79 protein-coding genes (1 of these 79 only partly in view) are annotated in these 115,343 nt (G+C 47.1%); 28 read left to right on the top strand and 51 right to left on the bottom strand.

All coding sequences use genetic code 11. The annotated features are described in order from the left end of the window. Positions 1–102 precede the first annotated feature (102 nt). The 7 genes from EDI28_RS02220 (at position 103) to EDI28_RS02190 (ending at position 6,970) form a co-directional block, all read left to right on the top strand. Entirely contained in the window at positions 103–1,260 is a 1,158-nt protein-coding gene (locus EDI28_RS02220; RefSeq protein ID WP_128782203.1) for an aminotransferase class V-fold PLP-dependent enzyme, read from the top strand. 91 nt (positions 1,261–1,351) lie between these two features. Then, entirely contained in the window at positions 1,352–2,527 is a 1,176-nt protein-coding gene (locus tag EDI28_RS02215; protein ID WP_128782202.1) for a double-cubane-cluster-containing anaerobic reductase, read from the top strand. Then, the gene (locus EDI28_RS02210; protein WP_128782201.1) at positions 2,524–3,312 is read left to right on the top strand and encodes an acyl-CoA dehydratase activase; all 789 of its coding nucleotides are present in this window, start codon (positions 2,524–2,526) and stop codon (positions 3,310–3,312) included. Before EDI28_RS02215 ends, EDI28_RS02210 begins: the two co-directional genes overlap by 4 nt. A 10-nt stretch (positions 3,313–3,322) precedes the next feature. Then, positions 3,323–3,601: a putative Se/S carrier protein gene (locus EDI28_RS02205; RefSeq protein WP_128782200.1), complete on the top strand. Its 279-nt coding sequence runs from the start codon at positions 3,323–3,325 to the stop codon at positions 3,599–3,601. Then, on the top strand, positions 3,585–4,151 hold the full coding sequence (gene yedF, locus EDI28_RS02200) for a sulfurtransferase-like selenium metabolism protein YedF (protein ID WP_128782199.1): 567 nt from the start codon (positions 3,585–3,587) through the stop codon (positions 4,149–4,151). Before EDI28_RS02205 ends, yedF begins: the two co-directional genes overlap by 17 nt. A gap of 264 nt (positions 4,152–4,415) precedes the next feature. Next, positions 4,416–5,039 (top strand): NAD(P)H-dependent oxidoreductase, encoded by a 624-nt coding sequence (locus EDI28_RS02195; RefSeq protein ID WP_128782198.1) that lies wholly within the window; start codon positions 4,416–4,418, stop codon positions 5,037–5,039. Then, entirely contained in the window at positions 5,036–6,970 is a 1,935-nt protein-coding gene (locus EDI28_RS02190) for a monovalent cation:proton antiporter-2 (CPA2) family protein (RefSeq protein WP_128782197.1), read from the top strand. The genes EDI28_RS02195 and EDI28_RS02190 overlap by 4 nt, the downstream gene beginning before the upstream one ends. Before the next feature lie 136 nt (positions 6,971–7,106). Here EDI28_RS02190 and EDI28_RS02185 read toward each other — a convergent pair whose 3' ends face one another. Continuing rightward, positions 7,107–8,048 (bottom strand): LysR family transcriptional regulator, encoded by a 942-nt coding sequence (locus EDI28_RS02185; RefSeq protein WP_128782196.1) that lies wholly within the window; start codon positions 8,046–8,048, stop codon positions 7,107–7,109. Positions 8,049–8,220: 172 nt separating this feature from the next. Between EDI28_RS02185 and EDI28_RS02180 the strand changes: the two genes are divergently transcribed. After that, positions 8,221–9,336 (top strand): alkene reductase, encoded by a 1,116-nt coding sequence (locus tag EDI28_RS02180; RefSeq protein WP_128782195.1) that lies wholly within the window; start codon positions 8,221–8,223, stop codon positions 9,334–9,336. A 678-nt stretch (positions 9,337–10,014) separates the two neighbouring features. On the opposite strand, the gene EDI28_RS02175 is transcribed toward EDI28_RS02180, so the two are convergent. Continuing rightward, the gene (locus tag EDI28_RS02175; protein ID WP_128782194.1) at positions 10,015–10,665 is read right to left on the bottom strand and encodes a winged helix-turn-helix domain-containing protein; all 651 of its coding nucleotides are present in this window, start codon (positions 10,663–10,665) and stop codon (positions 10,015–10,017) included. 522 nt (positions 10,666–11,187) lie between these two features. Between EDI28_RS02175 and EDI28_RS02170 the strand changes: the two genes are divergently transcribed. Continuing rightward, a complete protein-coding gene (locus EDI28_RS02170) occupies positions 11,188–11,766 on the top strand; it encodes an outer membrane beta-barrel protein (protein WP_128782193.1) in 579 nt (192 codons plus the stop codon). A 307-nt stretch (positions 11,767–12,073) separates the two neighbouring features. On the opposite strand, the gene EDI28_RS02165 is transcribed toward EDI28_RS02170, so the two are convergent. Both EDI28_RS02165 and torS read right to left on the bottom strand, forming a co-directional pair. After that, positions 12,074–14,053: a methyl-accepting chemotaxis protein gene (locus EDI28_RS02165; protein ID WP_128782192.1), complete on the bottom strand. Its 1,980-nt coding sequence runs from the start codon at positions 14,051–14,053 to the stop codon at positions 12,074–12,076. Positions 14,054–14,377: 324 nt separating this feature from the next. Then, on the bottom strand, positions 14,378–17,326 hold the full coding sequence (torS, locus tag EDI28_RS02160; protein WP_128782191.1) for a TMAO reductase system sensor histidine kinase/response regulator TorS: 2,949 nt from the start codon (positions 17,324–17,326) through the stop codon (positions 14,378–14,380). 92 nt (positions 17,327–17,418) lie between these two features. Here torS and torT point away from each other — a divergent pair, with 92 nt between their 5' ends. The 3 genes from torT to EDI28_RS02145 all read left to right on the top strand — a co-directional run bounded on the left by torT (position 17,419) and on the right by EDI28_RS02145 (position 20,322). Next, entirely contained in the window at positions 17,419–18,501 is a 1,083-nt protein-coding gene (torT, locus tag EDI28_RS02155; protein WP_233353250.1) for a TMAO reductase system periplasmic protein TorT, read from the top strand. A gap of 199 nt (positions 18,502–18,700) precedes the next feature. Further along, on the top strand, positions 18,701–19,159 hold the full coding sequence (locus EDI28_RS02150; protein ID WP_128782189.1) for a methylglyoxal synthase: 459 nt from the start codon (positions 18,701–18,703) through the stop codon (positions 19,157–19,159). Positions 19,160–19,335: 176 nt separating this feature from the next. Beyond that, the gene (locus EDI28_RS02145; RefSeq protein ID WP_128782188.1) at positions 19,336–20,322 is read left to right on the top strand and encodes an alcohol dehydrogenase catalytic domain-containing protein; all 987 of its coding nucleotides are present in this window, start codon (positions 19,336–19,338) and stop codon (positions 20,320–20,322) included. A 42-nt stretch (positions 20,323–20,364) separates the two neighbouring features. On the opposite strand, the gene helD is transcribed toward EDI28_RS02145, so the two are convergent. After that, a complete protein-coding gene (helD, locus tag EDI28_RS02140; protein WP_128782187.1) occupies positions 20,365–22,455 on the bottom strand; it encodes a DNA helicase IV in 2,091 nt (696 codons plus the stop codon). Positions 22,456–22,646: 191 nt separating this feature from the next. Here helD and yccS point away from each other — a divergent pair, with 191 nt between their 5' ends. Further along, positions 22,647–24,821 (top strand): YccS family putative transporter, encoded by a 2,175-nt coding sequence (gene yccS, locus EDI28_RS02135; RefSeq protein WP_128782186.1) that lies wholly within the window; start codon positions 22,647–22,649, stop codon positions 24,819–24,821. A 183-nt stretch (positions 24,822–25,004) separates the two neighbouring features. Here the strand turns inward: yccS and oleD are convergent, their stop codons facing one another. The 4 genes from oleD to EDI28_RS02115 are packed head-to-tail and all read right to left on the bottom strand — an operon-like array spanning position 25,005 to position 29,844. Then, complete coding sequence (oleD, locus tag EDI28_RS02130; protein WP_233353249.1) at positions 25,005–26,090, bottom strand: 2-alkyl-3-oxoalkanoate reductase; 1,086 nt, start codon at positions 26,088–26,090, stop codon at positions 25,005–25,007. Beyond that, positions 26,090–27,859 (bottom strand): olefin beta-lactone synthetase, encoded by a 1,770-nt coding sequence (gene oleC, locus EDI28_RS02125; RefSeq protein ID WP_233353248.1) that lies wholly within the window; start codon positions 27,857–27,859, stop codon positions 26,090–26,092. The genes oleD and oleC overlap by 1 nt, the downstream gene beginning before the upstream one ends. Beyond that, a complete protein-coding gene (locus tag EDI28_RS02120; RefSeq protein ID WP_128782184.1) occupies positions 27,859–28,755 on the bottom strand; it encodes an alpha/beta fold hydrolase in 897 nt (298 codons plus the stop codon). The genes oleC and EDI28_RS02120 overlap by 1 nt, the downstream gene beginning before the upstream one ends. Before the next feature lie 39 nt (positions 28,756–28,794). Then, positions 28,795–29,844 carry a 3-oxoacyl-ACP synthase III gene (locus EDI28_RS02115; RefSeq protein WP_128782183.1) on the bottom strand — a complete coding sequence of 350 codons (1,050 nt, stop codon included), beginning with the start codon at positions 29,842–29,844 and terminating at the stop codon, positions 28,795–28,797. Between the two features lie 263 nt (positions 29,845–30,107). On the opposite strand from EDI28_RS02115, the gene EDI28_RS02110 reads away from it, so the two are divergent. Next, positions 30,108–30,509: a thioesterase family protein gene (locus EDI28_RS02110; protein ID WP_128782182.1), complete on the top strand. Its 402-nt coding sequence runs from the start codon at positions 30,108–30,110 to the stop codon at positions 30,507–30,509. Positions 30,510–30,554: 45 nt separating this feature from the next. Here the strand turns inward: EDI28_RS02110 and EDI28_RS02105 are convergent, their stop codons facing one another. Continuing rightward, positions 30,555–31,436, bottom strand: a complete 882-nt coding sequence (locus tag EDI28_RS02105; protein WP_199287356.1) for a 4'-phosphopantetheinyl transferase family protein — start codon at positions 31,434–31,436, stop codon at positions 30,555–30,557. A 773-nt stretch (positions 31,437–32,209) separates the two neighbouring features. Between EDI28_RS02105 and EDI28_RS02100 the strand changes: the two genes are divergently transcribed. The 4 genes from EDI28_RS02100 to pfaD are packed head-to-tail and all read left to right on the top strand — an operon-like array spanning position 32,210 to position 49,482. Next, on the top strand, positions 32,210–39,967 hold the full coding sequence (locus tag EDI28_RS02100; protein ID WP_128782181.1) for a type I polyketide synthase: 7,758 nt from the start codon (positions 32,210–32,212) through the stop codon (positions 39,965–39,967). Next, the gene (locus EDI28_RS02095) at positions 39,967–42,036 is read left to right on the top strand and encodes a PfaB family protein (RefSeq protein WP_128782180.1); all 2,070 of its coding nucleotides are present in this window, start codon (positions 39,967–39,969) and stop codon (positions 42,034–42,036) included. The genes EDI28_RS02100 and EDI28_RS02095 overlap by 1 nt, the downstream gene beginning before the upstream one ends. Then, entirely contained in the window at positions 42,033–47,828 is a 5,796-nt protein-coding gene (locus EDI28_RS02090; protein ID WP_128782179.1) for a hotdog fold thioesterase, read from the top strand. The genes EDI28_RS02095 and EDI28_RS02090 overlap by 4 nt, the downstream gene beginning before the upstream one ends. A gap of 16 nt (positions 47,829–47,844) precedes the next feature. Continuing rightward, complete coding sequence (gene pfaD, locus EDI28_RS02085; protein WP_128782178.1) at positions 47,845–49,482, top strand: eicosapentaenoate synthase subunit PfaD; 1,638 nt, start codon at positions 47,845–47,847, stop codon at positions 49,480–49,482. Between the two features lie 114 nt (positions 49,483–49,596). On the opposite strand, the gene EDI28_RS02080 is transcribed toward pfaD, so the two are convergent. The 3 genes from EDI28_RS02080 to EDI28_RS02070 all read right to left on the bottom strand — a co-directional run bounded on the left by EDI28_RS02080 (position 49,597) and on the right by EDI28_RS02070 (position 55,860). Then, the gene (locus EDI28_RS02080) at positions 49,597–50,967 is read right to left on the bottom strand and encodes a hypothetical protein (protein ID WP_128782177.1); all 1,371 of its coding nucleotides are present in this window, start codon (positions 50,965–50,967) and stop codon (positions 49,597–49,599) included. 515 nt (positions 50,968–51,482) lie between these two features. Next, complete coding sequence (locus EDI28_RS02075) at positions 51,483–53,714, bottom strand: M9 family metallopeptidase (protein WP_128782176.1); 2,232 nt, start codon at positions 53,712–53,714, stop codon at positions 51,483–51,485. 280 nt (positions 53,715–53,994) lie between these two features. Continuing rightward, positions 53,995–55,860 (bottom strand): MFS transporter, encoded by a 1,866-nt coding sequence (locus tag EDI28_RS02070; protein ID WP_128782175.1) that lies wholly within the window; start codon positions 55,858–55,860, stop codon positions 53,995–53,997. A 543-nt stretch (positions 55,861–56,403) separates the two neighbouring features. Here EDI28_RS02070 and brnQ point away from each other — a divergent pair. Next, positions 56,404–57,705: a branched-chain amino acid transport system II carrier protein gene (gene brnQ / locus EDI28_RS02065; RefSeq protein ID WP_128782174.1), complete on the top strand. Its 1,302-nt coding sequence runs from the start codon at positions 56,404–56,406 to the stop codon at positions 57,703–57,705. A gap of 270 nt (positions 57,706–57,975) precedes the next feature. Continuing rightward, positions 57,976–59,352: an L-serine ammonia-lyase gene (locus EDI28_RS02060; RefSeq protein ID WP_128782173.1), complete on the top strand. Its 1,377-nt coding sequence runs from the start codon at positions 57,976–57,978 to the stop codon at positions 59,350–59,352. A gap of 69 nt (positions 59,353–59,421) precedes the next feature. Here EDI28_RS02060 and EDI28_RS02055 read toward each other — a convergent pair whose 3' ends face one another. Then, entirely contained in the window at positions 59,422–60,264 is an 843-nt protein-coding gene (locus EDI28_RS02055) for a helix-turn-helix domain-containing protein (protein ID WP_128782172.1), read from the bottom strand. Positions 60,265–60,392: 128 nt separating this feature from the next. Then, entirely contained in the window at positions 60,393–60,641 is a 249-nt protein-coding gene (locus tag EDI28_RS02050; RefSeq protein ID WP_128782171.1) for a DUF2798 domain-containing protein, read from the bottom strand. Positions 60,642–60,722: 81 nt separating this feature from the next. Between EDI28_RS02050 and EDI28_RS02045 the strand changes: the two genes are divergently transcribed. Further along, on the top strand, positions 60,723–61,637 hold the full coding sequence (locus tag EDI28_RS02045; protein ID WP_128782170.1) for a LysR family transcriptional regulator: 915 nt from the start codon (positions 60,723–60,725) through the stop codon (positions 61,635–61,637). 39 nt (positions 61,638–61,676) lie between these two features. Here the strand turns inward: EDI28_RS02045 and EDI28_RS02040 are convergent, their stop codons facing one another. The 3 genes from EDI28_RS02040 to EDI28_RS02030 all read right to left on the bottom strand — a co-directional run bounded on the left by EDI28_RS02040 (position 61,677) and on the right by EDI28_RS02030 (position 65,829). Beyond that, positions 61,677–62,417, bottom strand: coding sequence for a DeoR/GlpR family DNA-binding transcription regulator (locus EDI28_RS02040; protein WP_128782169.1), 741 nt, complete (start codon positions 62,415–62,417; stop codon positions 61,677–61,679). Positions 62,418–62,503: 86 nt separating this feature from the next. Next, on the bottom strand, positions 62,504–64,927 hold the full coding sequence (locus tag EDI28_RS02035; RefSeq protein WP_128782168.1) for a formate C-acetyltransferase/glycerol dehydratase family glycyl radical enzyme: 2,424 nt from the start codon (positions 64,925–64,927) through the stop codon (positions 62,504–62,506). 2 nt (positions 64,928–64,929) lie between these two features. Beyond that, positions 64,930–65,829, bottom strand: coding sequence for a glycyl-radical enzyme activating protein (locus tag EDI28_RS02030; protein ID WP_128782167.1), 900 nt, complete (start codon positions 65,827–65,829; stop codon positions 64,930–64,932). A 155-nt stretch (positions 65,830–65,984) separates the two neighbouring features. Here EDI28_RS02030 and EDI28_RS02025 point away from each other — a divergent pair, with 155 nt between their 5' ends. After that, a complete protein-coding gene (locus tag EDI28_RS02025; protein WP_128782166.1) occupies positions 65,985–66,659 on the top strand; it encodes a fructose-6-phosphate aldolase in 675 nt (224 codons plus the stop codon). A 283-nt stretch (positions 66,660–66,942) separates the two neighbouring features. Here the strand turns inward: EDI28_RS02025 and EDI28_RS02020 are convergent, their stop codons facing one another. The 14 genes from EDI28_RS02020 to EDI28_RS01955 all read right to left on the bottom strand — a co-directional run bounded on the left by EDI28_RS02020 (position 66,943) and on the right by EDI28_RS01955 (position 85,979). Next, entirely contained in the window at positions 66,943–67,914 is a 972-nt protein-coding gene (locus EDI28_RS02020) for a dihydrodipicolinate synthase family protein (RefSeq protein WP_128782165.1), read from the bottom strand. Beyond that, complete coding sequence (gene ilvD, locus EDI28_RS02015; protein WP_128782164.1) at positions 67,911–69,614, bottom strand: dihydroxy-acid dehydratase; 1,704 nt, start codon at positions 69,612–69,614, stop codon at positions 67,911–67,913. Before ilvD ends, EDI28_RS02020 begins: the two co-directional genes overlap by 4 nt. 2 nt (positions 69,615–69,616) lie before the next feature. Then, a complete protein-coding gene (dgoD, locus tag EDI28_RS02010) occupies positions 69,617–70,774 on the bottom strand; it encodes a galactonate dehydratase (RefSeq protein ID WP_128782163.1) in 1,158 nt (385 codons plus the stop codon). Between the two features lie 9 nt (positions 70,775–70,783). Then, positions 70,784–72,064, bottom strand: a complete 1,281-nt coding sequence (locus EDI28_RS02005) for a TRAP transporter large permease (RefSeq protein ID WP_128782162.1) — start codon at positions 72,062–72,064, stop codon at positions 70,784–70,786. After that, positions 72,064–72,609, bottom strand: a complete 546-nt coding sequence (locus tag EDI28_RS02000; RefSeq protein WP_128782161.1) for a TRAP transporter small permease — start codon at positions 72,607–72,609, stop codon at positions 72,064–72,066. Before EDI28_RS02000 ends, EDI28_RS02005 begins: the two co-directional genes overlap by 1 nt. 54 nt (positions 72,610–72,663) lie before the next feature. Continuing rightward, positions 72,664–73,647, bottom strand: a complete 984-nt coding sequence (locus tag EDI28_RS01995) for a TRAP transporter substrate-binding protein (protein WP_128782160.1) — start codon at positions 73,645–73,647, stop codon at positions 72,664–72,666. Between the two features lie 25 nt (positions 73,648–73,672). Continuing rightward, positions 73,673–74,314 carry a 2-dehydro-3-deoxy-6-phosphogalactonate aldolase gene (locus EDI28_RS01990; RefSeq protein WP_128782159.1) on the bottom strand — a complete coding sequence of 214 codons (642 nt, stop codon included), beginning with the start codon at positions 74,312–74,314 and terminating at the stop codon, positions 73,673–73,675. Next, positions 74,304–75,203 carry a 2-dehydro-3-deoxygalactonokinase gene (locus EDI28_RS01985; protein WP_128782158.1) on the bottom strand — a complete coding sequence of 300 codons (900 nt, stop codon included), beginning with the start codon at positions 75,201–75,203 and terminating at the stop codon, positions 74,304–74,306. Before EDI28_RS01985 ends, EDI28_RS01990 begins: the two co-directional genes overlap by 11 nt. 103 nt (positions 75,204–75,306) lie before the next feature. Further along, the gene (locus EDI28_RS01980) at positions 75,307–76,023 is read right to left on the bottom strand and encodes a FadR/GntR family transcriptional regulator (protein WP_128782157.1); all 717 of its coding nucleotides are present in this window, start codon (positions 76,021–76,023) and stop codon (positions 75,307–75,309) included. A gap of 391 nt (positions 76,024–76,414) precedes the next feature. Next, positions 76,415–77,491 carry a toxic anion resistance protein gene (locus tag EDI28_RS01975; protein ID WP_128782156.1) on the bottom strand — a complete coding sequence of 359 codons (1,077 nt, stop codon included), beginning with the start codon at positions 77,489–77,491 and terminating at the stop codon, positions 76,415–76,417. A gap of 8 nt (positions 77,492–77,499) precedes the next feature. Continuing rightward, positions 77,500–78,201: a phospholipase D-like domain-containing protein gene (locus EDI28_RS01970; protein WP_128782155.1), complete on the bottom strand. Its 702-nt coding sequence runs from the start codon at positions 78,199–78,201 to the stop codon at positions 77,500–77,502. Beyond that, entirely contained in the window at positions 78,188–83,119 is a 4,932-nt protein-coding gene (locus tag EDI28_RS01965) for a DNA repair ATPase (RefSeq protein WP_233353247.1), read from the bottom strand. Before EDI28_RS01965 ends, EDI28_RS01970 begins: the two co-directional genes overlap by 14 nt. A gap of 56 nt (positions 83,120–83,175) precedes the next feature. Continuing rightward, entirely contained in the window at positions 83,176–85,269 is a 2,094-nt protein-coding gene (locus EDI28_RS01960; protein WP_128782154.1) for a flotillin family protein, read from the bottom strand. Positions 85,270–85,370: 101 nt separating this feature from the next. Continuing rightward, on the bottom strand, positions 85,371–85,979 hold the full coding sequence (locus EDI28_RS01955) for a DUF1449 domain-containing protein (RefSeq protein WP_128782153.1): 609 nt from the start codon (positions 85,977–85,979) through the stop codon (positions 85,371–85,373). A gap of 366 nt (positions 85,980–86,345) precedes the next feature. On the opposite strand from EDI28_RS01955, the gene EDI28_RS01950 reads away from it, so the two are divergent. Then, positions 86,346–86,984: a LysE family translocator gene (locus tag EDI28_RS01950; protein WP_128782152.1), complete on the top strand. Its 639-nt coding sequence runs from the start codon at positions 86,346–86,348 to the stop codon at positions 86,982–86,984. Between the two features lie 102 nt (positions 86,985–87,086). On the opposite strand, the gene EDI28_RS01945 is transcribed toward EDI28_RS01950, so the two are convergent. From EDI28_RS01945 to treR, 4 genes are all read right to left on the bottom strand, one after another. Further along, positions 87,087–87,713, bottom strand: a complete 627-nt coding sequence (locus tag EDI28_RS01945; protein ID WP_128782151.1) for a DUF1349 domain-containing protein — start codon at positions 87,711–87,713, stop codon at positions 87,087–87,089. 32 nt (positions 87,714–87,745) lie between these two features. Further along, positions 87,746–89,422, bottom strand: a complete 1,677-nt coding sequence (gene treC / locus EDI28_RS01940; RefSeq protein WP_128782150.1) for an alpha,alpha-phosphotrehalase — start codon at positions 89,420–89,422, stop codon at positions 87,746–87,748. Between the two features lie 89 nt (positions 89,423–89,511). Continuing rightward, positions 89,512–90,942, bottom strand: a complete 1,431-nt coding sequence (gene treB, locus EDI28_RS01935; RefSeq protein ID WP_128782149.1) for a PTS trehalose transporter subunit IIBC — start codon at positions 90,940–90,942, stop codon at positions 89,512–89,514. Between the two features lie 197 nt (positions 90,943–91,139). Then, complete coding sequence (gene treR / locus EDI28_RS01930; protein WP_128782952.1) at positions 91,140–92,084, bottom strand: trehalose operon repressor TreR; 945 nt, start codon at positions 92,082–92,084, stop codon at positions 91,140–91,142. A 395-nt stretch (positions 92,085–92,479) separates the two neighbouring features. On the opposite strand from treR, the gene EDI28_RS01925 reads away from it, so the two are divergent. Next, complete coding sequence (locus EDI28_RS01925; protein ID WP_128782148.1) at positions 92,480–93,646, top strand: Card1-like endonuclease domain-containing protein; 1,167 nt, start codon at positions 92,480–92,482, stop codon at positions 93,644–93,646. Positions 93,647–93,731: 85 nt separating this feature from the next. Here the strand turns inward: EDI28_RS01925 and EDI28_RS01920 are convergent, their stop codons facing one another. The 15 genes from EDI28_RS01920 to EDI28_RS01850 form a co-directional block, all read right to left on the bottom strand. Further along, entirely contained in the window at positions 93,732–94,883 is a 1,152-nt protein-coding gene (locus EDI28_RS01920) for a hypothetical protein (protein WP_128782951.1), read from the bottom strand. A gap of 11 nt (positions 94,884–94,894) precedes the next feature. Beyond that, positions 94,895–95,578 carry an ABC transporter ATP-binding protein gene (locus tag EDI28_RS01915; protein WP_128782147.1) on the bottom strand — a complete coding sequence of 228 codons (684 nt, stop codon included), beginning with the start codon at positions 95,576–95,578 and terminating at the stop codon, positions 94,895–94,897. 2 nt (positions 95,579–95,580) lie between these two features. Next, positions 95,581–96,798, bottom strand: a complete 1,218-nt coding sequence (locus EDI28_RS01910; protein ID WP_128782146.1) for an ABC transporter permease — start codon at positions 96,796–96,798, stop codon at positions 95,581–95,583. Next, positions 96,788–98,017: an ABC transporter permease gene (locus tag EDI28_RS01905; RefSeq protein ID WP_128782145.1), complete on the bottom strand. Its 1,230-nt coding sequence runs from the start codon at positions 98,015–98,017 to the stop codon at positions 96,788–96,790. Before EDI28_RS01905 ends, EDI28_RS01910 begins: the two co-directional genes overlap by 11 nt. A gap of 17 nt (positions 98,018–98,034) precedes the next feature. Further along, positions 98,035–98,787, bottom strand: coding sequence for an outer membrane lipoprotein-sorting protein (locus EDI28_RS01900; RefSeq protein ID WP_128782144.1), 753 nt, complete (start codon positions 98,785–98,787; stop codon positions 98,035–98,037). Positions 98,788–98,892: 105 nt separating this feature from the next. Beyond that, the gene (locus EDI28_RS01895; RefSeq protein ID WP_128782143.1) at positions 98,893–99,570 is read right to left on the bottom strand and encodes a TetR/AcrR family transcriptional regulator; all 678 of its coding nucleotides are present in this window, start codon (positions 99,568–99,570) and stop codon (positions 98,893–98,895) included. Between the two features lie 359 nt (positions 99,571–99,929). Next, positions 99,930–100,697 carry a uridine phosphorylase gene (gene udp, locus EDI28_RS01890; RefSeq protein ID WP_128782142.1) on the bottom strand — a complete coding sequence of 256 codons (768 nt, stop codon included), beginning with the start codon at positions 100,695–100,697 and terminating at the stop codon, positions 99,930–99,932. Between the two features lie 317 nt (positions 100,698–101,014). Further along, a complete protein-coding gene (locus tag EDI28_RS01885; RefSeq protein WP_128782141.1) occupies positions 101,015–103,468 on the bottom strand; it encodes a zinc/cadmium/mercury/lead-transporting ATPase in 2,454 nt (817 codons plus the stop codon). Between the two features lie 97 nt (positions 103,469–103,565). Next, positions 103,566–103,745: a hypothetical protein gene (locus EDI28_RS01880; protein WP_128782140.1), complete on the bottom strand. Its 180-nt coding sequence runs from the start codon at positions 103,743–103,745 to the stop codon at positions 103,566–103,568. Positions 103,746–104,041: 296 nt separating this feature from the next. Further along, entirely contained in the window at positions 104,042–104,515 is a 474-nt protein-coding gene (locus EDI28_RS01875) for a response regulator (protein ID WP_128782139.1), read from the bottom strand. A 9-nt stretch (positions 104,516–104,524) separates the two neighbouring features. Next, the gene (locus tag EDI28_RS01870) at positions 104,525–105,850 is read right to left on the bottom strand and encodes an ATP-binding protein (protein WP_128782138.1); all 1,326 of its coding nucleotides are present in this window, start codon (positions 105,848–105,850) and stop codon (positions 104,525–104,527) included. A gap of 57 nt (positions 105,851–105,907) precedes the next feature. After that, a complete protein-coding gene (locus tag EDI28_RS01865; RefSeq protein WP_128782137.1) occupies positions 105,908–107,323 on the bottom strand; it encodes an SLC13 family permease in 1,416 nt (471 codons plus the stop codon). Between the two features lie 296 nt (positions 107,324–107,619). Continuing rightward, positions 107,620–109,020 (bottom strand): MATE family efflux transporter, encoded by a 1,401-nt coding sequence (locus EDI28_RS01860; protein ID WP_428430393.1) that lies wholly within the window; start codon positions 109,018–109,020, stop codon positions 107,620–107,622. A 185-nt stretch (positions 109,021–109,205) separates the two neighbouring features. Next, positions 109,206–109,628, bottom strand: a complete 423-nt coding sequence (locus EDI28_RS01855; protein ID WP_128782136.1) for a CBS domain-containing protein — start codon at positions 109,626–109,628, stop codon at positions 109,206–109,208. Between the two features lie 232 nt (positions 109,629–109,860). Next, positions 109,861–111,168, bottom strand: coding sequence for a DUF945 family protein (locus EDI28_RS01850; protein ID WP_128782135.1), 1,308 nt, complete (start codon positions 111,166–111,168; stop codon positions 109,861–109,863). 173 nt (positions 111,169–111,341) lie between these two features. Between EDI28_RS01850 and EDI28_RS01845 the strand changes: the two genes are divergently transcribed. The 4 genes from EDI28_RS01845 to EDI28_RS01830 all read left to right on the top strand — a co-directional run. Continuing rightward, on the top strand, positions 111,342–113,276 hold the full coding sequence (locus EDI28_RS01845) for an ATP-binding protein (RefSeq protein ID WP_128782134.1): 1,935 nt from the start codon (positions 111,342–111,344) through the stop codon (positions 113,274–113,276). 63 nt (positions 113,277–113,339) lie between these two features. Continuing rightward, the gene (locus tag EDI28_RS01840; RefSeq protein WP_128782133.1) at positions 113,340–113,840 is read left to right on the top strand and encodes a response regulator; all 501 of its coding nucleotides are present in this window, start codon (positions 113,340–113,342) and stop codon (positions 113,838–113,840) included. 76 nt (positions 113,841–113,916) lie between these two features. After that, entirely contained in the window at positions 113,917–114,909 is a 993-nt protein-coding gene (locus EDI28_RS01835) for a 2-hydroxyacid dehydrogenase (RefSeq protein ID WP_128782132.1), read from the top strand. A 227-nt stretch (positions 114,910–115,136) separates the two neighbouring features. Beyond that, a protein-coding gene (locus EDI28_RS01830) for a hypothetical protein (protein ID WP_128782131.1) crosses the window boundary here: on the top strand, positions 115,137–115,343 show its start. Its footprint extends 339 nt past the window's final position; only the first 207 of its 546 coding nucleotides appear in the window; the start codon lies at positions 115,137–115,139; its stop codon lies off the right edge, out of view.

The raw sequence follows: 115,343 nt of genomic DNA, 5'->3' as shown, positions 1-115,343 counted from the left end.
GGAGTAGCACTTCCTGCCGTCATAGTCCGGCTGTTAGGTGTTTTAGGCTGCATCCCACAAATGTGGCGATTTAACAGCCTGGTATTAAGAGATATTGTAATCATGATTTACCTTGATCACGCGGCTACCAGTAACCCCAAGCCTGCCCAGGTTGTTGAGGCGATGACTCATTATATTAGCCAGGGTTGTGCCAACCCAGGCCGTGCCAGCCATCCATTGGCCAATGATGCTAGCCGCCTGACCTTTGAAGCCAGAGAAAGACTAATCGACTTTTTCAGCGCTGATGAAAATGCACAAGTGGTATTTACCGGCAATATTACCGAGTCTCTTAACTTAGCATTAAAAGGCCTGCTACGCCCGGATGATCAAGTATTAGTCAGCAGCATGGAACACAACGCCATGATGCGACCACTACGCCAGTTAGAACAAGACGGTATTATTGTTACCGTTATCCCTTGCTGCCCAGAAACAGGCCTTATCAACGTTGCAGATATTGCTGCAGCAATTACACCAAAAACCACGTTGGTTGCCATCAATCACGCATCCAACACCTTTGGCACCATTCAACCTATCGATGATATTGGTCGGCTTTGTCGTCAGCAGCAATGCTTATTTCTGGTTGATACAGCACAGACCGCAGGAGTTGTTCCCATCGATATGGAAAGCGCCTGTATCGACTTGTTGGCATTTACCGGACACAAGGGCCTATTGGGGCCTATGGGGATCGGCGGCTTAATCATTGGTCATCGGCTACATGACACTGCCATCACACCATTGATCACAGGTGGCACAGGTAGTAACTCTGAACTCGAATTTCAACCCGATTTTTTACCTGATGCTCTGGAAAGCGGCACTCCAAACTTACCGGGGATTGCAGGCCTAAACGCAGGAGTACGTTGGTTACAGGAAAAATCTGTTGAATCTGTATCCCTACACGAACAGAAACTGACCAGGCAATTACTAAAAGGCCTACGAGAAATTCCCGGAGTTATTCTATATGGCCCAGATGACACACAGCCACGTGTCGGCGTCGTTTCCTTTGTTATTAACAACAAAGATAACGGCGAAGTTGATGAACAGCTGGCCTATGAGTACGGCATCTACTGCCGGACAGGCTTGCATTGCGCGCCAGCCGCACATAAAACCTTGGGTACCTTCCCAAGCGGCACCATACGGCTAAGCGTCGGTGCTTTTACCACTTCAGAACAAATAGAACAGGTTATTGCTGCAATTAGACAGCTGGCCTCAGATACCCACTAATCAAGTACAGCTTATCGGCGACAGGTTTAAGAATAGCCTATGCCTGGTTTCCGTTATCAGATAACAACACATTAAGATACAAAGGGATGCTATGTTAGATACGAGCAAAGGCGGCTTCACGCCAGAAAAACAAGCACCATCACCATTAGACTATTTTAAAAGCGCAATTTCAGATGAAATACGCTATGTCTCTGAGCAAAAAGATGCAGGCCGGGGTATCGTCGGTTTTTACTGCGAATTCACTCCCAGAGATCTGATTATGGCAGCGGGAGCCACTCCCATTTGTCTTTGCGGCACCAGTCAAAATACCATCAGCCATGCTGAAGCCCTGCTTCCTTCTAACTTATGTCCGCTAATCAAATCCTCCTTTGGCTATGCACTAACCGGAGGTTGTCCGCTACTCAATGATTCTGACTTGTTAGTTGCCGAAACAACCTGTGATGGCAAGAAAAAAATGTATGAAATTTTGTCTCGTGACAAAAACATGCACGTACTTGAGCTGACCCAAAAATCAGACAAAGATCGAGCATTCAAGCACTGGCTGGCTGAAGTTGAAGAGCTAAAACAAAAACTGGAACAGACTTTCCAAGTCGACATCACAGAACAGAAATTACGAGCAGCCATTAAGTCGATGAATGAAGAGCGTCGCCTGATCCTCGCAATTCAAGAGCTCGGTCAGCATAAACCTGCCATAGTGTCAGGTTATGAGATAGCTCAGACCCGATACCGTGTTGCCGGATTTTCTAAGCATCATGAGCAGATGAAAAGCTTTTTAGACATGGCAGAAAATAGACTGACCCAAGGCTATCAGGCTGCACCTGCCGATGCTCCTCGTGTTCTGCTCACAGGCTGCCCTACCGGTCATGGCACAGAAAAACTCATTGAGATCATCGAAGAATGTGGCGGCGTGGTCGTGGTTCAGGAAGCCTGCTCCGGTATTAAAGGGGTGTATGAAGAGGTATCAGAACAAGGTGATCCCCTTGAAGCCATTGCCCGTAAACACTTTAATATTCCCTGCTCCTGCATGACCCCAAACAAAGGAAGAGAAGATTTATTACGAAAACTAGCACGGGATTACCAAGCCGATGCCGTTATCGATCTGGTTTGGCAAGCTTGCCATACCTATAACGTTGAATCTGTCTTGATCAACGAATTCGTCCGAAATGAACTAGGCCTCGCTTATCTAAAAGTGGAAACCGATTATTCCAGCTCAGATCGAGAACAGTTAAAAGTTCGGGTACAAACGCTACTGGAGCTAGCTCAATGATCACATGTGGTGTCGATATCGGATCTCGGACCATAAAGGTGGTCATATTTGATGGTCAGAATATTATCGATTCTGCTACCACCTTAAGTGGTGCAGCACCGAGGGACAATGCAGAGCGTCTGTATCTGGAAATGCTCGCAGCAAACCACTGCACTCAATCAGATATCGCAATGACAGTAGCCACGGGCTATGGCAGAAACTACTTCGAACTGGCTGATAAGGTCTCTTCTGAAATCATCTGCCATACAGCAGGCGTTGCCTTCTTGTGCCCACAAGTTAGAACCATCATAGATATTGGCGGCCAAGATTCCAAAGTTGTTCAGGTTTCAGCCGAGGGAAAAGTCGCCGACTTTGTGATGAATGATCGCTGTGCTGCCGGAACCGGCAAATTTATTGAAATGGTTGCCCACACCCTGAACATGTCACTAGAAGAAACCGGTACTGCCGCCTTGTCCTGCGATGAAATTTGCGAGGTCTCATCCATGTGTGCCGTCTTCGCAGAATCAGAAGTGATTGGTTTGCTACACAAAGGAGTACCCCCAGAAGTGATTCTGCGCGGGGTATTCCGCTCAGTGGCCAAGCGCGTTGTATCACTGGGACGTAAGCTAGGGTTCGCTGAACCTATCGTGTTTACCGGTGGTGTCGCACAAAACCCAGGAGTACTTGAAGCAATTCGAGTCCAGGTCGGCGATCCATCGGTTGAAATACCCAGCAACCCGCAACTGACAGGATCCTTGGGGGCCGCCATCATTGGTCAGCAAATTGCGACCAAAAACCTGCAGTAGAGAATACGCCATGAAAGATTCAGTCTCTATCTCAATTGATTACATTATTACCTTCAACTCAAGTCATCAGGCATTAAAAGCAGAAAGCAAACTGAAGAAGGCAGCGTTAATACCAAAACTGATCACCTCTCCAAGAGCTATCAGCTCACAATGCGGTTTTTGTATTGCCCTAGAAAATTGTGGCTGGCCGGATATGGCGAGTCAACTTGAACAATTAAACGTGGAATACACCCACTTCTATACGAGACAACTTATCGATGGAGTAAAACATTATGAAAAACAAGATTGATGTTCGCGGTATCTCACAACAACAAGCTCTGAATCAGTTAGAAAAAGCATTAGAAGATCAAAGCATTAAAACCGTAGAAATTCTAAGTTCAGAGCAAGATAGCACCTCAACGCTAATCAACTACCTAAGCAATAAAGGTGTAGCCGTTGAAGAAGTCCTGCAAACACCTGAAGGACAAACGATTATTGCCAACATTAGTCGCAAGCAGATAATGACGCAAAAGTCCTATGTCGTCGGCAACGATACCCTAGGCCAAGGCAATGAGGTGATCGGCCAAAAGCTGATGAATGCTTTTTTCAATGTCAGTTCCGATTATGAACAGGTTCCTGCCTCTATCTTTTTTGTTAATACAGGTGCCAAACTCTGTGTTGAACAGGCTGACACAGTCGACGCTCTACGTAAACTGCAAGAAAAAGGAACAGACATCATTGTTTGCGGCACCTGCCTAGATTTCTTCGAAATCAAAGATAAGCTGGCTGTTGGCCGAATCGGCACCATGCACGATCTCATTGCTATCTACCACGGTCAGGAGCAGGTGATTAGCTTATAAAACAAAGGCTAATAATAAAGAATGTCGCGCGGCTAATTAGCCAGCGCGGCAATCTAATCAGCCGCTAGTCAAATCAACAACCCAGTCACCGCCGAAGACAAATTTAGCCACTCCCAATTCGGCCACCCACATGCGATGGAAGGCGGGTCACGTAAAGAGAATGCCACTATCTTCTATAATGGTTGCAAGCTGTAAAGCAAGAAGTAGGATGAGACAAAACTCAAACTACTGGCAACCGAATTTAGATTTATAGTAAGGAAGACTATGACCCAAAAGGTATTGGTGCTTTTTGCACATCCTTCTCAGCATCGTTCTGAGGTCAACCAACCTCTATTTGAATCGGCCAAGCAAATTGACGGCGTCACGACCGTCGACCTTTATGCTGAATACCCCACTTTTAATATCAATATTGACCGCGAACAACAGCGTTTAGTCAAACATGATGTGATCATCTTCCAGTTTCCTTTGTATTGGTATTCCACACCTGCCATCTTAAAAGAATGGCAAGACTTGGTGCTGGAATACAGCTTTGCGTATGGCCCCGATGGCGATGCTTTAACAGGCAAGGCATTTTTTTGTTCGCTAACCGCTGGCGCAAAAGCGGATGCTTACCATACGGATGGCTATAACCATTTCACCATCCGCCAACTGCTTTATCCTCTTGAGCAAATGGCAAGCCTGACAGGTATGTGCTACCTCCCTCCTTTTACGCTGTTTGGCTCACGCACCGCACTTGAAGAAGAACGCATTGATGGACACCTTGAGTCTTGGCGTAACCTGCTGAAGAGGCTCGTCGCAGGAAAGGTTGATCTCGACATCGCAGCACCAGCTGAAAAACTCAATCATTATTTGGATGCTAATCCAACCCAAAAGCGGGAGATAAAATGACCAGTATCTTTTTACAGGCGTTTATCTACCTTGTCGCCGCAGTTATCGCAGTGCCAGTGGCTAAACGCCTCGGCTTAGGCTCTGTATTAGGTTATCTCATCGCGGGCGTCGTCATTGGTCCAGTTATTGGTTTGGTGGGAGAAGAAACCAATACGATTCAGCACTTTGCTGAATTCGGTGTGGTAATGATGCTGTTTCTTGTCGGCCTGGAACTGGAGCCGAAAATGCTGTGGGCGATGCGTAACCGCCTGATGGGACTTGGTGGGCTGCAAGTTGGCGGAACAGCCGCCGCAGTGATGGGGAGCGCCTTGTTCTTTGATCAGCCTTGGACCATTGCACTCACGATCGGCCTCATTTTTGCGCTCTCTTCCACCGCTATTGTGCTGCAAACCTTCAACGAGAAAGGCTTGAGCAAAACTGAAGGTGGCCAAAACGCCTTTTCGGTACTTTTGTTCCAAGATATTGCTGTGATCCCAATGCTGGCATTTATTCCTTTGTTGGCACTACCAAAGCTGATTGAACAAGCGCAGGCAGCAGCGACCACAGCCGCAGAGCATCACGATGAGTTAAGCTTAGTGGCCAGTTTGCCGGGTTGGGCGTATGGTTTAGTGATCACAGGATCCATTATTGCTGTTGTAGTCGGAGGGCATTACCTCAGCCGCCCGCTGTTCCGTTTTGTTGCTAGTTCGGGTTTGCGCGAAATTTTCACTGCCACCGCATTGATGCTGGTTATCGGCATTGCCGCGTTAATGAGCCTTGTCGGTTTGTCTCCGGCACTGGGTACTTTCCTAGCCGGCGTCGTATTGGCGAACAGCGAATTTCGCCATGAGCTTGAGTCCAACATCGATCCGTTCAAAGGATTACTGCTCGGGCTGTTCTTTATCACCGTTGGGGCAGGTATCAACTTCTCGGTGCTGTTAAATGACTTCACAATCATTATCGCTCTGACATTGGGCGCCATGGCAGTAAAAGCCTTGGTGCTCTATGGTCTTGCGTTAATCTTTCGAATAAAGGGCAGTGACCGCTGGCTGTTTACATTAAGCCTCGCGCAGGCGGGTGAATTTGGTTTCGTGCTGCTTAGTTTCTCTCTGCAAAACCACGTTATCCCCGCGGATATAGCACAACCCCTCTCTTTAGTCGTCGCACTTTCGATGTTCCTCACTCCGGGGCTATTTATCTTGTTTGATAAAGTCATTCTGCCGCGCTTTGAAAAAACCTCCAACGACCGCGAAACGGATGAAATCGATGAGCAAGGTACCGTCATTATTGCGGGCATCGGCCGCTTTGGTCAGATCGTCAATCGCCTGCTGGTATCAAACGGAGTGAAAACAGTAGTGCTTGACCATCAGGCTAATCAGGTCGATGTCGTACGCCAAATTGGCACCAAGGCATATTTTGGTGATGCAACACGCCCTGATTTACTACACACTGCAGGGATTGAACACGCCGCAGCGCTCGTGGTAGCCATCGACCATCACGAACACAGTGTAGAGCTAGTAAAATACGTCAAGCACACCTATCCAAAAGTCAAAATCATTACTCGCGCCTTCGACCGAGGTCATGGTTACCAATTAAGACAAGCCGGTGCTGATATCATTGAATCAGAGACCTACCACTCGGCCTTGGAGGTTGGCGGACACGCTATGAAATCTCTTGGCCTGCACCCATTCTTTGTGGAACAACAAAAAACCACTTACAAACGGGTTGAAGAGCGCAAGTCCGACAAGCTGTATGCCGCGTGGAAAGATGATTCCGAAGAAGAACGCTTCGACAATAACTATCGAGATCTATTTATTCGCCTAGAAGAAGTCATGGCAGAAGAGATGAAAAAAGATCGCAGCGATAAACATTCGCGTTCAGAACGCGGCTGGACACCGCCTCCGAAAGGGTATACTGATACATTCGACGATGATCAACCTCAGGTCAATTAAGCATTCATTCCACCACTCGCCCCTGCTATGCGGGGGCAATTCAACCAAACATAAAACCATGCAGGAAGAGAAGTCAAAGTGTACTCACGTTTAATTCAATGAAAAGCTGCCATCACTACATGCACATAAAGAAAGCCTACATCCGGCTTTTTTCTGACTCTTCGACTAAATCGTTAAATCTTTCAAAAAGAAAATCCAAAAAGAGCCGAATTCGTTTGGGCTGATACTTCTTGCTAATATATACAACATTCAAGTCAGCACTTGAAACCGACATCGATGTATTAAAGTTCTTCATGTATCTGTTGAGCACGGTGACAAGACGTAGGTTAGTAATGTCAGCTTGCACGTCTAGAACTGATTTCAGCGCTATCCCTGCCCCCTCGACTGCCCAGCGCCTAATAACCTCACCATCATCTGAAAATCGCCGAGGTACAACGGTTATTGATTTCTTCTTGTCTCGTTCCTGAAAATGCCATGTCTTTAGCTCTTCATTACTTCGAAGCATAACCAGACAGCTATGATTGACCAAATCCTGTGGTGTTGATGGCGTTCCATGCTTTGCCAGGTACTCAGGCGATGCACATAGCACCCGTCGGCTTGGTGCCAACCGCCTTGATATCAAACTACTATCAGCAAGCTCTCCATACCTAACCACAATGTCCATCCCAGATTCAGCAATGTTGGAGATTTGATCGTTCAAATATAGATATGGCACGACATCTGGGTACAGTTCAGAGAACTCATTCAAAATAGGGAGAATATATTGTTTACCAATATCCTTTGGCGCGACTACTTTTAACGAGCCTTTAACCTCTCTCACCCCATTCTGGATAAGATTCTCTACCTCACTTACATTATCCAATATCTCAATACAGGCTTTGTAATAAAGCTCACCAGACTCTGTCAGCGACACATGCCTTGTGCTCCGATTTAAAAGCTTTACACCATACCTTTCTTCAAGCGCCTGGAGTCTTGCTGTCACCGTTGCAGGAGATAGACTGAGATCTCGCCCCGCAGCTGCCAGCCCCTGGTGCTTCACAATGCTCACGAACATTGCCATATCAGAAAATTTATCCACTTAACCCTCCCACTATTCACCTAAACCGAATAGTGAATTCATATTTTACTCAATTATCAAAATAAAACGAACAAATATAATGGCAATCATTAACTGGGATCTATCCGTTAATGAATGGATGGCGTCAGTAAGCAAAAAACTAATGTTCAACGACTAAAATAAGATGAATATCATGAGCAAATTATTCCAGAAAACAAACCTAAAAAACTTGGATTTACAAAACCGAATAGTAATGGCGCCAATGACTCGCGCTCGCACAAGTCAACCAGGCAACGTCCCAAATGAAATGATGGCTACGTACTACAGGCAACGTGCTACTGCCGGTTTAATCATCTCTGAGGCGACTCAGATTTCAGATGACTCTCAAGGTTACTCATTCACCCCAGGTGTTTACACTGACGAGCAAGTAAAAGGTTGGCAACCTGTTACTAAAGCAGCACAAGACCAAGGCGCTGCTATGTTCTGCCAGTTATGGCATGTCGGTCGTGTTTCCCACCCAACATTCCAGCAGGGTGAACTACCTATCGCGCCTTCTGCTTTAGCTCCCGTTGAGACTAAGGTTTGGATTTCGGATAACAAAGGTAACGGCAACATGGTCGATTGTGTTCAACCTCGTGAGATGACTCAGACTGATATCGATCGTGTTATTAAAGACTTTGCTTACTCGGCAAAACGCGCAGTAAAAGCGGGCTTTAATGGCGTTGAGATCCATGGTGGTAATGGCTACCTTATTGATCAGTTCCTTCGTACAAACTCGAACAAGCGTACTGATAACTATGGCGGCACTCGTGAGAACCGTATCCGCTTCCTTCTTGAAGTTGTTGATGCCGTGATTGAAACAATCGGTGCAGATAAGGTAGGTGTTCGTCTTGCTCCATTCATCACATTTAAAGATATGGATTGCCCGAATATCGTTCCAACAATCCTTGAGGCATCGAAACAACTGCAAGCTCGTGATATCGCTTACATGCACTTATCCGAAGCTGATTGGGATGATGCTCCAGTGATCCCTGAAAGTTTCCGCATTGAGTTGCGAGAAATTTTTACGAATACAATCATTGTCGCAGGTAGCTACACGCAAGAACGCGCAGATGAAGTGCTAAGCAAAGGTTACGCTGATCTAGTCGCCTTCGGTCGTCCATTCGTGTCGAACCCAGACTTAGTTTCACGCTTGGTGAACGACTACGAACTCGCAGACCTTGATGGCGCTACTTTGTTTGGTGGTAATGCACATGGTTATATTGATTATCCAACATTCAATGAAATAAATAGAACAGCCTGCAATTGAATGGCAAGCTTACCTGTTGCTCTGGGCAATCAAACAAGTACGTAGGAGAAGCAAGCTCCAATTCTATCTTTGAACCATATCCGCACAACACGCCAGCCCAATCTAGCTGGTTATGTTGTGCGGCTGTCAAGTCAACAGCCCAAAGGAAAGCTTTCTAATGATTAGCTTGTAAGCCATCATAAATAAAACCTACTCATCGGCGAGGTTAAACCTATCTTGTAAGCTAAGATAGCCTTCAATCTTGCCTAGATAAGATAAGTTGATAGGATTATCCATATGAACCCCAATCCATTCTTTATTAAAACGGTTAACCGATGAATGTAGAAAAATACTATTATTAAAAGTAATGTAAAACGGTGAGAACAGTGTTTTCTCTACATCCTCTTTATTCCAACTATCGACATATGCCACTTGATGACCATACAGAGTGAACATATAAGTTTTCATTTCAAATACTACATCCGAAGGCTTAATTTTATTTGTAATCCTTGTTGTTACAATACCAGAATTACATGTAGAGTATATTTCAATATTTGTGTCAGTCTGAGGTGATAGATGCTTGACAGTAAATTGACAACCGAGCGCATTTACATAAGAAACAAGAACAAGAAAAGTTATCAACAAACAACTTGCTAGTGTGATTTTTTTTAAAACTCGATATAAGAACATTTTGAATCACTACTCATTAGTATTACTATAAAAATTATTAGATATAGCAGAAAAACCCTGTGGAACTTCTATCAACTCTTTATTTTCTGCGTAATTTTTCGAGAAACAAACCTCATCAACAGAATCAGCACTAGATTTACATTCAACCCAAACTAGATTTAAAAATGTAGTCAAGACAAACTTCAATAAAATCAAGTTACATAAAATCAAAGTGACAATCTTTATTCTGATGGCTATTGAATTAATAGGTACTGACTCAGTAATAATCTTATGATGCTCATCCTTATCTTTTTCAGTATTCTTATCTTCCTTATATTCCTTATCTTCATAAATTGCCACCGTGAGATTTTCAATCACATTTAATCTATATCCTTTTTTAGGAACATTCTCCAATTGAACTTGATTATCAACTGACAGATACCGCCGCAAATTATATATCGCCACATTAAGTGAATTTCCACCTGTTATCTTACCACTCCATCCAGTATCGATAAGTTGATCTTTACTTATTATATCCCCTCTACGTTCGGTCAAGAATATTAGAATATTAGCTTCAGGTTGAGTTAATCGAATAGTTCTCTCTCCACCCTGAAAATCAACATAAATAACACTCGATGTTTCCATATTTATACGCAATTGGTTTGTTATTTCTATCTGCATTAAAATCTACCCATATTCTGAAGAAATAAAATCATAATCAAAAAAAATACAATTAAAAGAACATATCCCCCCAAATAATAAACAAACAGTCCTTCTGTGAGGAAGATCAATTTTCTCAATACTTATCTATAACAGTTCATAAATTACGAACAACCAACCAATCCAGTTAAAGTGTTGAATTACAGATAATTTATAATAAATTATTAATAATTTATTTGATAACTATTGCTCCAACATTCAAGATGTCATTAACAGCCATAATGTGCTCGTAAATGCATATTGATAAATCTCATAGTTGTCGAGTATTTGCGTTTATCCTATTGCATACAAGAGATAAAGCCACACTAGATATCTCACATGTCTGGATATTATTAGTTTTACCAAATGTGATAAAACATTAATTAAAACAGATATATTTAAAGATACTGCAGTGACTAGGGTTCAGTTTAATACAGAAACTCAATCAGTAACTTTTCAGATGTACATTGATTAATCATAGGGATTTTAAGGTATAAATAAAATATGAATATAAGTAAAATATCAACTTTAATAACACTGACTTCTGCTCTTGCCTCTTTTTCTGTTAATGCTGGAAATAGTTATAGCGGTTTCTTGTCTGCTGGTATCGTTGATGCCAAAGCTACTTATGAATTAGAAGGTATAGACCAAGCCCCTTCTGGCTTTGGTATAAATTATGCGTTCATTCAACCTGGCAATAATTTAGGTGTAATCTTCGGCATTCAGACCTCATCAGATGATGGCGTTTACTACTATGAAGGTAGAACACTAGATGCTTCCTTAGATATGTCGGATTTTTCTGTTGGACCAATATACAGATTTGAAAATGCAAACTGGTTAAAGTTATATCCGACTGTTGGTGTTACTTATTTTGATGGTGAAATTTGGGTATCAGGAGGTTCTGAAGGTCAATACTCAATAAGAGATGACGATTTGTGGTTCAACTATGGTCTTGGACTTCAGGTAAGCTTACCTTACACACCTATATTTTTGGATTTTAACTACAAAGTTATTGTTCCGTCTGGAAACTATTCAGAATTTGATATTGATAGTTTTTACTTAGGTGTTGGTTACAGTTTTTAAGGGGTTTATTACGTAGTTTTACATTAGATCTTAGTAAACCTATACATTTGAACATCAACTATAAGGCCAAATGACTATTCATAAAACCAGGGATCTGGTATTTACAAAGGAATTTTTCTGCTTGGTTGCAATATAATCTCAGATGAAATTCAAAAAAGAAACCGGATAATCCAAAACTAATTTAAATGATGACTCAAAATATCAGAGCCACCTCTTAGCAATAGAGGTGGCTTTGTTCATGAAAAGTATCTAGTGATAGGTGACAGTCTTAACCGTAATTTCAATTAATCCAAACACTGTTAAGACACTATATTTTGAAAGTATTTGCTAGATTTTTGAGTGATGTTGCTAACTCAGATTGTTCTTTTGCCGTTGAAGCAATTTGAGTGGCCCCAGTCGTCGATTCTGTCGACTTTCCCTCAACAATCATGACATTTTTGGCAATGTCCTGAGTAACAACAGCTTGCTCTTCAGTCGCTGTAGCAACTTGCTCCATCATACTAAAGATTTTGCTAACTGATTTAGAAATACCCTCAAGAATCTGCTCGACATTCCTTGAATCTCGAACGGCCACAGATGCTTTCTTCTGACTATTATCAATAACGCTAAATGCTGCTTCGACATCGGATTGTAGTGAAGTAATAAAGCCTTCTATTTCAGATGTTGATTCTTGTGTCCGCTGCGCAAGCGTTCTTACTTCGTCAGCAACAACGGCAAAACCCCGTCCTTGTTCGCCAGCACGGGCGGCTTCGATCGCTGCATTAAGAGCAAGTAGATTAGTTTGATCAGCAACTGATTTAATTACATCAATCACGTTATTGATATTATTACTACTCTCGTGCAGACGGGTGACTTTTTCTGCCAAACCATCAATTTCAGCAGCTAGGCTTTCAATGGATTGGTAAGAATTTTGAACTGTTCCTAGTCCACTATGTGCTTGACTGTCTGCAAGCTTTGCAGATTCAGCCGTTTGCTGAGTTTTGTTGGCGACCTCATTTATTGTGGTAGAAAGTTCTTCAATGGCTGTTGCTATCAAGCCAATTTGATCTTGCTGCTCGACCATCGATGTGGAGTTGTACTGGCATGTCTGCGATGTTTCTTCCGCTGCGGAGGCAAGCGCCATGCTTGAGTTAGATAGGTTATCAATGACATGGGAGAACTGCTCTAATGTCGAGTTTAACGAGGCTGAAATCACCCCCAGTTCGCTCTTGTCTAAGTGAGTTGCACGTACCGTTAAATCATTGTTTTCTCTCACAGACGCCATAACAAAGGTTAAGTCTTTCACCCTCGCAGAGAGATCTTTGATGGTAAATAAGCTAATCACTGCAGCAACCACAATGATCAACGAAAAAATAATAATATTGATAATCATCGACGTTTGCGCTGCTTGGGATTTTTTTTCAGTCAGCACAAGAAGTGAAGATGCAATTTCATTTTCAATCTTTTTCAACTGGCCAATACGGGCCGTTGCTTGAGTAAACCAATAGACAGGGTCGATATCAAATTGACTTAATCTCGTCTTTGCAAGATCACGTAACTTATTAACTTCATTGATAGAGTCATGATTTAACTGTTGTGCATAAAACTGCTTATTGATGTCATTCGTTAGCACATTGAAATTTGTAAAGTAGGTATCTTGCTCGGTCACTAGTGCAATAAATTTAATCAGCATACCTTCTCCAAACTCATTCTTCGAAAAGGTATTATTTAGAACGGCACGCTCGATACCTGCGCGCTCTTTACCCTGCAAGAAATTGTAATAAGCAATAGTTTCTTTGCTAATGGTCGAGTCGGCGCTGATATCTGCAATAAGGCCAGAAACACTTAACAATTTGTTGTTTAGCTGAGTGTAGTAGGCTAAAGCGTCTGAAAGCGCGATAGATTGAGAATCAACTTGGCTACGAATCGAGCCAATCTTGCTCAAGTGTTGGTTGATTGAATCGTTGAGTTGTCTAATTTCACTAATATCAATCTGAGCCGATTGCCAATAATTAGTACGCTGATTGCGTTTACTATCCGCAGCTTTTCGTTGCACGCTGAGTTCATTACCGAATTTATTCCCTTTGGAACCAAGATAGCCAGCCGTCATACCTCGTTCTTTTTGCAGTTCATGTACCAATTCACTATATACGACAGACAGTCGGGTAAGTTGATTCAGCGAAGACATTTCGTTAGTAGTTGAAATACTTTTAGAAATTGAAGATATGCTTAACCAAAGAAAACCAAGTATCGGCAAAGTGAGCAAGATAATAATCTTGCGCTTAAAAGAGATGTCAGATAGATGCATTTTTATTTCCTAGCAGTACGTTTTAGTACTTATTCCCTATTTTCAATTTCAATAGTGACTTACAACGTGGCACGGAATTATCTACCTTGGCACCGTAACATCAATACCTCTAAATGGTCATACAAAAGCAACTATGTCTTGACACAAAGTTTCTTACACAAATTTGGGGATTTTGCTCACAGGATCACAAGAGTGATATAAGGAAAGGGACTAAAGTGACTTTCAAAGACTACTTAATTTCGGCTTAGTACATTGCTCGGCAGCTAGATCAACAACCGAGCACCGATTTTTACACCCTCTGTAATGAACTTGCTTGCTATCGCTTTACTTATTACTTAGGGAGAAAGCAGTAACCAAAGCCTGCTTGGAGTCTTCAAAAACAACCGGGAGCTCTGCGGCATCAAGGCCACCGATGTCTCCCTCTTTGGCTGATTTCTCGAACGCTAGACACGCTTTGTGAAGCCTTGTTAGCCCCATCGTACCTGCAGCCCCTTTCAGGGTATGCGCAAAATTCGACACTTGCTGTAAATTGCCAGTATCGATTGCAGCCAACAACTTATCGAGAGTCTCAGACGAAGATTCACTGAACAGACTGATAAGCTTGTTAACCTGAGCTTCACCCAATACCTGAAGATCACTGCCCAATACATTTTCGTCCAATAACGGCCACACCTGTTCTTTATCCACTTCAGCTTGCTCCTTCTCTTGCCCCATACCTTGGGGCTCCTGATTAAGTACATCTTCTATCACAACACGCTTATCTCCCGATAGAATACTGCCTAGAGTCTCTGTCAATTGCTTTTCAATCAATGGTTTTGGCAAGAAACCAGCAAAGCCTGAAGCCAAGTAAGTCTCTACCTCTTCACGGAACACATGAGCAGAAAAAGCCACCATCGGCGTTGGCTCAAACCAGGCCTCTCGATGGCGAGCTTCCTCAATCCGGCGTAGTCGGTGAAGCAAAGTCACACCATCCGTATCAGGCAGATTAATATCTAATAAGGCAATATCAAACTTCTGCTCTGCATAAGCTTGCTCAGCTTGTTTGCCATCTTCAGCAACCACCACGCTATGACCAAGACGATGCAGGAAGCCTTCTGCTACCAAGCTGTTCACTGGATTATCCTCCACCAGCAATATATGCGCCGAAGATACGCCCTGTGACTTGTTATCCACAACATGGGAGCGCTCGCCCGGCTGCAGCTTGAGAGTAAACCAGAAACAACTGCCCACATTCGGGGTCGAACGAACACCAATCTGACCATCCATAGCTTCAATAATCCGTTTACTAATGGCCAGGCCGAGTCCGGTACCACCAACAGTCTGACGTCCTTCAAGTGATTGCTGAAAGGCATCAAACATGCTTTGCTGATCATCTTTGGCTATACCAATACCGGTATCTTCTACTTCGAATAAAAGCTCATCGGCAAACGTCGGGTCTTGCCGCACATGAATACGCACCAGCCCTTCATCGGTAAACTTGATCGCATTGCTGACTAAATTGACCAATACTTGCCTTACCCGGGTCGCGTCACTTATCCAGTAATCGTTCGTCTCGGGCTCAATATAGCTCACTAGCTGAATTCGCTTGGCCAGAGCACGGCTTTCCAGCATGTCATAGACATCCGAAACCAACTCGGACAATGAAAAATCATTCAGGCGAATATCAAGGTGCCCAGCTTCAATCTTCGAGTAATCCAGCACGTCATTAAGGATATCCAGCAAGGATTCGCCACTACGGTTAATTACATTAAGGTATCTCGCCTGCTTGTCCGTCAGCCCGGTATCAGCAAGTAAGGAGGCCGTGCCCAACACTCCGTTCATCGGGGTGCGAATTTCATGGCTCATTGTCGCCAGGAATGCCGATTTTGCCCGATTGGCTTTCTCTGCCTCGGCACGAGCCTCGGCATGGTTCACTACTTCTTTGTTCAATTTACAGTTGGCTTTTTCCAGCTCACTGGTTCGCTGAGCAACCAAACGTTCAAGGCTGGTTTTATGTTGTTGCAACTCAGAGCGAATTTTTGACTCAACCTGTGCCAGACGGTGGCGTTCATAGGCAGTGTCCCTTGCAACCATAATGGCCCTTCCCATCTGCGCCAGTTCATCATCACCCTGAATGGTCAGGCGGATCTCCAAATCGCCTCGAGCCAACGACATCAACGCATGGCTGTATTCATTGATCCGACTAATCACCCTGGCGTATACATAGCGCCACATAATCAGTATCAAAGCCAACACGCCAACGGCAGAAATCCCGACCAGACTGTTTCTTGCGACAGTCAGGGTCTTATCAACTTCGGTCACTGCCTTTTGGGTACCCTCGTTAGCGGCTGTGATAATATCCCCCACTGTCTGATTAAGCTGTTGAAACATAACCAAATTCTGCTGTTCCATTCTTTCAACATCTTTCTTGGCATACAGCAGTTGTTCTTGGGTGCCAAATAGCAATCCACCGCGATTTAAGGTTTGAGTTAGCGCCAATAGCTGTACCGACCGGCTAGGATCCTCCACTGACTTCACTCGGTGATGCATCACCGAAACCGCGTTGTTGTAGCGATCCTTGATTGCTGACAACACGGTAATGCTGTCTACCCGGTTGGAGTCATCAAGCATGTTGATCACCTGCAAAGATAAAAATCGCAGTTCAAACAAACGCTCGGTGAGATCCATATCTACCTCGACCAAACTATCCAGCGCCTTAAAAACCGCCGGAGTATCACCAGCATCAACAAGGTCATAAATACGGGAGACATTCGCTACAGCAATTGTATTGGCATTAGAAACCTGTGACTGAGACAGCGAGTCTATCTGCATCGTGGCGCTAGCCATTTCTTTGGTCAGTGAATTTACCTGAGCCTGTAAATCGATTTTTCGTCCGACAAGCAAACCCAACATAGCGAGGTTATCGACAATCCTTTTCACATCACCTTCCAGCTTACCCACCAAGGTAGACTCGAAAGAATACTGCTCCAGCTCGCGCAAGCTATGTTTCAATCCTTCTATATGAATAGTCAGCGCTTTTCCCTGACGTTCCCGCTCTCGTTCATTGGTCGACTTAGCCAATACTTGCGCAGTAAATATAATCCGGGTACTCAAGTCAGAAAGCTCACGTGCCTCGGCCAATGCCGGTACCGCAGAATTAATAACCGTTCGTTCGGTTTTGGCGACCAAAGAGAAACCAGCCACGCCGATAACCGCAGCAATTATCATCAGCCCGGCCATCACAGAGAAGGCAATAAGTAATTTTCGACCGATGCCGCTTGGAGTGAATGTCATACAGAAGAACCACAATAGAAAGAATTAGGTTTAACCACACATAATAAAGCATTACTATTTTGCCAGCGATGACGGTATAGATGCTATTAATCATGAATAAAATACGTATTTTTTCTTTCCTATTACTCTTTTTTTCTTTCCACTCGGCTTATGGCGTGGAAATAATTGCCCATAAGCCTCCTTTTGCCGGCAATAAACAGTCACGCACGATTGATTATCAACCGTTAGAAACGTCTTCAAAGTCCTGGAAGGTTTGTAGTGTGTACCCGCATCTAAAAGATTCCTATTGGCTTTCCGTCAACTACGGCATGGTTGAACATGCAAAAAAACTCGGGATAGAACTCAAAGTATTAGAGGCTGGCGGTTACCCGAACCTTGAAAAACAGCAAACGCAGATCATGGACTGTCAACAATGGGGGGCCGATGCCATTATTCTCGGAACCGTGGACAGTACCGCCTATCAAGGCATCCTGTCTCGGCTGACAGGAGAGATCCCGGTGTTTGCCACTATCAACGATATTGATCTCACCGATCCCGATATCCGGAAAAATATCACCGCAAAAGTCGGGGTAGATTGGTACGAAATGGGCCAGTCTGCAGGTGAATTTCTTGCCAAGCGCCATCCTCGAGGAAGCGGCATCGTTAATATTGCCTGGTTGCCGGGTCCTTCAAAGCGAGGCGGAACTAAACCAGTAACCCAAGGGTTTCTGGATGCGGTCAAAGACAGTGATATCAATATCATTACAACCTTGTGGGCCGATAACAGCAAAGAACTGCAACGCAACCTAATCCAGCGGCTATTTGCCAGCGGACAACACTTCGATTATATCGTCGGTGGCGCAGTTGCCGCAGAAGTCGCAATCAGTGAATTGCGAGCCAACGGCAAGTCGAGCGAGATCAATATTGTATCGACCTATCTCAGTCATGGTGTCTATCGAGGATTACGCCGAGGGAAAATATTATTCGCCCCCACTGATAAAATGGCCCAACAGGCAATGCTATCGCTCGATCAGGCTGTACGTCACCTTGAGCACAAACCCATCGAACGAGACCTGTCACCGAAAATTGAATGGCTAACTCCAACGCACCTGCCTAAAGAAGTGATAACCGATTCTTTATCACCAGCAGAGTTTCGACCAGCCTTTAGTGTCTTGGACCACAAGGTCCAGCGTTAATATACTATAGGCCATCGCATCACTATGATTTTGTGACATATTATTGTACCTAAACGGAACCTAACTATACCCAATAGGCCGATTAATGTTACCCACCTTTGATTTCAACTCTTTCGGTTGTACTTCTCTGGTGGGCTTTGATATTAATGTTAATAGTTTTTGAATCGGTAATATTCTCACCATCAAAGTGGAGTCCTGGATGCACATAACGACCCGCAAAATGCAAGCCAACAAGCACATTGCACTTGTAGCACATGATAACTGTAAAACGCATCTTCTGCGTTGGGTAGTAGAGCACAAGGACAAGTTAAAGAATCATACTTTATACGCAACAGGCACAACTGGTCATTTGCTCTCCCGCGAAACCGGCCTTGAAGTAAATTGTTTGCTCAGTGGTCCAATGGGCGGTGATCAGCAGCTTGGCGCGCTAATCTCCGAAGGGAAAATCGACATGATGATTTTCTTCTGGGATCCACTCAATGCCGTTCCTCACGATCCGGATGTAAAGGCACTACTGCGTATTTCTGCTGTCTGGAACATCCCGGTTGCAACAAACCGTGCCAGTGCAAATTTCATGATTTCATCGCCAAAACTCGTCGAAGAAGTTGAGATTGAAATTCCAGACTATAAGGCCTATCTGTCTGAACGCCTAGACTAAACGGTGACTGTTTGGTCCAAAAGCATTTCAAAGCCTTCTCTACAGAGAAGGCTTTTTTTATTTTATTAACCTGGATCTCGACTTAACCGACATATTCTCACTCCTTATCATCCAAGTAGCTAAATCTGACCTATGTTTATAAAAAACATAACTATAAAAGATGCAAGTGGTGATACATGAAAGCATGGAAACTAAGCCAACCGGAAGGACTCGACTGCCTGATACTTTCCCGCGCAGCGAAGCCGGCACCTGCCGCTAATGAAGTCTGTATCCAAGTAATGGCGGCCGGACTTAATCCAATCGACTATAAGCTTACGAATTGGGGCTATGCAACATGGGAGTACCCGCAAATTATCGGGCTGGATATTGCCGGCACCATCGCTGTTGTCGGTAAAGATGTCACACACTTTCAGCCCGGTGATCGGGTGGTCTGTTTTGCCGATCCCCGACAGGCCGGAGGTTTTGCCAACTACGCCACGGTCAAGGCACACGCCCTAAGCCGCATTCCTGAACAGGTCAGCTTTGAGCAGGCAGCGGCCCTGCCCTGCGCTGGCTATACCGCCTGGCTGGCTGTCCACGATAAACTGGATGTCCGGCCCGGACAAAGAATTGCGATTACAGGGGCTGGCGGAGGTGTTGGAGGATTTGCCGTGCAGCTGGCAAAACTCGCCGGAGCAACCGTTTATGCCATTGCCGAAAAGCGGCATCATCATCGGTTGCTTGGATATGGCGTCGATGCCGTGCTTGATCCTCGCACTGACAATATAGCGATGCGGTTGATTGAATTAACGGAAGATCAACTCGTCCATGCGGTTATAGACTGTGTTTCGGCAAAATCGGGCAGCATCATGAGTGCCCTCATTCGCTACAACGGTGAAATTGTGATGATCGCCGATCAATTTAACCAGGTTCCCCTACTGGCCACAACCAAGGCGATTAGCCTGCACGAGGTCGCACTGCATGGCACTTATGCCCACGGTACGCTGGAGCATATTCATCATCTGGCTGATATCGGTAACACGCTTAGTAACATGATTGCCGAAGGGAAGCTGGATCCGATGATCGATCAGATCCTGCCATTCGAAGAACTCGCTGAAGGACTAAAAATACTGAAACAGCAACAACACAGTGGCAAGCTTGTCGTCACGCTCGACCAGCCCTGATTTTACCTCTGCTCAATCCACGCCATTACTTAGTCGAAACCGCTAGCTCTTTGCTGCCTTCATCCGTTTAATTTTGTTCATTACCGGGTACTTTTCATCAATGAGCTCATTGATAAACGATGACGTTTTATCCGGATCCGCGCATACCCAGACATGCTTCTTTGCTCGCGTAAGCGCAACATAGAACAAGCGACGTTCTTCAGCATCAGTAAAAGGTTCATTTCTGGCCTGCAAGCAACCGGCCAAACCTGTTTCACGATCGGGAGCCGGGAAAACACCTTTGTTAACATCAAGCATGAACACATAATCGGCTTCTCGGCCTTTGCTGGCATGGCAGGTCATAAAATTCAGTGCTAGCTGCGGCCACTGTTTCTGCCACTCTTTCAGTTTTTCCGGGCGTTGGTTGTTATTGCGCCCAAGCAACAACACCGATGTAGGATTACTATTTTGCGACGCCAGCTGTACCAGCTCCTGCTCCAGCAAATCCTGGCACAACAGCGTCACCGCCTTGCGTTTTTGCTTCTTGAAACTCGTTAGGTCCTTTTTCAGCTGCTGAGGATTTTGCTGAATAAACGTGTTGGCAACTTCACCGATCATGCTGTTAAAACGATACGTTGTTCCAAGTTCAGTAATGTGGCTCGACCCAAAGCGCTTTTCGAAACCTGTCGTCAAGTTAACATCCGCGCCGGCAAAACGGTAAATCGCCTGCCAGTCATCGCCAACTGCAAATAGAGTCGGACGGGTCTGCTCACCCTGCACCGATTGACACAACGCTTCTATCAACGCCAGTCGGTTTGGCGAGATATCTTGGTATTCATCCACCATAATAAAACGCCACTGAGGGACAAATTTCCCTTCCGCCACATACTCCACCGCTTTTTGGATCATGGTGTTAAAGTCAATCTGCTTACTGGTTTTCAGGTGCTGCTGGTATGCCCGATAACATGGCCATAATAGAGCCAGCTCGCTCTTCATCCTTTGCTTCGAGGTATTACCTTCGTTAGCTTCAATACATTGACTTAGCTCTGACTTGTTTGCACCACGCTGACCGATAAGCTCGATATGACGCCAGATCCAAGCAGCCAGCTGCTCGCTTTTAGCCTGCTTCTCCATCGAGTTGTCTGATTTGAACCCGGGGATTCGCCACTGGGTCAGGTGTTTTTGCCAACGTTTTGCAGAAGCAGCTGTCTGCCATTGTTCTGTCAGCATTTGAGCAATCCAATTAACTCTGGCCCTTTCGTCCAGCGCCAGAGGTGAAACATTCGGCTGCTCACCTTCTACCGACTTAATAATCTGGGTGCCTAAACTATGAAAAGTCGCAACCTTGATGTTGTTGTTCACTTTCTGGCCCAGCCGTTCGCCCATTTCGTCCGCCGCTTTACGACCAAAAGCCAGCATCAGGATCTCTTCTGGTTGGGCAACCTGATTAGCAACCAGATAGCCAGCCCGTGCAACCAGCACACTGGTTTTACCGGTACCGGCTCCCGCCAACACCAAATTATGGTCCTGATTGATTAACACAGCTTCCCGCTGTGACTCATTTAGAGGGGATGACTCGAATTTATCAAACCAGGAAGACCACTTTTCCGCTTCCTGATGCAACCATTGTTTATTGGTCTGTTCAACCCAGTCGACGTTGTCTTCCAGCCAGGGGGTAACTTTCTCAAATGCCATTGGACGAAACGAAGTGGCAAGTTCATGGGAGAGCCCCGTCTCCGCCAATGAATGCTGGAGGAACTGATTAAGATTATGATGTTCAGACTGACGCAAATACGTTGCTTTTCCAATAAACGCATCGATGCGGTGAAGCATATCGGGCAACACATCATCAAGCTTCTCAACCCGGCCTTGGGCCCAGTTGCGGTAAGCATCCAAAAGGATAGCGGCAAACTGCTTGCATTGATCCCACGGCAACCCGTGTACTGTCCAGCAATACGCCTGATCGGCAGAGGTGATTTCCAATGATCCCCAGATCACCCCACGATGTACAGCAATCGCGCCATCCCAATCATCAAATGGGATTTCTTCTGATTCAGTCTGACTATCCAAAATCAGGCTATTCTCACCCAATTCAATACTGCAATAATCACCCTGAACCAACCACTGTGCTAGCCAACTGGCTGTTAAACGCATGCTGCCACCAAAAGCTTTTCAAAAAACAGGTAAAGAGTAGCAAGAACTCCCGTTAGGCCATAGCGCCAGAACAGTCATTTGAGTAAAATTTCTGCTAATAAATACGTTAGTCACTATTTTTATTGGGGCTTTATACCCTTAACGATATGAACTTGATATCTTTAGCACATCATCTAACTAACTGAGCCGACATGCAAACCAGCCGCTTAAAACTTGCTTTACGCCGCTATTGGGCGAATGACAGAATTAACTACAGTATTCGAGTTCTTATCGCGCTAGTTGGGATCGCACTCCCCTGCTGGTATTTGGACGCCACTACCGAAGTCACACCGCTGGTATTGGGCATCATTGCTGCTGCCCTTGCAGAAACCGACGATAATTTGACCGGGCGAATCAAAGCCTTGGTAATGACATTGGCCTGTTTTCTCATTGCATCGTTTTCGATAGAGATTCTGTTTGATTACCCGCTCTTGTTCGCCGTCGGCCTGTTCTGCTCAACCTTTGGTTTTATTATGCTGGGCGCAATGGGAGCACGCTATGCCAGCATCGCTTTTGCATCGCTTCTGTTGGCGGTCTATACCATGCTCGGAGCCGACAACAGTGCCAACCTCTGGTATCAACCGATGCTGTTGCTGGCTGGGGCATCTTGGTATGGCTTGCTCTCCCTGACATGGCAAGTTCTCTGGCCTAATCAGCCGGTACAACAAAGCCTGGCCGCTGTGTTTAACGAGTTTGCCCATTACCTCGACAGCAAGAGCAAACTATTCGAGCCGGTGACCAACATGGTCCCACAACCGCTTCGGCTGGAAGCTGCCGGACAAAACGCCCGGGTCGTTGCGGCACTTAATGGTGCCAAAGCCACCTTGCTTCATCGTGCGCGCCGAGGGCAGCCGAATGAAACTGGTGACAAATTTCTTAAGATTTACTTTCTGGCTCAGGATATCCATGAGCGAGCGAGCTCATCGCACTACCGCTATCAAGATTTATCCACCGCTTTTCAGCGCAGTGATGTTTTGTTCCGTTTTCAGCGGTTACTCACCAACCAGGCCAGTGCCTGTCGCGAGATTTCGCACGCTCTGGCGTTGGGAAAACCGTATCGACACGGAGCTGACAGCGTCAGGGCCCTCGATGAGTTGCAGGAGTCGCTGCTGTACCTGAAAAGCCAGCACAATCCGCAATGGCGAACATTCTTGATCCAGCTCGAATACCTGTTCAATAACCTCGCGACGGTAGAACGCCAACTTTCAAATGTCAGCAACCCCGACGTTGCCCAAACAGGCAGCGATATCGAACTGGCCGACAACGAAGCGCGCAATATGAAAGCACGCTGGCAGCGGATCACCAGCCAGCTTAAACCGGACTCAATGCTCTTCCGCCACGCATTACGAATGGCGATAGCCTTGACCGTTGGCTACGGCTGTATTCAGGCTCTGGAACTTGAACGTGGCTACTGGATCCTGCTGACCACTTTGTTCGTCTGCCAACCAAACTACAGTGCCACCCGACAGAAGCTGGTACAACGGGTACTGGGTACGCTTGGCGGCCTGCTGGCAGGGATCCCACTGCTGTATCTGTTTCCGGGCCAAGAAGGCCAGCTGGTACTAATGGTGCTGGCCGGAGTATTGTTCTTTGCCTTTCGCACGGTTCGCTACGGGTTGGCAACCGCCTTTATCACCCTATTGGTCTTATTCTGCTTCAACCAGCTTGGCGAAGGCTACGCTGTTATCCTGCCGCGCCTAGGCGATACGTTACTCGGCTGCTTGCTAGCTGTATTGGCTGTTAGCTTTATTCTTCCTGACTGGCAGGCAAACAGACTGCACAAGGTGATGGCCTCTGCTATTACCACCAACCGCGACTACCTTGGTCAAATCATCGGCCAATACCGGATCGGCAAAAAGGACAGCCTGAACTACCGCATAGCCCGTCGCGATGCCCACAATACCGATGCCCAGCTTAGTACCGCGATCAGCAATATGTTGGCCGAACCCGGACGTTACCGGATGGCCACAGACGAAAGCTTCCGTTTTCTGACTCTCAACCACGCAATGCTGAGCTATATTTCGGCCTTGGGCGCCCACCGAACCCAACTTGATGACGAGCACACTCATCATCTGGTTGCGAAGGCGCACCGCCAGATCCACGCACACCTGGAGTGTCTGGCAGAACAACTAGACGGTAACCACTGTAGCCAGGCCCCAAGTACGGATACCGAACTCGAACAGCGACTTGCCCAGTGGCGAGATGAAGACTGTACGTCGGTCCGTATGGTGTTACAGCAACTTCATCTGATCCAACGGATGCTGCCGGAACTGCACTCGCTGGCCAACAAACTGGCAGCAAGAACCAACAAGGAAGCGGCCCAGTAACCTGACCAGCAACTATTAGGGAAAACTATGATTATTGCGGAAACCAAGCGACTCCGTATTTGCCACTTGGAGATGCAAGAAAGAACCCTATCGAAGGGCCAATCAACATGTACCAGACCCATGGGATTGGTCTGTATACGATAACGCTTCAGGACAATATATTTGGGACTATGTAGCTTGAGGCTATAACTTATTAACGAGCGAGTCTTTTAGTTTATCCATTCCGCCATCAATACTAACCAGCGGCGTATAACCAAGATCTCGCTTGGCCGCTGTGATATCAAAATAATGGCTGGTTGACAGCTGCCGTGCCACGAATCGGGTCATGATGGGTTCTTCAGTTTTGCCTAACACACCATATACCCACTCCAACAGTGTTCCGACACAGTAAGCCACACCGGCCGGCACACGTTTTTCGACTTCGGGTAAGTCGGCGCAGGCCAAGATTTTATTCAGCATCGCCGCCATAGTAATAGGTTCGTCATTGCTGAGGAAATAAGCCTTCCCGGCACACGTTTTTTCATCATCGGACAGACTAACGGCAGCAAGGATATGGGCGTAGGCGGCATTATCAACATAAATTGTATCGACCAATTTATCTTCATTGCCGACCAGCTTCAACCTACCCGCCTGAGCACGATCAATCACCCGCGGCACAAGGTGGGGATCACCGGGTCCCCAGATCAGATGGGGACGCAGTGCAACGGTACTCAACGTGCTGTGGTTTGCCTTGAGTATCAATTGTTCGGCGATAGCTTTTGATTCGGCATAATAATTGAGGTAGCTGTCGGCATAGGGGGCCGACTCGTCAATGCCCGCTTCATCTGTTCCCGCAAACGTCACGCTGGGTGTACTGGTATAAACCAATTTATCGATATCAAGCGCCTGACAAGCCTCAATGATATTGCGCGCGCCATCAACGTTCGGGCAAAAGTAATCATCTCTTTTTCCCCAGACACCCGCCTTTGATGCAACATGAAAAACCACATCACACCCTTGCATCGCAGCCAGCAATGCCGATTTATCACAAATATCTCCCTTCGCCATCCGGACACCCATCAGCTCAAGATCCGGATAGCTACCACGTGCAAACCCTGTTACTTCAACCCCCGCGGCTCGCAGGTAGCGGCAGATAGCTTTGCCCAGAAAGCCTCCGGCACCTGTTACAAAGGCATGGCAGACCTTCTGCGCCAATGCTTGCAGCGCCCTTGATTCTTCAGGCTGGAGATCATGGTCTGTCACGTTAACGGAGGTAGTTTGATCACTCACTATCTAGTGCCTTTTTTGTGCTGCGCCCAGACGGCAAGTTTCTCTCTGAAAATCTTTGCGTTGTGGCGAATATCAACAGGAAAATCGGGATGAATAAGGAAATCAACAATACCGGCAGTCTGGCGATGTTTCGCGCCAATAGCTTTTAGTTCATCATAAAAACTGTTTATCGCCAGTTCTGACTGCTCCAACTTAATCCCTTTCTCTAGTTCCACACACAATAAGGGAACCGTTTCGCCCTTGATTTCAACACTGACTAACGCAGTACGTTTAACTTTTGGGTGGGTATTGAAAATACGCTCACACGGAATCGAGAAATAGGAATGTTCGTCGTACTTCGAATCAACACGATTGGCTTCGACACGGTGAGCCTTGCGACCACACATCCACAACTGGCCATGCAGATCGAGATAACCTAAATCTCCCATGCGGTGGCGAACACTCGGTTTATTCGGACTAGTATCGCTCGCACCAGCATCATTCGTTCCAGTATAACTATCGAGGATCTTGGCATGCTCTGTCGCGCTGGCTCGGCGATAATAACCACTGCTGACCATCGGCCCCTTCACGACTATTTCCCCAACCGTATTTGCAGGTAACCGAAGCGCCTCGTCCCATGCAGGAATCGAATCCTCGGTGATCGCAATGATCGCCACATCGACGCCATCAACAGGTTTGCCGACACAAATGCCACCACCGCTGTCGGTAACATCGGTGGTATTTAGCAACTGTTCGCTGCCAATCATCGTCAATGGTAATGATTCTGTCGCACCGTACGAGTTCAGTACCTCGACACCGTCATTCAGCATTTTGCTAAAACGGGCAATGGATGAAATTGTCGCCGGCGCACCGGCAGAAATCACCCGCCGAATACTGGGCAAAGTATGCGAAAGAGCTACTCCGGCTTGTCCTAGCCGTTCAATAAGCGCCGGATTCACAAACATGTTGCTGCACTGGTATTGCTCAATGGCGGCAAAAAGGTTGGCTGGATTGGCGGTGATCGGTTTGCTGGCATCCATATCAGGCACAATTGATGCCATACCGAGTGCCGGCCCGAATAGAGAAAACAACGGGAATGTCGCAAGATCGCGTTCACCGAGAACAATGCCATAATCGTTTCTTAGCACATTGATTTGCGCCTCGAACATGGCATGGGTATACACCACGCCTTTGGGCGTTCCGGTGCTGCCGCTGGTGAACAGTATCGCGGCCATCTCGTCATTACCGAGCAATGCCATTTCATTTGAAACTCGATAGACCGCCGGCGTTTGGGCTCCAGCTTTCAGCAGCGCCTTCAAGCTAATACCGCCCAAAGCTCTGGCAAAAAGTTCACTGCCACCGACTGTCAACAAACGACGGACACTCGGTTTGCCCCAACCGAACAAGCAGCGCGCAATATGTGCTTTCGGGATCCCGATAAATGCATCCGGCTCCGCCTCGGCAAAACACTGTTTGAGGTTCTTTATCCCCATACCGGGGTCAACAAGGATTGGGATCACACCCGCTTTAAACAGGGCAAACGTCAGGGCAAAGAAATCAAGGCTGGGGGTTACCATCAACACCGCTTTCATACCCCTTGCAATGCCATAACCGGCTAATGCCCGAGCAATACGATCGCTGTCTGCATCTAGCTCACCAAAACTTAGTTCTTGATAACGATACTTGCCTGTCAGCAGTCTCTTTTGCACTGCAACCGCGAGCGACTCAGGGGTTTCCTTCGCCGCTCGTTTCAGATGACGGCATATATTAGCCTGATGCTCGACATCCATTAGGGGCATATCTCATTTGACTGCGCGCCGTTCAAAAAATCAGTGATGAGCGGTACAACCTCATCGCTCGCATCTTCGAGAATATAGTGACCGCAATCGGCAAACTCATGCACGGTTGCATGCGGCATCTGCTCGCGCCACTCAGCCAGAAAATGCTTATCAAAGACGAAGTCTTTAAGCCCCCAGCAGATTAGTGTCGGTACCTTAGAAAACGCCGGTAAACTTGCCGCGATCTCTGAGACTAACTGATAGTTCCTGTCACCTTCCCGCAGCGGAATATCCTGGACAAAGCGCAAAGTGGAAATCCGGTTCGCCCACGAATTAAACGGCGCGACATAGGCTTTACGTACTTCCGGGCTCATCGGTTTACGCTTTACACCAACATATGAGGCGATAGACGAAAACGCATTGAAACCACGTACCAGTCCCGTGCCCAGTAATGTATTACGGCAAATCCACAATGCCCAGGGGAAAGGTTTTGACTCCGGCAAATGAAATGCGCCTGTGTTCAGAACCACCAAACGCTTAATTCGATCCGGATAACGGGCCGCATAGCCCATTCCGATCATCCCGCCCCAGTCATGAACAACAAGCGTGATATTTTCCCTTACATTCAAATGGTCCAGCAAGGCTTCAAGATCATCGATACGATTGTTCAGGGTGTAATCATACCCATCATCATCCGGCTTATCAGACAAACCGCAGCCAATGTGATCAGGCACGATGCACTGGTGGTTATCGCTTAACGCCGTTACCAAATTACGGTAATAGAACGACCAGCTAGGATTACCGTGAACCATCACAACTGGCTCACCTTGCCCTTCATTAAGATAATGGAGCTTGTGACCATTCCGGTCTAAATAATTGCGCTTAAAGGGAAACAATGTGTCTAACATGACCATCCTTATTCTGTACTGTTCGGTAGTTACTGGTTGCTACCACTTAAGGCCCAACATCATGCAGTTAAGCCCGCTTCCTATACCGAGGAAGCTCACATTGTTGCCTGGTTTCAAAAAGCCATGATCATGCGCCATCGCCGCAGTAACAGGCAGGGAAACGCTGCCCATGTTCCCCATCAGGCGATAGGTTGGAAATTCTTTACCAACGGGGATATTCAATGCATTTAGCACCTGTTTCCGGTTAGATGCCCCCACTTGGTGACAAATAACCTTATCAACCTGGTCGACTACCCAATTGCGTTGCTCAAGAAAATGCGCCCAGGTGTCACGCGCTAACTGGACACCTTCCTTGAGCAAACTTACACCATCGGTACGCATGTACTCGCGGAACAGCTGCGGGCCAACTTCCTGCAAGCCCCATTGGCAGAGGTCATGGTGCTCGGGTGCTGATAAATGGCTCGCACCCAGCAGTTGATGCTGGCGCGTATTTTGTAGAAGAAGGCTACCATCAGTTAGCAATACAGCGACAGCTCCGGATCCGCCTGTCAGGGTTGCCAGCGACTGGGCAAAGTTCTGCATGGTCGGCTCAGCCAACATCTGGTCAATGGTAATATCGACAATATGGCGGGCTGACTCACAGGAAACAACCAGACCGGCTTTGATCTGTCCCAGCTCGATACGGTTGGCAATATCTAAAATGCCAGAAAGCACGCCAAGGCAGGCATTGCTGATATCGTAAATGGCAGTATTGCTCGATACGCCTAGCTCAGAGGCAATTCGACAAGCGGTGGCAGGTTCATGTTGATCGCGGCATACGCCGGTATAAACAACAGCACCTAGATCTTCGACTCGGACACCCGTTTCATCAATTGCTTTACGGGCTGCTGCGAGTGCGCCATCGGACAATACGTGTCCTTTGGGCCACCAACGGCGCTCTTCGATCCCGGTTAATGCGGCAAGTTGCCCCATCGGGATTCGAAACTTCTGGTATAAGGGAGCTAAACGAGATTCTAACTCAGAACTTGAGACCACTTGTGGTGCTAGCTCGTAAGCCAGACTATTGATAAAAACGCGGGAATATTTCATTCAACTATGTAACTGCTCACTATCTCGGTCAAAACGGCACCGATCGTCATTATTTATGCTTAACTTGCGCGCCATTGGAGCAAGAAAAGAAAGAGGATTCAATAGAAACTGCCAGATAACGAGAGGTAGGCAGGCTCATATGACCAGTGCAAAATATATTATGTTAGTGGCAAACGTGCTGTAAAGTGCCAATCTTGGTATCTATTCTTGCGCAGGCAGGAACAGTATAGATCCACCTGATAAATAAAGAGACAGAGAACGATATGAGTAAGGTATATCACCACCCGGTACAAATTTACTACGAAGATACTGACCATTCAGGAGTAGTATACCACCCTAACTTTCTCAAATATTTCGAACGTGCACGCGAACACGTTATTGATAGCGATAAACTGGCTGCGCTTTGGAACGAGCACGGGCTAGGATTTGCAGTCTATAAAGCCAACATGACGTTCCAGGATGGCGTTGAGTTTGCAGAAATTTGCGATATTCGCACCACTTTCACCCTAGACGGCAAATACAAGACCCTGTGGCGTCAAGAAGTCTGGCGTCCGGGAGCCACCCGCGCCGCTGTTGTTGGTGACATCGAAATGGTCTGTTTGGATAAAGAAAAACGATTACAGCCTGTTCCCGAAGACATTCTACTGTCAATGATGGCCGACTAATAAATAATGTCTGGCTAATCATGCCAAGCTAATACTGGCCAGCCTTCATCCGATTGAGTGTAACGCTAGTAGCTGGCTTGGACTGAGCCAGCACGCCTCTATCTGCATCTGCAATACCTTCATCGGCTGCAATGGCTTTGCCGAATCCGACAATGCCACCGCAAAGCGGTACTGCTCGTCGACTCTTCCCAGACAGATTTGCCACTGCGTCGATAATGCCTCTGTATGAACGCTATCATCAATAAGCCGTAAACCAATATCTCTATACAGTTCCAGCTCCCCGCAACAATCAGGACCAGCGACCGCACCAGAGTCAACTAACGGCAGTTTTTCCTGTCTGTCTGCTCTCACGGTGGACAGATCAAACTCAAACGATTTCAGCGATTGTGCCAGCCCAAGCCCTGTCGCCTTGATAACTGATTCTTTTAATACCCAAAGGTCAAAAAAGCGTGGGCTTTGCCACTCTGACGGTAAGGCCAGTAACGTATCGGCTTCCTGTGGTGAAAAATAATTGTTGAGTATCGGGTAAATATCCAGGCTCGCTCTGGCATGTTCGATATCCACCCCCAAGGCTATAGGCTCTTTTCCTGATTTGATGATCCCTACCAGCAAGTGGTCGCCACTATGGCTAAGGTTAAACTCCAGCCCAGTAAATTTACGCTGCTTTTCACATAACCGCGGCTTGCCCTTTTCACCATATTCAAAGCGCCATTCATGGGGTAACACCGTGGCAAATTGTGACAAAATTACCCTCAGACACCCACGTACATACAACGCCTGCTCTCGCATTTCTGGTTGACGGTAACGAGCTACTTTCTCTAGCTCGTCATCAGAGAGACATTGCTTTAAAGCGTCAACGGATGACCGAACATCATCAATATTTCCAAGAGGACAAAACCAGAGATGAACAACAGAAGATGATGACAATATAAGTACCAGGCAAATAAAAAGTGGAAAATGGAACGTAGAAAAAGCGCTCCTATTGTGACTGCTTTAGATTGAAAATAACAGAGCAAAAACCTGCCTCAGATGCGGTAAGTCCAATGTAGTATGCACGTTGGAATAGACTCAGCAGCTCAACGTCACGCATAGCAGCATTTTTTTGTTCACCGCACCTCTCCAGCCTTTCTTTCTGATAGCAGATCACACTTATTTGCAAAATTGGGGCGTAGATCATACTTTTGTGAAAAACCGAGTATTTACACTAATAAAGATTAAATAATCATTTCAATTCAAAATGTTATGGATATTGATAATGCGATAAATCAAAAATTGAAATTTTGAACTGGTCTGAAGAGATCCTACCTCCCGTTCAGACGATTGTAACGAAAAGCGAGCTCGGGTAGGCTGCTGCCCCATCAACGGATTTAGCTGGCTTTCATAACGGATGGTAAGTACCTCCTTTTCTGATAATCACAGCAGTAGTTCAGCAGGATTATGATGGATACGACTTATACAGATGAAAGCACTATCGCACATCGTCGAATACCAGAAGTATGCTACTGCTGATATGCATATTTCTTTTACTAGCGCACTCCGGTGCTTTGCTGCGACCAATCACTTCCTAGCTTGTGTGCTTCCACACCAGTTATTGCACTTTTTATTACACCTCAACCTATTCAATTTTCACACGTTGCCTGCCCGCAACACCCACACGAATTTTTTACACCCGGCTTTCGGGTGTTCAGTGGAGACTCATAATGAGCCAAACCCCAAATAACACGCCTGAATCGCAAGAAGACAAGCGACTTAACAAGCGTCTAAAAGACATGCCAGTTGCTATTGTTGGCATGGCAAGTATCTTCGCAAACTCTCGCTACCTGAATAAGTTCTGGGATTTGATCAACGAAAAAATTGACGCTATCACTGAAGTGCCTGATACGCACTGGCGTCCCGAAGATTACTATGATGCTAACAAGAGCACACCGGATAAGTCTTACTGCAAACGTGGTGGCTTCATGCCGGAAGTGGATTTCAATCCTATGGAGTTTGGTCTACCGCCCAATATTCTAGAGCTGACTGACACCTCGCAGCTTCTGTCCTTGATCGTCGCCAAAGAAGTATTGGCAGATGCCAAACTGCCGGCAGATTATGACCGTGACAAAATCGGTATTACTTTGGGCGTTGGCGGTGGTCAGAAGATCAGCCAGAGCCTGAATGCGCGTCTTCAGTATCCTGTCTTGAAGAAAGTCTTCAAGAGCAGCGGCATCAATGACGAAGACAGTGAGATGCTGATCAAGAAGTTCCAAGATCAATACATTCACTGGGAAGAGAATTCATTCCCGGGTTCACTGGGCAACGTTATCGCAGGCCGTATCGCAAACCGCTTTGACCTTGGCGGTATCAACTGCGTTGTCGATGCTGCCTGTGCAGGCTCTCTTGCCGCACTTCGCATGGCACTAGGGGAATTGGTTGACGGCCGCAGCGAGATGATGATCACTGGCGGTGTCTGTACCGATAACTCACCGACCATGTACATGAGTTTCTCGAAAACACCAGCATTCACCACCAACGAAACCATCCAACCATTTGATATTGATTCAAAGGGGATGATGATTGGTGAAGGCATCGGCATGATTGCGCTGAAACGCCTGGAAGACGCTGAACGCGATGGCGACCGTATCTACTCGGTCATCAAAGGTGTCGGTGCATCTTCAGACGGTAAGTTTAAAAGTATCTATGCGCCCCGCCCTGAAGGTCAGGCAAAGGCTCTGAAGCGAGCTTATGATGATGCTGGTTTTGCCCCTCATACACTTGGTCTGTTAGAAGCCCACGGTACAGGAACTGCAGCAGGTGACGTCGCTGAATTCAAAGGCTTGAGTTCGGTATTCAGCGAAAACAACGACCAAAAGCAACACATCGCATTGGGTTCGGTGAAATCGCAGATTGGCCATACCAAATCGACAGCGGGTACCGCAGGTTTAATCAAGGCCGCGCTGGCGCTGCACCATAAAGTGCTGCCGCCGACAATCAATGTAACCAGCCCGAATCCAAAGCTGGAAATTGAAGACTCGCCTTTCTACCTCAATACCCAGACGCGTCCATGGATGCAGCGTGTTGATGGTACTCCACGCCGTGCGGGTATCAGCTCGTTTGGTTTCGGCGGCACCAACTTCCACATCGTACTGGAAGAGTACACCCAAGAGCATGCCCGTGGTAACAAATATCGCCAGCGTGAAGTTGCGCAAACATTGCTGTTCAGCGCGGCATCTCGTGAAGCACTTCTTGCAAGCCTGAAAGAAACGGCAGCAAATATCGCAAGCAACAAAATTGCTCTAGAAGCACTGGCGAAGACTCACGGTTTGCGCGACATTGACAGCAGCCATGCACGTCTAGGCTTAGTGGTTAAAACAGGCCAAGAGCTTCAGGCTCAGCTGACCCAAGCTATTTCAACACTTGAAAGCCAGACCAAAACACACTGGCAGCTGCCAAACGGCACCAGCTACCGTGAAACAGCCCTTGTGAATGAAAAAGGTTCGGCAAAAGTCGCAGCACTGTTTGCCGGCCAAGGTTCCCAATATCTCAATATGGGCCGTGAACTGGCTTGTCATTACCCAGAGGCGCGCCAGCAGCTGGCTAACGCCGATAAAGTCTTTGGACAGAATAATAAAACACCATTGTCTCAGGTGCTTTTCCCTATTCCTGTCTTCAACAAGCAAGACACAGCCGCTCAAGAAGCCACATTGACCAATACCGCCAATGCACAAAGTGCGATTGGTGTAGTGTCTATGGCCCAATATGCACTAATGACCCAAGCAGGTTTCAAAGCCGACATGGTGGCGGGCCACAGCTTTGGTGAACTCAGTGCGCTGTGCGCTTCTGGTGTTATCTCCCAGGAAGACTACTACAAACTGGCATTCGAGCGTGGCCATGCCATGGCAGCCACACCTGCCGAAGGTGATAGCGGCACTATGTATGCCGTAATTCTCGAGGCAGATAAACTAGCCGCTGTCGAGACGTGCATCAGCAAGTATGATGGTGTAAGCATCGCCAACTACAATGCACCAACACAGCTGGTTATTGCGGGCCCGACCGACAATGCTCAGTTGGCAGCAAAGGCGCTCACAGAGCAAGGTTTCAAGGCGATCCCTCTTCCGGTGTCTGGTGCCTTCCACACGCCATTGGTTGCCCACGCACAGAAACCATTTGCTGCCGCCATTGATAAGGCGACATTCAGTGCCCCTGCACTGCCGCTTTACTCCAACGCAACTGGCGAGCTACATAAAAACGATGGTAAGGCCATCAAAAAAGCATTCAAGCAGCACATGCTGCAGTCAGTGCGTTTCAGCACTCAGCTTGAGGCAATGTACGATGCAGGCGCCCGAGTATTTATCGAGTTCGGTCCGAAGAACATTCTGCAGAAACTGGTTGAGAAAACCCTCAGCGAGAAAATCGCAGCCAACCAAGACGCAGATCTTTGCACGATTAGCATCAACCCGAACCCGAAAGGTGATAGCGATCAACAGTTACGTCTAGCCGCGGTCCAACTCGCTGTTGCGGGTGTTACGCTAGACAATATCGACCCATACCAGGCCGATATCGCCCAGCCAAGCGCTACATCACCAATGAATATCAAACTCAACGCGACCAATTACATCAGTGACGCAACCCGAGCCAAAATGGCCAAATCATTGGCAACGGGAACGGTAAGCACACAAACTGAAATCGTAGAGAAAGTCGTTGAGAAAATTGTGGAAAAAGAAGTGATTAAAACCGAAATCCGCGAAGTACCCGTTGCTGCAGCGCAACCTGCTGAAACGCCTGCCGCTACTGCTCAGGTCCCTGTTCAAGTTTCGCCTCAAGCTGCGTCAGCACCTGCACAGCAAGGCAGCAAGGCAGCTTCTCCGCTAACTCCTAGCGATGCGTCATTGCATGCATTCTTTGCCGCACAACAGCAGGCAGCCGAACTTCACCAGCAATTTTTGGCTATTCCGCAGCAGTATGGTGATACGTTCACAACCTTGATGACAGAGCAAGCGAAGATGGCTGCTTCGGGTACAGCAATTCCTGAAAGCCTGCAACGCTCAATGGAAATGTTCCACCAGCATCAAGCCGATACACTTAAAGCGCACGCACATTACCTTGAGCTTCAAGCGAATAGCAATAACTCGGCACTAGGATTGTTGACTTCACAGCCAACTGCAACCCCAGCACAGCAAGTAACGGTTACTTCTACTGATCCTGTTGCTACTCAAGCACCCAAAACAGTTGCACCGGCAGTAACTCAAGCGACAACTCAATCTGCGGCTAAGCCTGTAGCTGCTCCGGCACCGGTTAAAGCACCAGCGAAGGCCATTACGCCGGTTCAGCAGCCTGCGTCACCTGCGCCAGTAACAGTGGCTGCACCAACACAGCTAGTAGCACCTGTGCAAACAGCCAATGCTGAAAAAGTCATGCTGGAAGTCGTTGCTGAAAAGACGGGTTATCCGACCGAAATGCTCGATCTTGATATGGATATGGAAGCAGATCTCGGCATCGACTCAATTAAACGTGTTGAGATCCTAGGAACTGTACAAGAACAGCTTCCTAATCTGCCAGAGCTTAGCCCTGAAGATTTGGCTGAGTGCCGAACGCTGGGTGAAATCGTCACCTACATGAACAGCAAGCTAGGCACTGCACCCTCAGCAGCAACAGCTTCTGTTATTGCAGAACCAGCTGCGTCTAACGGCTTAGAAGCGGCCCAAGTACAGAACACCATGCTTGAAGTCGTGGCCGACAAAACAGGCTACCCGACTGAAATGCTGGATCTAGAAATGGATATGGAAGCCGATTTAGGTATCGACTCCATCAAGCGTGTTGAGATCCTCGGTACAGTACAGGATCAGCTACCGACGCTTCCTGAACTCAACCCTGAAGATTTGGCGGAATGTCGTACCCTCGGCGAAATCGTCACCTACATGAACAGCAAGCTACCTGCAGCTGTATCCGCAGCGCCTGTGTCAACAACAGCATCTGTAACCGCACCACTATCAGCACCTGCTGCAAACGGCTTGAATGCGGCGCAAGTACAAAAGACTATGTTGGAAGTTGTCGCAGACAAAACTGGCTATCCAACCGAGATGCTCGATCTGGCAATGGATATGGAAGCCGATCTCGGTATCGATTCTATCAAGCGGGTTGAGATCCTGGGGACTGTTCAAGACCAGCTACCTACTCTTCCGGAGCTCAACCCTGAAGATTTAGCCGAGTGCCGCACACTGGGCGAAATCGTTGATTACATGAACAGCAAACTACCTGCTGCTGTATCCGTAGCACCAGTATCAGCACCTGCTGCAAGCGGTCTGGATGCGGCGCAAGTTCAGAGCACCATGCTAGACGTTGTTGCAGACAAGACTGGCTATCCAACCGAGATGCTAGATTTGGCAATGGATATGGAAGCCGATCTCGGTATCGATTCTATCAAGCGTGTTGAGATCCTGGGGACAGTTCAAGACCAGCTACCAACACTGCCAGAACTGAATCCTGAAGATCTGGCCGAGTGCCGTACACTGGGCGAAATTGTCGATTACATGAACAGCAAGCTACCTGCAGCCACTGTTTCTGCGGCGCCTGTTGCATCAAGACCATCAGCAAATGGTCTTGATGCCACACACGTGCAGAGCACCATGCTAGATGTTGTCGCAGACAAAACCGGCTACCCGGCAGAGATGCTAGATCTGGCTATGGACATGGAAGCAGACCTAGGTATCGATTCCATCAAGCGTGTAGAAATTCTAGGTACGGTTCAAGACCAGTTGCCGACACTACCAGAGCTTAATCCTGAAGATTTGGCGGAGTGCCGTACGCTGGGCGAAATCGTCACCTATATGCAAAGCAAGCTATCAGACACAGCAACAGCAGCCCCAGTGGTTGAAGCCGTTGTAGAAACAGTAGCCGAAGCAGCGAACGTAGAACTTCCCCCTCACAATGAGGTGGCGCTAAAAAAGTTACCAGCGGTAGATAAATTAGCAGACTGTTTTTCCAAAGACGCATGTATCGTGATCACCGATGACGGTCACAATGCTGGCGTACTGGCAGAAAAGCTCAGTGCTCACGGCCTTCAAGTCGCCGTAGTACGTAGTCCTCTATCTGCCGCTTCGCCACTAAACAGCGAAATTGCTAGCTACGCGTTAGCAAACGTTGATGAAGCCGGCGTAACAGCTGTCATTGCAGAAATTGAGAGCAAGCATAAAGAAATTGGTGGATTCATTCACCTACAACCTGTTAGTGCTGATGCACAAGCTAACAGCGCAGCAATAACGTTGAATGCCGATGCAAAACAAAGTATTTCAGTCGCGTTCTTGTTTGCCAAGTTGCTTCATTCCCAATTGAATGCAGCATCAGGCCGTCGCAGCTTCTTTACCGTAAGCCGTATCGACGGTGGCTTCGGTTACCATGACGCAGAGCAGTTAGCAAAAGCAGAGCTGAACCAAGCGGCACTATCTGGTCTCACTAAAACGTTAAGCCACGAATGGCCTAACGTATTCTGCCGAGCTTTAGATATTGCTCCTGCTGTTGATGCGCGCCATCTTGCAGAAGCCGTCACTACCGAGCTATTTGATATCGATACTCAAACGGTTGAAATTGGCTTCTCTGGACTTAACCAGGACAAGTCAGGCCAAGGAGAATCAGGTCGAGCAACCTTAACGGCAGTAGAGGCAGGAACCGCGCTAACGAAGAACACAGCAGCCAAGCTGACCAACACCGACAAGGTACTGGTCACTGGCGGAGCTAAGGGCGTTACTTTCGAGTGTGCGCTAACACTGGCAAAGCAATGCCAGTCGCACTTCATCCTAGCCGGTCGTAGCAAACATGTTTCTGCTAGCGAACTGCCTGAGTGGGCACAAGGCAAGCAAGAGAATGCGCTAAAACCTGCGGCAATTGCCCATCTTCAAGCTTCTGGTGACAAACCAACACCGAAGAAAGTCGATGCGCTATTAAAACCGGTATTAAGCAGCATTGAAATCAATGCAGCACTAACCGCATTTACCAATGTTGGAGCAACTGCGGAATACCTGAGCCTGGATGTATCAAACAGTGAATCAGTTGCCAAAACACTAACAGCTCTGTCTCAGAGTGGTGAAATCACCGGCCTGATCCATGGCGCCGGTGTACTGGCGGACAAACACATCCAAGACAAAACACTGGATGAGCTAAACCTAGTTTACGGTACCAAAGTCGGCGGCCTTGACGCGGTCATGAACGCCCTGGACTGCAGCAAGCTAAAACTGGTTGCGATGTTCTCGTCGGCAGCAGGATTCTACGGCAATACAGGCCAGAGCGATTACTCGATGTCCAACGAGATCCTGAACAAAGCCGCACTGCAATTCTCTGCGCGTCACCCAGAAGCGAAAGTCATGAGCTTCAACTGGGGACCTTGGGATGGCGGTATGGTTAACCCTGCGCTGAAGAAAATGTTCACCGACCGCGGGGTATACGTGATCCCTCTACAGACGGGTGCAGAATTGTTCAGCACTCAGCTTCTGAGCGAAACAGGTATTCAGCTGCTTATTGGTTCGAGCATGCAAGGCGCTGAGAGCAAGGAAAACGCTGTAAAAAAGCCTAATGCGGGATCTGTGCTGGTAGCAAAGAGCCCGCTGACAAAAAGCATCACTGTAACTCGCGACCTTGACCCGAAAGCGATGCCTTTCATCAAGGATCACTGCATTGCCGGTAACCCCGTGTTACCGACAGTGTGTGCCATCCAATGGATGCGCGAAACAGCAGAACAACTGCTAGGGGCGAACGTTACCGTTCGCAACTACAAACTGCTGAAAGGCGTGATTTTTGAAACGGACGATGTGCAAACCCTGACATTGACGCTGACATCTGAAAAAAAGGCCACTGATCAAATCAAAGCCTTGATCAGCTGCCAAGGTCGACCGCAGTATCAAGCGATTCTGGTTGTCGAACCGGTCACTGATTCGGTAGATCAGCCGCAAACGAAGACTTTTGCGGCAAATTCAAACGAGCCAGTCACAACGGCTGAAGCACTATACAGCAACGGTACGCTGTTTCATGGCCCGAGGCTGCAAGGCATTCAGACTGTCGAGCGTTTTGATGATGCAGGTTTGCTTGCACAATGCAAGCTACCGACCATTGCCGATGCGGATTGCGGATCGTTTATCGCCACCCTGCATGCAGGTGGATGCCAGCCGTTCGCAGAAGACTATTTGCTGCAGGCGATGCTGATTTGGGCAAGGTTGAAATACGGCGCAGCTAGCCTGCCTTCTGCCGTTGGTGAGTTTATTTCTTACGCGCCAATGAAAGCCGGCAACACAGGGCAAGCTGGCGACAAGGGCTGGCTGGAACTTGATGTGATTAAATCCACCTCTCGTTCACTACAAGCTAACATCGCGCTTTACCATCAAGATGGTCGTCTGAGTGCCGTAATGAAAGGTGCCAAAGTAACGATCAGCAAGAGCCTCAACGAGGCATTCTTGGTGAAGTCCGAGCCAGAAAAGGAGCTTCTGTCATAGTGACTGACTCTTCCAATACAGCGATGCCGTTGCGCATCGCTCTTTTAGCCCAGCCAGCGCCTGCTGCTGGGCTTTCTGCCGATTGTCTTACCTTGCTACCTACGGCTGAGACAATCTCAATTTCTGACTATTTAGAAGCAAGTGCTTTTGAAAAAGCGCTGCAAACGGCTGTTGAGGCCGTCAGCCAGGGTAAACTTGTTCGACTCATAGCAAATATCGAACAAGGTGAATCACAGCCAACGATTTTGATGCTAGCAGGGTTAACCGCAGCCCAGAACAAGATTCACCCTCATGCTTACTTGGCAGGATTTGCCGATACGCTCCAGCAAGCCATTACCCAATCTCGTCGCCAAGCGATTGATATAACCAACCAACAAGCTTTTGACATGCTGACGGCGGCTCAGAAGTTCGAGGCGTTGTACCAGATGGTGGAAGCTATTGCCGAGCGTACACTGTCAGACCATTACTGGTTTACCGAGCCGCATCAGGCGCGCGTCGCCAGCCTTACGTTCAATCAGCAAAGCAGCTTGATATTGGCTCAGGCTACAGGACTACAAGCACCTCAATCACTGCTGACTCCTACCCGGCTGTTATTCATTGTTGCCGGGCATGAATGTGCGGAGCTACAAGCAAAGCTTGCAAAGCTTGAACAGAGTCTTAACGGTCTGGCTGAAAGTGACAGTGAACCTCATGCCCTGATTAGCTTGATGAGTGAAACCATCAGGCAATATCAGGCAGAGGCTTCCAGCACGCTAGGATCGGCAAACTCACAGCCAAAGCAGGTCATCGTTCTTCAAGGGGCTTCCGTTTCTGCTGTACAGCAAGAAATCTCAGCCATCAGCAATGCCCTACCTAAAGTGATAGCTGAGCACAGCCACTACAAAACGCCGGCAGGAAGCTGTTTTTCACCGTCACCCAACAGCCGTGGCGGGGTCGCGTTTGTTTATCCCGGTGTCGGCACTGTCTACCCTGGCATGTTCCGCGAATTGCATCATTATTTCCCGGCGCTTTACGCTCGCCTTGAGCGTGAAGGTAACCTCAAAGAAATGCTGCAAGCCGAGAAGACATATGGTGCTGATCCAGCGGAAATGACATTGGGCGAGCTCGCTATTGCCGGTGTCGGCAGCAGCTACCTGTTAACTCAGGTGCTTTGCGAAGAGTTTGCGGTTAAGCCTGATTTTGCTCTGGGCTACTCCAAGGGAGAAGCGTCGATGTGGGCAAGTTTGGGGGTATGGAAAAATCCGCACGCCCTGATCAAGATGACCCAAACCAGCCCGATCTTCACCACAGCTATCTCCGGCGAACTGACTGCCGTCCGTGAAGCATGGCAGCTAGACGACAATGAAACGATCACCTGGAATAGCTTTGTTGTTCGTAGCGAGCCTGAGGCAATTCAAACCCTGCTGCCTGAATTTCCGCATGCTTACCTGGCCATTATCCAAGGGGATACTTGCGTGCTGGCTGGCTGTGAAAATGACTGCCGCGCCCTGCTCAAAAAACTGGGTAAACGCGGTATTGCAGCCAATCGAGTCACCGCTATGCACACGGCACCGGCAATGAGCCAGCATCAGCAGGTCACTGAGTTTTACCGCCAGCCGCTATGTGATGAACTGCCAGAGCACATTCGCTTTATCAGTGCTGCCGGGCTATTAGTCAAAAACCAAAATATGTCTAATAACCAGAATAAGCCGGTTCAGATCGATAGCCAACGTATTGCGGACTCCATTGCGGATACCTTCTGCTCGACGCTCGACTTTACAGCGCTGATCCGTAGTGCTCGCGAGCAAGGCGCTCGCCTATTTATCGAAATAGGTGCAGACAGGCAAACCAGCACTCTCATCGACAAGATCAACCGTGCAGATCAGGTGACAACAGAAAGTTGCACCATCGCGGCAAATGCCAAAGGCGGGGAAGATATTCTCACCCTGCTCAAGTGTCTTGGCCAGCTCATCACGCACCAAATCCCTCTGTCACTGGATCCCCTTTTAGAAGGGCTTGAACAGCAGCAAACGAATGCCTTATCAGCTGCGAACATTCCGGCGAACAAAATACAAGGAGAGCCAGTTTGAGTTCTCAACACAACACAACCAACGCCCATAGCACCAGCAAGAAAATTGCAATTGTTGGTTTAGCTAATCAGTATCCCGATGCAGATACGCCGAAAGCATTTTGGCAAAACCTGCTCGACAAAAAAGATTCTCGCAGCACTTTAAGCCCAGAGAAACTCGGTGCCAACCCTGACAGTTATCAGGGCCAGCAAGGAGAATCAGACCGTTTTTACTGTGATAAAGGCGGCTACATCCAGAACTTCACCTTTGATGGGAGTGGATACCGCTTACCTGCCGAGAAGTTCGAAGGCCTTGACGACAGTTTCCTATGGGCACTGGACACCAGCCGGAAAGCACTGGCTGATGCCGGTATCCCGTTAGATGCCGCAGTACTAGAACGTACCGGTGTGATCATGGGGGCACTATCATTCCCGACGACGCGCTCCAATGATTTATTCCTGCCGCTGTACCACTCTGCGGTAGAGAAAGCGCTGCAAGCAAAACTGGCCAACGACCACTTTTCGCTAAGCCCGTCAAATAGCCAGACAAGAGATACTCATCCGGCTAACGGTGCCGCCGCACATAATGCCTCCAAGTTAGTCGCCGACGCACTCGGTCTGGGTTGTGCCCAGTTAAGCCTCGATGCCGCCTGTGCCAGTTCGGTCTACTCGCTAAAACTGGCCTGTGACTACCTCAATACCGGCAAGGCCGATATGATGCTGGCAGGCGCAGTCTCCGGTGCCGATCCGTTCTTCATCAACATGGGTTTCTCCATCTTCCATGCCTACCCGGACCACGGTGTCTCGGCGCCATTCGATAGCAACAGCAAAGGTCTGTTTGCCGGTGAAGGTGCGGGCGTATTGGTACTCAAGCGTCTCGAAGATGCAGAGCGCGATGGCGACCATATCTATGCAGTAGTCAGCGGGATCGGCCTGTCCAATGACGGCCGCGGCCAGTTTGTTCTTAGCCCGAACAGCAAAGGACAGGTTCAGGCGTTCGAACGTGCCTACGAGGCGACCGACCTGTCGCCAGAAAGTATCGAGGTGATTGAATGCCACGCGACTGGCACACCGCTAGGTGATAAAGTCGAGCTGACATCCATGGAGCGCTTCTTTGCCGACAAGCTAAACAGTACTCAGGCACCGCTTATCGGCTCGGCAAAATCCAACCTCGGCCACTTGCTCACGGCGGCGGGTATGCCCGGGATCATGAAAATGATCTTCGCCATGAAAGAAGGTGTACTTCCTCCAAGCATTAATTTATCAACCCCGCTGTCTTCGCCTGATGGGTTGTTCGGTTCGCATACATTGCCGACCCAAGTTCAACCTTGGCCAGACAAAGCCGGAAATCCCGAGCGACGCGCGGGTGTTTCGGTGTTTGGCTTTGGTGGCTGTAACGCACACCTGCTGCTGGAAGCATACTCTTCTCGCTCAGAGCAAGCCGTTTCGATGCCTGCCGCTTCGGTTCAAAATACAAAGCCAACGGTTGCCGCACCACTGAAAATCACCGGCTTAGCCTCGCACTTCGGTTCATTGAAAACCATTAATGCATTGAACCATGCCATAGAAACGGGTGCAAATGCCTTTGTCGCTCTGCCGAAGAGGCGCTGGAAAGGTCTGGATCAACACCCTGAGCTATTAAGCCAATTCGGTTTGCATACCGTACCGCACGGTGCCTACATTGATCAGTTCGAGCTGGACTTCTTGCGTTTCAAAGTACCGCCGAACGAAGATGACCGTCTGATTTCCCAGCAACTGTTGCTAATGAAAATTGCTGACGAGGCGATTCGGGATGCCAAGCTTGAAGCCGGACAGAAGGTTGCCGTTTTGGTAGCAATGGAAACCGAGCTGGAAATGCACCAGTTCCGCGGCCGCGTTAACCTGCATACGCAACTTGCCGACAGCCTCGACAACATGGGGGTAACGCTTAGCGACAGCGAATACCAAACGCTTGAAGCCATTGCCATGGACAGTGTGCTGGATGCCGCCAAGCTCAACCAGTACACCAGTTTTATCGGCAACATCATGGCGTCGCGAATTGCCTCGCTGTGGGACTTCAACGGCCCGGCATTTACTATTTCTGCGGCTGAGCAGTCTGTCGCCCGCTGTATCGATGTCGCACAGAACCTGATGGCGCAAGAATCCCTTGATGCCGTCGTCATCGCCGCCGTCGATCTCAGCGGCAGTGCCGAGCAGGTAATTCTCAAAAACAGCATTACTCCAGTCGCCTCAACGGTACAAGATAGTGGTTGGCATGTCGGTGAAGGTGCGGGAGCAATTGTTCTCGTTGATGCTCAAGAAGTAGCCGTTAGCAACAGCTATGGCACAATCAATGCGCTCGCTTTTAGCTCCGTCGACCAAAGCCAGTCTGTCACCAACCAGCTTCTGACTGAAGCCGGTATTGCTGCGGACAACATTAGCTTGCTTGAGCTCAACCAAGCACCAGAAAGCACCGATGTCATGGCTTTCCCGCTATCTCGAGCAGCACAAACTCAGGCCAGCCGGCGCATGGGTCACTGTTATTCGGCATCAGGTATGTCGAGTACGCTCCACGGACTATTAAGCCTAAACCAGACGACCACACACGCCGAGAGAAAGGCAGCCATCGTCGCGAATATCAGTGAAGGCCAGTGTTCGCAGCTTCTCATCACACAAACGAGCACAGAAACTCAATCTCTGACTACGCGCCTTGCCCGTGAATTGCCCGCCGACTCAACACGTCAGCTAATCAAGCAAGTTACCCTTGGTGGACGCGATATCTATCAACATATCGTGACAACGGATCTTCCTGAGCTATCGCAAATCCAGCAAAAAGTCGCTAACGCGAAACCGCGTGTACAAGCCGTCGCTAACACTAAGGTCGAGGCTAACTTAGCCAAGTCCATCGCGGCGGCACCACCAGCGCCATTAGTATCACCGACTATGGCTACGCCAAGCCAGACTCCGAACACAGGTATTCAGAGCAATATGACCAACGTCCTATCCGCTAACAAGCAGAGTGATTCAAGCTCATTACAGAGCGCTTCATTTGCAGAAAATCAACAACTTGCACAACAGATCCACCGGGCCTTCCTGCAAAATCGCGAGCAAGGTTTAAAAATGGCTGACGCTCTGTTAAAGGCCCAGCTTAACGAAGTCACCGCGCAAATGAACGCGGGCACGGGCCAGGTATTTAACCATCAGCCTGACGCTGTTTCAGAGCAGATCTCACCAGCACAAAACGTAATGGCAAAGCCGATTCGCAAGCCATGTATTTGGGACTACGAAGACTTGGTCGAATACGCCGAAGGCGATATTGCCAATGTATTTGGCCCTGATTACGCGATTATCGACAACTATTCCCGCCGGGTAAGACTGCCGACCACCGACTACCTGCTGGTATCGCGAGTGACTAAACTTGATGCCCAAATGCTGGAATTCAAGCCAAGCACCATGACCACTGAATACGACATTCCTGTAGATGCCCCCTACTTGGTCGACGGTCAGATCCCTTGGGCGGTAGCTGTAGAATCTGGTCAGTGTGACTTAATGCTTATTAGCTACCTCGGCATCGATTTCGAAAACAAAGGCGAGCGAGTTTATCGCCTGCTTGATTGTACCCTCACCTTCCTCGGTGACCTGCCGCGTGGTGGCGATACCCTTCGTTACGATATCTCCATCAACAACTTTGCCCGCAACGGCGATACCCTGCTGTTCTTCTTCTCCTACGAGTGCTTCGTCGGCGACAAGATGATCCTGAAAATGGATAACGGCTGTGCGGGCTTCTTTACTGATGAAGAACTGGCAGACGGCAAAGGGGTTATTCGTACCGAAGATGAGCTGAAAGCACGTAGCATGGCGGTTAAGCAGCGCTTTAATCCAATTCTGCACTGCCAGAAGACCCAGTTCGACTATCACACTTTGCATAACCTGCTAAGTGCCAATATTGCCGGTTGCTTTGGTGACAGTCATATTTCTGACCGCGTTCAGCCGTCGCTGTGCTTCAGCTCAGAAAAATTCATGATGATAGAACAAGTCAGCCACGTTGATCCGCATGGCGGCACATGGGGACTCGGCTTAGTCGAAGGCCATAAGCAACTGGAACCAGAACACTGGTACTTCCCTTGCCACTTCAAAGATGATTCCGTCATGGCCGGTTCATTGATGGCAGAAGGCTGTGGTCAGTTGCTGCAGTTCTTTATGATGTATTTGGGGATGCATACCCAAGTTCAGAACGGTCGCTTCCAGCCACTTGAAAATGCGCCGCAGCAGGTACGCTGCCGTGGTCAGGTATTGCCGCAATCGGCCGTGCTGACTTACCGAATGGAAGTCACGGAAATTGGCCTGAGCCCGCGTCCTTATGCAAAAGCAAATATCGATATCCTGCTCGATGGAAAAGTTGTGGTCGACTTCCAGAACCTGGGCGTGATGATCAAAGAAGAAACCGAGTGTACTCGCTATATCGGTTCATCAGACTATATTGCTGAAGACTACATTGCAGAAGATGTTGTTGCTGAGGTGAAGGTAACACAGACGGCAGCACAGCCAGTAAACCAGCAAGCATCTGCCAATGCACCGCTGATGGCTCAAATTCCTGATTTGAATACGGCACCGAACAAAGGCGTTATCCCACTACAGCACGTTGAAGCGCCAATAACACCCGATTACCCGAACCGCACACCAGACACCGTACCGTTCACGCCGTACCACATGTTTGAGTTTGCAACCGGTGATATCGAGAAATGTTTCGGCCCTGATTTCTCAATCTATCGCGGCATGATCCCGCCACGTACCCCGTGTGGTGACCTACAGCTGACCACCCGTGTCATCGAAGTCAACGGTACCCGTGGTGACTTTAAAACACCGTCGTCATGTATCGCTGAATACGAAGTGCCGGAAAATGCCTGGTACTTTAACGAAAACAGCCATAACACTTTGATGCCTTACTCGGTATTAATGGAAATTTCGCTCCAGCCAAATGGCTTCATTTCAGGCTATATGGGCACTACTCTAGGCTTCCCGGGCCAAGAGCTATTTTTCCGTAACCTCGACGGCAGCGGCAAGATGCTGCGCAATGTCGACCTTAGAGGCAAAACCATCGTTAATGACTCCCGCCTGCTTTCAACGGTAATGATGGGTACCAACATCGTCCAAAGCTTTAGCTTCGAGCTAAGCACAGACGGTGTGCCTTTCTATGAAGGTACAGCGGTGTTTGGCTACTTCAAAGGAGCAGCACTAAAAGATCAGCTGGGACTGGATAACGGTAAAGTGACGCAACCTTGGCACATCGAAAACAACCGTACCCCTGATGTTAGCATCAACCTGCTCGACAAAGAGAGCCGATACTTTAATGCTCCGCTATCAGCAACTGGCGAAGCCCAGCCACACTACCAGCTAGCTGGTGGTCGCCTTAACTTTATCGATAAAGTTGATATCACCAGCGACGGGGGTAAGGCAGGCTTAGGCTACTTGTATGCCGAGCGTACTATTGACCCAAGCGACTGGTTCTTCCAGTTCCACTTCCACCAAGATCCGGTCATGCCGGGCTCTCTGGGTGTCGAAGCGATTATCGAATTGATGCAGACTTACGCGCTGAACAAAGATCTCGGTGCCGGTTTCCGTTCACCGAAATTTGGTCAGATCCAGTCTGAAGTGAAATGGAAATACCGCGGCCAGATCAATCCGCTAAACAAACAAATGTCACTGGATGTCCACATCACCGCAATCAAAGATGAAGATGGAAAACGCATCATCATTGGCGATGCCAACCTGAGTAAAGACGGCCTGCGTATTTACGAAGTAAAAGACATTGCAATCTGTATTGAAGAAGCTTGAGTTAGGAACACATACTATGACAACACAAACAACCATGAATAACGAAAAGCTATCACCATGGCCGTGGCAAGTGAATGAAAGTGCTACCCACTTCAATACTGATGCTATGGCACAAATACTGAAGGACTTGAGCCTCGGGTGTTACGTGGTCAATCATCCAGAGAAAGGCTTAGGGATCAGCCAGCAAGCCGAACTTACTTCAGGCGAAAGTGCCAGCGCCGACAATACCCATCCAGTTAGTGCCTTTGCGCCAGCGTTAGGCACGCAAAGTTTAGGTGATAACGATTTCTGCCGTGTTCACGGCGTGAAATACGCCTATTATGCTGGCGCAATGGCAAACGGTATTTCTTCGGAAGAGCTGGTTATTGCGCTCGGCCAGGCAGGTATTCTGTGTTCATTCGGTGCAGCAGGCTTGATCCCGTCACGTGTCGAACAGGCTATTCATCGCATTCAGGCAGCCCTGCCAAATGGCCCTTATGCTTTTAACCTGATCCACAGCCCAAGCGAGCCAGCACTTGAACGCGGCAGTGTTGAACTTTTTCTCAAGCACGGTGTGCGAACTGTTGAAGCGTCGGCTTTCCTAGGTCTGACACCGCAAATTGTTCAATACCGCGCAGCAGGCCTTAGCCGCGATGCACAGGGCGAAGTCCAAATCGCGAACAAGGTGATAGCAAAAGTCAGCCGAACAGAAGTTGCCCGCAAGTTTATGGAACCTGCGCCAGCAAAAATCCTACAGAAACTGGTCGATGAAGGCCGCATTACAGCAGAGCAAATGGAGCTGGCTCAGCTAGTACCGATGGCAGACGATATTACCGCGGAAGCTGATTCTGGCGGTCATACCGATAATCGTCCGCTGGTAACGCTTCTGCCGACAATATTGGCACTAAAAGAAGAAATTCAGGCTCAGTACCAGTTTAAGACACCACTGCGTGTTGGCTCTGGTGGCGGTATCGGTACCCCTGATGCGGCACTGGCCGCATTCAACATGGGTGCAGCATATATCGTAACCGGTTCTATCAACCAGGCTTGTATCGAGGCTGGCGCAAGTGAGCATACCCGTAAGCTACTCGCGACAACAGAAATGGCCGATGTGACCATGGCTCCTGCTGCTGATATGTTCGAGATGGGCGTGAAGTTACAGGTAGTGAAACGCGGAACCCTGTTCCCGATGCGCGCCAACAAGCTGTATGAGATCTACACTCGCTACGATTCGATAGAAGCGATCCCTGCCGACGAGCGTCATAAACTCGAAACGCAGGTATTCCGCTCGACCCTTGACGAAATATGGGCCGGAACAGTGGCACACTTTAACGAACGCGATCCAAAGCAAATCGAGCGCGCGCAAGATAATCCCAAGCGTAAGATGGCACTAATCTTCCGTTGGTATCTTGGTCTTTCAAGCCGTTGGTCTAACACCGGAGAAACCGGTCGTGAGATGGACTATCAAATCTGGGCAGGCCCGGCACTCGGCGCATTTAATGCGTGGGCGAAAGGCAGCTACCTCGATAACTATCAGGATCGACGTGCCGTTGATCTCGCCAAGCACCTGATGCACGGCGCCGCCTATCTGGCACGCATCAACTTACTTGCTTCACAAGGCATCAGACTGCCGGCGGATCTTGCCCGCTGGAAGCCTGAACAAAAGATGGCTTAACAACTCAATTAACCAAAACAGGTTTTAGCGAATCAATAAAATCGGCCTTCAAATGAAGGCCGATTTTTTAATATCCACTGACTAGCGAATATAATTTGCAAAGAATCAAGTAAGTTACTCTTTAATTAAGTATCCAACTAAAGACGTATTGTTATCTATATTTGTGTGCATTAGCACAATCTCACTTGCATCAGATTTTGTTGGAATAATTGTAAAATCCAAAACTTCACCATCTAATTTTAGATATGGTTTATCAAGCGATACCGAAGCTGTATTAATGGTTTGATCTGTGATAATCGAACCAACACCTTTGTCACCTTTACCGTTTGGCTGCTTAATAGTTAGGCTTGAACCATCGACAGTAATTTCAAATTTATAATCAAACTCGGCAGAAAGCTTAGATTTATATTTACCATTCAGTGACGCTAAATTATCTAGCTTCACACCAGTGACAATTTTCTCCATCTTGGTTTTAGGCGGAGTACCTAGATCGTTAACAAGCACTGTCCATTCATTACCAGATATATTAACCGGATTTACAGTGAAATTATTCGTACGACCCGCAGGTCCGAACATTAAGTATAAATGACCAGCCTTGCCTTTATCACCATCAGTACCAAATGGCTTGCTTAGAACACCCCATGTCTGAACTGTCCCACTTTCATCGTCAGATTTGGCAAATGCTTCACCCTTTCCTTGGACTGAATATGAGCCTGTAGTAGTTTCACTAAATTTTTGTCCCAAATAGAGCACAAGATCATCAGCCAAAATCAAATGCTTATCAGACAAATCACTCGCAGTAAAAGCGGTAGCGACACTTACTTTTTCTAGCGTTGACTCTAGCTCTGATTGAACTGTGGCTTCAGGGATAAAGTCATCATGCTCAAAGGCCATATTGCTATCTCGGTTAGCAAGCTTCACCTTATCAAGCAACTCTTTCTTTAGCACCGTTGATCTATCTTTCGTTGGATCATTAATTAAAGTTTGAATTTCATTAACAACATTTTCTCCGTTATTATTGAATTTCAACCCAGATAAGTCGAGAGTATTAGTGGCTGAACTACGATTAAATGACTTCAATATTGTTGCAGTTGTAATAGGATCAACACTATTATTTACATTACTGATTTTTAGATCGTAAGGAGTTGTAATGGAAGAGGGTTGAGAAATAAAACCAATATTGATTAAGTTAGTATCACTAAGCGAAGGTTTGTTAGCTTCATCGCATTTACCAAGATAAAATGAAACACTATCACCTTCTTTTACAGAATAAGTACCGTTAGCATCAGTACATCCTGAATTATTATCTGACTTAAAATACAAACCTTTTACGGGCTCATCAATAAAGGTGTAGCTATTTAGCTTTGGAGCTGATGATGTTGCCTGTTCTGTCGCGGTTGAAGTTGTTGAGCTATCATTACACCCAGTTGCTACTATAGTTGAAACAGCAATAAAAAGTGCTGATAGTTGTGTCTTAAAAGCCATATTTACTCCGGAATTATAAATAAAACATCAAGGAAACAAATTCACTAAAATCTTGCCTATATATAGAAGAGTCACTTTTATTATTTTTAAGCTCATTTTCTCTCCGACATATGACATTAGATATATTTGCCTCAAAAACGAGGCTGGCGATATCGATGTAATCAGCACCCTTCATATGGCACTTAGACAGAACAGCAATCACACAACGTCATTTCTCGCCATGCTATATAAATCAACATGCATTAAAACAAGATTTGTATAAAAACGGATGATTGATCACGAAAAATAGAGTAATAGATCTAAATGCGTAATAATTTGTATGACTTAAAAGACCGACTTAATATGCAACAGATGGAAACTTAAAGCTTATTCCCCCTAACAAAACCTTGCGCATCCATATTAAATCAGGCTCATATTATATTTAACTTTAGAATATATTTCGACAATCCATTGTATTATTAAAAAAGCCTTCCCCCAAGCTATAGAGGAAGGCCTTAGTCATCAGATTACTTCTTTTATTTTGTCATTTCGATTTTTAAGCTGGCACCGTTACTTGACGGATTGCTGAGCGCAGTCACATATTGCCAACCACTTGCAGGGTTATTAATAGTGAGTGACTCCACATTGCCCGACTCGGTAGAGCTCAACAGATAGTTGTTGCTCTCAGCCCAAGTCGACGGGCTGTAGAACAAATCAATATTGCCTTCGCCGTGACCGCTATTAATATCAATACGGCTGACACCTGCATCTACATAAAAGTAGTAATACGCCTTGCCGTTACTGATACAGACGGTATTGCCATCATAAATCTGGCCATAGCCGTAAGGTCCCTGAACTTTACAGCTGTCAGGTATTAATACAGGCCCTTGTCCACCAATCGATGTATCATCACTTTGAACCACCTGCAGCCAGTTATACCACTGGTAGTCGAGGGAAGTACCAATAGAGGTATTGATAAAGTTAACCCAGCCTTGCACATCACCTGCACGAGCATATTCCATCAACTGTTCAACTAACTCCGGTGCTGTTTCAAATAGAAAACGAACTGCCAAATAACCCCAGCGATAAACACGTTCGTCACCGCTATTATAGGTATTATTCAATATTTCACTGAAACGATACCGCTGTTGGCGACCAATTTCGACGGCTTCGTCATAGCGATTTTGATGAGATACATATTCGGCCAATCCTTCTGACCACCAGACTGATTTGTCCTTATCGATACTGAAGTAATTAAATGGACCATACATGTTGAATCGGCCATCAAGATAATGAATATACTCATGGCGCAAGTTCCAAACCAAAATGTCATCTCGCCACGTTGCCTCATGAGCGATAAAACGCGCCTGATTTCCTTCCACCGAAGGATCTCCCTCGAGATACATGCCCCCGTTATCAGTACTGATACCAAAGATTGTACCGGCGAATGATTTGTAGTCTTCAGTCGAATCGAAAATATTCACTTCGAGATTAGTATTATGATCATCATTGACTGGCTTGTTACCGGTATTCAATACCTGATGAAATAACGCTTCTTCTTCTGCCAGTAACGCACAAGATTGCTGAAGTTCTGATTCCGTCATACTCTGGGCACGAATTTTTATCGTATCGCTACAGGAGTGATGGATACTCAACACAGCATTTTTAAGTTCTTCCTTCCAGCCACAAATACCGAACTTTTCACACTCACCCGGATTATAGCGTTCCAATGCCCCGGCAGCACTCGCCCATGCCTTGGTATTGCGGTCGAAATGGGACATGAAACTGACGATACCCTGGTTCACTTCCTCCTTAAGGCCTTCGGAAAGTCCCCAGTATTTCTGATACTCAAGAAAACGAGCATATTCATTTAGCGCATCGGTCGCCTCATAGCTATATTCAGAATTGTAAATATATTCCGATGTTGCAACCTTCAGCAATGCTTCTCGCAAGGCCGTTTGTTGCTCGGCAGATTTAGTATAGGTTTCATCCCAGCTTCCACGGTAAAGCGTCGTCAAAGCCTTGGTTAAAGCGCCACGATGTGACCACTCTGCCAGATGTGTCGGGCTGAACTCGTTCAAATAACGGGTAATAGATGTAACACTCTGGATATAGTTTTTACTGCTGTCCCATGCAGTAAAATACTCAGCCATTGTATTGCCCTGAATATCGGTCACTTCAGAAATGAAAGGGTTATTTCGATATGCTTCAAGCAAGGAAAGTAATGCTTTATGAGCTCGTTGATCTTGGTATTTCAACTGCTCATTATTGTACTCGATATAAAATGCACCGCGCAGATAATAGAACAAATTATAAAGATCATCGCCAGTAGACGAATTATAATCCGCAGCTATCGTCGCGGCACGGCGAGCTATATCGACAACATTATCAGCTTGGTATGTAGCGAGAGAAACGCTGTCATTACGGCGGTACAGTTCACCAATACACTCCGAAGATGTATCCGTTATAAATTTAAATAGGTCAGCGCCGGAAAGTGTTGAAAACTGACGATAATCGGAGCAACCCGCACTGTCACTGAACAATGCTACATCCTGTTGCCGACGCTCGGAAAGTGTCGGTGCAGGAATAGTGATAGGAGCAATAATAGTTGCAGATTCACTGTATTCTTTTAGCGGCTCACTATATCCCCGTGTTGTTTCACCATCCGGGGAATATTGAACATTGGAACTGTTATCTTCTGCCAATACTGAGTAGCTAGTTAATAATGAAGTAATAAGAAGCGATAACCATCTTTTCCTGATAGCCATAATGATTCCTTTTTCTTGGTTATTATTAATCAAAAGCAATACCTCATGAAGAATGACATGAGTAGCCTTTGTATTTTCTGTTTTAAATCGAACCAACTGCGTGGAAAAGTATAAATATCAGTTCATATGGAGTTTGAGATACGAATCACTCATCACAGATAAATACTACATTTTACTTTCATTCTTAGATATTTGTTCCAACATACTCCGAATATTCAACATCAAAAACTCGCCCCAAATACACCCGGAGAAAACGCCTAGCAATAACAGGCACTGATGGCTAGTTCGCAATCAGTACCTCAACCTTGGCCTGCAACTCTTTGGCGGATACCTCTTCAGGTACTATCGGTTCATCGGCAACAATCTCTATTCTTGACCAGAAACGGGATGGCAGCGTAGTGAATGCCCGCCCTTTCTTGTGACTGAAAAACGATCCCCAACCCCCCTTCAGGCCGAGGGGAATAACAGATACCGGATTGCGGCTGATAATTTTCTCAATCCCTTTTTTGAACTCGTTCATTTCACCGGTTCTGGTCAGCTTGCCCTCGGGGAAGATACAGACTATTTCACCATCGGCTAGCTCTTGGCTAATTCGGTCAAAAGCCTGCTGATAGATTTTTGGGGACTTACCCTGGGCGCAAATAGGAATGGCCTTGACCCATTTGAAGAAATACTTAGCCACCGGCATATTGGCGATATTTTTATCCATCACAAATCTTACCGGACGACGGCAGGCCCCTGCTATCAACAATGCGTCAACATAGCTGACATGATTACAGACTAGTACCGCGGCTCCCTGCTCGGGGATATTATCCAACCCTTTATGGTTAATACGATATACCGTATGAGTCAACAACCAGACGACAAAACGTAACAGGAATTCATGTACCTGCGAGAACACATAGAGAGCGACTAGCACATTGCCAATCGACAACACAAGAAATAACTCTAGAATCGTCAGCTCAAAAACATTCAACAAAAGGACGGCAACAACGGCGCTCAAAACCATGAAAAGTGCGTTCATGACATTATTGGCGGCAATGGTCTGGGCTCGGCTTTTTGGCTCGCTACGCTGTTGGATCAAAGCGTTAAGCGGCACCACAAATATCCCACCGAATGCACTCACCATTGCAAGATCAAACAACATTCTCAGATTTTCTCCATGAGTGACGAATGCGCTCGCTGTAATACCCAATTCGACAACAACTTGCTGGCTGGCGAAATACAAATCAAAACCGAACACACTAATACCGATCGCACCAATCGGAATAATACCCAGCTCAACTTGGCCTCCGGAAAGCTTCTCGCAAAGCAATGATCCCAAGGCAATACCAACAGAAAACACTGTCAGCAGTACTGTTACCAGCTGCGGATTACCACCAAGATAATCACGGGCAAAGTTCGGTAGCTGTGTCAGATAAGTCGCGCCAATAAACCAAAACCAGCTAATAGCCAGAATAGACAGGAAGACAGTACGATCCTTGCGAGCATGGTTAACGGTTCTGACCAACTGGGTAACAGGATTCCAGTTCATAACCAGCGATGGATCGTTAGCCTTAGCGAGCGGAATATAACGGCTACTCAAATAGCCAAACACAGCGAGTGCCAGCACGAAAACGGTAATCAGCAGACTTGAGTTACCAGCGGTAAATAACAGGCCAGCCGCAACTGTACCACACAGAATCGCCACAAATGTTCCCATTTCAACCACCGCATTACCGCCCACCAGCTCCCTGTCGGTAAGGTGCTGCGGCAGCAAAGCAAACTTGACGGGGCCAAACAAGGCTGACTGGGCTCCCATCAGGAACAAGATGACTAACAGTCCCGGTACATAGTTAAACCAGAGTGCAACAGCACCAGCCGACATAATGACAATTTCAGCCACCTTAATTTTCCGAATCAGTGCTGATTTCTCATATTTATCTGCCAGCTGTCCCCCTATTGGAGAAAGCAGAAAGAACGGCAGGATAAACAGCCCGGCAGCTAGGTTGATCAACGTGGTACTTTCCTCTTGGCTATAGAGCCCGGAGAATGCAATAAACAACAGCAGCACATTCTTAAATAAGTTGTCGTTAAATGCACCTAGTGCCTGAGTACTGAAAAAGGGGAGAAAACGCTTTTTCCCCAATAATGTAAACTGATTCATGGCCTGTCCTCGCTGTATTCAATCTGTAATTGTTCCTTGATAGTGTTAATCTACAACACAATCGAACACTGTGCAATTGCATTTCCAAAAAATTACTGTTGAAGACAGAAACAGAGAATCGTAGCGTTTATTACTTCTCTTTCGGCAAACCTAAAGTCTCAAGTGCACATTGCAGCTCAATTAAGGCTTCCGATAACTGGGCCATCCGATCCTTGCCGAGCTCGGTTTCGAGCCGTTTTGCGTAATCAGAAAAATAATATTTACATAGCATTTCATTAGTTATATGGTGGCTTTGTTGCCCATACAATTATCTAGGCTTTTTATGTTATTTCATACAGCTCAACAATCTGTGACTTCCCCGAAAGTTCTGGGTCAGGCTGTATTGCGTGCAACAAACATTATTATCGCCATTATTCTAGTAATTATTAACTAGGCTGGCGGTTATTCCCCCGTCAGCCAGGCTGACGGAGGATAGAGCTTTCCCTTCATATTTTTCACCAGCCTTACTGACGGTCCTTATAAAAACACAACAGGACATGTCCAGTGAAAACACATGATTTACTTGCCATAGGCTTAATGACATTCGCCCTTTTTCTCGGTGCAGGAAACTTGATCTTTCCCCCCTCTCTAGGACTAGAAGCTGGCACCAATCTCTTTCCGGCGATGGTTGGTTTTTTAATTACTGCTGTAGGCTTGCCTGCTTTCACTCTCATCGTTTTAGGGCGTATCAGCAATACACACAACCTCACTAAACCACTGCCTAATTGGCTGGCTCGCACTTTCTGGGTCGCGCTTTTCACCGCAATTGGTCCGGCATTCGGCATGCCACGAGCTGTGACCGTTGCCTATGAGATGGGTATTAAGCCTTTTGTAACAACAGATCATCTTCTGTTATTTTCAATCCTATTTTCAGTATTAACGTTGATGCTCGCGTTTAAACCTGGTCGTTTGGTTGATTGCATCGGAAAGGTGATGACTCCACTACTTATTCTGATGTTATTGGCACTCGCTTTAGCTGCTATTTTTTCACCGCTTGATTTTCCGCAATCTCCTTCAGCCGATTATCAGCATGGTGCTATCACACAGGGATTGATCCAAGGCTATATGACTATGGATGCGATTGCAGCCGTTGGATTTGGCTGGGTAATCATCCAGACTATCAATGCCAAAGGAATCACTGCCCCTAAGGCCGTTGCAAATACAGCACTTAAAGTGGCGATGATTTATGCCGTATTGATGGCCGGCTGTTATATAGCAATGGGTTATGTTGGTGCCACTTCTGCCTCTGTTGCTGCCAACGCAACGAATGGGGGAGAAATTTTAGCCCGCTACGTGGCAGGAGAGTTCGGGGTGTATGGACAATGGTTACTGGCAGCCATCATCATCATGGCTTGCCTGACTACAACGGTAGGCCTTACCAATGCATGTGCTGAGTACTACAAGCAAACTTTTAATGCCTCTTTTTCAATAACAGCCACTATTGTCGTGCTTCTTACAGGCATCATTGCAAACTTTGGCCTAGAGCAAATTCTAACCGTTAGCCTACCAGCAATATTAGTCCTGTGTCCGATTGCCATTGCCTTGGTACTGGCCGCTCTATTCTTCCCCGCAAATTCAGGCGTTTCATTTACCTATATCACGGTGCTGTTAACGGCACTGGGATTCGGAGGACTCGACGCCTTAGCTATCTTGGGAAAAATACCACCAAGCCTCGATATCCCTCTGTCACACTCACTACCTCTATATAGTGCGCATGCGAGTTGGTTCCTGCCTTGTCTAGCCGTCCTGGTCTTCAACCGTATTCTGACCGTAAGCAAGAAACCTATAATGCATATCAATAATTAATAGCGAAAAATGGTAGGGCAAATAACCAAAGCCCTACCTTCTTAATACGATGCCCGAATACTTGTTCTATCCACTCTCTCACCTCTTTCAAACGTGCCCTATTTCAGTATGGAAGCCATTACTCATCAATTATTGGTGTGATACAGGTTAAGTTTCCTAAAAGAAACCTTTGTTCATCATGATGGAATTTGTCTAATATGTTTCGCAATTGTTAAATGACGTAATGGACTCAGCAGTCCTAGCCCGATAGAGAAGCATGGAGACAGGTAAATGCCACATAGTATCTTTGAGCTATTCAAGGTGGGAGTGGGCCCCTCAAGCTCCCATACTGTAGGACCGATGGCCGCGGCTGCAGGGTTTGCCACTTTTTTAACAGAGCAGAAATTACTTGAACAAACGTTTAAAGTGAAAGTTGACCTTTATGGTTCTCTGGCCCTTACCGGACTCGGGCATGCGACGGATATCGCTTGTGTGATGGGGCTAATGGGAGAATTGCCAGAAACCATAGAAGCTGATGATATTCCTACCATGGTAAGTATGGTGAAAGGTTCTCGAGACCTGCCTCTGGCCGGCCAGCGTTTTGTCCCTTTTGACTGGTCACAGGATATTGTTTTCCACAACGATACCTTTCTCCCTGAGCATCCTAACGGCATGACCTGTACTGCGTATGATCTAAAGGGCAACGTCGTTGCCGAGAAAACCTACTTCTCTATCGGCGGCGGAGCAATCGTCGCCAAGGGGCTAACAGAACAAGCAACAACGTCGACATCCCCACTGCCCTACCCGTTTAGCTCGGGAAACAAGTTATTGGCGCTATGCAAGAAGCATCAGCTTACCATTGCCGAAATTATGTTAGCCAATGAACAGGCACGTAGTACTGAAGATCCGCAAATCGGATTGGATCATATCTGGTCGGTTATGGATCAGTGCATTGAACGAGGTATTGCACAAACCGGGGTATTACCTGGCAGCCTCAAGCTCAAACGACGTGCAAATAAAATCTCCGTGGATTTGAGCGCAAGAAAAAAACGTGGTGAGCAGGTGGACTCGCAAGAGTGGGTAAACTTGTATGCTATGGCAGTAAATGAGGAGAATGCCGCTGGCGGCAAAGTGGTGACTGCGCCCACGAACGGAGCTGCCGGAGTGATCCCCGCCGTCCTAGCTTACTACATTCATTTTACTGCCCACAAAGAGCAAGATTGCGTACAAACAGGCATACACCATTTTCTGGCAACGGCTGCAGCGATTGGATCACTGTATAAAGCCAATGCATCGATTTCCGCCGCTGAAGTGGGTTGCCAAGGGGAGATTGGTGTCGCTTGCTCGATGGCAGCAGCAGGGTTGACGGAAGTTTTAGGCGGAACCCCTGAGCAGGTAGAGAATGCAGCTGAAATTGCGATGGAGCATAACCTCGGCTTGACGTGTGATCCGATCGACGGACTGGTGCAGGTGCCGTGTATTGAGCGGAATACCATGGGAGCGGTAAAGGCGATCAATGCCTGCCGTTTGGCACTGAGTGGTGACGGCTCCCACCATGTTTCGTTGGATGATGTCGTTAAAACCATGCACCAAACCGGGCTGGACATGATGAACCACTACAAGGAAACGTCACTCGGCGGACTCGCTATTAATGTAACAGCCTGCTGATGCAAGCCTGATCTCAGCGAATACAGCCAAATATAATACCTACCAAATAACCTCCGCCTTAACCGGAGGTTATTTAATTGCGGATACGACACCACCATAGATATCAATGGTTAAATCACGTTGCTTGGCATAGACGTTAGACGTAGCACCAATCGTACTTTTTAGGTAACGAATTAAATGCGGCTGATCACTAAAACCAAATTGATAAGCCAGCTCGACCCAATCGATCTCCTGTAGATCACGCTGATACAAATATTCCAGCATCATCTCTAATCTATTTATCGATTGGCACTGTTTCAACGTCAGCCCTGTTACGCGCCTGAAACTACGCTCAAGCGTTCGCTGCGAGCAGTGAAAGCGATCTCCAAGTTGGGATACTGGTGTTTCGGCCAATAAAGGCAACGTGTTACGAGTGAGCTTACTGTGCTGATCTTCTCGGTTATTAAACAGCCAAGGCAGCAGTAATTCATCCAGTATGTCGCGACAGGTATCTGGTTGATCTTTCGCAATGGCTAAAATAGCGGTTTGATTAAATGCCTCGCTGTTCAACAAGTGATTCACGTCAGCGGCTGTGACCTGATCCAGCATGGGCTGCTCAGGTGTAACGTCCAGCGAATACAATGCGCCAGTGCGAAACTTAATGCCAAGGATAAAAAACGGCTGCGAGTGATCAAGTCGGAAGGTTTGAGTGTGGGGAAAAATCCAGTGGCAACCTTCTCCTTTTGCTGATGTGGTATCCAGCTCGTAATGGTAAGGTTGCTCCGGTGGAGCAATAATCAAATGCCCTGTCGGGTCCGGGTTTAGCTTCGGGTACTGGTAACTGTGGCTACCAGGTTGTTTTTCCAAAAACCAGTAGCGTTCAACATACTTCGCCACTTCAGGAGCTGTTGGCGTTCGCAGCCAATTTATCATTCGGACCTCTGATTTTATCAATCTGCATAAGTATTTGATCACTTTTGCCGGATAAAGTCACTTATTACTGCGTAATTATCTGAACAGCCGAAGGCTCATAATCGTTCTATGATCCTCAAGCATTGTTCTTAACCATTCTCCTTAACAATACTTTGAACTTTAGGCCTACATAACCAAGCCGAAAACGTTCGAATCTGAGGAAGCACGGTTAGATTAAGGAACAAAGCACACGGCCACGCGATTAAGAAGCTTTGTGCCCAAACCGGTGGCCAGTCGATGCCAAACCCCATTTTGTACCCAGAAATCAATCCAGACATCATGATCGCCATCGTGAGCGATGACAGAATAGCGGCTACCCAGAATTGTTTATTTTTCATAATCCCTACTCATCTCTTGTAAATCACATACAAAAAATATAAACCTAATCATAAATGGTAACAATGAGTGAGAATTGAATTGTGGATTCCATATTTGGAAGTGTTGATGATCTGTTTTTGTTCTGCAAAGTAGTTGAACAAGGCTCGCTGCAGAAAGCGGCACACGTGCTGAACTTACCGCAGTCGACGGTTTCTAGACGGCTGGCGGCTTTGGAAACTCGACTCGATTTGAGGCTATTGGAGAAAAAAGGGCGGGAACTAACGCCGACAGAAGTCGGCAAACTGGCCTTTGAAAACATCAGCAGTGGCATGGAGCAAATTGAATCGGGTATCGAGAGCCTTACTGAACAAACTAACCAAGTGTCTGGCCGCGTTAAGCTATCCATTCCGCATAGCTTTTTCCGCTCATTTGTTGCTCCGACGATCGAAAAGTTCCTCAAGACATATCCCAAGGTCCACCTTGATTTAGTATTAAACAACGATCAATCAAAGCCCGAAACGGATCGTGATTTGCTTATTACGTTTGATATTGAAGATATGGATGACATGATTGCCAGGCCAATCTTCACCGCCAGGCACGGTTTCTTTGCCAGTCAAGAATATGTACAGCAATGTGGGACGATCTCTACCCCAACCGATTTGGCTGCACTTGATTGGGTGACTATCGATCAAAAAAACAAGTTACCGTTCTTTCGTAATGGAAAACTGCATGAAGAGCATCTGATTAATCCGCGGCTTATCGTAAACGATCTTCGCGCGGTAATAGATGCGGTAAGCAGAGGGTTAGGGGTTGCTTCACTGCCTCTCAGGCATGCAAAAGAAGCAACAAATTTAGTGCAATTACTTCCAGAATACCACCGTGGCGACCGCCAATCCTTTCTTGTGTACAAAGCAAGAAAATACCAACCCAATGCAGTTCGCGTATTGATTAAGGCTTTGCTTGAGGAGAGTGCCTTTTTAGACAAAGCTATAACAAGAAGAAAAGATGCAAACTAAAGTCCGAACAAGCCTCAGCTTGACCAGACCTGCTCAGCTCTAACCACAAAGCACTTCCACGCCTTGTTTTTTCAAGGTTTCGATGTCTTCCGTCGGTGCGGAATCGTCGGTGAGCAAAATAGAGATTTCGCTGGTTTTACCAATTGAAGACGGGTAAATCTGGCCAAACTTGCTCGAATCAGTCAGCACTATGTTACGGCGGTTCTTGCTGATGATGGTCTCGGCGATTTCTGCCCGCATCATATCACGGCTGGTAAAGCCGGTATCTTGGTGATAGCCGTCAATGCCCAGAAAGGCTGTGCTGAAGTGGATATTTTGAATACACAGTTTGGTCAACGGCCCTACCAAACTCTCTCCCTGATGCTGGTACACCCCGCCAAGCAATATGATGTTGGCAGAAGAGTTGCGAATAAGGTGGGCAATGTAGGCCGATGGGGTAATAATCGTCACATCACCGCGATCAGCCAAAGTGCGGGCCAATAGCGCATTGGCACTGCCCCCTTCAATTAATACCGTTTCATTAGGTGCCACCAGATCAGCGGCTTTGTTGGCGAGTTGCTGCTTAATATCAAAACGGACTTCAAGACGCGCATTCACATCATCACTTTGCAGCGCCATTGCGGCGCCATGAACACGCTTGAGGTAACCCTGCTGCTCTAGAAAATTCAGATCTTGGCGGATGGTAACACCCGATACGCCCACTAAGTCAGACAAGTCGGTAACTTGTACGCGCTTGCGCTTGTTCACGATTTGTAGGATCTCATTTTGTCTTGAGTTCACAGCGTTTCTCCATAAAAAAGGCCGAGTCAGTGTAACTCAGCCTTCTTTCATTTGAAACTCACATCTTCATGAAATTGAAAGTTTACTTACAAATCATGCTCGGTACGCGCAATGATATCATCCTGTGCATCCGGCGACAGAGCGGTAAAGAAAGCTGAGTAACCGGCAACCCGAACCACCAGATCACGGTATTGCTCCGGATTCTTTTTCGCCGCTAGCAGCGTGTCACGTGACACAATGTTGTACTGAACATGCCAACCTTTGTGATGATTGAAGAAAGTACGAATAAGCATAGAGAGCTTCAGTTTATCGCCCTCAGAAGCCACCGCCGCCGGTGACAGCTTCTGATTGAGCAGCACCCCGCCCAGAATTTGGTTAACCTGAATTTTACCAACCGAATTGTACACCGCCGTTGGTCCCAAACGGTCTGAGCCTGATGACGGGCTAGCCCCTTCTGCAAGCGGTGTCGCCGCCTTGCGACCATCAGGTGTCGCCATGGTCGATGCTCCAAATGGGACGTTGGCTGAAATACTCGATGTACCGGCATAATAACCGCCACCAACGGGGCCACGACCGTAGCGAGTGTTCACAAACTGCGCGAGCTCATCGATATATGCCTGGTATGCTTCTGCCAGTAGGCTATCAACGGCATCATCGTCGTTACCATATTTTGGTGCAAAGTTAATAAGACGCTGACGAAGCTGTTCGTTCTCACTCCCTGCAAAATCCTCTTCCAGCGCTTTTGCCAATGCAGGCTGACTGATTTGCGCATCGTCAAACACCAGATGCTTAACCGCCGCCAGGCTGTTACCTAAGTTAGCAATACCCACTTGCAAGCCAGATACCCAATCGTATTTTGCGCCGCCTTCCTTGACGGTTTTGCCGCGTTCCAGACAATTATCGACCAACGACGAGCAGAAGATGTCCTGCGCCTGCTGTTCCAGCACGGTATCAACCACGGTATCGATCTCGATTGACTTACGCGTGTAATAACGCACCTGTTCGCGCCAAGATTGCATCACTTCGGTGAAATTATCGAAATTTCCTTTTGCCAGTGATTTTTCGTGCGGAAGAAAAGCCTTGCCTGATGTTGCATCGACACCCTCATTGAGTGCCGCCAGCAAAATACGGGCGAAGTTAATAAAGCTCATACCGGTACAACGGTAGCCCCACTTGCCCGGCACCGCTGTTTCGATACAACCAATAGAGGCATAATTATAGGCATCCTCCCTTTCCACGCCGAGCTTGATGAATTCAGGGATCACTATTTCATCGTTGTTAAACGCCGGCATACCGAAACCGCACTTGATCACTTCAATGCAGCCCATTAAAAACGCTTGGTCTAACCCTTCATGATAACGGACACTCAGATTGGGCTGGGTAGATCGAAGCTGTCCGCATGACTCCAGAATCGCCCATGAAAGCGGATTGACTGCATCTTCCGGCGTCCCGTCTTCGTTTAGCTTCTGCCCGCCGATACAGACGTTTTGGTACAGCGGAGAACCTGCCGATGCTTTTGAGTGCGCGCCGGAGCGGATCTTGTTCACTTCCAGCAATTTCAGCCAGCAGCTTTGTAGCAGCTCTAATGCAAAGGGCTTTTCAAGCGTGCCATTTTCAAGGTCTTGCACATAGTAGTCATTCAAGAACTGATCCATACGGCCAAACGACACAGAGTGGCCATTTGATTCAATCTGCAACATTAGCTGAACAAAGTAACTCAGCTGTAGTGCCTGCCAGAAATTTTCAGGTGCGCGGGTTGAAATATGACGACAGTTCTCAGCAATCGTTTCGAGCTCTGCTCTGCGCGCAGGCCTCTCCTCTTCTTTCGCCATTATCTCGGCCAGATCGGCATAGCGCACCATGTGTGCCTGAATCGCCAACAGCACAATCTCAACCGACTTGTAGAATTGTTCTTTCTTCAGGCCGTCAAATGTAGACACATCATTGGTGAAGCGATACTGGCGAACGTCCTCAATCAAGCCGTTCATTCCCAGCTTGAGGATTTTTTCATTATCGACCGCAAGGTGAGCATCACCGGACGTCATATTGCCTTCAGCCTTGATGATGGTGGTTGCCAGAATGTCCTGCTGCTCATCGGTAAACAGACCATAGCAGCGATCTTGTACTGTCTTGCCGCGCCAGTAAGGCGTCAAACGGTGAATGCTTTGCTTATCAGCTTCTGTAACCGCAAACCCCGCACCCGGACGGTCGGCCAAATCATCAATTTCAGCTTCAATCCAGCGAACGGTGTATTCAGGGAAGATCGGTGCAGATCGCACTTTGCTCGCTTGGTTACCCACCACCAGTTCATCGTGCTTAATCCAGATGGTACGTGTACGTAAGTGTTCCTCTAACGCCAACGCACGCTGAACAATCACAGGCTTGTCTTCATTGGCTTGATAAGCCTTGGTATACGCCTCTGCACGTTCGGTACAAATTGGCGGCGTTATAATATTAACCAGCTCAGCTTTGTGTGCTTTGATGCGCTCAGGCAGAAAATTTAAGTCCATGATTAACCTCTAATTGTCACGTTAAGTTGGGTATTGGTGCTTGCATACTGCTGTGCTCTTCGGAGCAATTCCGGATTATTCAGCGGTTGGTCTGAACACTCATAGGGCATATCGAGCAAGCGATATTTGTTGATGCCGAGGGTGTGATACGGCAGCAGGTGAAGTTCTTTGCAGCTTTCAAGTGAAGCTGCAAAATCAATAATCTGTCGAAGCTCTTGGTCAGTATCATTGAAGCCCGGCACCACAGGCACCCGGATCACGATGCGTTTGGCGATAGGCGCTAACTTCCGGTAGTTGTCTTTAATGCGTTTTAGCGAGCCTTTGGCCCAGCGAAGAAACTTCTCATCATCGACATGTTTGAGATCGGCAAGCCAGCAATCGATATGAGGCGCTACTTTTTCAATATTTTTCCACGGCACATGCATGCAAGACTCAACAGCCGTAGGAACTTCGGCCTTATGCAGTCGTGCTGCCAATGATTGCACCAAATCCGGCTGCATCAACGGTTCGCCGCCAGAGAAAGTCACCCCACCACCACTTTGGTCATAAAAAGGCTTATCTTTCATCAAGGTATCGAAAAGAAAATCGCTCTCGGCTTCTTTACCACATACCGTTAATGCCTCGGTTGGGCACACTTTCTTCAGCGTAATTAGCTCTTCGTCACGGATCAGCTTACGGTTAATGGTCAACGTCTCGCCGCTACGCTCAATACCCTGACTGGCACTCACGCACAAGCTGCAGCCAGCCATGCAACTGCGCTCGTCAAACAAGACAGAGTACTTTTCACTGCGGCTTTCCGGATTTTGACACCAAGGACAAGCAAGGCTGCATCCTTTCAAAAACAAGATAGAACGAATGCCATCCCCGTCATGAGTCGAAAACCTTTGAATATTGAAATACATGCCATTCCTCATTGCCGATCTTATACATAAACCGTCACACCTTCACTTTATGTAAGTGTTATACTTTCAAATGAAATTTCAATTGATCTTGATCAAGATCTGAACAACTAGCAGGATCTATAGTTTGTCTACCAACAAAAACGAGAGCTATACCCATGATCGAACTCTACCTAGACACTGCCGATGTAGAAGAAGTAAAACGCTTTGATAGTTGCCTGCCACTGAAAGGGGTAACGACCAACCCGAGTATTTTGGCCAAGTCGAAGCAAGGGCTTAACGAAACCCTGAAAGGCATGAGTGAAACATTCAGTACCACACCAAGGTTCCACGCCCAAGTGGTCAGTACTGATGTTCAAGGAATGGTTGAAGAGGCCCGCCAACTCAATGAAATGCCTTATGACATGGTAATCAAAGTACCAGCAACCGAAGTCGGCCTTGCTGCCATTAAGCTAATGAAAAAAGAAGGTATTCAGGTGCTTGCCACTGCAATCTACTCCGCTCAGCAGGGTTTTCTGGCAGCACTTTGCGGCGCTGACTACCTCGCGCCGTATGTAAACCGCATCAATGCAATGAATGGCAATGGTGTGGAAGTGGTCGCGGATCTTCAACTGCTGCTTGATCAGAACCAATTACCGGCAAAAATTCTGGCCGCGAGCTTTAAGAACACCCAGCAAGCGATGGAAGTGATGAAGCTGGGTATCGAGGCCATCACGTTGCCTGTCGACGTCGCCGCTCAGATGTTTGCCCATCCGGCAGTACAACCAGCCGTTGATCAGTTTGATCAGGACTGGAAAGGCGCGTTTGGAGACAAGCTTTCATTTGAAAGCTAATTGAAGACTAGATTAGGCTGAAGCCTATATTGAGAAAAAGCCGCGATAGCTTGCAAAGATAGTAAGTATCGTGGCTTTGGGGATGTGGTTATTAAGCACCCCTGTTCTTCTTTCATGATAGGGCTAGATTAGCCATCTAGTCCTAAATACGCACAATCAAGTACTCAGAAAATTACTGGTCAAATATATCCATTGATTTCCCTTTGAAAAGAGACCGAAGCCTATGAGTCACTAAAGGCTCATATTTCGCTAAGGAGACAGAACTGCTTAACACGCAAATACCCTACTCCACCTTTTGAGCAAGAATATAGGTAAACTCACTTAAGAAGGCATCAATATCCTGATAATCAGATTCGCTCAACGGGTAGTCCGGCTTTCGGCAATAATTGGTGGCAATAATACCGCGCCTGACCAATATTTCCTTTTCTACCGCGATGATATATTCACAGTGGGTCATCCACTTGCTGATATACCTAAACAACAGCGTATGAAGCGCCTGTGCTTGTTGTTTCTCTCCATCCAACCATAACTGATATATCGCATTGTAGATCTCAGTGAAAGAACACCCTGGCATAACACCTTTACCACCCACTTCAAGCATATCCAGCATATATAAGCCGGCATAACCGTTCATGATCACCGCATCAGGCAACAAGGAAAGCAGCTGCTGAGCGTATTCCACTGGCGGGTTACACTCAATTTTAAACACCGCATTAGGATAGTTATCGGTAATGGCTTTCATTTCTTGTGGTGTGATAGGTATGCCCGTTTCTGTTGGCGCATATTGGATCAATACTGGGATATCAACCGCACTCAGCACACGTTGGATATGATAAATAATATGCTCATTACTTGGGCTCAAAAAAAACGGCGGCAATAGCATTAAACTATCAAAGCCTTGTTGCTGATATTCCCTGGCTTGTTGCACCGCAAGCTCTGTGGCGTGTTCTGTAATTGACACACAACTAAACACCTGAGATTTAGATGTAATCACCTGAAACCAGCTAGCAAGCGTCCGTTTCTCACCTTGATTGAGCTTATAAAACTCACTTGCAATCCCAAATAGAGTTAAGCCATGACACCCAGTTTGAATCAAGTGTTCGACCAGCTGTTTAAAGCTTTCGATATCTACAGCACCATTATCATCAAATGGCATCGCAACGATCGGGTTAACGCCAAAAATATCTGTCGGTTTTAATTGAGACTTTTGCGCTGAACAAGGCGCTAATAAGGTATCAGTTTGTGATGTCGTCATTTCAAAATCGCTCCATGTGCTGCCGATGAAACACGATCCCGATACAAACGCAGGAAGCCTTTGGGTACTTCTTTATGCAGCCTTGTCCACACTGCTCTTCGGGTTGCAATCGTTTCCTCATCTAACTCCAACGTGATTTCTCGTGTCGTTAAATCGATAGTGATCTCATCACCATCTTGCACTAAACCAATCAAGCCCCCCTCATAAGCTTCTGGCGAGATATGCCCAACAAAAAGACCGCGATTCGATCCCGAAAAACGACCGTCGGTGATCAAGGCACAGCTTTCAGAGAGTCCCATCCCTTCAAGCAGCTTCATGGGCTTATACATCTCAGGTAAACCTGCGCCACCGGTAGTGCCTTCATAACGAATGACAATGACAGATTTTTCTTTAATGGTTTCCTGCATAATGGCTTCAATAGCGGCTTGTTCGGAATCAAACACCACCGCTTTGCCAGTAAAGTGGAACATGTCTTTAGGCACTGCTGCAGGTTTGGCGACTGATCCCCAAGGCGACAAGTTGCCTTTCAATACGCCCACACCCGATTCCAACATAAAAGGATCGTCAATCGGGCGGATCAATGCACGGTTGTCAGTACAGGCCACAGCAGCAAGACAGTCTCGCTTGGTACCTGCGACGGTTAATGCATCGAGTTCTAATAACGGCGCAAGCTCTTTTTCGACCGCCGCCACGCCACCAGCTTCAAAAAAATCGACCATATCGTATTCAGAGGCCGGGTAGATTGACGCGAGCAAAGGCACCTTGCGGCTCATTTGATCAAACACATCCAAATCTAACTCACCTAAACCCGCTTCATAGTGGATCGCTTGTAAATGAATGATGGCATTAGTCGAACCGCCCGTGGCCAACAAGGTGCAAATGGCATTATGGATCCCTTGTTTGGTGATAATTTTGCGCGCGGTTACCCCCTCTTCCAACATGCCAACAATGCGTTTTCCGCTCTGATAGCCCACTTGTAATCGTTGTGGGTGGATGGCAGGAATAGTGGCGGTTTGCGGCAAGGTCATACCCAGAGATTCCGACAAACAACACATGGTATTCGCTGTACCATACATGGTGCAGGAGCCAATGGTTGGCTCGGCCAGATCTTCAATTTTGCGAAACTCTTGCTCGTCGATCTGTCCTTTATTTTTCCAGCCAATCGCTTCGGTAACGATATTGCCATCCCAATGCTTACCCGCGTACTCTGCGGGATACATAGGCCCGCCGTTCACGAGAATAGCCGGAATATCAAGCCGTGCTGCCGCCATTAGCATGGCTGGGACAATTTTGTCGCACGATCCGAGCAACACCATAGCGTCAAAGTTATGCGCTCTGACCATGACCTCGATCGAAGCGGTGATCACCTCTCGCCCCGCCAAGATATAGCGCATCCCTATATGCCCTTCAGCAATGCCATCACAAGGTGCAATCGTGCCAAAAGTCATTGCGGTACCACCCGCCTCTTCAATCCCTCGGATCACTTCGGCACCAACAACATCAAGATTCGCATGCCCAGCCGTGGCATTGGTGTAGCTATTCACTACCGCTATAATAGGTTGTCTTAAAGCACTATCGCTGTGCCCCATTGATTTATACAAGGCACGTTTTAGCGCGCCGTCATCGTCTTTCAGTATTTTATTGTGGTGAGGTGCACACGCCCCTCCTCCACATGAACCGCATGATCCACAATTACTCATAGTTACCACTCCGCAAACGAACCATCTTTGTGGGTCCAGTGTGGGTTACGCCATTTCGGTTGAGTCAGCGCCTTATCATGCTGAACACGCATGAACTCTTCATCAATTTCAATGCCAAGTCCCGGTCCTTCAAGGTTCAAACAGTAACCATCGTCAAAATCAAAAACATCTTTGTTCTTGATATAGTCCAGTACATCGTTGCCTTTGTTGTAGTGAATACCAATACTTTGCTCTTGAATAATGGCGTTCTGACAAGTGGTATCAATGTGAACCGAAGAAGCCAGCGCAATCGCCCCTAAAGGACAGTGCGGCGCCAAAGCCACATCATAGGTTTCAGCCATGGAGGCAATCTTCTTAAGCTCAGTCAGCCCACCGCAATGACACACATCGGGCTGAATAATATCGACACCACCATGTTCGAGTAATTTTTTGAACTCCCAGCGCGAATGAAGGCGCTCGCCTGTCGCAATCGGGATAGCGCCGTATTGCGCTATCTCATGAATACAATCAAAGTGATCAGCCAGCACGGGCTCTTCCACGAACATAGGGCGCATCGGCTCCAACTCTTTCATCATGATTTTCGCCATGGCTTTATGCACCCGACCATGAAAATCAATCCCGATGCCAAAGTCTTTGCCCATCGCATCACGCAAGCCTTGAACACGATCCAGCAACGCATCAACTTTGCTAAAATCATCAATAAAATTAAGCTCTTCGGTGCCGTTCATCTTGATGGCGTTAAAGCCTAACTCTTTACGCTCCTTTGCCATGCGAACGACATCATCTGGCCTATCGCCACCAATCCATGAATAAGTCTGTATTTTGTCGCGACATTTCCCCCCCAGCAGTTGGTAAGCCGGTACATCTAATGCTTTACCTTTGATATCCCACAGGGCTTGGTCAATGCCTGATAAGGCGCTCATCATCACAGGGCCACCACGGTAAAAAGTCGAGCGATATAAATAGTTCCAATGCAATTCAATATCACGCGGGTCTTTACCAATCATGTATTCCATCAACTCATCGACACAGGTATGAACCGTATGAGTGCGCCCTTCTAAGCTCGGCTCCCCCCAGCCTACAATGCCTTCATCAGTAATGATTTTCAGAAAACCCCAGCGTGGAGCAACAATGAATTTTTCGTAACCAATAATCTTCATAATTCAGCCTTACTTAAATAGATCGGGTAGGAAAGTAATAACGCCAGGCATAAACACCAATGCTATTTGCACAAGCAACATACTGATTAAAAATGGAATAACAGCACGGGTCAGCTGAACCATCGACGAACCGGTAATCCCTTTAGCAACAAACAAATTCACCCCGACAGGCGGCGTAATCAATGCCAACTCAGTGCCAACAATCAGAATGATACCGAAGTGGAATGGGCTCACACCAAGCTCTACCAAAATAGGTAAGAACAAGGGGGTATAAATTAAGATTTGAGCCGCCGTCTCGATAAACAGGCCGGTAAACATGATTAACGCAACAAAGATCAACAGAATAAGCGTAGGGCTATCAGTAAACTGTAAAATAGCCTCACCGATCATTTGCGGGATCATACTAATCGTTAAATAACGCGCAAAAGCGGTCGCAAAACCAAGGATGATAATGACACAACCCGTGGTTAACGCTGCCCGTGAGACTGTTGGTATTAAATCTTTAAAGGTCATTTCTTTATGAATAAAGAAACTCACAATCAAGGTGTAAATAACCGTGATACAAGCCGCTTCTGTGGCAGTGAAAATACCGGAGTAAATTCCCCCTAAAATGATGACAGGTGTCAGCAATGCCCATTTGGCTTCAAGAAACGTCTCTTTCACTTTTGAAAGAGAAAAATCTTCATCCTGACCTTTATAACCACGTTTCTTCGCAATTAAATAAACAGCAAGGATCAAACCGAAACCAATCATTCCGCCCGGAATAAAACCAGCCAAGAACATATCACCAATCGAAATTTCAGCAGTGACCGCGTAAATGATCATCGGAATCGACGGTGGAATAAGTATCCCAAGCGAACCTGCCGATGCGGTTAACGCCCCCGCGAAGTGGCGGTTATAGCCCTTTTCTATCATCGAAGGCACCATCATGGAGCCAATCGCTGCAACAGTGGCCGGTGATGAACCAGAAATAGCGGCGAAGAACATACATGCCACCACAGTGACAATACCAAGTCCACCGGCCGTTCGCCCAACTAAACTGGCAGCAAAGTTAACGATTCGCTTAGAAAGCCCACCTTTCTCCATCACAAAACCAGCCATAATAAACATCGGAATGGCAAGGTATGTAAATGAGTCCAGAGAGGTAAAAGCAATTTGAGCAATAAACGAAATTGGAATATCAGCCAGCATCAAGGCAAAGGCGGTACACATACCAATACTAATGGCTATGGGCATACCAACGGCAAGTAATACAACAAAGACAAACATTGTAATTAGAAACACGTCCATTATTTGTCTCCTCGCTCATCTTTAATTTTTTGTAAGGCTTCTTCAGCTTCACTTAGCGCATATTCTTGTTCGAGTTTACCTGTTACTCTTCGATATACTCGTTGAACTAATCTCAATGCTATTAAATAAAAGGTAAATGGAATAATTGCGTATACCCACCCAGCTTGCCATTCAAGTGCAGGTGTTGTTTGTTCTATCGCTAATGCATCAACCGATAATTCCAAACCATAGTAACCAACCCAAACCATAAAACCGGCAAAAGATAAATCAATAATTGAATCTAATATTTTTTTATTTCTACCTTTTACAAACCCATCAATTACTTCAACTCGAACATGCGCACCGCGAACAACAGCTAAACTTGCTGAAAAATAAACTAACGCAATAAACACATAACGGGATAACTCTTCAGTCCACGACAAAGAAAAATTAAAAACAAATCTAAATAATATTTGCAAAAAGCACAGAATAATTAGAGCAATAAAAAGAAACGTACTTATGTACTCTTCAATATTGTCTAAGAATGAAGTTTTCTTATCATTCATAACAGCACCATATTTTAATTATAGGGCTGCATTGCACAGCCCTTTCGCGATAATTTACTGTAACTTAGTGACTTCTTCTGTCAGCTTTTTATATAAGTCAGGGTTAATTCTATCGGCATATTTTTGAACAACAGGTGCGACTTTCTCATGCATTTCTGCTTTTACTTCCGGTGAAAGTGGGGTGTAAACCAAACCGGCATCAATCATACCTTGCAGCGATTTCTCATCTTGAGCTTTAACCGACACTCGCATGTGATCAATGGCAACACGAGCAGCTTGCTGCATGGTGGCTTGCTCATCGGCAGTCAGGTCATCGTAGAACTTTTTACCGACGACAAAGACAACCCAAGAATAAACATGTCCCGTATCAGACACGTATTTTTGTACTTCGTATAAACGCTGCGAGTAAATATTGGTATACGGATTTTCTTGACCATCAACAACACCCTGCTGAAGTGATGAGAACAGTTCAGAGAAAGCCATTGGCGTTGGGTTTGCACCTAACGAACGGAAAGCATCGAGGTGCGCTTTATTCTGCATGGTACGCAGTTTCAGGCCGTCCATATCTGCAATCGTTTTAATTGGGCGTACATTATTAGTAACATGGCGGAAACCGAAGTTACCGTAACCTAAACCAACATAACCGGCTTTCTCCAGCTTAGAAGACAATTCTTGTCCCCATTCTCCGTCAACAACCTGATTGGCCACCTCATCATTAGGAAAGATAAAAGGAAGGGTTAATATATTGAAATCTTTTACTATATTACCAAGTACCGCTGGTGATGGTAAGTTCATCTGAACAGCATTAAATTTGATCTGCTCTAATGCTTCCTGATCATTACCTAACTGATTACTCGGATAAATTGTTACTGATATATCGGTATTGTCTTCTACGTATTTCTCAAACTTTTGCATTGCTGCAAATTCAAAGTGAGATTCAGGTACCCCAATACCAATACGCATAGTTTTTGCTTGAACATGTAACGACATTGCCATTAGGGGTACAGCAGCTAGAGCAGCAATTTTACTTAGTTTCATAAGGTAACCTTTTGCTTTTCGTATATTAAATGGACATCCAACTGTCACGATACGCCTTCGCGCGTACGTTTAGCTCTGAGGGCTTTATGCCCTTCTTATACAAGCCAGACCCCAAGCCAAAGCCGTCTACGCCAACATCAACGTAAGACTTCATTTGCTCGGCATCTGCCTCTATACCGCCAGTAGGGCAGCAAATCATTTCAGGAGGTAATACTGATTTGATTGCCTTCACCCCTAATGGCTGAATAAGTTCTGCCGGGAAAAATTTCAATGCGGTAACACCGCAATCTACAGCGGTAAACGCTTCGGTTGCGGTTTGTACACCTGAGAACACCACACAATTATGAGCACGAGCTGCTCGAATCACTTCAGGGTTCATATTCGGTGTCACAATTAATCGAGCTCCCGCTTCAAGCACTGGCATTAATTTATCAATATTGGTCACAGTGCCTGCACCAATAACTGCTTGCTCACCGTAGGCTTCTACGAGCATTTTTATACTTAATACGGCATCGGGAGAATTTAATGGCACTTCAATGAATCTAAATCCATTATCAATTAAGACATTAGCAATATCTAAAACCTCACTTGGTTCAACACCGCGTAATATTGCTATTAATGGCAACTCTTTAAACCATGCATTATTTCTTAGCTCTTCAGTATTCATTGATTTCGCCCTTGCTATAGATTTTTGTCATGCCTTTCAAAAAGCATTCATCACCATCAATAACGTCAAACTCGATATTAAAGTGTTCTAATGCCAACGCATAATTTGATGCTAAATTTTGTGAACCGACTAAATATAACTTATTCAACCTATTTGATATAGTAAACTCATGCCCAATAAGTAATCCAGAGATATAAGCATGTATGTTGCTGTTATGAATTTCATCATATAACTTGAAGGTTCTTGCACTAAATAGCACATGATTCAACGGATATTTAGCGCCTATTTCAACACCTTTGATAAAAGTATCTTTATTAAACTTCTGTTCTGGAAGCGATTTACCCAATATGCTGTGGTTAACTAAAATAGAATACAATTCCCCCGTCATTACGGTCGAATAGCTTTCTATTTTCCCATTATGCCAATAAGCATTTTTACTATGAGTACCAAATAGAATAGCGTGGAAGTCACCTTTTATTATTTCGCTTAAGCCAATGAGTTGTATTTCTTCTCCTCGCATAACTTCAGGGTTACCAAAATCATTAATGCAACAAACACCAGAGACTATTTTTGCTTTATTACCAGAGAGAAGATCAACACTATGAATATGGTTTGCTAAATCGTTAGCCGATGCAGGTGCATGAACATAGGGTACTTCTCGCCACCCCTGCTGAGAACCAACCATACCTGCCATTATTACGGGTAAATGGCCATAAGTTTTACTCCACCGACTAATTAACTCATCAAACACCTGAGGAAACTGTTCTTGCTTAACAGATAACAGTCCCTTTGCTTGTTGGATTTTATCTAGACACTCCCCCTCATCAGACATTAAAAACGCCCTAAAATTTGTCGTTCCCCAATCTACTGCAATCCAACTCGCTTTCATTTCGCCCCCATGTGTTACTATAATAGCAATCTTGTAATACAAGGCGTTTCATGTAAAAAAGGAACACCTTGCAGTGTTCAAGCGTATTAATATGACTCTGTGGCTAACGTATTAAATCAGTACCGTTAAGGGTTTTAACCGTTTTCGCGATGGCCCCCATGATAATTTCACGCATCTTTTCTCGTGCGTCTTCAGGCTTACGCATTCTCACCGCATCCATCACATAGTAATGATCATCCAGCGCGGGTTTACTAAGTAATACATCTTTCTCTAGGGTACGGGAAAAAGACACTTCCATTGTCGTCGTTAAGGCATCACCTAGAGAAATCAAAAATGGATTCTTTGTTGCCAGCAAAAGCTGCTTATGAAACTCAATATCACCAATGTTGATCTGTGCTCTATTATTATGTTCCACCCCTGAAGCCATCATGTTGTAGCTTCGCTCTAGTGCGGCAAGGTTATCCCCTGTTGCGTTTAAGGCTGCCAATGCCGCTGCATTTGGCTCCACCATCAAGCGAACTTCAAGTAAATGCGGGATAAAAGTGTCAGACGCTTTATATTCAGTCACCCAACGTAGTACATCGTGATCCAACCAATTCCATTGATCAGGCGTATTTGCAATGCTGCCCACTTTTGGCGTGATCGTTATTAGTCCTTTGCTTGATAGAGTCTGCAAAGCACTTCGTACTGAAGTTCTTGAAACACCTAATGATTGTGCTAATTCATTTTCACCTTTTAAATGCTCTCCTGCAGGAGTATTTTCTTTCAATATGTCACAAACAATCTGATTGATAGCCAAGGTTGATTTCGATTTAGTCATTCTTGTATTCATTTACCAGCAACTTGTAATACATGATAGAGCAAGAATTGACCATCTTCTGTGATCTATCTTCAGCTTTATAAATACACAAATAAATTAACCTAATTAAGTTATCAGTAGAAAAAGTCATATACAGCTAATTCACCTAGGTATTTAGTAGTACTAACTCTCACACTAGGCACTTGGTGCATCCCAAATCAAAACAGATTTAGTTCAGATACTGAGATTAATAGACCCCACTCGCATAAATAAATGTGCGAATAATCATGCCGTACACTATAAATTAGTGGTTCGCTTACTGTCTGAATCCAAGCTGGTTATTGTCTTCGACTAAAAATAAAGCCGCGACCTTACATGAAATTAAGTCGCGGCTTTATCAGAAGGTTGCAACCTACCCCGGTATATCCTCGAACGTATCTTGCAGGGCAAATTTCAAATCTTGTTCGGCTTGGGCCAATGCCTTGCCTGCCTGCTGGCGTTTGATTCGGCCTTCTTTTACGTGGCCGAGGGTATTTTTCAGGGTATCGATGGTGAGCTGATTAACCGTCTGCAGCGATTCGATATCCAAAATACCGCGCTGGTAGTTTTCGGAAATCTGCTCTTCCAACGCCTTTAGCTTCTCGGCGTTTTGGACATACTGCTTGTTGGTATAGTCTTTCACCGTGCGGGTGACTTTCAGCGCCTTTTCTTTCTCGAAGTTGGAGATCGCAATCAGGAACTGGCGCTTCCACAGCGGCAAGGTGTTGTGAATGATATCCTGGATATCTTCCATCAGCATCTTGTTGCCTTCCTGCGACAGGCGGATCTGCGGGGCAGTCTGAATCGCCGCCATTCTGGCAAGGCTGAGGTTGTGAACCCGCTTTTCAAGACGCGTCATTGCCTGCAGGGCATCCCGATAAGCCTGACCGTCTAGTGCATCGTTACTGGCATCGGCTTTTTCTTTCAGTGCAACCAGCTCTTCGTTCTTCAGCTTTTCTAAGCGGATATTTCCGGCATGGATATAAATATCCAGTTGCTGCAACAGGCCGAGGTTTTCGTCATACAGCCCATCTAGCTGCTGAATATCCTGCGCCAGCTTGGTTTCCTGTGCTTCCAGCCGCTTTGCCAGCTCATCAAGTTGGGCCTTTACAGTATCGAAGCCTTTGACAAATTTGCCAAACGACTGAAACAGCTCTCCAATTAACGGCAAGCGAGACAAGAAACTTTCTTTGCCCAGATCGTCAAACTGAGAGCTGCTCATATTGGTGACCATGGCATGGAGAATATCACCGGCATCACCAGCATCCTTTGCCCTGACGTCGGCCAGTACCCGATCGGAGAAAGCCGTAATACTTTGCAATGCCTCTTTGCCGAACACCAAGGTCGATACAGTATCAAACGGATTTAGCTGCTCGGCCAACTCAGCAGCCTGCTGCTGTTCGTTACTACTTAACCGCAGTTCGGTTGCATTGGATGATTCCTGAGTCATAACATTCCTTAAATACTGTAGTTAGGAAAAGAGAGCCAAAGTTGCTCAAAATGGCGGCTAAAATCCTGAACATGACGGCTATCATCGGTCAGAGTAAGATCCTCCGAATTGAACTGCGAGGCACTGCGCGTCCAGTTGAAACTGCCGTTAATCAAACGCTCGTTGTCAAACAAGGCAAATTTATGGTGCATGTGGTAGCGGGTATTATCGAGTTTTACTTCTACGCCCTGACGAGCCAGATAGTCGATGTCGCTGCCAACATCGTTGATTTTGTCATTATCGGTAATGATCCTGACTTTAACGCCACGCTTATGGGTAGCTAGAATAGCCTCGGTAAGATGATCATCGGCGATGGTAAATACGCAGATATCTACCGATTTCGCAGCACTTTTCAGCTGGTGCTTGATACCGTTCAGGCAGCTATTACCCGGCGAGAACCAAGATTCTGCCAATACCTCGCAGTCGCCTCCCCGTGCCTTATCCAGTTGCTTGATCACCTGCTCTAGCCATTTTAACGCCTGCTGAGCATCACCAGATTCCCGAACTACCTGCTGAACCAGACTGAAACTCTGATTACGCAGGTACGACAAGTCATCAATCTTGAGCTCGGCTGTCGCCAGCGTATCAGCCAGCGCACGGCGTTCCGAGTTATCCAGTTTGTAGTCTTCAAAACTCTGAATCAGCAGAGTCTGGATATCAAACTTTGTCATCGTCGATCTCCTTATTCAAACGAGTCTGGGCCTGTTGGTCTTGTAACAGGGACTGCGCCACTTTAGTCACACTCTGGTTCAATGCCACCATCTGCTGGACCATCTGTCCGGCGCGATCTTCAGAATCTCCCATCTGCTGACGGCGGTGGTATCCATCCTTGATAAGCTGCCAGCGATGCTGCTGCTCATCAGTCATATCACTGCGGAGTTCTGCCAACTTGAGTAAGTTTTCTTCCGTTCCGGCGGTTAGCGTCTGCGCTTCGCCCTGATAATGATCCTGAAGTAAAGTCTGTAACTCTTCATCAGTCATAACTGGCGAAATTTTCTCGCCCAGCTTGTTCATGTTCCGGTAGGAACCCTGAAGCTTGAACGGAGGCTCGACCCGATATTCATCCGCCATCGCTGCCGAGGCAATGTACTGCTGGTTCACCTTCAATACGGTTTGCTGTACTTTCAAAAGCTTGTCGAGGGTGGCAACAATCTCGTTGGCCTCGGTCGATGAATAAGGATGGCTAAGATCACTCAGGGCAATATTCTCCCCTTTCGCCATCGCTATCATGCGGTACAAGTCATTGAGATCCCGTGTAGCCAATGGCGCCAGAATCGGATTGGACGTCAGCGAGTTTTCGATGAAGGACAGCTCAAAGACCGCTTTTTGGTCTGAAAGCATATCGCCCAAGTTATAAATATCGGCACGGTTTGCCAACATATCTGGGATTTTGAAGACATCACCCGATTCGGTATATGGATTACCCGCCATGACGACAGCAAACTTCTTGCCGCGCATGTCATAGGTTTTGGTTTCACCCTTCCAGCTACCTTCGACCCGTCGTGTGCCATCGCACAGCGAGATGAACTTCTGCAAGAACTCAGGATTGGTATGCTGAATATCATCAAGATACAGCAAGACATTGTTGCCCATCTCGAAGGCCAGGTTGATCTTCTCAACCTCACGGGCCGCATTCTGATCCGGCGCATCCTGCGGATCGAGCGAGGTCACCTCATGGCCGATCGACGGACCATTGATCTTCATGAAGACCAAGCCGAGCTTGTGGGCAACATACTCGATCAATGTCGTTTTACCGTAACCCGGCGGCGAAATCAGCAACAGCATTCCCATTAAATCGGTTCGCTTGTTGCCTCCCATTGCCCCCATCTGTTTTGCCAAGTTATCGCCAATTAGCGGCAAGTAACTATCACTAATAAGCTTGTTACGAACAAATGACGTCAGTGGACGTGGGTTAAACTCGCTCAGGCGAATGGTCTGCTTGGCTTGATCCAACAATGTAGCCCGCTGTTTCAAGTATGCATCATACTGAGGAATTGTATGGCTATCATGGTGCTGACAACGCTGAAGAAATTCATCCAAAGTGATCGTTAACGTACCTTCTTGTACCCGATTATGTTCACCCAGCAAAGAGATGACTTTAAGCTGCAAGGAGAAATCAACCGGACTCAGCATTACTCGGCTATTGTCGCGAATTGTTGCCAACGCGGCCGCCTCTGTAACGAATGCCTGACCTTGCTGCTGGTGCTCGCTATAGGCAGAGAGCCATTGGTAGTGATCAGCAAATTCCGCAATATCACCCCCAGATTCAGGCAACCAACCTAAACTTCGGCGAAACGCCAAATATACATCACAAAGCTCGATCGCATCTCGGCTCACATCAGCCTGCAATACAGGTTGTCCTAACAGGCGAATCGCATAGTCGGTACTACGTTCAGGATCGCAAGGAACATGCTGCGGTAGCTGTTCAATCAACGCTTCTTTGAGAGCATCGAATGCGGCAACCGATGACAGGTGCTGTTTCATCAACAAGGCATTACGAGCCTGTTTGCGCCATTGTTCGACGTCCTCGTCGGTTGTCGCCACCAGCCACAGCATTGCATTGGCTCTTGACGCCTGATCAAAGCGGAGCAAACCGGCCTGCTCATAGCAAGGTAGCAGCGCGTGCAATATCTTCTCGGCATCATGGTCATGAACACCTTTGACATAGCCTTCGCGATAACGCGGTGCAGCATAAGTTTGGATCAACTTGAGCAAGACATTGTCTTTCAACGCCTGAAGCAATCCCTCGATTGATAAATCATCTTGTTGCTGCTGGGCAGCTTTGAGCACGCTGTAGGCTAAGTATTCCGCGCGATAGACAGTGTCAGTTTCCGACGCCACATCCAGTTTAGCCATCGACTGCAAATCCAGAAACGCCTGATCGGTGACGGATTCGTAATAGTCTGTGCCCGAGATATGCAAACTCAGGATATTGGCATGTTCGACCAAGCTGAGATCCAACGCCTGCTGGTTAACGCTAAACCTGTGTTTGCCGAGCCGCAGCACTTTGCCGCCCTGCTCGAAAATATCCTGATTGTCACGTAGCGAGCGCAATGCCTGATCCTGCGCGGCCTTGAGGCGGCTGTCGATCGCATCGGCCTTGACACTATCGCCTAAATCACGAATAGACTGAGACAATTGGTGCAGCTTCTGAACCATGTTGTCTGTAGCAAAGAAGCTGTTAAGTGCCGCAACATCATCAAAACGGGCTACCCGCTTCTCTATACTTTTAAAGGTCACATTCGCCGCTTGATTCAGGTTCTGTACCCGGCGCTGCTGCGCGGTGATCAGTTGCTGCTTGTGGCCTTCCAGTGTCGACTGGATTTCATCACGCTTGGTGTAGATCTCAGCCAAAAACTCATCAAAATCAGCAAAACGGGATTCCAGCTTTTCCAGCTGGCCGATAAGTTTTGCCAGTTGTTCATCACACTGTTCAGGGCTTTGTGCCTGCTCCATCGCGCTGTTGACTGACTGAGCCAGCAGTTTGAACTGGGAGCTGAACTCCGCTTTTGCCTCTCCGCCCCGCAGCGCATGATGCTTTTGTTTAAGCCGAGCCGAGGTCGCGTTCAGCTTTGCGGTCACCTCGGTAGTCAAATCGAGGATACGGGTCGACTGCGTCGGATCATCGGTATCAATATCAGCGACTTCTTCCGTCACCAATGCCAAATCATGACGAACGGTATCAACACGTTGCTGCAATACCGCCAACTCGGTGGTTTTCTCGGCGGTTAGTAACTGATCATCGATTGAGGCAATATCTTGTTTATACGGACGGTAGGCTTTTTCATCTTGCAGTAGATCCAGCAAGACCTTGTTCAGATCCTGTCGATGATGATCGAGCAGATCCTGCAGCTCGGTGATCTGATGTTCCCCCATGTAGCGGTGTTCACGCAATGCCATCACATTGCCCACTTCCGCTTTCAACTGGGCTAACAGGCTTAACAGCGTATTGGCTTCATCACGAGGAGCCAGCTTCAGGCTACCAATCAACTCGGTAACTCTATTCTGCTGTTGTTCCATTGCTGCTTCGGCATGCTGCTGGAGCTGACGGACCTTGGCAAACTCGTCAATAATGAGATCAGCCGTTGCCATCAGCTGACTTACTGCATCGCCAAGTCCGATGGCCGTAGCATTATTGAGCCAGTCATAGGTATCCAATGTTGTCTGGCAAGTTTTAAGCAAAGCTTCATAGGCTGTCTGGCTGACTTCCTCGCTTTGTGCCAGCTGGCAAATTGACAATAACGAGGAAAGCGCCCGGACCAACTCGGCATTGCCGAGATTAACCAGAAACGGATCTGCGCCTTCTCGGCTTGTCTGGGTATAATTTTCTATATCGGTAAACGGGGTCTGCCAAATCCGCAACGGATGGATAGTTGCCGCTTCGGCATTTTCGGAAACCCGAAACATCAGCATCCGGCCATCGGGGTACAAACTATAGCCATGGCTGTGCATCGGCGCTGAAAACGCCTTTTCAATCAGGTTGTAGGTATAAATAACGTAGGAACCTTTCTCGACATCAAAGAAGAAGTAGAGAATATCTTCACCGTTCGGCGATGTAACCTTCTTGAAAAAGTGTAAACCCTGCCAAGATTCTTCAAAGTGCTTACTCTCACCATTTGCCAATACATAACCGTGAGAATACAAAATACCGTGGTTTTCCGGCAGTGCCTTGGCACTTATACCGATGGCATCCGCTCTGACAACCTGCAGGTTCAACGAGTTAAAAATAAAGTAACGGTATTCTTTTTCCCGGTTCGGCAACATTTTCAGTAGGATCAGATCGCCAACTTCGGCATAGGCGATTTCGGCATCAGCAATCGTTTGATAGGCATCATCAACCGGCTCATCATAAATCCCCTGCCCCTGCTCGGTATTGTTTTCTACCTTGATGGTCAGATCGCCGCCGACACACTCGACAAACAGGCGGTCTTTGATCGAAACATGCGGGTGTTCGCCGCTAATATGGTCGTCGCGGGTAGTCATCACCCATTCAAAATCATGCTGCTGAGCCGAGGCTAGTGCACGTTGACCCTGTGCATCCAGATAGCGCACCGCATTTTTGCCGATTTCAAACCGGAAGACCTTGCGATCCTCGGCACGCATCCCGATCTGAAACGCCAGATACAAGATATTTTCGTGGCGGGAGATTTGCGACAACCGGGCATCTTTGTAATAGGTAAAAAGCTCGGTAAATTCGTGGCTAAACTGGGGATCGCTTAGAAAGGAGTGTTCAATGCCTACCGGCTCCATTCGGAACGTACCGTCATTCTCTGACAGGGTATACAGGCCAAACACATCATTCAGTGCCGGTGCTGTTTTCAGTCCCATAAAGACTTGGTAGCCAAATAGCAGCTGACCATTAACCTGAGCCATATCAACCGGAATACTGCGGGTATCGGTCTGAACATTGGCTTTGCCGGTAAGCGAGAACTCACTTCCGCCAAATGTATCCTGGCGTTTATTGTTAAACGTCTGCGCCAGTGATTTTAACGTTTCGCCCTGTTGAGAAAGCCGGGACTTGAGAACCTCATAAGCCCCAGCTTCACCAACCGCTTTATCAATTGCATTATCAGTCGTTGTTTCTGTCACTTTACTCAATCCTTGAAAACCCCTTATGCCAGTAGCACAAGGGGTAATTCTGTCAGTTAACTATCAAGCGAGCTATCAGCATCACCTGATAATTTCTCTTTCAGAGTCGATATCAAATCTGCTGGACTTTTAGCCGAATTCAGCAAGCTGGCAATTGCTATATTGCTGATATCGTTAGATTTGAGATCCGTATTTTCAAGAATGTCTTTCAGATCCTGTGGCAGGCTGCGATTACCGTTCATGTACTCGTTAACCAACGGCGACAGTACTTCAGATTCCTTAAAGCGATTATCCAGCGCTGCCGAATCAATCACAGTACGACGGATTTGTTCCATACCTTCGCCACCGAACAGCTTGATATCAGCTGCAGCCAATGCCTGTGCCAAAGCTTTCGCACTCTCGGAAGAAACTTCCTGCTGAGCAGTAATACGGGCAATCTCCAGATCTTTCTGCTGTTGGAGCTGCATCACCCACTTATCGTGTTCACGGGTCTGATCGTCGTACTGACGCGCAGCCTCAAAACGGGCTGTCTGGGCTTCGGCTTCCGCCAAGCCTTTGGCACGCAGCGCTTCTGCCTCCGCTTCACCGGCCGACTGCAAGGCAAATGCCTCGGCTTCGCCTGTTTCCTTGATGGCAACAGCGCGTTCACGATCAACCTCGACCTCTGCCAGGCCAGTCGCACTGATCTGTTCCTTTTCAGCCTGCGCCATACGCTCTTTGGCAGCAGCCTCGCGATCTTGTTTGACGAAATCGGCTTCCGCCTGCTTGGTCTGCACAGCGTACTCGGCTTCAGCAATCCGGGTCTTCACTGCCAGCTCGTTTTCAGCATCTCGAGTACGGATCTTGATTTCCGCTTCGTTTTCAATCAGTCGTTTATCGGCTTTCTCTTTGGCGGCTTCTTTCTCAGCCTTCGCAGCCACCAGCAGTTCAAGCTGCTTGGCTTCGGCTTCTGCCTCGGCCTCAATCATCCGGACTTTCTTCTGGCGATTGACTTGCTCTGTGGCACGCAGGTTCTCGGTTTCTTCTTCCTCGCGAGCAATCTTTCGTTCAATCTCAACACGCTGGGAACGAGTTTCCGCCACGGACTTCATCGCCTCTTCAACGGTCGTCTCTTTATCCATCTCTTTTTGCGCAACTTCCGCTGCCGTTCTCACTTTTTCCGTTTCAACGGCCCGGCTCAGCTCTTCCTGCTGAATGGCAACCTGACGCTGGTTGGCAATTCGGGTCATCTCTACTTCCATGTCGACTGTTTCTTTTCTCTTCGACACTTCTTCTTCGGTTTCTAACTGAGCCAGACGAGTAACACGCTCATATTCCTGACGCTTTTCTTCAGCCAGAGCATGTTCCTGCGCTTTGATAATATCAACTTCACGCTGGGTACGGGCAATGCTCTCTTTTTCCTGCTTGTCGAGCTGGAGGCGGTTTGCTTCTGCTTCAACATTTTTCTTTTTGATCGAGGTTTGCTCATCCTGGCGGATCGCATTGGTTTCGGTATTTTTCACCGACGTGATTGACGAGATCTTACGGATCCCTTCAACATCCAGAATATTATTCGGATCATGGGCTTCCAACGCCGTCTGATCGACCTTGTCGATCACGACGTCATAAATTTTGAAGCCGTCCATTTCGCTGCCAATCACCGTCACAACCGCGTCACGGAAAGCTCGGCGGTTGGTTAACAGCTCTTCAAATCCAAACTGCTTGACCGCCGTCTTCAATGCTTCGGAAAACTTAGGCTGGAAATGATCTTTCAAACGTTCAGGGTTTGACGCGCCGATGGTAGTAAATAACTTGGCAACCCGAATAATGTCGTCTTCTTCATGGTTAACGCCAATATAGAAGTCCACTTTTAAATCGGCGCGAATATTATCTTTGCAATGCAAGCCCTCATATTCTTCGCCTTCCTGATCTTTTCGTCCGCTACGGATCACCGAAATCTTCTTACGAGTTATATCCATATACTCCCCGCGATTGACAACCGGCCAGACAAACGTACCGGTCAGAGATGCGCGGGTACGATCAACACCGTTAATGATCAAGGCTTCACCTTCATTACGGACTTTGCGATAGCGTGAGGTTAGGAACAATAAAATAACCAATACGATTCCAATACCAGCAAGAATAAATATCATGCTTGGAGACAAAACCATCGGACAACTCCTTTGTAAACTAAATAGAATAATGTGGTTCGTTAACCTACGGGATCAGGCTAACGTTATGTTTGGTAGGCAAGAGGCTAAGAACATAAAAATTAAATCTTGGCGACTAGGTATTTATCTAGGCTCGGATGTTTCGAGACAATGACGACTTCGTCGCCATACTGGATATCACCCTCTTCCTCTATGTAGGCATCCAACTGAATTTCGTTGCCATCCTGACGGATCACAACTTCACCATGTTCGGCGGAAATCTGGTTGCTCCGGACACTCGCCCTCATCCCTTCGTAGCTCATTTTGGCATACGCATTCTTGGCATTAAAAACCGGACCAAGCGGCTTCAGGGCAAAAGCAGAAATATGAAGAGAAAGGTAATAGATGACAAAAAGTGCCGGAACCGTAACAGCATAAAAGGCAGCACCACCAAGCAGACTAAATAAATACTGCTCAAGATAGTAAGTGAGTACCATTGCAACAAAACTGCTTACCGTCAGCGCAACAGGCAAGGGAACCTGAGAAACAATCGGCGGCAGCAATAATTTAGCCGACCACCCCGAATCCAGATCAACACCATCAGCATCACCGAGGCTGCCGTCGGACAAATCAAAAATCAGGTCAATGAGCATCAATCCAAAGAAAAGACAGAAAGGAACTGAAAAGACAACAACAGGGTAAGACAACAGGGCATTAATGAACGCAGACATTAATAGACAAACCTCGATAGATAAAGCCCAACTATCAAGACATAATATGCAACTATCAATTTCTCAACAAGGTGATTATTGCCACGACAGATTTTTTTGCGGATTAGCTCACAGCTAGCAAACTTAAACAAAAACAATAACTACCAACAATTGATTATCAATAGCCATAAACTAACGAAGCGTAATCAGGCCATATTACCAGAGACTTTAAAACTGAAGTTTAAGGTTCACACAACAGCCAAAAGTACAAAAAACCACCAACTCAAACCACTGTGGAAATATCGACCAATTTATTACCTCTAAATATTCATTTCGACTGAGTTTAGGGGTAGAATCCAGCCCTTCTTTCTGAACAGCATTTTGAAAATGATAGATTTCACCGTATTACCGGTATACCTGACAGCGGTCATTGCCCTGTTACTGATCCCCGGGCCGGATATGTTATTGATTGCCAGCTCTAGCCTGAGCTACGGCAAAAAAGTGGGCGTATTCGCCAGCCTAGGCAATGCAACCTCTGGTGTGGTACTGACCATTCTTGCTGCAATGGGTGTTTCGGCCCTTATAGCCATGAACCCAATCGCGCTACAGGTTCTTCGCCTGCTAGGTGGCGCTTACCTACTGAAGATGGGTTGGGATTGCATGCGCACCAGCCCGGCAGATGCACCGGATGTCGAGCAGGCGTCAGGTCTGGCAAAAACATTGTATCGCCGTGCAGTGATCAGTAACTTACTAAACCCCAAGGCACTCATTTTCTTCGTCCTTTTCTTGCCGCAGTTTGTCTCGACTCAGGCTACTGCCTCGTCGGGTGAACAAATGCTGGTACTCGGCCTGCTGCTGAATGTACTCGGGCTACTGTTTAACCTATTTTTGGTTACTATGGTCGGTAGCTTGGGACAGCCTTTATTGAAAAACGAAAAGTTCAGAACCAACCAGCATAAATTCATGGGATTGGTATTCTTTGTCTTGGCTATCTGGCTGTTGGCCTCACAACTTCCGACACCCTAGCCAATACTCTCTTATAAAAAGAACACCTAATTAGATCAAAAAGAGCGCCGATGGCGCTCTTTTTTGTTTTACCGTTTTTTATGCAGACTGTTTATACAGCGATCACATCTTAGGAGCAGTCCAACTGCATAGCCCCAATTGAACCTCATCAAACCGAGCTTCAAAACTTGAATCGAGCGGACTACACGCATAATAGCCGACACTGACAGGCGATGAGGCCGGTGGCGGGGGATCCACCCGCCCCATTTCCCGAGTCGTTTCCCCCAGCAAATGGAGGTGAAATACTCGCATCTCGCTATAGTGTTTGCCATCTACCGAAGATTCAATCAGGAAATCCGGCCCCCGGCGACTGAGCCGAAACCAAACTTCACTGATAGAGGCAATATCCGTACTCGCCCAGTCTGAATAACCGAAGTTGGTAACAACACTACTAAGCCTCGCCAAATGTGGATTTTCATACTCAACCGATGCCTTGAACCAGTTATCCTTGTTGAGGTAAATAACTATCCCCGCCTGATCCAAGCGGGCTTTATAAGCACAACGTACCCTTACCGACAGGGTAAAGTTTTCATCGATAGTATCCAGCAGTGCCGGGGCATTTTCATTCTGAAAACCATAATAGCTACGCTGCCAAAAGTCCGTTTCCGGTTCGGTGACGATTGTCAGCTCGCCGCTTTCCACCAAAAATTGTTTTGGCTTATTAAGCCAAGTCATTGCTTCAGCATTCATTACCTAATCCCTGTCGACACTGCTTGCTGCTATCATCGATTGATCAGCAATACTCGGGTTTCATAAGGTTGCAGAGCAAAACAGTGTGACGGACTTTGCTCGGTTACGCCTGCATAGTTAGACAGCACAAATTCACCCTGATCAAGGTCTATGGACTTAGGCAAGAAGCACTCAACCACTTCGCCATAGTAGTTATTAATACAGATCAGCACCTGAGACTGAGACTCACGCTTGTAGCAGAAAATGTTCTTATGTTCCGGCATCATATCGCTGTAATCACCGGTCGTGATCACTTCGATTTCCTTTCGCAGTTCAATTAGTCGGCGGTAAAAATGGAAAACAGAATTGTCATCGGCGACGGCTTTTTCCGCATTGATCTCAGGGTAATTCCCGGCCACATCCAGCCACGGCTTACCTGCCGAAAAACCTGCGTATTGGCTGCTATTCCACTGCATTGGAGTACGAGAGTTATCACGGGATTTCTGGGCCAAAATTGCCAGCATATCCTGTTTGCTCACACCGAGCTCATTCACCATGATGTCGTACATATTGGTACTCTCGACATCACGATACTGTTCAATTGATGTATAGCCCGGGTTGGTCATGCCAATTTCTTCACCCTGATATACATACGGCGTGCCCTGCATCATATGAACTGATGCTGCCAGCATTTTTGCCGACTCGACGCGGTATTGCTGATCATTACCCAGACGGCTGACAATCCGAGGCTGATCATGGTTACACCAGAACAGTGCCCCCCAGCCTTTGCCATTGAGCCCTTGCTGCCAGTGATTAAAAATCTCTTTTAGCTGAAGGAAATCAAACGGTGCCTTGGTCCATTTTTCGCCATTTGAATAATCGACTTTCAGGTGATGGAAATTAAACACCATCGACAGCTCTTTCCCGTCAACCGACGAGTATTGCTGGCAATGCTCCAGGGTTGTAGATGACATTTCGCCGACGGTAACCGAGCCGTATTTTTGGAACACCTCGTCACTGATTTCCTGAAGGTATTCATGAACCCGAGGGCCATCAGTATAAAAGCGGCGGCCATCACCCAGACAGTCATTAGAAAAGTCCTGCTGCTTGGAAATCAGGTTGATAACATCCAGACGGAAACCATCAACGCCTTTTTCTGCCCAGAAACTAATCACGTCTTTCACTTCCCGGCGTACCTGCGGGTTTTCCCAGTTCAGGTCGGCTTGTTCTTTGGCAAACAGGTGGAGGTAATACTGGCCCGTCGCTTCATCAAGCTCCCAGGCATTGCCGCCAAATTTGGACTGCCAGTTAGTCGGCGCGCCGCCATCAACCGGATCTTTCCAGATATAGTAATCACGATAAGGGCTGTTTTTATCTCCCAACGCCGACTGGAACCATGCATGTTCAGTCGAGGTATGGTTAACCACGATATCCATCACAATTCGAATACCACGCTGATGAGCTTGCTCAAGCAGCTTGTCAAAATCTGCCATGGCGCCAAAGTCAGGATTGATATTATAATAATCAGATATGTCGTAGCCATTATCGATCATTGGCGAACTGTAAACCGGCGTAAGCCAAATTGCATCCACACCCAATGTTTTCAGATAATCGAGCTTTGAGATAATCCCTTGAATATCACCCGTACCCTGACTTCCGCTGTCACAAAAGCTCTTAGGGTAAATTTGGTAAATAGTCGCCGTGCGCCACCATTCAAATTGCTCTTTCATCGTATCTAGCCTGATCTTTTATTGAAATTTGATGTGGCTGCCGGTCGATACCAGCAGCCAGTTAATTAACTCGGTAGGAATAACTGCTATTAAACAGTTTGAGGAGATTGTTCGATTTCGCCTTTTGCCTGTGCACGCTTGTACATAATCAGAGTCAGGGCAATGGGTACAACCACAGCTACCAACATGGCGACCAGATACGCTGTCCAGTACTGTGGCTGGATAGACAGGATGCCCGGCAGACCGCCTACCCCGATACCATTTGCCATCACTCCAGCGCTACCACAGATTGCAGCGGCAGTGGCAGAACCAATCATGGCGCTAAGCATTGGGAACTTGTACTTGAGGTTAATACCGTACATCGCTGGCTCTGTAACACCCAGATAGGCAGAGATTGCAGCCGGTACCGATATCTCGCGCTCGTTATTCTTCTTGCTGATCCAGATAATCCCGATAACAGCTGATGCCTGAGCAATATTAGACAGCGCAATCAGAGGCCAGATTGGCGTGCCGCCCATGTCTTGCATCAACTGAAGGTCAATCGCATTGGTTGTGTGATGGACACCTGTAATAACCAGTGGTGCATACAGGAAGCCGAACACCATCGCGCCAAGAATCGCGAAGTCACCCGTCATTGCAACTTTCGCAGCATAACCAACAGCATCACCCAGCATACGACCAAATGGGCCGATAAGTGCATGAGCAAGGATCACCGACAGAATGATGGAAACAAACGGTACGATAACCAAGTACAGATAAGCAGGAATAATACGCTTCAGATTGGTCTCAATCAGTGCAAGCGCAATACCGGCCAACATCGCTGGGATCACCTGGGCCTGATAGCCGACTTTTTCTATCACGAACAGGCCGAAGTCCCAGCTTTCGGGCACTTGCTGCCCGATGAGATAGGCATTCATTAACTGCGGTGATACCAGAGTAACACCCAGCACGATACCCAAAATTGGCGTACCGCCCAGCTTCTTCACCGTCGACCAACAGACGCCAACCGGCAAGAAGAAGAATATAGCTTCACCAATCAACCACAGGAAAGAATGCACTGTGGCCCAAAACTGGCTAATTTCGGTCAGTGTCTGACCGTCAAACATCCGAATGTCGCCGATGACATTACGGAAACCGAGGATCAAACCACCGGTAATAATTGCTGGCAGCAAAGGAACAAAAATTTCGGCAAGATGTGAAATTCCACGCTCCAGCAAACTCATATTCTGTCGAGCGGCTACTTTTGCCTCTTCCTTACTGGCGCCGGCACTACCCGTCATCTCATTTAAAGCTTTATAAACCTCGTCTACTTCCGTACCGATCACTACCTGAAATTGACCCGCATTGGTGAAACACCCCTTCACCATTGGGATTTCTTCAATTGCCTTGACGTTAGCCTTGTCAGTATCGCTAAGAACAAAACGCAGTCGGGTCAGACAGTGGCTAACGCTGGCAATGTTGTCACTGCCACCGATTAGTTCCACCAGACGCTCGATTTGCTGTCGATTAATCTTACTCATGCCGATGTCCATGTTTATATTTGATAGGGAATGTCGTTATTGTTATCCCGCAATGGGAATGTTCCCACTGCTCGATACAAATAATGGCAAACCCCACTCAAAATTGAAATGGGAACATTCCCATTGCGTGAATCAGTTCACACATTCAGGTTACTAATTAAACGGAGCTCATCTATAAAACGAGTGTAGATTGTTAGCTATAGACTTGCCTGTTGGGTTAAATGGGTTATTGTCTGCTGTCCGGAAAGCTGCTTGATCAACAAGTTAGCAGAGGCATGCCCCGCCTTGAAGTAGCCCGGATCAATACTGAAGGTATTGGGGAAAATGAAGGAAAGAAGATCGGTGGCACCGACACCAGAAACCTGGATATCACTGCGCCCCAGTTCCTGAAGGCGCTTGGCTACGCCCATTGCCAAGGTATCACTGGCACAGACAATAGCTTGGGTTTCCGGTTGCACCACATCATCAGTCAGCTGATAGGCACTCTCATGACTAAGCTGTCCCGTCTGGTAGCAAGGCTCGATGCCGGCTTGCTGACAACACTCTTTGTAAGCATTCAAACGCATCAGGCCCGTTGTTTTATCACTCGGATCTACGCCGACATAACTGACAAATCGTTTGCCCTGGTGCAAAAAGTGATTCATCGCCAACTCGATAATGCCGTGGTTGTCATAACCGACCGATGAAATCCTATCAGTATCCACAGCTATCACGACCGCTTTGTGCTTGAGGGATTCTATCGCCGTTAAATCACAACCAGAAAAGCCGAATACAATCACCCCGTCAACATTGCGCTTTTGCAATACCGCAAGATGCTCGTTGGTTTTCTCGGTACTAAACTGGCTTTCCATGATCACGGCATCATAGCCAGCCTGATAGATCACTTCCAAGATCCCACTTACCGCCTTATTTTCCGATGGCGAGTCCAGACGAGAAAGAATGATCCCCACCACTTTGGCACTACCGCCTCGCATGGCCTGTGCCGATTTGGAGGGCACATAACCTGAATCCCGGATCACCTGTTCAACCTTTTCACGGGTTTCAGGTTTTACCTTGGGATCATTGGTAAGAACACGGGATACCGTGGATTTTCCAACCCCGGACAATTTTGCAATATCGAGAATAGTGAGCTTCTGAGTCATAATTAATACAAGCAAATACAATCCTCCCTATTGTCACTGACATGCTCAGGATTTCAATCATTTTCCTCGCCATCATCTAAAAATCCTTCCTGCTAGCGACAAATATATACTTTCAGCTAGCAAAACAATGAAAAAATGACAAAGTAGTGATTAATGACAAATACTTACAGTAAGCAGACATTCCCTGAAGAAAAATCGGATAAATTGCACACTGTGACGGCATTTACTTGAATTAATTATGTTCCGTCCCCATATCTGATATCAAATGAACAGTATTTGTTTAGTTTGATATTGAACTGAACATTAAAGCTATAAATTGCTAAAAGTCGTGTTGGCCTGTTCTTTTGCTTCCTCCTTTTTAATATGCCCACACGAGTAAAAGCATAAGGATAATTATGATTACTCACGTTGGCATTATCGATCAGGACCCTGTAAGACTGATTACCCCTTTACTCGACCACGGTATTCCTGCTGATAACATGATTTTTATCGGCACCGAATCACAACGGGAACAGTATGACCGTCTGGCCTCCATTCTGGCTCCGCGTAATATTCAAGCCGAATTCTTTACCATTCCAGACTCCATCAATATCACCTGTATCCGCCGCCGTCTTAATGAGCTTGCCGCCAAACTCAAAGATCAGCAATCTGAAATTTGGTTCAACGCTAGCTGCGGCCTTCGTCACCGCCTGCTTTCTGCCTATGAAGTTTTCCGCACCTACCACTGGCCAATCTATGTGATAGAACCTTTCAGTGACGAGATGTGCTGGCTATATCCAACAGACCGTGAGCAACAGCAGGTAGAGGACAGGATTCAGCTAACCGACTACTTGACCATTTTCGGCGCTCGCTGTGAGCTGCCAGAAACGACAGTTCCGGAAACATTAAACGATCAACTGTGGGAACTGGGTCAACGCTGGGCAAGTTCAGCACTGGAGCTGGGACCTGGCCTTGCCACCCTAAACTACCTCGCTACGACCTGTCGCAAAGAGCAGAAGCTAGACGTCGCACTGAGTGAAAAACAGCAAGGCTATAAAGAACTCGGGATGTTACTGGCCGATTTGGATGACACCGGTCTGGCGACTTACAGAAATGGCATCCTGACCTTCAAGCACGAAGAGGCCCGTCGCTTTGCCAATGGTGAATGGTTAGAGAATCTGGTACACAGCACAGTACGTGCAATCCAGAATGAATTACCCACCATTCAAGATCATTCTCTGGGTGTACAGGTCTACCGGAAGATTGGTGAACGAGAAGTTCGAAACGAGCTAGATGTTGCCACTGTGGTGAATAACAAGCTACATATCATCGAGTGCAAAACCAAAGGCATGCGTGACGACGGTGATGACACCTTATACAAGCTGGAATCACTGCGTGATCTACTTGGCGGCCTACAAGCACGGGCGATGCTGGTTAGCTTCCGTCCGCTGCGTCACCATGACCTAGTTCGTGCTCAGGATCTGGGGCTGGCAATTATCGGCCCCGATCAGCTGGGTGATCTACAAACCCATCTCCATAACTGGCTCAGGGATGCCGGTGGTCAGAGTCATAATATCGCCTAAGTTACATACGAGTAACGAGCACTTGAAAGCTCGTTACTCGACCTCAACTTCCCGTTCCTAGTCACTTGCCCCTTGTTACTAATACCTAGAAGCTCCATCTCATCTGCCAGAACAGCTGCGTATTTGCCGTTTGCCCGAACAGGCTATCACTGCTACCGTCAAAACGCTGGATAACAGTCAGCATCTGCCAGTCATCCGCCAACGAATAAGTATTGTTCGCCCCGATAAAGAACGAGCCATCATCGTAATAGGTGGCAGAGAAAGTCATTCGACTCAACGATGAAATATCAAAACCGGCATCGGCATACCAGCTCAGTTTGGTAAAACTCAATGTGCGGGCTGTCAGCGGCAGGTTGAGAAATAACAAGGCATTTAGGGGCTCTTTCGGATTGGAGATATGGAGTATCGCCCCCCGTGTCATCCAGTTATGTTTACCGCCAAAGCTATAGTCAGCTTCCACGCTGGCGACAGATGACGATTCCAGACTCTCCCCCTGCCATCCATCACGAACAGGATCGAACCAGCTCACTTCACCGCGGATCCCTGCGCCTTGTATATCCCCGGCAAAACCTGCCCCTATCACATCATCCAGACCTGACTTGCCCACCAATAACTGCATATCCCAACCTTGTCGGTTGAACATATATCGACCGGCATAGCTTTCAAGCTCACTATCTTGGCTTGGGCTATAGATGACGTCTACCGTGCTGGCAAAACCCAGCTTGCGGCTGATCATTACAGCATCAGATCCGGATCGTTCTTCGTAATCAAAATCATAAATAGAATAGGAGTTAAAGATATCGTTGGGATTCCAAAGGGTTGTCATTCCCCAGTTAACCCGAAAGCGGCCGGTTTGCAACTGCCAGTCTTGATGCTGCCACGTAAGATAAAGGCGATCTAGCTGCGTGGTGCCGACAACACCCCTTTTGTCCAACCAGTTGGTCGACAAATCCATATAGCCAGGGTCAAAACCCACCAGTTGACCGAACCCCGGAGTTTCAGCGGTATCACCGAACAACAGACGGTTACGCATCCCGACATTAAAGCGGACATCACTGTTGAAACGATATTCAAAATTAAATCGTTGGTGAACAAGATGATCCAGACTGCTGCTTTGACCATCAGGAAAAGTCGCTGTAGCCATATATTTAAGATAACCGTTCAAGTCCCAGTCTTGCTCCGGCTCTAAACCTGGAACTTGTGCCATAACGGATACACTGACGACAGCGGCAAGCATGCAAAATCTCTTCACTGGCGACGATCCTCTTTCAGCTCCCCGTCTTCAAACACGATGACCCGCCGTGCCCGCTTAATCACCCGGGGATCATGGGTCGAAAAGATAAACGTCGTCCCTTCTTTCTCGTTTAGCTGCTGCATGATATCGAGCAGCTCGGCGGTACTTTGCGCATCGAGGTTGGCTGTCGGCTCGTCAGCCATCACAAAGCGTGGCCTTGGCGCCAGAGCCCTTGCCACCGCAACCCGCTGCTGTTGGCCACCGGATAACTTGGCTGGAATTTTATGTTGCTGATCAGTAAGGCCAACCTGCTTCAGCAACGCACTGGCTCGCTGTCGGCACTCCTTTTCGCTATGGCCTTGCAGTTGCATCACGAACTCGACATTCTCCAATGCAGTCAGTACCGGCAGCAGGCTGTAATCCTGAAAGATAAAGCCGATATGATCACGACGAAATGCGATCAACTCCTTCTCTTTCAACTCGCAGATGTCGCAGTCATCAATACGTACCTCACCCGAGGTTGGTGTATCAATGCCTCCCAACATATTGAGCAAGGTCGTCTTGCCAGAGCCCGACGGCCCCATCACGGCAACAAACTCTCCTTGTTCAATAGCCAAGTCAAGGCTTTTTACGGCATGAACCGGAAAATCCGAATCAGGATTATAGGTTTTACAAAGCTGGTTAGTCTGAATCGTCATGATCAATGTTTCTCCGCCATTGCATCAACAGGGCGCTGCTTTAGAATTTGGCGCGCCGGATAAAGTGCTGCCAAAATGCTCGCTGCTACTACGGTGATAAAAATCATCTGGTAGTCCGTCAGGGAGACCTGAGGATACAAAGTGGTATCGACACCGAACGCCCCGAGCCCTTCGGCAAGCTTGCCGAGCGGTACACCGGTATGCTGCAAGAGCCGCATTAGCCCCACACTACCGGCTATCCCCAGTAATGCACCAGTGATCCCAAGCCATGCTGTTTCCAGCATGATTAACAAAAAAATATTGTACTTTTGCATACCTACCGCCATCAGCACACCGAACTCCCGGGTACGCTCGAATACTGACATCAGCATTATATTGACGATGCCAAAGCTCAGTGCGAGGACAAAGATCCCCAGCATAATCGCATTGCTGGTACCCATCTGGTTAATAATCGAAGCCAGCATCGGTTGGACCTGCTGCCAGTCCCGGACGGTATTTGGGTTTGATGTCTGCGCTTGCAGTACGTCTCGCAACGAGAACGCCGCTTTTTCGTCATCCAGCAATATGGCTATTTCATGGCTGCCTTCAATGCCGGCCAATGCCATTAGATCGCCACGCCGAACAAAGACATTTCCTTCATCAAAACTTGAAGTGGGAGTTTTAAAGATCCCACGAACACGAAACGCCGCCCCGGTTACATCACCGCTGGCGTTGGTGAATGTCAGTACTACCTTGGACCCGACACGCAGCCGCAACCGTTCAGCCGTTTTGTTTGAAACCAAGACAGGGTTGCGCCCTTCCAATGACAGCCATTCACCTTGCCGGATATTGGCTGCCAGCGGTGTTACCAAGGCTTCTGACTCCAAATCAATGCCATTGATTCTTACCCCGCGGGCGCTGCGTGCCGAGGCGACCATTCCATCAGCAACAAACCGTGCCGACATGGCTCTTACCTGCGGCAGTTGTTCAATTGATGCAATAAGCTGGTGGGAATCGACAATCGTTGAATTGATATCAGGGTTATTGAGGTAGCGGCTGTTATGAACCTGGATATGACTGGTCTGCCAAGCAATAGCGTTATCTATCATGCTGCCGTACATGCCCGTCATAAAGCCCATCATACTGACTACGCCCATCAGACCGAATACCATGGCACTGAGCATGATGCTGGTTCGTAATTTATTGCGCCATAAATTGCGCCAGGCCAATTTAACCAGCATGTCCGCCTCCTTTTAATGCACTGACCAAGTCCAGCTGATAGACACGCCACATCGGATAAATCAAGCAAAGTAGCAACAGACCCAATACGATCGTTATCTGATTAACAAACAGCCATGGTTCCAGCAGGATCGGCAAGACCGGATCCCAGCCCATTTCCAGGATCATTTCCGCCGTCTCGCCCGTTAATACTATCGGGTTATAGTAAAACCAGATAAGAAATGGTGCGGAGATCCCCAGCCCAAGTACAACCCCCAAAAGAGCAATAAACAATGATTCGATACTAATGAGAGCAAGCAGCTTCTTTCGCAATAGTCCGGTGGCCAGCATGACGCCAAACTCGCGCTGGCGCTCTAGGGTCATCATCAGCAAAGTCGCGAACAAGCCGAAACCCACCACACCATAAAGCAGGTACATCATGATAATGCCTCCTGCTTTATCCATCAGAATTTGCTGTGCCATCTCCGGAGAAAGATCCTGCCAGTCACGGATGTTTGCCAGCCCGTCATAATCCGCGCTTAACTCTGCAACAGTCTGAGGCAGTGCCGACAAAATACGAGTGTGCAGCACCCAGGCCGTGACTTGCTGTTCGGTGCTGTATAAGGTCTGCGCCAGTGCCAACGGCATATAAACCAGCTGGTTATCAAGCTGCGGCATCGGGAAATCCAGTATCCCTTTGACAGGATACAAACCTGCGGCAGTCTGGCCCCGGTATCCCTGACCGTAAAGGATAATTTCATCACCGACCTGCAGATTTAGAAAACGAGCCAAGCCTTCGCCAATCAATACTTGCTGATCATCGGCAGACAAGAACGTCCCTTCACTTAACTTGCCTGCTATACCCGAGTAGTCGTTCTCCTGCTCGGGGATCACGCCCATTACCATCACACCTTTCGATTTGTCGCCAGCAGCCGCCAATGCGAAGGATTCTATTCTCGGCAATATACGTTTGATATTGGGGTGGCTTTTAGCTGGGGCAATAAACTGACTATCTGCTGGCAGCAAATCATCAATACTCTGGCTATCCGAAAACTCAGGATGCTGAATTTGTATTAACCCGGTGTAGAAACGGGCAGCATTCTCAATGTTATTGGCATAGCTCCCTTCTTGCAGGCAGCGCATAAACAACGACAGCGCAAGCGCCAATGCCAGTGCAGATGCGGTAAGAACCGTCCGTCGTTTCTGCCGCCATAAATTGCGCCACGCTAACTTCACTAACATAAAACCTCCTGTTTACGTCAGTCACGCAGTGCTTTCATTTGGCTTAACGAGAAAAAGCTGTCTTTTACAGCAAAATCAAATTGTGCCTGATGGGTAATAATCTGGGTTTTATTACCCGGCTTATCCGCAGGCAGCATTTCCATTCTGGACGCAAGCTGCCGCCCACCCAGCATTTTTACATCGTAGGTTTTCATGGTGTTGACCAGCTCATCAAACTCGTCGTAAAACTCAACCTTGCGCTGCAGGTAAGTCTTTTGAGAGATCCACAAACGGACCTTATTCCACACCACTGGTGCATTCGGTTTGGCAATCGCATCGATAACCCAGGTCGGATCGGAATCAAATACCTCCTTACCGACCATCTGGTGGCGATAATCCACCACAATGGAAGACTGATTAATTAAGTCATCATTGGTAAAATCCGAGCCCATCCAAGACTGACTGAGCATCGAAGGGGCGATTTTGACGACCCTCTCGATGCTAGGGATCCAATTCCACATTTCCCGTTGGCGCTTGAGCGATGCACTGCCCTTGTCTTTTGCTGGTGCAGTCACCAATACCAGTGACAAGTCCATGCCCTTGCTCCAGGTTTTCATACTCATCGAACGCGTCCAGTCAGGACGAATGATCTTCATCGTCGCTTCGGTATAGCTCGAATCACCCCGCATTTGCAGATCAGACTTTCTGACGATTTCAGTCGCGGTCTCGGCAAAGATCGACGTAGAGAACAGAGCCACCACGACTGATAGTAAAATAGATAAATCACGCATAACTTTTCCTTAGCAAACTGTCGATGAAAACAAACTGGTATTCTGTGAAAACAAGTCCTCGTTTCATGAAACAAGTTTTGGCTTCATGTGAGTAGGTAAACGTATTTATTTAAACCAACCAGCCAAGGTGCCCTGATCGATAAGCGTCAGTGAGCCTGTCGGCGCCCCGAGGATCCGCTCTATCGAAAACTGGGTCGCTTTGACTTTGCGTAGTGCTCGTTGAAACGGCTGCTCTTGAGTCTTCTGATCGAGAAGTAGATCGGTCAACCCATCTGAAAAAGCATGCAACACTGCAACCACCAGCTCGGCAACAACAGTAGGTGTTTGGGTGTCAAACACACCTTCATCAATCCCTTGCCTGATAATAACGGTAAAATCTGCAGCCAATAATTTTGAGCTTCTCGTTATTAGCTTATGTTTTAGCGGCAGGTTCTCATCCATATTGATAATTTTGGCAAAACTAAGCAGCCCTTCTTTTTGTTCAATCTTCCAATGGTTCGTGACAACCAGCAGCTGATTCCACTTACTGATCGCATCTATTCCAGGGTCGATGATCAGCTCCCCCACCAAGGTTTGGTATTGCGACTGCATATCGTCGACCAAGGCTTCCAGAACAGCCTGCTTCGAATCAAAGTAATGATAAAAAGCACCTTTCGAGACTCCGACAGCGGAGATCAAATCATTCACTGACGTGCTTTCATACCCCTTGCTATAAAACAAATCTTGCGCTGCTGCGATAAATTCACAACGCCTTTCATCAGCGGCTTTGATGACTCTCGCCATAGGGATTTTCTCTAAATGCTTGCAATATGCTCACAACCGACCGACCGTCGGTATGTGATTAAAATATAAGCACCAGACTTGGTTTTTTACAACACCATTGCCTGCTATTTGAACGATTTAATATTCTAGATGTGACATAGCCTGATAAAGGCACGAAGAATCGCAATAAAGAGAAGAGGGAGTGTTACTGAGGAGAACTTGGAGGCATAAAAAAACCGATGCCTGAGCATCGGTTTAAATGTGTGGTGAACCGTTAGCACGCTGGAATTTAATTCGAAACCAAGACAGAAATACCTAGTTGATAATTATCAATGAGCACTTCCAGCACAGCTACCATATTAAATAACCAGTGATAACAATTACTCGGCTAGCATGCGACGTGCTGCTTCAACTACCACTTTAATTGAACGCGCTTCAGTCTTTTTCAACGTCGCGTGATCTGGGATCTCTTTCTGAGTACGGTTGATGATAACACCGGCTACACAGCCTGCACGTAGGCCTGAACTTGCACACATGGTTAGCAGTGTTGCTGATTCCATTTCGAAGTTCAGAACACCCATTTGTTGCCACTCATCCATCGAACCTTGGAAACGGCGTACTACGCGACCTGAGAATGTGTCGTAACGCTCTTGACCTGGGTAGAAAGTGTCTGAAGATGCTGTTACACCCGTGTGCACTGTAGCGCCATCGGCATCACACGCTGCTTTCATTGCAGTTGCTACGTTGAAGTCAGCTACTGCTGGGAACTCCATTGGCGCGAAGTGAAGGCTAGCACCGTCTAGACGAACTGAACCAGTTGAAACGATCATATCGCCAACATTGATATGTGGCTGAATTGCGCCTGTTGTACCTACGCGCAGGAATGTACGAACACCTAGCTGAGCTAGCTCTTCTACAGCAATAGATGTTGATGGGCCACCGATACCAGTTGAACAAACAACTACAGACTTGCCGTCTAGCTTAGCGCGGTAAACCGTATATTCACGAGCACTTGCCAAGAATTCAGGGTTATCCATTAGGTTAGCAATTTTTTCAACTCGTGCTGGATCACCAGGAATAATTGCTAGCTCTGCACCGTTAAGATCTTCTTTGTTTACACCTAGATGGAAAACTGCGTTGTCAGACATAATCATATCCTTTCTTATACTATTTACCGCGCGTTAGGGAAGTTTGAACCTGCGGTTATTTATCAAAATAATTTGTGTTTTGACAATACTCTAAACAAAGCACTCTCAAAACACATGATAACGATAGCCGATAGAATGACAGTTTTTAGTGACAGGAATCACAACGATTGAAATGTCGTTAATTTCATTTCTCATAGAAAGGTGATCAATATCACGCAAAATCGTTTACTTATGCTTTGCGTCACAAAAATATTATGGCCCAAAAAAAGAGCGCCACACTGGTGGCACTCTTAAGATGATAGATTAACTAACGGCAATTACTCTTCAATTTTTGCTTTAAACCGGAGCAACCTTAATGCATTCAGTGTCACCAATGCGGTCGCGCCACTGTCAGCCAATACTGCAACCCATAGCCCTGTCATACCTAGCAATGTAGTTATCAGGAAAACGCCCTTCAATCCCAGTGCCAGTATGATGTTCTGATGGATATTGGCCAGCGTGGCCCGAGACAGTGCAATCATCACTGGCAACTCCGATACCCGATTATGGGTTAATGCGGCATCTGCTGTCTCAAGTGCCACATCGGTACCGCCTCCCATCGCAATACCAATAGAAGCCGTCTTCATTGCCGGAGCATCATTGATGCCGTCTCCGACCATAGCGACTTTCGCATTTTGATTAGCAAACTGGACTTCGGTTACTTTGTCTGCCGGCAGTAAACCTGCTCGATAATCTATATCAATTTCACCTGCAATAGCCGCTGCTGCACGAGGGTTATCTCCTGTCAGCATTACGGTATGAATACCCATCGCCTTCAAATTTTTGATGGCTTTGTGAGTATCATCTCTCAGGTTGTCACGCCAAGCTATCAAGCCGACTGGCAAACCGTTGCGAACGGCGACAACCAAGGTCTTGCCCTCACCTTCCAACAGTTCTGATTCGGCTTGTTGGCCAGGAGTCAGTGTTACCGATTCCGGCAACCTGTCAGCGGCAGCGAGTAGCAACGTATCCCCATCTATCTCACCCTTGATCCCACGCCCTGGCAGCGCTTCTCGTTCAGAGGCTTCAATAACCGACAACCCTCGATTTTTCGCTGCGTTCACTACAGCCTGAGCAAGCGGGTGTAATGATCCCGCTTCGACAGCTGCAGACTGACGCAACAGTCTATCTTCGTCACCATCCCAACTAACAATATCAGTCATCACCGGTTTGCCTTCGGTTAGCGTACCTGTTTTATCGAAGGCAACCATTTCAATATGACCGAGCTGCTCAAGCGCCGCTCCACCTTTAATCAGGGCTCCTCGCCGTGCAGCAGCAGCCAAACCGGAGGTAATTGCTGCCGGTATCGATATCACCAGCGCACAAGGACAGGCAATCAGCAATAAGGTCAGCCCTTTGTAAATCCACTCATCCCATGATTGTGCAAACAGCAAAGGTGGCACCACTATCACCAAAGCGGCTAACACTATCATTGCCGGGGTGTACAGGCGGCTGAAACGATCAATGAAACGCTCTAGCGGTGCCTTACGAGACTCGGCATCCTCAATCAGATGCAAGATCCGATCAATAGCATTGTCACCTTGCTCCGATACGATTCTTAAACGTACCACTTTATCTGTCACCAACGAGCCAGCCATCACTTGTTCACCAGGCTGTCGCTCAACAGGAACCGATTCTCCCGTTAATGCGCTCTCATCAAAACTTGCGGTTATATCAACAAGCTCGGCATCGGCTGGCAAACGAGCACCCGGTGCAACTTCAATGACATCCCCTTTTGTGAGATCTTCTGCTGCAACTTTTTCCCTTGTACCATCAGGGCGAATGACCATGGCCTGCTCTGGCACAAGATCCATCAGGGCTTTTACCCCGCTTCTCGCCCGGGAAGAGGCATAGCCTTCAAGCTGCTCGCCAATAAGAAATAACAGCAAGACCATGGCCGCTTCTGCGGTCTCTCCCAAATAGAGCGCACCAATTGCCGCGACGCTCATCAGTGTCTCGATCGAAAACGGAGAGCCACTTTTGCCGAGCGCTATGGCTTTTTTTACTATCGGAATAAGCCCTAACGCCGTCGTGAGTGTAAACGCGATTAGGCCATAGGTTTCTGAACTTTTATCGATGATAAAAGAGATCAGCATCATCGTCGAAATTACGATGATAGGTAAATTCTGCTGAAGAAAGCTTTTGCTCTCTGTTTCACTTTCTTTGCTACGTGTTGAGACTAGCGGAAACCCCGTTTCTTTAGCTTTGGCTTCAATAACATCAGCCTGTTTTCCTGACTGACAGTTAACGACCAGCTTTTGGGTCGCAAACATCACCTTGGCCGTATCAACACCCTCGATGCCGGACAGGGCTTTTTCAAGTTTGCTAGCACAGCTTGGACAGTCCATATTCTGGACTTTCCAACTTAATGTTTTACTGTGAGTCGATTGGGTGAGTGCCGCTTCAAGGGCTTGCTCATCTTCAATACTTATAGAAGCGCTACAACAGCTGTTACCCGAACAACTACTAGACTCATAATTATGTTGATGGGTATGTTGATGGTCATGCTGATGAGTATAAACGGGATGTACGGAAGGTCTGCCGGCAGCGGGTTCCTCATCGGCACCAGGATCACCACAACAACCAGAATCAGCTGAATCGCTACACGTCACGGTTACTGAGCTGCAACAATCCTGCATTGTTCCACTTTCAACCTGAACAGTGCTTGCGTTGACTGCCATCGATTTTACAGTATGGATATGTGGTTTTTTGTTATTGCATTGAGCACACATGGTTTCTCTCCTCGGTATGCTTTATTTGGTCAATACAGTAACTATAAACCTTGGAGCTRGGTCTAAGGTCAAGGGGAAATGACAATCTTTCTCGACATCATTTCATTTGGGAAGGAGTATCACTATGGTCTTTTGAGGCAATAGGGGCATCGCTCGACTCAAATTGCCTGGCTTGTTTTTCATGCAAGGCCTCAATCAGCTTGCGATCCAACTCGGCGAAATACAAGTCTTCTTCAGCCTTACCCTTCCGGCGCATGTTTTCAACGAAATCAACCATAATATCTACCTCCAGCCATCCACTCATCTTAATAGTAGTTGATAAGCGAGCAAACATTTGAAACCGAGATACGGCAATCTCTCTGAAATTGATCCAGGGCAGATTATTCAAATCACGGTGATTTTACGAAATGGAAATTGAAGTGAGTAAGGAGAGTAAGGAGAGTAAGGAGAGTAAGGAGAGTAAGGAGAGTAAGAGTGAGACAAGCAAAGTATGAATGCAAGGACGGCTTTCCTTGCATTCAAATTACCCTTAAAGCTAGCAAGAATACGGCTTGCAACTAATGCAGTCTGGAACTAGCGAAGGCGTCTAAACACCACGCTATTATCAAGAATATCGCTCCAAGGCTGATAGTCCAGTCCCATATCGAACACGTATTCGGTGATCAAGCTACGTGCTGTCGTCAGCAGAGCATCGGCTTTCCAAGGCTTTTCATAATAACTCTCGATCCGAGCACGGTTAATTGCTGCTATCGTATCCTGATGAGTCGCCTGACCGGTAAGCAGTACTTTCTTAGTTTGGGTGAAACGCGGATCCTGAGAGATGTCAGTCAACAACTCCACCCCCGTTTTACCCGGCATCACGTGATCGGAGATCACCAAAGCAATAAACTCACCCTCGGCATCCAGCTCATCCATCAGCTCCAATGCCTCGTCAGCCGATTCACAGTCTTCTACATGAAAAAAGTCGTTCAGCGGCGCCAAGTCCTTAAGCACAGCGCTCAGCACTTCCCTCTGGTCATCTACACAGATGATATTTAGCTTTTCCATAACCATCCCTTACGCGATTGGCAGTTTAATTCGAAATTTGGTTTTCTCTGAGTCACTCTTAAGTGCGATTGTGCCGCCATAGCTCTGCACTATTCGCTGAACAATTGATAGACCCAGCCCCAAGCCAAACGACAGCCCCCCCTTTTTGGTGGTGAAGTTTGGCTGAAATACTTTTCTTCGTGTTGCTTCATCAATCATCGGGCCATTATTACTGATGGTAATAAGCAACCGATTCTTTGAATGTCGGGTGATAATCTCTATCTGCGGATCCTGTGTTTGCTCCATCGCATCACAGGCATTTTTAATGATATTCACCCATACCTGTACCAACTCGGTAGTACTGGCCGTTATTGTCGGCAACACGGCCGGCCGCAGTACCACATTGACTCGCCGGAGATTACTTTGCAGCAGCGACAGTGATTTATGGATTGTATCGTTGATATCAATATCAGGCTGGCGGGCATGGTCGGTCCCCCCCAGTTGCTTGACTGAGCGCACTATACTTGCCGCATGTTTCGACGCTAACCGCATATCATGCAGATCACGCCCCATATCCCAATACTGCAATGCCTCATCAAGGTTTTCTAGCCAGTCATCCGGGATATCTCCCTTTGGCTGAGCCCGTGCCAATTGCCGGGCCTGCTCTCTCTCAAGATCATACCGTTCTTGCAAGTCCTTGGCCCTTTTTCTAACCTCGGCAGAAGTCGATGACTGCCCGGTACAAATGCCAAGATCAATAAACGGACTGACTTCAGGTTTGTTTTCTTGCAAAAACTGGCAAATAGCACCCTGCAGGCCCTCAGTCTTACTACTCAGAACCCCCACGGCATTATTCAGCTCGTGGGCAATACCGGCAGCCAGCTGGCCTAGCGTTGTCATCTGCTCTGCCGCATAAAGTTTCTGGAGCGCCTTTTCTTTTGCCAGTGCCTGCATGCCGGTCATCATCTGACGCTGCGCCAGTTCATGAACCATCACAGGCATAAACTGCTCACTGAACGAGCCGTATGTTTCCGGCTCCTTGGCCTCGGTATTAAGATCTATCCAGGCTAGCTCGCTGTCTGTTTCGGCAATGACCGTGGTTGACGCCACGAAAGTCTGCGAGAAAAAACTATGCACCCCAAAAAACATCCCCTGATCGACCCGAAACACTTTTGCCGTCAGTTCACTGTTTTCTTTATTGAAGTAGCCAGACAGCTCACCTTTCTTCACCCAATACAACTTATCGTTATAACCGTCTTGCTTGAGCACCTGTGTACCCGCCTTGACGGTAACCGAACGTGCAGGCTCTCGAAAATAAACATCGATAATACGCTGTAAAGCTTTCGGTTGATGCATCGGTTCTCCGAGATAAAAGTGGGGGCAAACACCAAAAATAGCCGCCCCCAAATCCAGTTAAATATGATCGATTAGGTGCAGCGCCCAAATCATCACAAAGCTCAGCAACACACCCACAACACCGATGATCACGCCCACGCGGGCCATCTGATTGCTCTGGACATGGCCGGTAGCATGAGCCAGCGCATTTGGCGGCGTACTGATCGGCAAAGACATCCCCAGCGACGCCGCGAACGTAACCACCAATATCAAGGTGATCTCGCCACCAAGCGGCACCAACGACGTCATAGAAGTGCCGAGTGCTGCCATAATTGGCATCAGCAAGTTGGCTGTCGCAGTATGTGACATGAAGTTGGCCATCAACAAGCAAAGCAGTGCCGAACCCGCCAGAACGACATATGGCGAATAGCTATCGAACGGAATACTGTGAACCAGCAAGCGGGCTAACCCTGTCTGATCAAGCGCCAAGCCAAGCGCAATACCGCCGGAAACCAACCACAGGACATCCCAGGAAATTTTCTTCAGATCTTCTTTATTGATAATGCCGGTTAGCGAGAATACGGCTACGGGGATAAGTGCAACGGTGTAGGAATTCATACCATGTGATGACCCCATCAGCCACAGAATAATCGTCAGGGCAAAGGTAATATATACCGTTATCGCTTTGGGGGTTTTCAGGAACTTCCCTTTGATGGTGAGTTCAATTTTCTCTTGTTTTGCCGGATAGAGCATATTGATAAGCATCCAGGCAAACACCAGCAGCACGGCAACAAAAGGGACGCCAAAGAACATCCATTCACCAAAGGTGATCAAGTTTTCGCCCGTCAGGTACTTCAAGGCAATGGCATTAGGCGGTGTACCGATTGGTGTACCGATACCACCGATATTGGCAGCGACAGGAATACAGAGCGCGAACGCTATCTTACCTGGGTCCTTGGCACCAAACAGCGCAATCACCGGTGCCAAAATCGACAACATCATCGCCGTCGTGGCGGTATTGGACATGAACATCGAGAATATAGCGGTGATCAACATCAGGCCGAACATGACATACTTGGGCTGGGTTCCAAAAGGTTTCAATAAGACCCGTGCTAAGTTGACATCCAGTCGATACTTAGTCGCCGCCATGGCCAGAAAAAAGCCCCCCAGAAATAACATAATGATAGGGCTTGCAAAGGTGGCCATGATATCGCTGTAGGTGAGTAACTCGCCAAAATAGGCCTGCCCCTCTCCAGCCCGAAACAGGTACAGTCCCTTGTTTGACAAGAGCAGTAGCTCCAGCACGATGATCACAACCGAAGTAGCATAAATCGGGATCGGCTCCAGGACCCAACACAAGGCAGCCAGCAAGAAAATCGCAATGACTCGTTGCTGGATAACAGTCAAACCTTCTACAGGAAATGCCGAGGCCGGCAGGATTAATATCAAAAGAGGGATCAGGATAGGCACAATGTACCTTATATATTGGCGCATAACGTGGATATTCCCTTAAAACAATAAAATATGCTGCTTATGCCTGTATTCATCCTTTTCGACATTCCGAGGATTCTTGTTATTCGGAAGAAGTAACAACAGGCATAAGAATCTAGCGGCAATAAAGTGTCCTTATGCCGATAAATATATAACTCTTAGGTAGTAAACATTGTGCGTACAATAGGGAGGGAAATCTTCGAATCAGATCAATAAACGAGTGAAATGTAAATAAATTTAACGTTTCTGAGCGGTAGGCCCGCAATAAGGATCACGGGCATAAAATCCGGCTGTTTTTGCTACTTTGTTTCGGTAACCAACTGCTCGTCTAGCGCATCTTCCTGTCCCATATAGGTACGGGAAGAACAGAATGGGGTTAAAGGTACCTGCGGTTCCAACACTTCAAGCTCAACCTGCCTTTGCTCGTGCTCTCGCGCCATAATAGCCACTTGCTTCATGACCAATACCACGGCAATTACCCCAAACACCACCGAGCCTAATGCCTGACCAATCAAGACACCTCCGGCACCAGCAATGTAACCGCCAACCATGACAAAAGGAATCGTCCCAATAGTCGCTTTACCCATGTTGAGTGCCGTCGACCAGGTTGGACGATTTAGGTTATTAAATGCGGCATTGGCGACAAACATGGCACCATTGAAAATGAAGGTAACCGCAACGAACGAACAGAAAATGGACAGTAACTCTGCAGCATCTCCCTGCAAGCTAAACATTGCGATCAGGCTATCTTGCACTGACCACAAAATGGCGGCGACCAATATGCAGTAAAACGAAACAAACAACATGGCATCGCGCAAAGACCGAGTGATCCGATCCCAGCGCTCGGCCCCAAAATTCTGTCCAATAATCGGTCCAATCGCGCCGGACAAAGAAAAAATCAAGGCAAAACTTACCGGCATAATCCGGCCGATCACCGCATAGCCGGCAACAAAACTCTCGCCAAACTGCGCAATATTACTGGTAACAATAGCATTGCCAATCGGAGTCGCTGTATTGGTTAAAATTGCCGGAAAAGCGATTGCAGAGACTGGCAACAGCGACATTAGAAATGATTTAATTTCAGGCTTAGCCACCAAGTCATGCCGAACGATCACAGCATGTAGCGAAAATACCATTACCGCCAAACGAGCAAACACAGAAGCAATAGCAGCACCTTGAACCCCCATTGATAACCCGAAGATAAACAAGGGATCAAGCACCGCATTGACGCCACCACCAATCAATGTCGCTACCATCGAACGCCTTGCGTCCCCGACACCACGCAATGCCGCGCCAGCAGACATTGAAATCGCAATCATGGGAGCACTGGGTAACAAAATAGTCAGATAATCTGTTGCCGCTTCTGCCACCCTGCCCTTAGCCCCGATCATTGCCAGGAGCTGAGGCAATTGCCACATCATGAGTGATACTAGTATACAGCTGATAATAAAGGCGAAAATCATAACATTGACTGTCATATTTCGGGCTTTGTCCCTTTTCCCGGCCCCCAAAGCACGAGAGACCAGCGCTCCCATCGCGATCGAGGTTCCAATTGATGCCGAGGTAGAAAAGAATACCAAGGTACCGGCAAAGCCAATTGCTGCTGCCAGTTCGATCTCGCCCAACAAGCTGATAAAAAACATGTCCAGCAGATCAACGAGGAATAACGCCATCAGGCCAACAGCCCCCGTCCCCGACATCACAATGATATGTTTCATCGGCGAGCCTGTTACAAACTTGGCGTGTACGTTATCTCGGGGACTATTATCCTGAAGTGATTTGGCCACAGCGGCTCCATTTCGTCTATGTGCAATTCTTAACGACTTACTCGCAAAAGAAAAAGGCGCATTAAGCGCCTTTTAACAATCATCTTGATAAGTTTGTTTTATACCGGATGTTTGAAACAGTCAACGATCTGGTTACTGATTGCAGTTAAAACATCTCGACGGGTAATAACACCAATAAGTCGACTCGTTTCACTATCGACTACCGGATAAATTTTCGGTTTCTGACCTGACATTGTTTCAGCTAGTTCAATAATGGAATCATCAGGAGCGACAGTCAGCACATCCTGTCGCATACATTCACCAACAGTATGGGTATCTTGACAGTAGTACCCAACTTTCAATAACTTATGGATCATATCCTGCTCAGATAAAAAGCCGACAACCTTTTTTGTTTCATTAATGACCGGCCCACCGATTTGTTTGGCAGTCAACAATTTATCGAGAGCCTGAGATAATGACATATTGGGATCAAATGTTACCGGGCGCGCATTCATGTAATCTTTAACTTTTAACGATTCCATGCATCCCCCTAAATGAATTATTAATGCAAGAAAAACAGGTGGTTCGTCTTTTTCTACCTGTCGCGTTAAATTAAGTGTCGCCCATTTATCTGAAAATACTAAATAGAAATAAACAATTTCATCAATAGATTTATTCTATCAATCTTGGATGCTTGGGTTTTGGCATAAAAAACCCGCTTAGGGCAAGCGGGTTTTAAGGGGAAATCAATAACGAGATATTTATCACATCGATTTACATAAACAACATCATCAGCATCGCCAATGGTAACTGATCACCAGAGGCAAGAATAATTTTGTCCCCTTCAATCTGCATCTGCAACGAGTAGTAGTCTGCACCTTTCTCGACAATACCGCCTTGCTCCATCATCGTGGCTTTTTCAAAAAGAACGGGATCGTCTTCAACCAGTTTAATTGGAAGGATCAAACTGATATCACCCGATAGTTTTTCTGAGATCTTCGCCATGTTTTCAGATGCACGTGCAATTCCCGGGGCAATAACCAGATTAAGATGACTTCTCACATCTCCTTTCGGCGTAACAAGGCTTAAGTCTTCAATGGTAAACTTCAACCCTTTGGCCACCAGCAGATCAAGCGCGAGTGCCGCATCTTTCGCTTGCTGTTCAGACATCTGCTCATCAATCTCATCGGCCATATTGCCCAGCCGACTGATCGCTGGATAATTTAAATCTGAAAATGCCAGCTTAAAATTGAAGTTGCGGTATTCCTGGCCATCTAATGACACAATTTTATCAATCGTCATCATGTTGGTATTGGTCAGTTGCTGCTCGGCTTGGCCTGACGCTTGTTCCGATTGAGTAAGCTCGTTATTCATCCCCAATACGACATTGTCAATCTCGACGCTTTTATCATTGATCAAGTCTTTGAAGCTGACATGTTTCATTACGAAGTCCTGGCTACCAATCCAAAACTGGCCATCAAGTAGGCCTTTGCCGCCACCTTCAAGCCCGGTCATGACCATTGACTCTTTCGCCGTGGTGGTTATTTTTGCTTCAGGTAGCTGATAGTGGAACTCTCCCGCCCCTTTTGCATCGACGGTCCCTTCCAGCACAAACGCTTTGATATCAGCCTTTGCCCCTTGCTCGTTCTTGAAGCTCACCGGTTTCATCGTAATGTTAAAATCAGTTTTGCGAGTCAAGGCCGTGGTTGTTGTAAAGCTGATCGGCGAAACCCCTTCTCCCCAAAGCTTATCGGCAACGGGCTGTAGATCTTCATCAAGCACCAACTCGCTGGTCGAGGTGACTCCCATGAAACCGTGGCTGACCTTGTGGTGAATAAACCAAACAGTCGGTAAGCCTTCTTCATCAAACACCGGTTTCCAATCTTCTTTGATTTCAATACGGGACACTGCATCTGAATTCAAATAACCACGATCGTAGCTTTCACTGCTGATGGTTAGGTAGGGATTCTCATATTTACCAACGGTATCTAAATAGATTTTCTCACCAATCTGCCCTGTTGCAAATGGCCAGCACAGTGCGATTGCTACCGCGCCCCCAACAGCACCAATTTTTTTCAACATTTTGTGTCCCAGTCTCTGAAGATGAAACAATAAGTCTACCACACCAATCTGAATATTCGTTGCATACACCCTATTTATCAACGACTAATACCAAAGGTTTGTAAGCCGTCTCTCAGTCTATTGTGGTGTTTTCTTGTACACTTTAAGTACTAAAACAAAAAAAGGGTCTGAGGGTGAATAATTTTGTCATTGTATGTCTGGATGACGATCCTAGCGTTGTCGAGCGCTTAAACCACGATCTGGCAGCCTTTTCGGCATTGTTCGACATATGCAACGCTTACAGTATCGAGGAGGCACACGACACTCTACAGTTTATTGAACAGAGTGACCAACGCGTCGCCATGGTGATCTGTGACAACGAGCTAGGCAGTGACAATGGCGTCGATTTTCTGGTTCAGTTGGATCAATACCCGGTTGCCAACCAGGCTCGATCGATACTACTCAATGACAAGCCACAGCTAGACGCCATTATGCAAGCAGTTAATGAAGGACGCCTTCATTACTGTCTAACCAAGCCCTGGAACAAAAAAGAGCTACATCAGGTTCTGCTCAAGGAGCTAACAACCTTTGTTCTCAAACACACAGAAGAAGACTGGCTGCGCTATAGCCAGATACTCGATCACCGCCGTATCCTCAATGCCCATATCGAAAGGCAAATGTCGAGTTTCCGTTCTGGCTTTATTCAAAATACCAATGATATTGATGATGCCAGCCTTGCCCGCCAAGTGACGGACGCACTTCATGAATTCTTTAACGGCAACGATGAAGACCGGGCCTGCCGTACCTATAGTGAAGGGCACCTGCTTACCAAGGAGGGCGAGCCGAACAACTTTCTGTGGTTTATCACCCAGGGAGAAATCGCCCTGTACAAAAAAGATGAATACGGCAGCAAGCACGAGGTCGTCAGGGTTGCCCCCGGGCATCTTGTCGGTGGTATGTCTTTTGTCACCGGAGAACCATCTTTCTCTACCGGTGTGACCCTAGATACCACCAATGTCATTAAACTCGATCGACAACTGTTTAACAAAGTAATGAACTCACGCAGTGAGCTTCTTCCTCTGTTTACCAATCTGTTGCTGCGTAACTTCAACCGTCGCCTTCAGGGCAGCATTCAAACCGAAATGCGCCTGCAGCAGACACTGAAATCTCTTGACGAGGCTTACCACCAGCTGGTCGAAAAAGAAAAGATGGCAATGCTTGGTCAGTTAGTCGCTGGGGTTGCCCACGAGCTGAATAATCCGGTTTCTGCTATTTTGAGGGGCAGCGATACCCTAAAGCAGACGATTTGCAAGCTCACAGATTCTCAGCTCAGTCATGAAAACCAGACTAGGGGCAATTACATTCTTCAACAGGCGATGCAATCTCGTCCATTATCGACCTCCGAAACCCGGCAGCGTGCAAAACAACTCGAATCGATATTGGATGACCGCCAGCTGGCCCGCAAGGCGGTTCAGATGGGAGTTGATAACCCAAAGTACCTCAATGACTGGCTGCTCCCGCAAAAAACACAGCTCAAGCCTGTAATGGCCGAGTGGGACAACTATTATCAGATGGGCAATTTCCTGCGATCCATTAATGTCTGCGCCCATAGAATCGCCGATCTGGTCAAGAGCCTGAAAAGCTACGCGCGCCAGGATGACGAAACGATACATACCGTCGATCTGCATGAAGGATTGGAAGATACCCTGGTCATATTTGAGAACCGCCTTAAGCGCCACCATGTAATCAAAGAATATTCGGCACTACCGCGATTGAATTGCCAGCCAATTGCACTGCAGCAAGTTTGGACTAATCTGATAGCCAATGCTCTTGATGCCGTCGAGGAGCCTGGAGAAATACATATTTCGACCCATTACACCCCCGACTCGGAGCAGCAAAAAATTGACATTGTTATCGAAGACAACGGCAAAGGGATCCCGCTCGAGCAACAACAGAAAGTTTTCGAGCTGAACTACACCACCAAACGCGAAGGCAACTTCGGGCTAGGTATTGGGCTATCGGTATGCCAACAGATCATCCACCAGCATGACGGTACTATCCGGGTCGAATCAGAACCCGGAGAATATACCCGGATGATAGTCACGCTGCCGCTTAATCAAAATCATTAAATATTTAACAAGCAGTTACCAAGCTGCTCGCACGCTCACGGAGCGAGTTAACAAGGAGGCCATATGAACAAATACCTCATCCTATGCGTTGACGATGAACGAGAAGTCCTCGACAGTGTGCTGCATGATCTGAGTAGTCTTGAAGAGTATTTCATTATTGAAGCAGCAGAGTCAGTTGATGAAGCCAAGGAGGTGCTCGCAGATACCATTGCCGATCATATCCCTCTCGCCTTGATCCTCTGCGATCATATTATGCCGGGCGAGACCGGTATTGATTTTCTGATTGAGCTTAAGAAACAGACCGAAACGACCCACTCACGCAGGGTGCTCCTCACTGGTCAGGCTGGATTAGAAGAAACCGTGCAGGCCGTCAACCATGCCAGCCTGGACTATTACATCTCCAAACCATGGGACGGCGACCAGCTCAAAGACATTGCAATTGATCAGCTAACCACTTATATCATTGATAATGAAAAAGAATTAATGCCATGGGCCAGAGTTCTCGATACCAGTCGAATCATGACGGCTCTCAGTGATAAACGGCTTTCACTCTCCGACATATAATTGTCATACAAACCTTTTCGGGGCAACAGGAAAATGTTATGTTGATCACATAATTAGTTCCCCGAAGAGGCAACACATGAAAGTAGCAGTCTTCAGCACCAAGAAGTATGATCAGAAATCTTTCGAGATCATCAACGCCAATTATCAGCACGAACTGACCTTCTTCGAATTTCGCCTTACTGCACAAACGGCCAGAATGGCCCAAGGATTTGATGCCGTATGCGCCTTCGTTAACGATGATCTCAGTCAAGCCGTCCTTGAAGAGTTAGCCAACAACAATGTTCGCCTGATCGCGATGCGTTGCGCTGGCTTTGATAAGGTGGATTTAGAAGCAGCCAAGACACTGGGAATTCAGGTAGTACGCGTACCTGCCTACTCGCCTGAGGCTATTGCCGAGCACACTCTGGGTCTGATGCTGAGCTTGAATCGCAGGATTCACCGAGCATACCAACGAACACGAGATGCCAATTTTTCGCTCGAAGGGCTCACCGGGTTTAACTTCCATGGTAAAACCGTCGGCGTAATCGGCACCGGTAAAATAGGCATTGCAACTATCCGTATTCTCAAAGGACTAGGCATGAATATTTTAGCCTACGACCCTTATGAAAACCCTATCGCCGTCGAGCTTGGCGTCACCTATACCTCTTTGGACGATATTTACCGACAAGCCGACGTCATCACTCTCCACTGCCCAATGACTGAAGAAAACCATCATATGTTCAATGCCGTTGCCTTTGACAAGATGCGGGAGGGAGTGATGATCATCAACACCAGCCGTGGTGAACTGCTGAACTCCAAGGATGCGATTGAAGCGTTGAAAAGCAGGAAAATTGGTTCTTTAGGTATCGATGTCTATGAAAATGAAAAAGATTTATTCTTCGAAGATAAATCTAATGATGTCATCAAAGACGATGTATTCCGCCGTCTGTCAGCCTGCCACAATGTGCTATTTACCGGTCATCAGGCTTTCCTTACCGAGGAAGCACTCGGTAATATCGCCGACACAACACTCAATAACATTGCCCGGTACGAGGCTGGCACAACCTCAGGAAACGAGCTAATTCGATAATAAATGAAAGCGGGAGTTTCTCCCGCTTTCAACCCGCAACTATACAACATAACCCCCTGTAATTAAGCACAACATTCAAGGTCAGGATCGCAATTTTTTTGTGATTATTGCTACATTTTTACGCTGTTCTTTATCAAAAAAGTAACTTAGTGTTGTAAAAATCTATGATTGCCCTGCTTTGTCCATTAAAATAGGCTCATTACTTTTGGCTCCACGGACTAACTTTCATGCGTAAAACACTTCTTGCCACAGGATTTATCTTGGCATCTATTTCTGCGGCTCATGCTGCCCAGACCACGATGAGTAACTTTAGTTACGATTACGCTGAAGCGCGTATTGGTATTAGCCCTCTCACCTATGGAGCTGGTTTCAGTAAATCAATCCACCCGAATGCCCATCTTACAGGCTCTGTTGACACAGAATTCGACAGCGAC

Origin of the sequence: Photobacterium chitinilyticum, assembly GCF_004104355.1 — a bacterium.
Classification (GTDB): Bacteria; Pseudomonadota; Gammaproteobacteria; order Enterobacterales; family Vibrionaceae; genus Photobacterium; species Photobacterium chitinilyticum.
This window is presented reverse-complemented; position numbering and strand designations above follow the sequence as displayed.

Bases quoted from the DNA above. Each gene is read 5' to 3' on its own strand.
- EDI28_RS02220 (WP_128782203.1), top strand. From the start codon at position 103: ATGATTTACCTTGATCACGCGGCTACCAGTAACCCCAAGCCTGCCCAG.
- EDI28_RS02215 (WP_128782202.1), top strand. From the start codon at position 1,352: ATGTTAGATACGAGCAAAGGCGGCTTCACGCCAGAAAAACAAGCACCA.
- EDI28_RS02210 (WP_128782201.1), top strand. From the start codon at position 2,524: ATGATCACATGTGGTGTCGATATCGGATCTCGGACCATAAAGGTGGTC.
- EDI28_RS02205 (WP_128782200.1), top strand. From the start codon at position 3,323: ATGAAAGATTCAGTCTCTATCTCAATTGATTACATTATTACCTTCAAC.
- yedF (WP_128782199.1), top strand. From the start codon at position 3,585: ATGAAAAACAAGATTGATGTTCGCGGTATCTCACAACAACAAGCTCTG.
- EDI28_RS02195 (WP_128782198.1), top strand. From the start codon at position 4,416: ATGACCCAAAAGGTATTGGTGCTTTTTGCACATCCTTCTCAGCATCGT.
- EDI28_RS02190 (WP_128782197.1), top strand. From the start codon at position 5,036: ATGACCAGTATCTTTTTACAGGCGTTTATCTACCTTGTCGCCGCAGTT.
- EDI28_RS02180 (WP_128782195.1), top strand. From the start codon at position 8,221: ATGAGCAAATTATTCCAGAAAACAAACCTAAAAAACTTGGATTTACAA.
- EDI28_RS02175 (WP_128782194.1), bottom strand. From the start codon at position 10,665: ATGCAGATAGAAATAACAAACCAATTGCGTATAAATATGGAAACATCG.
- EDI28_RS02170 (WP_128782193.1), top strand. From the start codon at position 11,188: ATGAATATAAGTAAAATATCAACTTTAATAACACTGACTTCTGCTCTT.
- EDI28_RS02165 (WP_128782192.1), bottom strand. From the start codon at position 14,053: ATGCATCTATCTGACATCTCTTTTAAGCGCAAGATTATTATCTTGCTC.
- torS (WP_128782191.1), bottom strand. From the start codon at position 17,326: ATGACATTCACTCCAAGCGGCATCGGTCGAAAATTACTTATTGCCTTC.
- torT (WP_233353250.1), top strand. From the start codon at position 17,419: ATGAATAAAATACGTATTTTTTCTTTCCTATTACTCTTTTTTTCTTTC.
- EDI28_RS02150 (WP_128782189.1), top strand. From the start codon at position 18,701: ATGCACATAACGACCCGCAAAATGCAAGCCAACAAGCACATTGCACTT.
- EDI28_RS02145 (WP_128782188.1), top strand. From the start codon at position 19,336: ATGAAAGCATGGAAACTAAGCCAACCGGAAGGACTCGACTGCCTGATA.
- helD (WP_128782187.1), bottom strand. From the start codon at position 22,455: ATGCGTTTAACAGCCAGTTGGCTAGCACAGTGGTTGGTTCAGGGTGAT.
- yccS (WP_128782186.1), top strand. From the start codon at position 22,647: ATGCAAACCAGCCGCTTAAAACTTGCTTTACGCCGCTATTGGGCGAAT.
- oleC (WP_233353248.1), bottom strand. From the start codon at position 27,859: ATGGATGTCGAGCATCAGGCTAATATATGCCGTCATCTGAAACGAGCG.
- EDI28_RS02120 (WP_128782184.1), bottom strand. From the start codon at position 28,755: ATGTTAGACACATTGTTTCCCTTTAAGCGCAATTATTTAGACCGGAAT.
- EDI28_RS02115 (WP_128782183.1), bottom strand. From the start codon at position 29,844: ATGAAATATTCCCGCGTTTTTATCAATAGTCTGGCTTACGAGCTAGCA.
- EDI28_RS02110 (WP_128782182.1), top strand. From the start codon at position 30,108: ATGAGTAAGGTATATCACCACCCGGTACAAATTTACTACGAAGATACT.
- EDI28_RS02100 (WP_128782181.1), top strand. From the start codon at position 32,210: ATGAGCCAAACCCCAAATAACACGCCTGAATCGCAAGAAGACAAGCGA.
- pfaD (WP_128782178.1), top strand. From the start codon at position 47,845: ATGACAACACAAACAACCATGAATAACGAAAAGCTATCACCATGGCCG.
- EDI28_RS02080 (WP_128782177.1), bottom strand. From the start codon at position 50,967: ATGGCTTTTAAGACACAACTATCAGCACTTTTTATTGCTGTTTCAACT.
- EDI28_RS02075 (WP_128782176.1), bottom strand. From the start codon at position 53,714: ATGGCTATCAGGAAAAGATGGTTATCGCTTCTTATTACTTCATTATTA.
- EDI28_RS02070 (WP_128782175.1), bottom strand. From the start codon at position 55,860: ATGAATCAGTTTACATTATTGGGGAAAAAGCGTTTTCTCCCCTTTTTC.
- EDI28_RS02060 (WP_128782173.1), top strand. From the start codon at position 57,976: ATGCCACATAGTATCTTTGAGCTATTCAAGGTGGGAGTGGGCCCCTCA.
- EDI28_RS02055 (WP_128782172.1), bottom strand. From the start codon at position 60,264: ATGATAAATTGGCTGCGAACGCCAACAGCTCCTGAAGTGGCGAAGTAT.
- EDI28_RS02050 (WP_128782171.1), bottom strand. From the start codon at position 60,641: ATGAAAAATAAACAATTCTGGGTAGCCGCTATTCTGTCATCGCTCACG.
- EDI28_RS02035 (WP_128782168.1), bottom strand. From the start codon at position 64,927: ATGGACTTAAATTTTCTGCCTGAGCGCATCAAAGCACACAAAGCTGAG.
- EDI28_RS02030 (WP_128782167.1), bottom strand. From the start codon at position 65,829: ATGTATTTCAATATTCAAAGGTTTTCGACTCATGACGGGGATGGCATT.
- EDI28_RS02025 (WP_128782166.1), top strand. From the start codon at position 65,985: ATGATCGAACTCTACCTAGACACTGCCGATGTAGAAGAAGTAAAACGC.
- EDI28_RS02020 (WP_128782165.1), bottom strand. From the start codon at position 67,914: ATGACGACATCACAAACTGATACCTTATTAGCGCCTTGTTCAGCGCAA.
- ilvD (WP_128782164.1), bottom strand. From the start codon at position 69,614: ATGAGTAATTGTGGATCATGCGGTTCATGTGGAGGAGGGGCGTGTGCA.
- dgoD (WP_128782163.1), bottom strand. From the start codon at position 70,774: ATGAAGATTATTGGTTACGAAAAATTCATTGTTGCTCCACGCTGGGGT.
- EDI28_RS02005 (WP_128782162.1), bottom strand. From the start codon at position 72,064: ATGGACGTGTTTCTAATTACAATGTTTGTCTTTGTTGTATTACTTGCC.
- EDI28_RS02000 (WP_128782161.1), bottom strand. From the start codon at position 72,609: ATGAATGATAAGAAAACTTCATTCTTAGACAATATTGAAGAGTACATA.
- EDI28_RS01995 (WP_128782160.1), bottom strand. From the start codon at position 73,647: ATGAAACTAAGTAAAATTGCTGCTCTAGCTGCTGTACCCCTAATGGCA.
- EDI28_RS01990 (WP_128782159.1), bottom strand. From the start codon at position 74,314: ATGAATACTGAAGAGCTAAGAAATAATGCATGGTTTAAAGAGTTGCCA.
- EDI28_RS01985 (WP_128782158.1), bottom strand. From the start codon at position 75,203: ATGAAAGCGAGTTGGATTGCAGTAGATTGGGGAACGACAAATTTTAGG.
- EDI28_RS01980 (WP_128782157.1), bottom strand. From the start codon at position 76,023: ATGACTAAATCGAAATCAACCTTGGCTATCAATCAGATTGTTTGTGAC.
- EDI28_RS01975 (WP_128782156.1), bottom strand. From the start codon at position 77,491: ATGACTCAGGAATCATCCAATGCAACCGAACTGCGGTTAAGTAGTAAC.
- EDI28_RS01970 (WP_128782155.1), bottom strand. From the start codon at position 78,201: ATGACAAAGTTTGATATCCAGACTCTGCTGATTCAGAGTTTTGAAGAC.
- EDI28_RS01960 (WP_128782154.1), bottom strand. From the start codon at position 85,269: ATGGTTTTGTCTCCAAGCATGATATTTATTCTTGCTGGTATTGGAATC.
- EDI28_RS01955 (WP_128782153.1), bottom strand. From the start codon at position 85,979: ATGTCTGCGTTCATTAATGCCCTGTTGTCTTACCCTGTTGTTGTCTTT.
- EDI28_RS01950 (WP_128782152.1), top strand. From the start codon at position 86,346: ATGATAGATTTCACCGTATTACCGGTATACCTGACAGCGGTCATTGCC.
- EDI28_RS01945 (WP_128782151.1), bottom strand. From the start codon at position 87,713: ATGAATGCTGAAGCAATGACTTGGCTTAATAAGCCAAAACAATTTTTG.
- treC (WP_128782150.1), bottom strand. From the start codon at position 89,422: ATGAAAGAGCAATTTGAATGGTGGCGCACGGCGACTATTTACCAAATT.
- treB (WP_128782149.1), bottom strand. From the start codon at position 90,942: ATGAGTAAGATTAATCGACAGCAAATCGAGCGTCTGGTGGAACTAATC.
- treR (WP_128782952.1), bottom strand. From the start codon at position 92,084: ATGACTCAGAAGCTCACTATTCTCGATATTGCAAAATTGTCCGGGGTT.
- EDI28_RS01925 (WP_128782148.1), top strand. From the start codon at position 92,480: ATGATTACTCACGTTGGCATTATCGATCAGGACCCTGTAAGACTGATT.
- EDI28_RS01920 (WP_128782951.1), bottom strand. From the start codon at position 94,883: ATGCTTGCCGCTGTCGTCAGTGTATCCGTTATGGCACAAGTTCCAGGT.
- EDI28_RS01915 (WP_128782147.1), bottom strand. From the start codon at position 95,578: ATGACGATTCAGACTAACCAGCTTTGTAAAACCTATAATCCTGATTCG.
- EDI28_RS01910 (WP_128782146.1), bottom strand. From the start codon at position 96,798: ATGCTGGTTAAATTGGCCTGGCGCAATTTATGGCGCAATAAATTACGA.
- EDI28_RS01905 (WP_128782145.1), bottom strand. From the start codon at position 98,017: ATGTTAGTGAAGTTAGCGTGGCGCAATTTATGGCGGCAGAAACGACGG.
- EDI28_RS01900 (WP_128782144.1), bottom strand. From the start codon at position 98,787: ATGCGTGATTTATCTATTTTACTATCAGTCGTGGTGGCTCTGTTCTCT.
- EDI28_RS01895 (WP_128782143.1), bottom strand. From the start codon at position 99,570: ATGGCGAGAGTCATCAAAGCCGCTGATGAAAGGCGTTGTGAATTTATC.
- udp (WP_128782142.1), bottom strand. From the start codon at position 100,697: ATGTCTGACAACGCAGTTTTCCATCTAGGTGTAAACAAAGAAGATCTT.
- EDI28_RS01885 (WP_128782141.1), bottom strand. From the start codon at position 103,468: ATGTGTGCTCAATGCAATAACAAAAAACCACATATCCATACTGTAAAA.
- EDI28_RS01880 (WP_128782140.1), bottom strand. From the start codon at position 103,745: ATGGTTGATTTCGTTGAAAACATGCGCCGGAAGGGTAAGGCTGAAGAA.
- EDI28_RS01875 (WP_128782139.1), bottom strand. From the start codon at position 104,515: ATGGAAAAGCTAAATATCATCTGTGTAGATGACCAGAGGGAAGTGCTG.
- EDI28_RS01870 (WP_128782138.1), bottom strand. From the start codon at position 105,850: ATGCATCAACCGAAAGCTTTACAGCGTATTATCGATGTTTATTTTCGA.
- EDI28_RS01865 (WP_128782137.1), bottom strand. From the start codon at position 107,323: ATGCGCCAATATATAAGGTACATTGTGCCTATCCTGATCCCTCTTTTG.
- EDI28_RS01860 (WP_428430393.1), bottom strand. From the start codon at position 109,020: ATGTCGGGGACGGGGGCTGTTGGCCTGATGGCGTTATTCCTCGTTGAT.
- EDI28_RS01855 (WP_128782136.1), bottom strand. From the start codon at position 109,628: ATGGAATCGTTAAAAGTTAAAGATTACATGAATGCGCGCCCGGTAACA.
- EDI28_RS01850 (WP_128782135.1), bottom strand. From the start codon at position 111,168: ATGTTGAAAAAAATTGGTGCTGTTGGGGGCGCGGTAGCAATCGCACTG.
- EDI28_RS01840 (WP_128782133.1), top strand. From the start codon at position 113,340: ATGAACAAATACCTCATCCTATGCGTTGACGATGAACGAGAAGTCCTC.
- EDI28_RS01835 (WP_128782132.1), top strand. From the start codon at position 113,917: ATGAAAGTAGCAGTCTTCAGCACCAAGAAGTATGATCAGAAATCTTTC.